Origin of the sequence: Hymenobacter pini (assembly GCF_020421205.1) — a bacterium.
Classification (GTDB): domain Bacteria; phylum Bacteroidota; class Bacteroidia; order Cytophagales; family Hymenobacteraceae; genus Hymenobacter; species Hymenobacter pini.
Map to the genome: position 1 here is coordinate 55,078 of NZ_JAIZZH010000007.1, position 111,560 is coordinate 166,637.

The following is a 111,560-nucleotide window of genomic DNA, read 5'->3' on the forward strand; positions in this document are numbered from 1 at the left end:
GCCCGCCACTTTGCAGCAGCTGGCCCACAGTGCCTGGAAACAGGTAGTCGTACTTCAGGGGCCAGAAATAGGAGAAATAGTATTCGGGCTGCTGCAGGGCCAGCAGCAGTCCCGGCAACAGAAAGCTGAACCCTAGCTGGAAGAACATGACCGACACCGTGCGCGCCAGGTGGTAGCGCGAAAACCGGTACTTCCACAGCGCCCGACCACCCAGCACCAGCACCGCCAGCGTATAAAAGGTACCGTAGAGAAACCACTGGTCGGCCGTTCGGTGCCGCAGCGTTTGGCTTAGCGGGTCCAGCGCCCGGATCAGATTTTCGAGCAGCCAAGGAAACCAGTACAGCACCACGTAGAAGCCTGTAAGGGCCACGCCCGTAGCCCAGGCCACGGCCCCGCGGCTGGTGCTGGCCTGCCGCCATAGGTCGTGGGGGTGCCAGCCGGGCGCAGTACGCCCAAAAGTCAGCCAAGCCCAGCCCAGGGCACCGCCGCTCAGCAGCGCCAGCGCCAGGTACAAACTCAGCCGCGCCCGGCCGGGGTCGGCATCGGCGGCGGCGGCCACCAGCGCCAGCAGGCCCAAAGCCACGGCGGCCAGGGCAGGCTTTTCGCCGGCGGGCGTAGCGGCCGGTGGGGGCTGGGTGAGGAACAGGGAATCGGACATATGCACTGCAATGAAAAAGTAATACTGCACTGCCAGGGTGAGGCGTCCGGCTAAAGCAGCTTGTGCAACCTAAAAAGTAACCTTCCGGAAGTCATGTCCGGGTCACCACAGCCCTTTACGGCGGGGCTTACCCACCGTAATAGCCGGAAATTGCCGGGTAAACTCGCGCCGGATGGTGGACTCGTGCTGCCGCACAAACTCGGGGTCGAAGTTGGCCGCCGCCAGCTGGGCCAGCACGGTGCCGATGGGAGTCTCCTCGCGCAGCCAACGCTCCCATACATCCTGGCGCTGGCGCAGGCCTAGGGCGTTGACGCCCGTCACGGCCTGGTCGGCCTCCCGGAAGTTAAGGCGCAGCAGGTGCTTGCCGTTGGGATGCTGCCAGCAGAAGCTGGCAATGCCGGCCACCGGCTGGGCGGGCACGCGGCCGTAAGTCTGGTATTCGAGGTCAAAGAACTTGGCCGAGTTGAACCACTGGCCGCGCCGGTAGGGAGTGGGCTGGCCGCAGAGGGTTTGAGCCACAGTTTCGCCCTGCATGCGGCCAGTGTACCAGAGCTGCTCCACGGCTACCTCGTCGGGGGCTGGCTGGCGGTGCTGGGCGCAGTCGCCGGCCGCGTACACGCCGGGGGCGCTGGTTTCGAGCAGCTCGTTTACCAGAATGCCCCGGTCGGTGTCGAGCCCGGCGGCGTGGGCCAGCGTAAGGTTAGGCTGCACGCCGGTAGCTACTCCTACCCACTCAGCGGGCAGCTCCTGGCCAGTAGTGGTCCGCACCGCTCGCACGCGGCCCCGGGCATCGCCCAGCACCTCACTCACCTCAGTGCTTACCCGAACATCGATACCGTGACGACGGATGTGCGCCGTCAGCAGCGCCGATTCGGCGGGGGGCAGCACTGACTGCCAGTAGCGGGCTTCGCGTACTAGCCACGTGACGTGGATGCCGCGCGAGTGCAGCATTTCAGCCAGTTCCACGCCGATAAGGCCTCCACCCACCACTATGGCGCGGCCGATGCTCTGGGTGTCGCAGCTCATGCGCTCCAGGTCGGGCAGGCCGATGAAGCCCTGCACGCCGGCCAGCGGTAGGCCGGGCCAGGCGGGCAGGCGCGCCACCGAGCCGGTAGCCAGCAGCAGCTTATCGTAGGCCAGGGCCGGGCCAGTGGCCAGCTGCACGGTGCGGGCGGCGGTGTCCACCCCGGTGGCTTCGGCGTGTACCAACTCCAGCCGGTTTTCCGCCCAGAACCAGTCCTCATAGGGCTTCGTATCGGCGTAGCGCAAATGACCCAGGTATAGGTACATAAGCGCCGGGCGCGAGTAGTGGTGCGCGCTTTCTGCCGACACCAGCGTGATACGGGCGGCCGGCGCCAGCCCCCGCGCGGTAATGGCGGCCGTAACGCCCGTGATGCCGTTGCCAATGATAACGAGGTGCATAAGCCGCAAATAAACGCCAAAACACGGTGGTGGTCGGTTCCGTTGGTCCGGTACCTACGGAGAAAACCGCGCCGACCGATTGCCCAGCACGGTTGCTAGCTTACATTAAAGCCATCTGGCAACTTAGTTTACCCAGCCATTCCCGCAACAGCGAGGTGATGACTGCACATACGGCAGCTTCAGGCAACGCCATGACCGTGGGCTGGTCACGGCGGTAGGTAGTCAGGCCGGCGGCCGTGGGGCGGCGAATGATATCTTTGAGCAGGATTTCCAACGAAGCCTGAAGAGTGAGCGACGCACCTCGACTTTCAGGCTTCTGCAGAAGTCTTTGGGCTTTTCCAACCAGCTTCCCCCTAATTGGCTTTGTCGTCTTTTCCAGTCACCCTTCCGCGTATTGGCGTGCTCATTCCAGCCCACAATGAGGCGCGCTCTATCGGGCTGGTGCTAAGCGAAATTCCGGCCGGCCTGGTGCGAGAAGTAGTGGTGGTCGATAATGCCTCGACCGACGATACGGCCGCCGCCGCCCGCGCCGCCGGGGCCACCGTGGTAGTGGAGCCGCGCCCCGGCTACGGTCAGGCCTGCCTGGCCGGGCTGGCCTATTACGCCGCCCAGCCCGCTACCACCACCCCGGAAATCATCGTGTTTCTGGATGGGGACCACTCCGATTTTCCGGCCGATATGCCCGCCCTGCTGGCTCCCCTGCTGAGCAACTCGGCCGAAATGGTTATCGGCTCCCGGGCGCTGGGCCAGCGCGAGCGGGGTGCCTTGCTGCCGCAACAGCGCTTTGGCAACTGGCTGGCGGCTAGCCTACTGCGCCTGCGCTACGGTGGCACCACTACCGACCTGGGGCCGTTTCGGGCCATCCGGGCCGAAGCGCTGGCCCGGCTCAGCATGACCGATACCAACTACGGCTGGACAGTGGAGATGCAGGTAAAAGCCGCCCGCCTGGGTTTGCGCGTGGTGGAAGTGCCCGTGCGCTACCGCCGCCGCATTGGGGTGAGCAAGGTATCGGGTACCGTGCGCGGCACCCTGGGGGCGGGTTATAAAATTCTGTGGACCATCTTTAAATACTGGTAATTCGTCTGTTCTCTTGCCAACTTCTATTCCACCCTTTTCATGGCGGCAGACCAGTCAGCTGGCAGCCCTGCTACTGACAGGAGTTGCATACTGGGGGCTGGCCTACGCCACGCCGCGCCCCCAATTCGGGCAGGTGCTGGGGTTGTTTGCGGTGGCCGGCGCGGCCTATGCCTGGCTGCTGCACACCCGGTTGCCGTTGCGCTGGGGCCTGGGGGCCGCCCTGGCATTCCGGCTGCTGTGGCTGCCGGCTACGCCGGCGCTGAGCGACGATTTTTATCGCTTCCGCTGGGACGGGCTGCTGGTGAGCCACGGGCACAACCCCTTTGCCGAAACGCCCCGGCAGCTGCTGACCACCCCGCCCGCCGACTCGGCCTCCCTACCCCTGCCCACCCTGCGCCGCCTGCTCCCGCAGCTTAACTCGCCCGCTTATTTCTCGGTGTATCCGCCCGTGTGCCAGGCGTTGTACGGCGCGGCGGCCTGGCTTTATCCGACCTCCCAAACCGGCTTTTTAGGGGTAGTGCGCCTAGCACTGCTGCTGGCCGATGCCGGCGCGGCGGCGTTGCTGCTGTGGCTGCTGCCGCGGGCCGGCTGGCCGGCCCGCCGGTCCCTGGCCTACCTGCTTCATCCGCTGGTTATAGTGGAAACCATCGGCAACGTACACATGGAAGGCGTGGTGGTGTGCTTTCTGCTGCTGACGGGTGCACTGCTGACACGCCGCCGCACCCGGCTGGCCGCCGGAGCGCTAGCGTTGGCTGTGGTCACTAAGCTGCTGCCGCTGCTCACGCTGCCGCTGCTGGCCCGGCATCTGGGCTGGCGGCGCTTCGCCTGGTTTTGGATTGTATTAGCGGCTGCCGTGGGGGCAGTGTTTCTGCCTTTTCTGTCGTGGGACTTGCTGCTGCACATCGCCCAAAGCCTGGACTTATACTTTCAGCGCTTCGAGTTTAATGCCAGCGTGTTCTACCTGCTGCGGGCAGCCGGCCAGTGGCTGCTGGGCTATGATGTAGTGGGCACGCTGGGTCCCTTGCTGGGATTAGGGGCAGCGGGCTGCACGCTGTGGCTGGCGCGGCGGGCGGGGAGGCCGGCCCTGGAAGCGCTGCCGCACTGGCTGCTGCTCACGCTCAGCGGCTACTTTGCGCTGGCCACGGTGGTGCATCCCTGGTACCTGGTGCCGCTGGTGGCGCTAAGCTGCTTTTCGCCACTACGCTACGCGCGGGTGTGGGCGGGCCTAGCCGTACTTTCGTACGCAGCCTACCGCACGTCGGCGTACACCGAAAGCGGTTCGCTGCTGGTCCTGGAATACGGGATAGTGCTGATCTGGGCCGTTGCCGAGTACCACCTAGGTCGCTGGCCGGGGCTGCGCCCTACTGCCCGCCGCCTGGCCCGGAATTCCCGCGCCAAGTAGCCAGATCCCGGGCCGAGTCCACGTCGTGCAGGGTGGACAAGAGGGCTACGCGCAACCCAAGGCGGGCGGCATCGGCCAGGGTGTCGGGCAAAACGCTGGCGGTGCTCCATTCCTTGTTGGCGAACAGCTCGGGATGCAGCCGGTTCATGCCCAGCAGGTAATACCCGCCGTCATCGGCCGGCCCCACCACCAGATCGTGGGTTAGCAGCTCGTCAAAGGCCCGCCGGAGCAGGTCGGCGCTCAGGCCGGGGCAGTCGGTGCCCATGATGACGACCCGGCCCGCGCCCGCCGCCAGGGTTTCGCGGAAGGCTTGGCTCATCCGTTCGCCCAGTGAGCCGGCGGCCGGCTGCACGCGCCAGGGAAAGCCCGGCCACTCCGGCCGCGGCCGGGTTGGGTCGGCCCCGGCCGGGGCCTCCGCCAGCCACACCGTGGTGGGCACCTGCGCCGCCGTTACCGCCGCCGCCGAAAGGGCCAGCAGCTCGCGGTACACGGCCAGGGCCGCCTCGGCGCCGATGCCGGCGGCCAAGCGGGTTTTAACGCGCCCCAACTCCGGCTCGCGGGCAAAAACTATCAGGTGAGAAGGCAGAGCGGTGGACATAAGCGGGCAGGGTAACGGGAAAAGCAGGGCGGCAAGATACGGCTGCCGGCCCTGAAATCGGCGGCTACAGCTTCCCCTGCCGGATGAGCCGGCGGTACAGCTGCACCAAGCGGTGCTGCGGCACGCCCAGCTTGTAGAGCACCACCAGCAGAGTGAAAATTCCCTGCAGCCGGAAAACCCCGTTTGCCAGGTACTTGCGCGCCGAGGTGGTCACTGCGCGGGGCAGTAGCCGAAACGTCCCCTCCGCCCGTAGGCGGGCCACCAGCTCCTGATCTTCCATCACCAGCAACTCTTCGCGGTAGCCCCCGAGGCCGGCAAACAAGTCGCGGCGCACGAACAGGCTTTGGTCGCCGAACCGCACGATTGTGAACGGTAGCCGGGTGCACCAAGCGCTGAACCGCAAAAACCAGTGTGAATGATCGAAAGCCAGCCGGTAGCAGCCCGCCCCGTACCCCTGCGCCACGGCCCGTCGCACCTCAGCCGCAAAGCCGGGCGGCGGGTAAGAGTCGGCGTGCAGAAAATACAGCACCTCGCCCTGGGCCTGCCGGGCACCATGGTTGAGTTGGGCGGCGCGGCCTTTGCGGGGGCTGACCAGCACCGTGGCTCCGGCCTGCCGGGCCAGGGCCGCGGTATCGTCGGCACTGCCCCCATCCACCACCAGCACTTCCAGAGCGTCATCGGGGTCCGTAGCCTGGCGCAGGTAGCCGAGCAGGGCGGTGATGGCTTCGGCCTCGTTATACGTTGGGATGATGATGCTGATCATCAGGCTGGGAGTTGGTAATTGACGAGGGCTGGCACTACGGCCGGTCAGCGGTAAAGGGAAAAACATTCGTATACCTGCCCGGCAACGCGCCCCAAGGTACGCCGCAGCCAGGGACCCGTTGCCCGGCCGGCTGCGTATCACCGCGTCCGCCCTTTGTTTCCTTTTACCTTTTTACGCCGTTCCCATGCCCGTTTTTCCGGTTTCGCATCCGTTCCTCAAGCGCTTCGACCGCTGGGCCACGCCGGCCCTGGCGCTGGTGGGCCTGGGGCTACTGCTGCTCGAAACCCGCCACCCGCTGCGGCGGCGCACCCGCCCGCGCCCCGAGCGCTGGCTCCGCAATGCCGTGCTGGCCGCCCCCTCGCTGCCCGCCGCCCGCCTCACGCTGCTGCCCGCCATGGTGGGCCTGGCCCAGCTCGCCACCCTGCACTACTCGGCCCGGCAGCTGGCCCGCCTGCCGGCTCCTTTGCGCCTCGGCCTCGAAGTGTTGGTGCTCGACTATCTGGCCTACAGCTGGCACCGGCTGCTGCACGCGCCCCTGCTGTGGCGCCTGCACCGCGTGCACCACAACGACCTCGACATGGACCTTACCACGGCTTGGCGCTTTCACTTTGGCGAGATGCTGGCCAGCATTCCGTACCGGGCGGGGCTGCCGGCGCTGCTGGGCATCCGGCCGGCCACGGTGCTGGCCTACGAGGCCGTGTTTGAGGCCTGCGCGGCCTTTCATCACAGCAACTGGCGCCTGCCACTGGCCGTGGAGCGCCAATTGGTACGGGTGCTCGTTACGCCGCGGGCGCACGGCATCCACCACTCGGTGGTGCACCGCGAGTCGCAGAGCAACTTCGGGGTTGTGCTCACGCTCTGGGATTCGCTGCACCGCACCCTGCGCCTGAACGTGCCCCAGCAGGCCCTCACCATCGGCGTACCCGCCTACCCCGACCCCGCCCGCCAGACCGTGGCGCAGCTTCTGGCTTTGCCGCTTACCCCAACTGAGCCCTGGGCGCGCCCCGACGGCACGGTGCCCGCCCGGCCGGCCCCGGCCGGGCCCCGGGAGCAGTTGCACGAGTAGCGCGGAGCCCGCCATAAGCGCGGGCGACGTGGTTTCTCCAAGAAGACCAGTGGCCTCGCTTAGCCCATTCTCACGCGCAATCGGAGCCTCATTCCTTACCCTTGGTGGTGCAGGCCTGCTTGCTACGGCAACGTGATGGGCCGGCCTTGCACAGCCTTCTCGGCCGCCGGCAAAATGTCACAGTTGTCCCAGATGCCCGTCAGCAGCGTTTGCGCGTAGGAGTCCGGGAGCCCATTGGTCTGCATCAGCTGATGGGCCTGGCCGTTGTCGTAGGTGAAGGCGTGGAAGGAGTAGCTGAACCGGCCATCGGCATCATCGAGCAGCAGGTACCACACGCGAGGAGTGCCATCATTGGCGGGCATGCCAATCACGCCCGCGTTCAGCCAGCAGTGCCCGGCGCGCTCATCCACGAAGGGCAGGCCGGCGTGGCCGGAGAGTATCACCGTCGCTCCGGTTGCGGCGAAGCTGGCTTCCTTCACCGGCCAGGGAGTGGAGGCAAACACGAAATCGGCAATGCCGGTGGCCGCCCCGTGCAGCACGGCCACCGGCTGGCCGGCGTACCGGAAAGCGAGTTGGAGCGGCAACGTGCTCAGCCAGGCCACCGAGCCGGGCGACAGACTCCGTACCGCGTACGGAAACCAGGCCCGGGACAATACATCGCACCGGCTGCCCTCAGCAAAGTTACAGCCGCAGTCGTCTTCGCCCCGGATGATGTTCTGCTCCACGTTACCCTGGATGGCGTGCACGCCCCAGTCTTTTACAAATTGCACCGCGGCCTCGGGTTGGGCGCAGTAACCCACAATGTCGCCGGTACAGATGATGTTGCTCGCCGGAATTTGCAGCCGGTCGGCAATGGCTTTGAGCGCCTCCAGTGCCTGCAGGTTTGAGTAGGGGCCGCCGAACACGAGCAGCCGGCCACTGCGCGGGCCGAGGTCGGTGGGAACAGGATTATCCATGAGCAGGCTTTTTTTGGAGAAGCGCACAAAGTCCGAATACGCCGAAACAGAAACCCGACGTAAGCAGGTTCGTGCTGAGTAGCGCCCCGTACTTGCCGTCGCCCAGATGCAGGGCACCGGGCAGGGGGAACATCGTCAGCAGGCCGCCCAGCACCAGCCCCCCAATAACCGACAGGTGAAAGGCCAGGCGCGGCACGGGCACGTGCCAGAACAAAAACACGGGGGCCAGCCCCAGCACCAGCGTGCCGCTGATGGTGGTGGCCGACAGGATGGCGGGGTTAAAAAACACCGGGATGGTGCCCAGTACCGTCAGCACCACCATGGCCCACCGCCCCCGCGCTACGCTGGGCTCGGCCGCTTTGCTCAGGTCAATGCTGATGAGCTTGGAAAACGAGGCCATGGCTGAATCCAGAGTCGAGGAAGCCGAAGTCACCATAATCAGGTTCATGAGCAGCAGCATGGGCACCCCGAAGTAGCGCGCCACGGCCACCGGGGCTTCACCCGTGAGGGCGTGAAGCTTGGCAAAGATGCCCACGAAGCTGAAAAAAACGATGCAGCCCGCGCCGATGGCCCCCGCCCAAAGGTAGGACCGCAGGGTGGTGCGCGTGTCAGTAATAAACCCCCGGTCGGTGAGCACCGGGTCGTGGAAGGGGTAGCTGAAGCACTGCACCAGCGCCACCAGCAGCAAATCCACGCCCTGCCCCAGCTTCCACTCCCCGCTGCCCAGGAAGGGCCGCAGGCTCCCCCCGTACTCCGGCAGGATAAATCCTAGGATAACCGTGAGCAGCACCACGAAAAGCGAGAGCTGAATCACGTCGGTCATGATGGAGCTGCTCATGCCCCCTTTGAGCGTGTAGGCCAGCGTGAGCAGGGTGAAAACCACTATGGCCGCGTAGTAAGCCGACGTGCCCGGCCCGCCGAAATAGGAGCCGATGACGATGGTATTGGACCAGATTTCGTTGTACAGGCGAATGATAATCAGGCAGGTAAACACCACTACCGCCCCCGCCCCGTACTTCGATTCCAGGAACTCATGGATGCTGCGGTAACCGCCTTTATTGCGCATAGCCACGATGACGAAGCCGGCCACCAGAAACGAGAGGTAGTACCCCGCGTAGGCCACGCCCCCCACCAGCCCGAAGCTTTGGCCTAGGTTGGCGGCATTGGTAATCGACTTGGCAAACAGCCAGGAGATGACCAGGCTACTGGTCAGAAACACCGTGTTGGGCGTGCGCGCTTTGCGGGTACCGCGGAAAAACTCGGGCGCGGTGCGCGACAGTGGGGACACGATGAACAGCACGAGGCTGGAGGCCAGCACCAGTGCCCACTGCAACAGGGATGTACTCATACGAAGGAAGTTCAGCGGGCCCACCAGACGGGGGCGTTGATGCTGTTATTCTGGGTTTTATCGGCTGCTATTTTGTACTGCGCCGCGTTCAGCGCACTCTCGGTGGCCGGGTACGGCAGGCGCACGGGAATCAGCCCGTTGTTGAGGCTGGCCGCCACCGTTTTCAGGCGCGGGAAGCCCGTCCGGCGGTACTCCGTCCAGCCTTCGTAGCCGTTATTGAGGTTATGCAGCCATTTCTGCGTCAGGATCTGCTCCAGGGGGTTCTGGCCATTTTGCCCGTAGGCTACCTGGCTATCGGTCAGGTAGCCGGCGGGCAGGGCCGTGCCCCAGTAGGCAAACGACTGGGTAATGCCCTGCTCGTACAAGGTGCGCGCTGAGGCGGGCACCAGCCCGCGCTGGGCGGCTTCGGCCAGCAGGAAACTGGTTTCGGCCGCCGTCATATAGTTGGCGCTCAGGCGGTCCGAGTTTTCCCGGAAGATGGTGCCCGTAAGTGAATACTCGGCCAGCGTGATGGAGAGCCTGGAGGCATCGGGTCCGTTCAGCAGCCCCTTGTAGGTGCCCGGGTTAGCCGCCGTGGGCCGAAAGTACGTGGCTATCCGGGGGTCGCTCAGTCCGGTCAGCAGCTCCTCGCTGGTTTTGGACATGATGAACAGGTTGTAATCCCCGATCCGGGCCGTAGACATGCGGAAATTATTGGGCTGGGCCAGCGAGAACCGGAACGCCGCGTTGTCGGCATTGGCAGTAATGTACTTGCCTTCGGCCACGACTTTTTGGAGGGCGGCCTGCACGTTTACCTTGCCAGAGATACGCAGCAGGTACTTAATCTTCAACGAGTTGGCAAACAGCACCCATTTGCTGCGGCTGCCCCCGTAGAGCACGTCACCATCCAGCGGCGTAACGCCCTGGTAGCCGTTGATGGCGGCAATGCCCTTATCCAGGTTGTCGAGAATGCCGCCCGGGGCCGTGTAAATGGCTTCCTGACTGTCGTAGGCCGGGGTAATGATGCCCGCTTTACCCTGCAGCGCCTCGCTGTAGGGCACGTCGCCGTACAGGTCGGTCAGCGTGGCGGCCAGGTAGGCTTTCATGATCAGCGCCGGGCCTTCGTACACGCCGAAGGCCGGATTTGCCCGGGCCTTCTGCAGCAGAATCTCGTTGTCGCGCAGGTTGCTGTACAGAAAGGGCCAGGGGTTGCCGCCGTACTGCGGCTCGCTCAGGCTGTGCCGGTCAAACAGGTTGAAGTCGATAGCCGTGAAGTACTGCCCCAGCAGGTTGCCCGCCACGAAGGCTTCGTAGGACATCTGCTCGCCGTAGTCGAAGATGATTTTGCGCAGCAGCAGCGCCGGCTGCACGTCCACCGGGGCGTTGGGGTTGGTGTTGATTTCCTCAAACTGGTCCGTGCAGGCGGGCAGGGTGCCGGCCAGCGCGGAGAGCAGCAGCAGGCCAGATAATTTCCGTTTCATATTGTCGGGGTCAGGGCTTAGAAGGTAGCGCTGAGCTTGAGTCCCACGTTGCGGGTGGTGGGGTAGCTCATATCCTCAACGCCCGTCTGCAGCTGGTTTTGCTGGAACGAGGTCTGCTCGGGGTCGAAGTGCGGGATGTGCGAGAGGGCCGCCAGGTTCCGGCCGATCAGGGCAATGGTCAGCTGCTGGGTGCGCAGCTTTTTGGCCACCCAGGCCGACTGCGGCACCGAGTAGCCGATGGTCAGCTCCCGCAGCTTGACGTAGGAAGCGTCGTAGGTATTGTTCTCCTCGTGGTTCCGGTCGTAGTACATCCGGTAATACGTTTCGGCCGGAATGGCTTTCGTATTCGGCTGGTACACCGGGTTTTCGGCGGTGCCGGTATTCACCACACCCGTGGCCACGATGCCGCCCTCGGGCCGGTTGGCCGTTTCCCGCAGCTGGCCCGCCACGCCGGCCAGGGCCAGCGTGCGCGACACCAGAATGCCGCCCTGCCGCCAGTCGAGCAAAAAGCCCAGGTTCCAGTTGCCCGCGCTCAGTTGGTTCGCCAGGCCCACCATAAAGTCAGGGTTATAGTTGCCCAGCTTTTTCAGGGTGTTGTTGGCAATGTACTGCCCGTTGCTGCCCACCAGAAAGTCGCCCTGCGCGGTGCGCTGGTAGCCGGTTCCCCACATATCGCCCACCCGGTCGCCTTGCCGCACCTGGTACCAGACGGTCTGGTTCACGTTGTCGTAGATGCGGTTGTAGCCTAGCGTCAGGGTGCCGGCTTCCTCGGGCAGGGATACTACGGTCGTCCGGTTCCGGCTGAAGTTCAGGCTCACGTTCCACCGGAAGCGGTTGGTCTGCACGGGCGTGGCGTTTACCACCGCCTCCAGGCCCCGCGAACGTACTTTCCCGCCGTTGATAACCCGCTCACTGTAGCCCGTGGGAATGGCAATGGGCAGCGACAGAATCTGGTTGCTGGTGCGCGAATCGTAATACGTCAGGTCGAAGCCCAGCCGGTCCTGGAAAAAGCGCACGTCCGCCCCCACCTCCAGCGAGGTAATCGACTCCGGCTTCAGGTTGGTATTGGCAATGGTGCTCTGGTCGCTGAACGCCGGCTGCGAGAACACCGGGTTGCGGGCCGTGAAGGTGCCCGCCGTCTGGTACGGGCTGGTGTCGTTGCCCACGTTGGCGGCGCTGGCCCGCACCTTGGCAAAGGAAACGGCTGCGGGCAGCCGGAACTGGTTCGACAGCACCCAGCTGGCCGATACCGACGGGTAGAAGAACGACGTATTGGCCGTTGAGGTGGGCGTAGCCAGGGCACTGGACCAGTCGTTGCGCCCGGTGATATCCACAAACACGATGTCCTTGAAACCCAGCTTGGCCAGGGCGTACAAACTGTTGATGCGCTTGCGGCCGCTCTGCTGGTACACCTCCACCGGCGAGGCGGCGTTATTGAGCTTGAACACGCCCGGCTGGGCCAGCGTCAGGGCCTGGTACTGGTCGAAAGAGGTCCGCTGGTCCATGCGGTTGCCCCCCGCCGACACATCGAGCGAAAACGAGCCCAGGCTGCGGGTGTAGTTCAGCAGGAAGTCGGTATTGATTTCCCGGAAGAAAACGGCGTTTTCGGCGTAAGCCCCATTTTTGAAGCGGTTGCTGCTGAATGCCCGCCGAAACTGGCGGTTCTCGCTGGAGTAGTCCATGCCGCTACGAACCAGCAGCGTCAGATTGTTGGCCACCTCAGCCGTGGCGGCCAGGTTGCCGATGAGCCGGTCGCGGGTAAACGAGTTGCGATTTTCGTAGAGCGTGAAATACGGGTTGTCGAAAAAGGTGTAGTTGTAGGAAAACTGCTGAATGCCCTCCAGCCCCGGCTGCCAGTACTGCTTCATGGGGTTGATGTCGGTCTGGCGGCCCAGCCAGGCGCTCAGGGCGTAGTTGGTGTTTTCCGAGCCGTACTTGGTGGCGGGGCGGTTGTCGCTGGCGCTGTTAATGTAGTTGATGGAGGAGCTGATTTTCAGCCGCCGGGTAGGGTCAAACTGCAGCCGGGCAGCCAGGGTTCGGCGCTTCAGGTCCACGCCGGGAATAATCGACTGGCTGTTCAGGTCGGTGTACGAGAGCCGGTAGCTGCCCTTGTCGTAGTCGCCCGCCACCGCCAGGTTGTTAATGGCCGTGCGGCCCGTCTGGTAGAAATCCTTCAGGTTGTCGGGGTGCGCCACAAAGGGCGTCGGGGTAATGGGCAGGCCGCTGTAAAGGCGCGTATCGGCCCCGCGCACCACCCGGCCGTCGGGCAGCGTGACGGGGCTGTCGTACTGCGGAATCAGCAGGCCGGCATCCAGCCGCGGGCCGTAGCTGTACGATATGTTGTCGTTGACGCCCCCGCCCAGCCCGTCGACGTATTTAAACGCCCCGCTGTTGCCCTGCCCGTAGGTGTTCTGAAAGCGGGGCAGCTGAAACGGCTGCTCGGCGTAGAAGGTGCTGTTGAAGCTCACCCCTATCCCTTTGCCTGCCCCCGACCCGTCCTTGGTCGTAATCAGGATAACCCCATTCGAGGCGCGGGTGCCGTAGAGCGCCGCCGCCCCCGGCCCTTTCAGCACCGATACCGACGCCACGTCGTCGGGGTTAATTTCCATGGCCCCGTTGCCAAAATCAATTTCCTGAAACCCGTTGGCATCATCGTTGACCCGGTTGACCACCGTGGCATTATTAATCAGGATACCATCCACCACGAAAAGCGGGTTGTTGTTGGTGAAGGACGACTCGCCCCGAATGGTAATGCGCGACGATGACCCCACCCCCGTGGAGCCGGCCGTGACCATAACGCCGGCAACCTTGCCCGCCAGATTATCGAGAAAGTTGGGGGATTTTACCTCGCTGACCTGCCGAGTATCGAGTTTCTGCACCGCGTAGCCCAGGCTCTGGGCGTTGCGCTCCAGTCCCAGGGCCGTTACCACTACCTCGTTCAGCACCAGGTTCGGCGCCAGTTTAACCGTCAGATTGGGTTGGCCCGTGTACTGAATCTGCTGCGGTTTAAAGCCTAGGGAGGTAACGACTAATACGTCGTTAGGCTGCAGATTGGTAAGTGTGAAGGTGCCCGCGGCGCTGGTGAGCGTACCCACCTGCGTGCGTTTCAGCTGCACGATGGCTCCCACCACCGGTTGCGAAGAGGTACTGTCTACCACCTGCCCGGTGAGTTTCTGGGCAGATGCGGAAACGGATACCACGGAAAGAAGGGCAACGGGTAGTACTGTTCGCATTAAAGGCAAGTATTGAAAAAATGAGATTCTGGCAATTTGCAACAGGGGGGGCAGGGCTAACGGACCGAAGAAGGCCTCATAGCTATTCCGTTTTGGCAGCCACAACCGCCGAAGCGTTGCCCGACAAACGACGTAGCTGTGACGGCGGATTTAAGTACGAATCGTTGCGCCCTCAAAAGTAGCCCATTTGTTGAGCTGGTCTGGCTAAGCTGAACAAAGCATTAACCTCAATTTCACCGTTTTCACAACGCAGAAGAAGCGGGTAGGGGAAATAACAGTAGGGTACTGGGACTACTACCTGACAAATGATTCCCTCTTGGTCCATTTACCGACGGACCAAGAGTATCATAGTATCTGCTTAACTGTATCCAGCAGGGCATGAGGTGGTATAACTAAGCCGGACACTTATCGGACGTGGTTTGAAGCTGGGTTGCGAAGTGGCTGGGTGAGCGGTACGCGAGGGCGGAATGGCGCCGCTCGTCGTTGTAGCAGGCAATGTAGTGCGCGAGTTCGGGGCGGGCTTCTTCCAAGCCGGGAAATCGGCCGCCGTCGAGCCACTCGGTCTTGAGCCGGCTCCAAAAGGATTCATCCTGCGCGTTGTCATAGCAGGTGCCGCGTCGGCTCATGCTCGGCGTCGCGCCGGGGCGGGCCAGCAGGCTGGCGGAAGCGGGTGGCCGTGTACTGGCTGCCTTGCTCGGCGTGCACGATCAGGCCCGCCGCCGGCGGGCCCACCACCAGCGCGCGGCGCAGGGCCTCGCTGACCAGGTCTTCGGGCATCGACTCCCGCGCGTCCCAGCCGACGACCTTGCGTGAGCAGGCGTCCTGCCCGCTGGCCAGGTACAGCCAGCCGCCTTGCTTGGGCAAGCAGGTGCTGTCGCCGACCCAGACCTGGTCGGGGGCGGCGGGGCGGCGGGCTCAGCAAGCGGGGGGGGGCCAGGCGCCGGCCGTGGCCCGAATCGGTGGGGCGTGGCACGAACGAGCGCGGCGGCTGGGCCCGCAAGTCGTGCGCAAAGTTTCGGCCTTGAACGCGTCGTCGTACTTGCGCCGCTTATCCGGCGTGCGTGCGTGCGTGCGTGCGTGCAGGCGTGTTGCCATGACAAAGGGAAAATACGTCCTTATTCCGCCCAGCCTCGCTAGACCTACTCAGTTGAGCAGTAGGCTCCCTTTTTAGGACAGCAAGAGAAAGGTGAGCATCTGCATAAGCATCAACCTTTTTTCAGGGAGTATAGTACAATTCGTATTGAGCTGCGGATGTGCCGCAGTAACTCACTCTCTCCTTGTTTCTACTATGACTGCCCTTCGTTTTCCCGCTATCCTTTCCCTGCTGGTGCTGCTCACCTTCACCCTCAGTAGCTGCGATGCCATTGCCACCATTTTCAAAGCCGGAGCCTGGACGGGCATCATTGGCGTGTTTGTGGTGGTACTGCTCATTTGGTTGGTGATTTCACGCTTCCGCCGGCCCTAGGCAGAAAAATCTGCCGAATCACCCTGTTGGTCTTGTTATCAATATCATACAGGAAGGGCGCTGTTCGATGCATCGAACAGCGCCCTTCCTGTATGATATTGAATGCCGTTTATTTTTTACCGGGCATGGTACCGATAATATGGTCCCAGATGGTAGTGCTTACTCCGAACGCCACCTCATCTTGCCGGTAGTGATGCTGGGCGTGGTGGTGCCACCAAAATTTCAGGAAGTTTTTCGGTGGGGAGTACACGTGAATAGCATAGTGCACAAAGAGGTACAGCGCATACCCAAACACGAAACCGGCCAGCACCCCGAAGCCCGCGTTACCAAGTGTAAAGCGGAAAATGAAGAACAGCAGTGAGGCCACAAACACCGTCAGAATAGGCGGCATGGCTAGGCGGGTTTTGTCTTTTGGGAACTCGTGGTGTACACCGTGCATGGTGTACTGAAACTTGGCCTTGCCGGGCGTATCCGTCTTCATGTGGTACAGGAAGCGGTGCATCAGGTACTCTACCAGCGTGAACAGAAACCACCCTGCCAGAAACAGGCCAAACGCCGACAGCCCGGTGAGCAGGCCCTGGCTCAGGCTGTAATACAGGCTCACGGCGGCTACGGCAAAGAAAATTGTCAATGGCCCGGCAATGTGCGTATGCGTGAGGCGCTCCAGCACCGGATTCTCAAATAAGCGGGCCGAGCCTTTATGCTTTGGCTTGATGGCCTCGGCGGGTTTGGCCGGGGTTACTGCAGTACGGGTTTCCGGAGCTTCGGAAGTGGAATTCATGCCAATACAGGGATGATGAAGACGCAAAAATACACACGCTCACGCAAATACCCCGCCCTCATGCCCAGTTAGCCAGAGGTATTGTAGCGGACTATCATCTGTTGTACGGCTTCTACGGAACAGGTAGGAGCCGCACAGCACAGCGGTGCTTGGTCGTAGAACTGCTGGCGGGCAGCCAAGGTTTCGCGCAGTCGTTTTTCCAGGGCGGCGGCATCGGGCAAAGTAGCCAGCAGGGGCCGGGAGGCCGCCGCTGAAAGTAGCCGGCGCAACAACTCCGCAATGGGTACGGCCAGGTACAGCGTCAGGCCGGTTTCCAGCAATACATCTACGTTGTGGTGGTAGCAGGGCGTGCCGCCACCGGTAGCCAGCACCATTTGTGGGTGCTCTGCTACCACGGCCCGCAGTACGTCGGCTTCCCGCTGTCGGAAATACTCCTCCCCATCCTGGGCAAATATCTCCGATACACTCCGCTGCTCCCGGCGCACAATTTCCTCGTCCAGGTCCAGAAACGGCAGTTGGTAAGCCACGGCCAGCGCCCGGCCCAGGGTGGTTTTTCCTGCACCAGGCATGCCAATCAGGTACAGGCGTGTCGGGTTGGTAGACATTGGCTGGTTGGTGATTGACAGATTCTATTAGCCCAGCTTCACGCGCGGGTCCAGTACGGCGTAGAGTACATCTACTACAATATTCACCACCACAAACAAGGCAGCAATGAAGATGGTAGCACCCATCACGACCGGGAAATCCAGGTTTTCCACGGCGCGCAGCGTTACGGTGCCCAGGCCTTTCCAGTTGAAGATGTACTCAATGAAGAAAGCCCCCGCCATCAGCGAAGCCAGCCAGCCCGACACGGCCGTAAGTACCGGATTCAGCGCGTTTTTGAGGGCATGGCCCACCACCGTGCGGTAACTCGAAAGCCCTTTGGCCCGGGCCGTACGGATATAGTCCTGACTCATCACATCGAGCATGGAAGAACGAGTGAGCTGCACGATAACCGCCAACGGCCGCACGCCCAGGGCAAAAGCCGGCAACAGCAGGTTTTTGAGCACCAAGTGGCGGCCGGTGAAGGGGTCGGTTTCGAAAAGTTGCCCCGTGAGGTTCAAGCCCGTCCAGCGGCTCCAGTAGAACCCGAACGTAATGGCAATGAGAATGGCCGCCACAAACGACGGCACCGAAATACCCAGTACTGAGGTGGACACCAGCACCCGATCCAGCCAAGAATGGGGCCGCAGCGCCGCCACCACGCCCAGCCCAATGCCCACCACCGCCGCCAGCAGCATAGCCGCCAACGCCAGCCACAAGGTGCCGGTGAAGTGGTCGAGCAGGATGTTCAGAACTTCCTTGTTGCTCTGAAAAGAACGGCGCAGATAGGGCGTTTTCAGCACCAGCGCCTTCTCCGCACCCAGCGGCATCAACTGCACGCCACCGTACTTGGCCACACCCGCCGAGTCGCGCGGGTGTACACCCACCGGCGACACGTCATTGAGGTAGCCCAGCAGCTGCACGGGCAGGGGTTGGTCGAGGCCCAGGTCCTGGGCAATAGCGGCGCGGGTGGCAGCGTCGGAGCGTTGGCCGGCCAGCAGGGCCACCGGGTCACCGGGCAGCACCTGGAACAGGAAAAACACCGTGAGGGCCACCCCCAGCAGCACCAGTACGCCCTGCCACAACCGCGTCAGAATAAAACCAATCATTTTTTAGTGCTTGGTGCTTAGTTATTAGTGCTTAGTGTTCGGATTCTGATTGACCAGCCTAAGCACTAGGCACTAATAACTAAGCACTATAGAATGTCTTCCAGCTTGCTGGCGTCGGGAATGTCGTGGTAGTGGTACTTGCCTTTCACCACGCCATCCTGGAGCAGAATAAAGCCGGGGTTGGAGCGAATCATGGACTTCAGCACCGTGGCATCGGCGAAGTAGTAGGTACCGGGCAGGTTCACGTCGTGGCGAAAGGCATCAAACTCCTGGGGGCTGCTGCTGGTGATGATGAGCGGCCGGATCTGCTTACGCGACTTGGCCGTGGCTTCCATCAGCTTGTTGATGTCCTTGAACCGGTCCCGGTCGGCGTCCTGCACGTTCTGAATGATGAGCAGGAGCTTGTTACCTTTCAGTACCTCGTCGGTGTGGTTTTGCTGCTCGGCGTCGAAGATGGAGAAGTCGGTGATGATGGGCTTGCTGGCCTCTGGGTTCAGCACCTCCATGCTCTTGTACTTCCAGGTGGAGTCGGTGGGGTACTCCGTGAAGGTTTTGGTTTCGCCGTTGCGCTCCATCACGTACTGGTACTTGGCCTGCTCCCGGGGCTTCATCAGCTGCGGAATGTTGTTTCCAATTTTATAGGGCAGGAAATCGAAGTAGGGCAAGTGGCCCAGCGCCCGCACGCCCACGCCCACCGCCACGGCCGTAGCCAGGGTAATGTACATCACGCCCAGCGTGCCCTTGGCAAACACCCGGCGCAGGTAGCGCTGGTTCAGGAACACCACCACCCACAGCAGCAGCAGGAACATATCCTTGGCAAACGAAGTCCAGGGCGTAAGCTTGAGGAAGTCGCCGAAGCAGCCGCAGTCAGTTACCTTATGAGTATAAGCCGAGTAGAATGTAAGAAACCCAAAGAACACCAGCAGCCCCAGCAGTACCCACAGCGTCTGGCGCAGCATCCAGCGCAGCAGCAAGGCCACGCCCAGCACTACTTCCAGGGAGCTCAAAAAGATGCTCAGCGTGCGGGAATACGGGATAAATACGGAGAAGAAGGAGCCGAAGGAGGTGGCAAACACTTCAAAGTATTCTTCCAGCTTCAGAGCCGTACCAATGGGGTCGTTCAGCTTCACGAGGCCCGAGAAGATAAACACAGTGCCCAGCAGCAGCCAGCAGATGCGGGTCAGTTGTTTCATAAAGGGGGACATGGGAACAGAAGCACTTGGTGCTTGAGAGCTAAAGGTACTGGTCATTGGGAGCTTGTGCAGGACTTTATCACGTGGAATAATACTCACCATTGCCGAAACAGTTGCCCCGGAGTAATAAGGTCCTTAGTAGGCGCAGGACGTTGGGTTATTGCTGCTCCCCGTACCCCATTTTGATGAGTACAAACACGGCGTAGTTCAGCATGTCGCGGTAGTTGGCGTCCACACCTTCCGATACGCGGGTGAGGCCACCCAGATCCTCAATTTGCTTGGTGCGGTGCAGCTTCATCAGAATGATGTCCGTGATGCTCGCAATGCGCATCTGGCGCCACGCCTCGCCGTAGTCGTGGTTTTTGGCGAAGAGCAGCTGGCGGTTGGCCTCTGTTTCCTCGTCGTAGGCACGGGCCACGGCGGCGGGGTCCAAGTCCAGGGGCGCATCGGCGGGCAGGCGCAACTGCATCAGGGCAATGAGACAGTAGTTGATGATGGCCACAAACTCCTCCTCCACTCCATCGGCTACCAGCTGCGTGCCCTTCTCCTGAATGCTCCGAATGCGCTGGGCTTTGATGTAAATCTGGTCGGTAACGCTGGGCAGCCGCAAAATTCGCCAGGCCGTGCCATAGTCGTGGGTCTTAGCCAGAAACAGCGTCCGGCACCGGGCCAGCACCCGGTCATATTCAAGCTGAGTTTGATTCTCCAAGTTTTTGCGGCTATTTTGAGGAGTCGACGCCTCGTCGGTTCTGCAAAGCCTAGCGCGGCATCTTACTCGCAGAAAACTCTGGCTGACAAAAAACACCAGCCCGCGAGATGCTGCGCCGCGCTTCGCACGACGACTTATGTATTCCCGAAAATCCATGTTCCAGGCCCCGCAAGATACGTGCTTTTCCCCGAGGCTGACGCTGCGCTGCCCCGGCGGCCGCCTGCTGGATTTGCGGCGCCCGCAGGTGATGGGCATCCTCAACCTGACGCCCGATTCCTTCTACCAGGGCAGCCGCGTAGCCGCCGAGGACGACCTGCTGCGCCGCGCCGAGCAGATGCTGCGCGACGGGGCCGCCGTGCTCGATTTGGGCGGCTACTCCACCCGCCCCGGCGCCGAGGACATCAGCCCCGACGAAGAAAAGCGCCGCCTGCTGCCCGCCGTGGCCGCCGTGCGCCGGGCGTTTCCGGAGGCGTTTATTTCCGTGGACACGTTCCGGGCTGAAGTGGCGGCCGAGGCCGTAGCCGCCGGGGCCGACATCCTGAACGACGTGAGCGGGGGCCAGTTGGATGCCGACATGCTGCCCACGGCCGGCCGCCTGGGCGTGCCCTACATCCTGATGCACATGCGCGGCACCCCTCACACCATGACCCAGCTCACGCACTACGAAGGCGACCTGGTGCTGGAGCTGGTGCGCTATTTTCGGGATAAGCTGGCGGAGCTGCGCCAGCACGGCGTAACGGATGTAGTGCTGGACCCTGGTTTCGGGTTTGCCAAAACGCCCGCCCAGGGTCACGAGCTGCTGCGCCGGTTGCGGGAGCTGCACGTGCTGGGGCTGCCCATTCTGGCGGGCCTCTCGCGCAAAAGCATGGTGTATAAACCCCTCGGCCTCACCCCCGATGCAGCCCTGGCAGGTACGGTTAGCGTCAATACCCTGGCCGTGCTCAACGGCGCCCGGCTGCTGCGCGTACACGATGTAGCAGAGGCAACCCAAACCATTCAACTGGTACTCAATACATTCCCAACTCCTTCCCCGTGATAGGCTCCTTCGGCATCGGCTTCCTGCGCATTGGCTGGGTAGACGTCGTGGACGTGCTGCTGGTCACGGTATTGTTTTATCAGCTCTACAAGCTGCTGACGGGAAGCGTGGCGCTGAAGGTGTTCCTGGGTTTCATGTCCCTGTACCTGTTTTACCTGGTGGTGAAGGCGGCGGGCATGGAGCTGCTCACCAGTATTCTGGGCCAGTTTATGAGCGTGGGCGTGCTTGCCGGCATCATTCTGTTTCAGCAGGAAATCCGACGGTTTTTGCTGAACGTGGGCAAGGCCACCTCTTTCAGCAACCGGCTGCGCATGTTCTCGTGGCGGCGCGATACGCAGCAGGAGCGCATGAACATCACCCCGTTCATCGAGGCCGCCAAAAGCCTGGCCAGCAAGCAAACCGGGGCCCTCATTGCCTTCAGTATGGCCTCCGACCTGAAGTTCTTCGCCGATTCCGGCGACCTGCTCGATGCCACCGTGAGCAAGCGCCTGCTCATGAGCATCTTCAACAAAACCAGCCCTTTGCACGACGGTGCCGTTATCATCAGCAACGGCCGCATCAAGGCGGCGCGCTGCATTCTGCCCGTCAGTGAAAACCCCGATATACCGGCGTCCATGGGCCTGCGGCACCGCGCCGCCATCGGCCTTACAGAGGTGACGGATGCCGTGGTACTGGTAGTGAGTGAGGAAACCAGCCAGATTTCCTTGGTGCGCAGCGGGGAGGTATTCCGCAACCTCGCCCCCTCCGACCTGCGCGCCCGCCTCAACGAGTTTCTGTTCGATGCCGCGCCGAAGCCGGCCGCCGCTGGTGCCACGGCGGAAGTGGCGGCGTAGATACTATGGTAACCCTATTAGCATGGAGGATGTATCCCCTCCCAAATGGCACCGGCTACTTTGCATCTGATCTGAATACCAGTCAAAAAGTAGAGCAGCTCTTTAACTACTGCCAAATTTTAGAGGCCTCCATATTCGAGGAAGGCTGGCTGTATTTATTACAGCATTACGGAATCGACCAACTTCACCTCATCAACCAACGAAGCGGCTGGTTTGAGGAAGAAAGCGTTACCGGTTTTCGACAAACCTTACTTGACCATTTCGCGGATATTGGGTACTCTATTCCAAAGAAATATCTACAATAAAAAAGAGCCGTAGTAAACGGCTCTTTTTTATTCAGCTCATTACGGCGTATTTGTCACCACTTGACCACCTTCCGGCTGGGCGGCACTACGGTCCTTGATGGTACCTAGCTCCTTACCTACTTCAATAAAGGCGGCAATGGCTTTGTCGATGTGCGCGCGGGTGTGGGCGGCGGAAAGCTGCACCCGAATGCGGGCCTGGCCTTTGGGCACCACGGGGAAGTAGAAGCCCACCACATAAATGCCCTTGTCGAGCATTTTGGCGGCGAATTCTTGGGCCAGCTTGGCATCGTAGAGCATGACGGGCACGATGGGGTGCTCACCGGGCTTAATGTCGAAGCCGGCGGCTGTCATCTTCTCGCGGAAGTACTTGGTGTTTTCCTCCAGCTGGTCGCGGAGCTGGGTGCTTTCGGTGAGCAGCTCCAGCACCCGTAGGCTGGCCCCTACAATGGCGGGCGCGAGGGTGTTGCTGAACAGGTAGGGGCGGCTGCGCTGGCGCAGCATATCAATAATTTCCTTGCGGCCGGAGGTGAAGCCGCCCATGGCCCCGCCCAGCGCCTTGCCCAGCGTGCCGGTGATGATGTCCACGCGGCCCAGCACGTTGCGGTACTCGTGGGTGCCCCGGCCGGTTTTGCCCAGGAAGCCCATCGAGTGGCACTCGTCAATCATCACCAGGGCTTCGTACTTATCGGCCAAGTCGCAGATTTTGTCGAGCTGGGCGATGGTGCCGTCCATGGAGAACGAGCCGTCCGTGACGATGATACGGTGGCGGGTGCCTTTGGCCTGAGCATCCTGGAGCTGCTTTTCCAGGTCCTCCATGTCGTTGTGGGCGTAGCGGTAGCGCTGAGCCTTGCACAGGCGCACCCCGTCGATGATGCTGGCGTGGTTCAAAGCATCCGAAATAATGGCGTCCTGCTCATTGAACAGAGGCTCAAACACCCCGCCGTTGGCATCGAAGGCCGCCGCGTACAGAATGGTATCCTCGGTGCCCAAGAACTCGGCCAGTTTGGCTTCCAGCTCCTTGTGAATATCCTGGGTGCCGCAAATGAAGCGCACCGACGACATGCCGTAGCCGTGGGTATCAATGGCCTCTTTAGCCGCCTTCACCACCTCGGGGTGCGACGACAGGCCCAGGTAATTATTGGCGCAGAAGTTCAGTACCTCTCCGGCTTCCTGGGTTTCAATTTCAGCGCCCTGGGGCGAGGTAATTACCCGCTCCTTTTTGTAAAGGCCGGCATCTTTGATTTCCTGGAGCTGCTGCTGCAGGTCGGGCTGGAGGGTGGTGTACATGCGGTAAGGTCGTGAGTTAGTGACTTGGTGAGTGGGAGGTTGGGCAAAACTACGTAATGCTTTTGCTAGTGCTTTTATCTAACTATAAGCTTTAATAACTTCAATACTATTCTAATGCAAAACTGGCTCGAATTAGAAAGCCGATTTCAGTTACTTATCTCCGCTGGCCAACATCTACGCGCCGATTTTCAATGGGGAGCAGCCGGCGAATACGCATCTGTAGCAGGCATAAGCAATGGCTATGTACAAGCTCAGTTTTCTGCGTTGGCTGATATGGCTGGCAAACTTCTGCTTGAAGCACTTCCGAAGATTGAACACACTCAAGCCGTTTTATCTTATGCTGACCACGGCAAAAGATGGCTATACGCTTTAAAAGAATGGAGCGGTTCCTTTCAGCATCTGCATACCGTTCAACAGATAAATGATGCTGGGGATGATGCCGGCTACATACACACCGGACAGATCGACGAAGTAATAGCCGTTTCTGCAGTTTTCTGCTTGCACTTACACAACATCTACCCGATGAAGCAATCCGCCAAAACTGAGCCGCATATGACAGTAAACAACTATGTCGTGAACAGTCAGGTTGGCCTGCTCAATACCGGTGATATAAGTCATGTAAAGAGTATAGCCATAAACGTGGGCCGACTTCAAGAACAAGGTCAGGAAAGAATAGCCCAAGCACTCAATGAAATTTTAGAAGCTGTTGCAACAGCCGACTCATTGAATCATGATGAAAAAAGTGAGCTACTGGATCAAGTCGAAGAGTTGAGCAAACAGGCCACATTACACCCTGAACAAAGAGCCAAGCCAGGGATGATCAAGGCTATATTAGGCGGCATTGGAGCGGCGGCTGGTACTGCTGCATCGTTGTCAGACCTATGGTCGACTTGGGGACCAGTCATTCGAGACTTCTTTCAACTGTAAATCACCGCCCGAAAAACGCCTGCACACCTTTCCGGCCGCTGGCCATCAGGCGCTGCTTGTCGGCGTCGGGCATGCGCTTGATTTTGGGGGAGAACCCCTCGGTATTGATGCTGATGGTGCGGGGCCAGTCCTGGGCGCGGGTGGGGTTGAGGGTTTCCTCGGTCAGGTTGTAGAGCGCCCCGATGTAGCTGCCGAAGCCGTTGATATCGTAGGGGGCCAGCTGCTGGCGGCCGGTGGGCAGCGTGTCGCAGGCAATCTGCTCGGCCCGGTCCAGGCGCAGGCCCAGGGTTTCGGGGTTGTACACGCGGCCTTCGGCGTCGGGCTTGGTGGAGGCGGAGAGCTGGCCCGGCAGGTAGCGCGGGTGGTCGAACAGCTCCACGGGGTAGTTGGCCAGCAGGCCCCCATCTACCAGCACCTGCACGGGCTGGCCTTTCTGGGGCTTACCCTGGATGACGTTGCCCCGCGCATCGAGCAGCACCGCCCGGAAGTAGAGTGGAATGCTCATGCTGATGCGCACAGCATCGGCCACGCGCATGGTGGGGTTGGTTTCGTAGCTGAATACCTGGATGCGCTGCTGGGTGAGGTTGGTGCCGGTGGTATAGAGGTCCAGGAAGCGGCCGGGCTGCTGCAGGGCCAGCTGGTGCAGCTCCAGCAAAGTGAGGTCGGGGCGGTTGGTTTTGCGGGCCACCAGCTGCCGCATGTGCTCCGTGAGGGCGTCGCCGCGGTACCAGCCAAACTGCTTGGTAAGGCGGTGGCTACCGCCAATGAATAGAAACCGCCCGTCGTTGAAGCGCTGGATGGGCGTATTATTCACCACGTCAATAATTTCCTGGGGCGAGTAGCCTACAGCCAGCAACGCCGCCTGAATGGCCCCGGCCGAGGTACCGCCTACCCGCTGCAGGCCCGCCAGCACGCCTTGTTTTTCTAGTTCCTCCAGCGCCCCGCCGTAGGCCACTCCCCGGATACCGCCGCCTTCCATCACTAGGTTGCGGTACGGGGGCCGGGTGGTAATGGACTGGGCATTGGCCGCGCCGTGCAGCAATGGTAGTACACTCAATAACAGGAGAAACCAGTAGCGCATAGCCTCGCGAGGTAGATGACAGAACGTAGAGCCCAAAGATACTGCCGCCGTTGCGTTTGTGCTCCATCACATCCAGCTACCGAAAGCCCGTCGGCCCCGTATCTTTGCATTCCTTTACCACCCTTTTTTCTTCACCGCCCTCCCGAATGGCTACATCCAGCACTTCCGCCGCTACCACCCCCGGCGACACTATCCTCGTTATCGGCGCCGGCGGACAGCTGGGCCTGGAGCTTACCCACGAGCTGCGTCAGATCTACGGGGCATCCAACGTGGTAGCCGCCGATGTGCGCGCCCCCAAAGACGCGGAAACGGCCCAGGCCGGCCCTTTCGAGCAGCTGGACGTGCTGGATAAAAACCGGCTGGAAGAAGTAATTCGGCAGTACAAGCCCAAGCAAGTGTACCACTTGGCGGCGCTGCTGTCCGCCACGGCCGAGAAGAACCCCAAGTTTGGCTGGCAGCTGAACATGGATGGGCTGTTTCACGTGCTGGATGCCTCGGTGGACCTGGGCGTGCAGCAGGTGTACTGGCCCAGCAGCATTGCCGTGTTCGGGCCCGATACCCCCCGCCACAACACGCCCCAGCTCACCGTCATGAACCCCAACACGGTGTACGGTATCAGCAAGCTGGCCGGGGAGCAGTGGTGCGAGTGGTACTTCCGCAAGCACGGCCTGGATGTGCGCAGCCTGCGCTACCCCGGCCTCATCGGCTACAAGAGCCTGCCCGGCGGCGGCACCACCGACTACGCCGTGGACATCTACCACAAAGCCGTGGCTGGCGAGAACTACGAGTGCTTCCTGCAAGAGGACACCTACCTGCCCATGATGTACATGCCCGACGCGCTGAAGGCCACCCTGGACCTAATGCACGCCCCGGCCGACGACATCAAGGTGCGCAGCAGCTACAACCTGGGCGCCATGAGCTTCTCGCCCCAGGAAATTACCGCCAGCATCCAGCGCCACTACCCCGATTTCCAGGTAACCTACCAGCCCGACCAGCGCCAGCAGATTGCCGACTCCTGGCCCGCCAGCATCGACGACAGCCAAGCCCGTCAGGACTGGAACTGGCAGCCGGAGTTTACCCTCGATAAGATGACCGACGACATGCTGCTGCACCTGAAGGAAGCCGTGGTGCTGAAGTAACTAGTATTTGGTATGCATTAGAAAGTGCCCCGCCTCATCTGGTGGGGCATTTTTGTTTCTGGCCGATGGCGAAAACCTGCATAGCGCCGGTGCGTTTCTCTTAGCGAACCTCACCGTCCCAACATGATTGTCAACTACGTGCCCACTGGCTGGCAGATTATCTACCAACAGGCCCACGCGCTGCTGGCGGCCCAACTGCTGCACCAATGGCCTGCCACGCTTCCGCCCGACCAATGGGTGGGCCTGCTGGCCGCCGCCGCCCAGCACGATGATGAGCAGGCCAACTGGACCGGGCACTACGGCCTCACGCCCGCTGGGGCTCCGGCCAGCTTCACCATGAAGGAATTTTCGCTGGAACAGGCCACCCGGCTGATGCACGCGGCGCGGTTTCAGGGCCGGTGGCGCAGCCTGCTTACCAGCCTGCACATGAGCACCCTCTACGAGAGCATGCGCGGCCAAAAGGCGGAAGTTGATGCATTCCTGGACGAGCAGCGGGCCTGCCAGCAACGGTGGCGGCGGGAGCTGAAAATCAAAAAAGCCGACGCCGACCAAGCCTACACGCTCCTGCACTGGTGCGACCGGCTCAGCCTCATCCTCTGCCGCCACGAGTTGCCGGAAATGGGCCGGGCCCTGGAAATCTACCACGGACCCGATGGCCGCCGCTACGAGGTACTGCAGCCGAAACCGAATGGTGCGGTACAGGTGCAGCCCTGGCCGTTTGCGGAGACACAATTCACCGTATCTGTAGAGGCTACTGTGCTGGGGCAGCTGCAGTTCCGGGATGATGCGGAACTGGCCCAAGCCCTGCGGGAAGCTCCCATTGAAACGCTGCGCTGGGAGCTGCGCAAGTAAGCAACCCTCCCGCCAAGAGCAGCGCAACGCAAACTCCTGGGTAGCTCAACCGGAACGCCTGCGGGCATTAGGCCGTAGTACGGGCAACTTCCTTTCCTCCGAACTACCGCCGCATGGCTACGCACTATAAGTTTTCCGACGTCCTCAACATCCTCAAAACCACGGCCAGCGAGTTTATGGTCAATAACTCGCTGCGGCACGCGGCGGCACTGTCGTACTACACTATTTTCTCGTTGCCGCCGCTGCTGATTATCGTCATTACCACGGCCAGCACGGTGTTTGGCACCGAGGCCATTACCGGCGAGGTGTACGCACAGATGAAGGGCCTAGTGGGGGCCGACGCTGCCAAGTTCATGCAGGACAGCATTAACGAGTTCAACAAGCAGGAGCGCAGCGGCTTTGCGGCCGTTATTGGTGTTGGCACCCTCATTTTCGCGGCTACTACGTTCTTCGTTACCCTGCAGGAAAGCATCAACGATATCTGGAACCTGAAGGTGAAGCCCCGCAACGGCCTCTGGCAGTTTGTGCGCGACCGGCTCCTGTCGTTTGGCCTGATTCTGAGCGTGGCCCTGCTGCTGCTCATTTCCTTCGTAATCAGCGCTACCCTCAGCGTTTTTACGGATTATTTGCAGCGCATTATGCCGGAAATAACCGTGTTCCTGCTTAAACTCATTGATTTCAGCCTGTCCCTGTTCATCACCTCCTTGCTGTTTGCCCTTATCTACCGTTTCCTCCCCGATGCCATTATCCGGTGGCGGGATGTGGGCGTGGGCGCGTTTATTACGGCCCTGCTGTTTATTCTGGGTAAGTACTTGATTTCTTTCTACATTGCCCAGGCCAACCCCGGCTCCACCTTTGGGGCAGCGGGCTCGGCCATTATCTTGCTGGTGTGGGTGAACTACTCGGCCCTTATCATCTTCTTCGGGGCCGAGTTTACCCAGGAGTTTGCCGATGCTTTCGGGCAGCGCGTGCAGCCCAAGGCCCACGCCGTGCGCATCGAAACCCGGGAAGTACCCGAAGGGCAAACTACCGAGGAAATAGCCACCGGCCGCCCCCGCGCCGAGGGCCGCTGGCGTGGCTAACCATGTACTACAAAACCACAACGACCCACCCTATATAGTACAAGGTGGGCCGTTGTCAGCTTACTGAAGCTGTTGAGTATTAGAAGGCGAGGCCGAACGTGACCCCAGCCCGCACCCCGAACCCATCGAAGGGACCCGGGTCAAAGGTGTCAGAGCCAGAAGAAGTTTCTGTCGACACCTTACCCGCGTTGTACGATGGGCCCAGGAATGTATCGAGCGAGAAACGCTCCTTGAAAATCCACTGCCGGCCTACTACAACCCCACCCCCGAACGTGTTCAAAGAAGCTTTGTCCGTCTGGGGTTTGGAAATTGGGTTGCCGTTGCTGTCGTACGTAAAACCGTCGTAGGTTGTCTTTAGCGTCAGGTTCTGGTAGCGCAGGAAAGGTCCCACATAGAAGCCCTCCAAAGCGGTGGTCCGCTCAGACAGGTAAAAGCGATACTCCGGCGTGATGGCAAAGCCTGAAATTCTGTCGTCGTGAGAACTCCAATTAGTAAACAACGCCCCTAGCTGCAGGCTGCTATTGTCGTTTAGCTTGTGCTCGTAGAAGAACGAACCAGTCTTGACTATTGGGCTAAAGATGTTCACTTTCACTACGTTGTTCTGGGCCAACGCCGACGTAGCGGATGCAGCCACCAGAGTAGCGGCGAGTAATAGTTTTTTCATAAATGAGGAAGAGGGAAATAAATTCCTGTAAAAATGGAACTTTTTCTAAGTAAACAGTAACCGTGCCAATATACTTTACCTGGACCCAGCGTAAACGCTTTACTAGACTCTAAAACGCAATACCAAACGTGACGGCCCCGCGGATGCCGTAGTTCATATTGTCGTAGAAGCCCAGAAAATCCCCTTCTGAAATATTGTTGTCGTCGGAACTCACGCCTGCTACCGTGTAGGAAGGGCCTACCAACGCATCGAGGGAGAAACGTTGCTTGAAAATCCAGTGCCGGCCTACTACTACCCCACCACCAAAAGCATTGAGCGTGGCCGGGCTGCTTCGCAGGGTATTGGTGCCCGTGAGCGGGTCGTAGCTGCCGTATTGCCCGGATTTGCGCAGGAACTGGTAACGCAGAAACGGCGCGACGTAAAAGCCTTCCATTGCCGGGTGTTTTTCTGACAGGTAAAAGCGGTATTCTGGTATCAGCCCAAACCCCGAGGTGGAGCGGGTGTCCTTGGTGCCGCTGTAGTTGTACTCATCTTCGTCGTAGTTGGCTGTTACCGAAACGCCCAGTTGAAAGCTGCTGGTTTCGCTGAGCTTGTGCTCAAACGACAGCGCCGCCGTGTTCACAATCGGCTGGAAGATATCCAGCTTCACTACGTTGTTCTGGGCCTTTACCTGACCATACGCCAGCAGTAGCGCGGCTACCGACAGGCTGCGGGTTAGTATTACACGCATGAGGGGGTTAGAAAAAAGAAGATAGATTCGAATGCCGACAACCCGGCTGATAACAGGAGCAGAACCCCGCAAGAATGGTTGTACTGCCTGACGAAATTCAACAGAAAATCTGAATACACAATAGCCCGGTCGTGCGTTTGCGGAAGCGGCCGGTAGATATACTTCCACAAGCCCAGGCTCCTACTCACGACGGATTTTCCCATAAGAACGCCCCGCTACCTGGCACAATGTGCCAGGTAGCGGGGCGTTGCCTTTGCCGGAAGCAGATTGCTAAACGACCTGATTTTCCTTGGTGGCCAGCTGCCCGCAGGCGGCGTCGATGTCCTTACCGCGGGAGCGGCGCACATTCACCTGCACCCCCCGGTCGGCGAGGTATTTCATGAAGGGTACCAGGCGGTCTTCCTGGGCATTGAGGAAGGCGGCCGGGGCAATGGGATTGTACTCAATTAGGTTCACCTTGCAGGGAATCCACTTGGTGATTTCCAGCAGGGCCTTGGCGTCCTCGATGGAGTCGTTAAAGTTGTCGAACACGATGTACTCGTAGGTCACCATGCGGCCCGTTACCTGGTGGTAGTGCTGCAGCGCCTCCTTCAATACCGGCAGTGAGTTCGACTCGTTGATGGGCATGATGGTGTCGCGCTTCTCATCGGTGGGCGCGTGCAGGCTCAGGGCTAGGTTGGCTTTGAAACCGTCGTCGGCCAGCTTCTTAATCATCTTGGAGATGCCGGCGGTGCTTACCGTGAGGCGGCGGGCGGCCATGCCCAGCCCTTCGCGGTTATCAGTAATGCGCTCCACGCTCTTGAACACGTTGGCATAGTTGAGCAGCGGCTCACCCATGCCCATGTACACAATGTTGGTAAGCGGAGTACCGAAGTGCTCCTGAGCCTGCTGGGCAATGATGGCCACCTGGTCGAAGATTTCGGCCGTGTCGAGGTTGCGCTTGCGCTCCATGTAGCCGGTGGCGCAGAACTTACACGTGAGCGAGCAGCCTACCTGCGAGGAAATACAGGCCGTCATGCGCTCATCTTTGGGAATAAGCACGCCCTCTACCAAGTGCCCGTCGTGCAGACGGAAGGCGTACTTGATGGTGCCGTCGGAGCTTTGCTGCTGGGTGTGAATCTGCACGCTGTTGATGACGAAGTGCCGCATGAGCAGCTCGCGCGTGGCCAAGCTCAGGTTGTTCATCTCCTCAAACGAGCCGGCCGTGTTCTTCCACAGCCATTCCATCACCTGCTTGGCGCGGAACGGCTTTTCGCCTTGCTCCACGAAGAAGGCTTTCAACTCATCGAGCGAGAGTTTGCGGATGTCGCGCTTAGAAACTACGGGCAAATCAATCATCATACTGCAAAGATACAACACCACGCGCCGAAGCACTACGCTCCGGAGCGGGAACGTGCTTTAACTCGCTGAAAGTGAAAAAAGTGCCAGCGGCAGCACGCAATGCGTGGATGAACAGACGAAGGCCCGGAAGGTTCCGCCAGCTACACTGCGCGGCCAGGTGCCGCACCAAATTGGAGTTGATTGGCGGCTTCGGGCGGCAAGCCTCTGAGCTTGCGGGTGCTGTAATCAAAGCAGAGCATGCCGGTTTTGGCCCGGGCAATTTCGCGGCCGGTGGTAGTGTGCACCTGATACACCACATCGAAGCCGTACTTATGCAGGTCGGTGGCGGCCAGGTGCAGGCGCAGCACGTCGCCGTAAAAACCTTCGCCCTTGTATTCCACAGCCAAATCGGCCATGATGAGGCCCTGCTGCGTGGCGGGGTCGAATTCGGCCAACCCTACCTGCTGCAGAAACTGCACCCGGGCCTCGTGCAGCAGGCTCACGAGGGCGTCGTTGCCGAGGTGGTTGCCGTAGTTAAGGTCGGTGATGCGTACGGGCAACTCCAGAGTTACCGGGAAGGTAGCAGGCAAGCTGATTTTAACGCGGGCCATAGAAGCAGAATAACAGAAAAACGGAAGGTAAGGTACAACGGCCGGAGCAGCGGAATTCCCCCGAATCTGCCGTATATTGGGCTACGGTGCCCGGTAGTTTTTTGACGGCGGCGCGCCCGTTTTAGTTTTCCGTATTCCTGTTCCCCTATGACGACGACTCCTCTCGTGGAAGTGCGCGCTACTGCTGATGGCTCTAGCACGCTGTACGTTCCGGCCCTGAATGAGCACTACCACAGCACCCACGGCGCTTTGCAGGAGGCTCGTCACGTGTACCTGGCCGCTGGTTTGGAGCAGGCCCTGCACGCGGCCACGGAGCCGGTGTGGGTACTGGAAATTGGCTTCGGCACGGGCCTGAATGCGTTACTGACGCTGGAACGCGCCCAATCGGCGGCGCAGCCCGTGTTTTATGATACCATCGAAAAGCACCCGTTGCCCTGGGATATTGTAGGCCAGTTGGGCACCGAAAACTACCTGCACGACCCGGAGCTGCTGGACTTCCAGCAACAATTGCACGCCGCGGCCTGGAGCCGCCCCGTGGCGCTTACGCCGCAATTCGTGCTGCTGAAGATGGCCGGGGAACTGCAAACTACTCCCCTACCTAACGACACATACCACGTCATCTACTTCGATGCCTTTGCCCCGGAAAAGCAGCCGGACATGTGGACGGACGACGTATTTCGGCAACTGTACGCCGCCGCCGCGCCGGGCGGCTGCCTAGTAAGCTACTGCGCCAAGGGCTCCTTTAAGCGGAGCTTGCTGGCAGCGGGCTGGCTGGTAGAGAAAATTCCCGGCCCGCCCGGCAAGCGGGAAATGACCCGGGCCTGGAAACGGGGATAAGACCACCCATTGCATCTATACGTCCCTATGTCTAGCCGAAAACGCTTGTCCATTATAGCCTGCCCTAAGTGCAACTGGCAGCCCGCTGGCGGCGAAGAGTGGCAATGTAGCTGCGGGCATACCTGGGATACGTTTGCCACTGCCGGCAAATGCCCCAGCTGCCAGTACCAGTGGCAAGACACGCAATGTTTGGGCTGCTTTTGCTCGTCTGAGCACACAGCTTGGTACCGCAAATTGACGAAGCCGGGTAACCTGTACGTGTTCAGCCCGAACTGAACACGTACAGGTTACCCGGCTTCCTGCGTAAGTTGCCTGAGTTATGAGTCGAAAATTACTGGAAACCGACGGGCGGGAATGGGTGCAGAAAGGCATCATCTCGGAAGGCCAGCGGGAGCTACTGTTGGCTCTCTATCCCGCCGAGGCCACGGCTGTGGGACTACTGCCGCTGCTGGGTAGCCTGCTGGTGGGCTTAAGCGCGTTAAGCCTGGTAGCCGCCAACTGGCAGGCCCTGCCGGAACTGGTGCGGCTGGGGCTGTTGCTGGGTTCCTTGGGCGCGGCATACAGCGGGGGCGAATATTTCCGGCGGCGGGGCAACCTCAATCTGGGCATGGGCTTGGTGGCGCTGGGCCTGCTTCTGTTCGGGGCCAGCATTGTGCTCACCAGCCAGCTGTATCAGCTGATTGGCTACGACCTGACCGGGCTGCTGGCCTGGGCGGTGGCCGGCATGGGCCTGACGTGGCTATACCGCAGCCGCCTGCTCTTTCTGATGACGGCTATTATCAGTGGTATTGTGCAAGGTTATAATACCGGGCAGTTGGGTGCATTCAGCTACCTCACGGCCGTTGGCACGGCCGTGGGCCTGGGGTATTACTGGTGGCGGCGGCCCGATGCGCTGCTGGGCGGCGTGCTGGCCACTGGACTGCTGTGGCAGGCGGCGCTACTCATCAATCACCTGCATGTCAAAATCACCTGGTTTTTTATTCCGGCCATGCTGGTATACACCCTCGGCGACTGGCAACCCGACCGACCGGCGGGCCGGGCTGTACAGGGCCCGCCACTGGTAGCGGCCTTTCTGTTTACGCTGGGGCTGGCCTTGTTTGGGGAGTCGGATATATACGCCGGGCAACTGCGGGCCCCGGCAGTACCATACATAGCAGCACTACTGGGCGTGGCTGTCTTATCGGGGGTTGGGAAGCAACGCCGGGGCCGGCTGGGTAGCCTGACTGATTGGCTGCTGCTGCTACCGGGTTTCTACTTTACGGGTGGCCTGCCGCTGGCCGTGGCTACGCTGGTGGTCCTGTACACCTACTCCGGGTCCGTTTTGTGGCGGGCCCACCAAGAGCAAAACCCCGACCGGGTTACGCTGGGCACGGTGCTGTTCATCCTGATAACGGCCGTGGCGTATTTCAAGCTTACCTGGGGCTTTATGGATAAGTCGTTGTTTTTCCTGCTGGGCGGCCTGCTATTGCTAGGCATCTGGTGGGTACTGCGGCGGCGGGCGGTCCGCACTTTTTCCGGCTCTTCTTCCACCCCCTCATGAACCCGGATACTACTCCCGCTCCGCTGCCCGATCTGCCGGAGCCCACGCGCCGCCGGTGGCTGCTGTGGCTGGTTGCCGCCCAAGTTCTGTTTGTGCTGGGCGTGGCGGCCGCTGGGTACGCCACTGCTGCGTTGGGCCGCACCTTCTGGCTCAGCACCCAGCCCGTAGACCCGCGCGACCTGCTCTACGGCGACTACCTCAATCTGCGTTACCAAATCAACGAGCTGCCCGGGGGATTGTGGCGGGGCTCCGCCACGCCGCGGCGGCAGCAGGCGGCCTATGTACTGCTGGCCCCTACCCCGGCGGGCACGTACGAGGCCACCGCTATTTTCCCGGAGCGCCCGACTACTACTGGCCAGCAGGTGGTGTTGCGGGGCTCGGTGCAAGCTGTGTGGCGACGGGGACTACGCCTGCGCTACGGTCTGGAACGCTACTACGTGCCCGAAACCATGAGCCGACGCCTTAGCAAGCGCCGCCCGTTGCGGGTGCAAATCAGCGTGGCACCCTGGGGGCAGGCCCGCATTATCCGTCTCGACACTACGGCTCATTTCTAGCAAAAGCGCAACGGCCGAGGTTGTACAATTGCCGGGCCGTGTTGTATCTTGCTTGCTCTGCCGCTACCCTTCTACTACCTATTGCATGTTGTCGTATCCATTTACCCGTTTCCTGTATGAAAGTAACCCTATCAACCCTGGCCGAGGTGTTGGCGGCCCAGCGCCGCGCCGCAAAACCTGCTAAATCCCGCAAAAAAACCGCCGAATCACCGGCAGCAGCCATCATGGGTTCCTCGCCCATCGAAACGCCCGCTGCCACTTCCTAAAACACACTAACGCCCGCGCTGTCAACCGATGACAACGCGGGCGTTGGTGTTGTAAGTCGTTCGTTTTGGTCTACTTGACGTTGGCTAGCAGCTGCTTGTCGGCTGGGGCTATGTTTACCAAAGCATATTTGCGGGTACCGGTGATATTCATTTCATCCAAGGCATCCACCATGCTGAGGTACTCGGCCTCATCGGCGGCTTTGATAAGCACCATACCTTTATGCTGCCGGAACTCCAGCAACACCTTCCGCAGCCCGTCGGCCCCGAAGGTGGTGGTGTGGAGCTGGGCGGGCTCGGCTTCGGTGTTGAGGCCGTAGAAGTAGTGGACCGCGTGGTTTTTGCCCAGTAGCACCGTCATAGCGCCGGAGGCTGGCACGTCAACTTTGCCTTTGGGGTCCGGCATGGCCACTTCCATCACCGTGGGCTTGCTGAAGGTGGTGGTAAGCATGAAGAAGGTAAGCAGCAGAAACGCCAGGTCCACCATCGGGGTCATATCGAGGCGGAAGGCGTGCTTTTTGGCGCGGGGCTTGGAGCCTTTGGCGGCGGGGGCGGTAGTTTGGATGTCGGCCACAATGATACTGGGGTTAAGTGAATATGGGTTGTATGCAGGCAACGCTATAACCAGGCAGGGTATTGTTCAGGCCAGGCTTATATCTTAGCCGCCTCTACCTGTTGCTACCCCATGCGTCGTTTGCTTCTGCTGCTTGGAGTCGCCCTGCTGATGTGGCTATTGCTGGTTTGCCTATTGCTCGGCCCCTCAGCCCTTTGGCTTCCCACGCTCGATATCCAGTTACATAATACTTACTTGGTAATTGGGAGTTACGCCGGGCAACTCTGCCTGCTGGTTCTAGTGGCACTGCTTATGCTGGCTGCCGATAGTGTGAAGCGGCGGGCCAAGGAAAGTAAGCTGCTCCTCAGCTTACTAGTCGGGGGCGGATTGCTGCTGGAGATACTGCTGGATAGCTTTTTCCGCAATATCGGCTTCACCATTTATCCGCCCCTTTCTCCTGACCCAACTATAGCCGCCGACCCTTTTGCGGCTGTGCGGTGGATATCGTTGGGCCTGCAGGGCTTCGTGCTGCTGGTTGTCCTGTGGGCTGGTATCCGGCTGCTACGCTTGGTGCGTCAGCCGGCCGTTTCCTAAAACCACCACACCCGCTCCGGTGTGAGGCAGGCGTGCAAGGGCACGTCGCCAGCCCACACGTCGGCAATGCGCGGTACTGGTGGCTCCAGGCTTACGCCAATTCGCAGGGCATCGGGGCGGCACTGCTGCAGAAACCGGTCGTAGAAGCCCTTGCCGTAGCCCACGCGGTGGCCGGCCTCATCAACGGCCAGCAGCGGAATCAGTATGGCATCCAGCTGAGCGGGGCTCACCTCGGCCGCGCCTACCGGCTCCGGAATCCCCCACTTATTGTCGACAAGCTGAGTATCGGGCGTGAGATGGTAGTGGCGTAGCGTATGGCCATCGGGCTGCACCACGGGCACGACTAGTTGCGGGTGCGGTGGCTGCGACCACAGCGCCCGAATCAACGGCCAGGTGTCGGGCTCGTGCTGCTGCGGAATAGGTAGAAACAGATGCAGCCACTGCCACTCTATTGTCGGAAACCCAGTTCGCAGTTGCTGCCACAGTGCAGTGCTACGCCGGGCTACTTCCGCTTCGGGCAGGGCCCGGCGGTGGGCCAGGGCAGCGCGGCGAAGTTCGGCTTTAGTAGGCTCAGGAAGCATATTGGAAGCAGCAGATAGAAACCGGGGCCGCGCAAATTAGCCTTTCAACTCCAATGCCTGCTGCGCATTCAGCAGTTGCCGCTCGGTTTGCCCGAATTGCTGCTCGTACCGACGCAATGCGGCCCGGCGGCCCCATAATGCCCCGCCCACCAGTAATACCAGTGCCAAAAGTGGTTGCCAGAGGGGTGCGTAGGTGAGGCGGTGCTCATTCAGCAGCCATAGGCCTACCCCCAAGCCAAGCACATAAGGCACCGCCAGCCACAGCAGCGTAGTGCGCCGGAAGCGGAAGGTCCGCAGACACGCTTGCAGATACGCCTGGCTGTCGAGGTCGGGCCGGGCGGCGCGGCGCAGAGCCGTGCCCCACCACATCAGGGCCACGTAGCCCAGCAGGGTGAGGGTTAGCAAACCCAGTCCACTGGCTTGCAGAGGAGCCAAGGATGGATACTGTAGAATTGCCGGGCCAATCAGCAGTATATAAGCCAGCCCAATCAGCACCGAAGCCAGCCAATTGCGGCGCTGGCCTAGCCGGTGCAGGCGCCGGGTTTCGGCCAACAGGCCGGAAGTGCTGGTGCCCTCTGGCGGGACGGAGGCGGCCGGCGCGGTTTGCTGCTGCCAGCTGCGTTGTAATTCCTGAAAATCCATAACAAAAAGCACAGAGGTTAGTCGGCTAGGCGGGCGGGAGCCACGCAGGCGGCCAGTTTCTTTTTCAGCCGGTTGAGGCGTACGCCCACGTTGCTCACGCTCAGGCCCAACACCTCGGCAATCTGTTGGTAGGAAGCATCCTCGAGCAGCAACGACACCAGCAACCGGTCGGCGTCGGGCAGTTGGGCAATGCAGTGGTGAAGCTGGTCGAGCAGGGTGTTGTGGGCGCGGGCGGCCTCATCCGTTTCGGCTGGCAGGTGCTCCGTCACGTCGGCCGACGTGGAACGAGCCGTAGGCTGGCGCTGCTCGCGGCGGCGGAACAGCAGGGCCGTATTCACGGCCACGCGGTAGACCCAGGTGCTCAGCTGGGCCTCGCCTCGGTAGCCGGGCAGGCAGGTCCAGAGTTGCACCAGCATTTCCTGGTACAAATCCTGGGCCGCGGCCGAGTCGTGGGGCAGGTAGGCCCGACAGATGCGGTGCAGCCGGTCGTGGTTAGCCGCTACCAGCTCATCAAACGATACAGGCATGAGGGGAGGAAACGAAGGGCAGAAGCAGGACGGGCAAGGTACTTAGCGGCGGCTGGCCGGAGCCGGCTGGCATTCCGCGGGGCTTCCGGCAACCCCAAGGCATAGCCCAGCAGGGCCCACCATCGGCAACGCCCGGTACTGCATCGACACTGGCCGTAGCTCGGCGCGCAGCAGCAAAGGCAGAAACAGCAACAAGACACCCAGGGGCAATAGCAACTTCAGGATAACTTTCAGCATGACGATGACGGGAATGAGGGAAGACAGTGGGGAGAGCAGAGCGGGTTCCGGAGCCTTTTCTATTCCCTTAGTGTGCCGTCCCGTCGTTTTCTTACACGCCTGTCACAACTTTTTTTCAGTACGCCACTGGCCCCTCGCCTACTCCCTTCCCAGGCAAGCAGACGAGAGGCCAGTGCGCAGTAGTCCAAGGACTGACGTTACAGCGCTAATCCAGGGCCGTTACGTAGAAGCCCACCCTGGGCTGCATACCGGCCAGGGCCGCCCCCAAGGAGGGCTTTTCCCAGGAGTCCTGACTGGTTTTGCGGAAGTACAGGTCGCCCTTGCCGTAGCCCAGGGCGCTGGAAAAGGCCAGGTTTTTACTCACCTGTTGCACCTCCCCGCCGCTAATCCATTCCAGCGTCAGCAGAAAATCCTCATCCACCACTAGCTGGTCCGTGGCCAGATCTACGGTGAGCGGGGCTTTCGGATTGGACCGCTCGGCCGTACTCACCAGCAGGTTACGGGTGAGCAGCTTCTCCCCCGACGGGCGGCCATTAGGCAGCAGGCGGTACAGGTTCACCCGGAACCGCAAAGTATCGGGCTGATAGTACAGCACGTTGAAATGGGCCGTCAGCAGCTTGGTGGGCTTGTGTTTGAGGGAGATGACCATTCCTACCTCGGCCCCCAGGTGCTCGGCTTTCAGCCTGGATATGATGGACTGGGAAGTGCTGGTGCAGCCCAGCGTGCGGCGGCGCTTGTATAGCCCCGAGGCCTGCACCCGCACGCCGGCCAGCGGCACGGCCACGGCTGCCAGCACGCGGTTGGGCTGCGCCACCAGCTCCCGCAGCAGCACCCGTTGTGGTCGGTAGCCCAAGCTGGACACGTACACCGTATCATTGAGGTTGGCCGGCGCGTAGGCCAGCTGATAGCGCCCGTGCTCGTCCGTTACGGTGCCCACCGTCTTGCCCGGAATACCCAGGTTAGCGTACGGCACCGGGCCCGCGGCGGGGCCAGCGGTAATAGTGCCGGTCAGCGTTTGGGCAATGGCCGCCAGGGGCAGCAGCGCCACAAGCAGCGCACCGGCCGCCCTCCGCAGCCAGGAATTAGAAAGACGAGAAAATCGGATAGACACCATCGGGAACAAGTAACCAGGAGAAAGTAGAACAACTCTCTCCCAGAGCCCTGCCAGCGGCCGATGGTTGCCTGTCCGGCTCAGTTACTCCTCTTCCAGCACCGTAAACTCCAGGGCCAGCGGGTCGAAGGCATCCAGCAACTGGTTGATAAACTGCGGATTGTTGATGAGGATGCTCAGCACATTATCCTCCCGCTCCTGCAGGTGGCCGTTGGGCATCAGCTTGTCCTTGAGGGCCGTGAGCTGGGTGTAGGCGGTTTCGTGCTTGGCTTCGGCAGCCTTGCTCAGGCGCTTTTCCAGGCCCTGCACAATGCCAGCCACTTTCTGCTGTTCGGCGGCTACCGTGCGTACCAGCGTGGGGTCGAGGCGTTGGGCTAGATCGGACATCTGCTGAAAGGCGGTGGCCAGCTGCTGTTGCTGCTCCCGCAGGCTCACTTCTTCCTGGCCCAACGCGGCACCTACCTGCTTTTTCAGCTCAGGCAGCGGCCGGAAGATGTCCAGCGAGGTGAGCCCCAGCTTGCGCAGCTTGCCGGCGTTGGCCTTGCCCACGTACTGGGCCGAGTTGCGGGGCAGCAGGATGGGGAACGGCACGTTATTTTGCCCAAATACGCCCTTCAGCTGAAACCAGTAAGCCACCTCGGCCCCACCCCCGATGTAGCAGAGGTTGGGCAGCAGCAGCTCCTGGTACAGGGGCCGCAACACCACGTTGGGGCTGAACTGCTCGGGGTGCTCCTGGGCCAGCGCCAGCAGCTCCTGCTGGGTGTGGCAGCGGCCAGTGTTGCGCACCGTAATCTGCACGCAGTCCTGGGCCGCATCGTACTCCAGCCGCTCCCGCTTGCCGCCGTCCGTCAGGAAAAACAGGTTGAGGGGGCGCGAGTACACCTGGGGCTTGTAGCCGGCGGCTTCGAGGCGGGCGTTGGCCTGCTGCACGGCTTGGTTGGAGGCCTGGGCCTGAATTTCCTGCTCCAGCACCGGCACCAGTGCCTGCTTCAGGGCGGGAGCATCGGCGTCGAGGCTCACCAGTCCATACTCGCCAAACAGCGCGTGCGTGAGGCGGCGGGTGGCTTCGGCCAAGGTGCCTGACTGCTCATAGGCCTCGCGGAACAGCGCCGGCACATCAGCGGGCAGTTGGTCGAGCAGCTCCTCTTTCAGACCGTTCAGCGGCAGCCGGCCCACGGGCCCGCCTTGGTTGGCGGCGTTCCACTCGTACTTTTTGCCGAACAGGTTCAGGTGGTTGATTTCGGCGAAGTCGTGGTCCTCGGAGGCCATCCAATACACCGGCACGAAGTCGTACTGCGGGTACTGTTGCTTCAGCTGGCGGGCCAGCTTCACAGCCGTTACAATCTTATAGATGAAGTACAGCGGCCCGGTGAGCAGGTTGAGCTGGTGGCCGGTGGTGATGGTGAACGTCGTGTCCTTCGCCAGCAGCTCCAGATTGGCCTGCACGGCCGGGTGCACCGCGGGAAGCGTGGCGTACTGCCGCTGCAGCTCGGCCGTGAGTCGCTGCCGGGCTGCAGGCGTGTACTGGTCCTGCTTTTCCCGGATTTGCTCCTCGAAGGCAGCCAGCGTGGGGAAGCGGTGGTAGAACGGCTGCAGCGCTTCCGCCTGGCCCAGATAATCGGTAAGCAAAGAGGAAAACGCGCCGGTTGCGGCGTACGAAAGTGTCGTGACGGACATACGAGAGGAGAAGTATCGGGCTATAACCGGCCAGCGGCCACAAAGTAACTGAGCTTTTTCAAGCTGTTGGTTTTTGGCCCTTAGCTACTAGCTCTCCAGGCTCAGCAAAAATCTTAAAAGCAATTGGCTGTCAGCTGGCAAGGCATCTACGCCTTTCACCAGCTAACAGCCAATTGCTAGTAGCCAACCGCTAAAAAATCTACACCAGCTTACCGTACAGGTCGAAGTCCGAGGCCTCGGTAATCTGCACTTGGGCGAAGTCGCCGAGACGCACGTAAGTGTCCTTAGTGGCGGGCACCAGCACTTCGTTGTCCACCTCGGGCGAGTCGAACTCAGTGCGGCCCACGAAGTAGCCGCTCTCCTTGCGGTCAAACAGCACCTTGTAGGTCTGGCCCACCTTCTCCTCGTTCAGCTCCATCGAGATGCCCTGCTGCAGCTCCATAATCTGGTCGGCGCGGTCCTGCTTTACGTCGGCAGGCACGTTGTCTTCCAAGGTGTAAGAGTGTGTGTTGTCCTCGTGGGAGTAGGTGAAGATGCCTAGGCGGTCGAAGCGGGTATCCTCCACAAAGCGGTACAGCTCCTCAAAATCCTGTTGGGTTTCGCCGGGATGGCCGGCAATGAGGGTAGTGCGCAGGGCAATGTTGGGCACCCGCTGCCGGATGGTGTCCACCAGCTCCACCGTGCGGCGCTTGCTGATGCCGCGGCGCATGGTTTTCAGCATGTTATCCGAAATATGCTGCAGGGGCATATCCAGGTACTTGCAGATGTTGTCCCGCTCGTTCATCACGTCCAGGGCATCCATCGGGAACTGCGAGGGGTAGGCGTACTGCAGCCGGATCCAGTCGATGCCGTTCACGTCGGAGAGGTGGCGCATCAGGTCGGCCAGCTTCCGCTCGCCGTAGTGCTGCAGTCCGTAGTAGGTCAGGTCCTGGGCAATGAGAATCAGCTCCTTGGTCCCCATCGAGGCCAGGCGCTTGGCTTCTTTTACTAGGTCTTCAATAGGGCGGTCCTGGTGCTTGCCGCGCATCAGCGGGATGGCGCAGAACGAGCAGGGCCGGTTGCAGCCCTCGGCAATTTTGAAGTAAGCGTAGTGCGAGGGCGTGGTCAGCAGCCGCTCACCCACCAGTTCGTGCTTGTAGTCGGCCTCCAGTGTCTTCATCAACTGGGGCAGCTCCAGGGTACCGAAGTAGGCGTCCACCTGCGGAATCTCCTGCTCCAGGTCGTCCTTGTAACGCTGGGAGAGGCAGCCCGTCACGTACAGTTTCTCGAGGCGGCCCGCCTCTTTCTCGTCGGCGTAGCGCAGGATGGTGTCGATGCTCTCCTGCTTGGCATTGTCAATAAAGCCGCAGGTGTTGATGATGACGATGTTGGCGTCGCTCTTGTCGGCTTCGTGCGTTACCTCAAACTGGTTGGCCCGCAGCTGCCCCATCATCACCTCCGAATCGACGAGGTTTTTGGAGCACCCAAGGGTAATAACGTTGACTTTATTGGCCTGCTGGCTTCTTACTTTCATACTGTGCTGGGTAGTCGGGCGGCCGGACAAAGCTTTCTAGCTGAGAAAGTTGCCCGCTTACAGCCCGCGACGAAAAATCGGACCGCAAAGGTACGAACCCGGCAACGCCTTTTCCTACACAGAAGGTTTCTTTGTGCTACTCCTTCACTTTCGCAACTCGTCCCATATATCCGATATTATATTAACTGTAAGCGTTATTCGATGCCGGCTAGTTGCTTCACTACGATAAGTTAGCAATGGAGCATTGTAGCCATAGGTCAGGTTAGCGGACCCAAGTAAACTTCCTCCTACTTCAGGTAAAACGCGCATATCGAGCCTTCCTCGGTCTACATAGCCAATTATATTACCTCGAAAAGTGATGACTGCTGCAGCTATTTCATAGCCAATTTTAGGAGCATATATCAATCGATCCTGCCAACTAACCTCCATTCCGACCCGTGGACCAATCACACCCGCAATGTGCCCGGTTTCTACGTCGGCATACATCAGGTTAATTTCCCCGAAAAAATGTTCTTGATAGGAAACACCGGGTGAACAGACAATGCGCCTCACAGATGTCTGTGCTCGAGCGTCATTGACGCGGATCAAAACCGCAAAAACAAAACTCGAAATGCAGAGCCATTTACGCACAATCAGGCAGACACGAATAAAATTTCTCATGAAAAACAGCTGATATATAATGCCATTCTATTGCATATAATGCATGCCACTAACTGGTACACACAATCAATTTACCTTATATCCTCCCCCTTGTAGATTTGTAGCCATTATTCGGTCAATTGGCTACGATAAGGTATAACGTAATCATGCATACTTATTACCGGCCCAGCAAAAACTGCAGCGGCCAGTCGAGGCGCTGATTCCAGGCTTTTTCGCTGTGGTTAGCACCGGGTACGTAGCGCGTCTGCCAGGAGGCTGGCGTGTAGCCCCGGGCCTGCACCACGGCATCTACCTCCCGCTGAATGGCCGGGTACAGCGCATCCAGCGTCTGGTCGCCGCAGTCGAAATACAGCTTGTGGGTGCGCGGGTCGGGCAGGTTGGTGCGCAGGTAGCGCAGGAAAGCCGCCGGCATGGGGTTGTTGCGCAGCGTGAATGTGCCGGGCCAGTGCGTGGACAGGCAGGCTGCCCCACCGAATACCGCCGGGTACTCGCATAAGGCATACATTGAAATCAGCCCGCCCATGCTGCTACCAGCCACGAACGTGTGCGGCCGGTCGGTGTACACCCGGTATTTGCGGTCAATCATGGGCTTCAGCTCCGTCACCAGAAAACGCAGGTACGCATCGGAATTGGGCTGAAACGCCTCGGTGCTGCGGCCAGCCTGCCGGAGCTGCTGCTGCACGGTGTCACGCTCCGCGGTGGTCAGCTGCGCAAACGGCTTCTGGGGAAAATAATTGGCGTGGCGGCGCGGGCCGGCATTCCACACGCCCACTACTATTACATCCTGTAGTTTTCCCTCCTTCTGCAGCCGCGCCACTACGTCGTCCACGTTCCAAGCCTGGTGGTTCCAAGTGGTGGTACTATCGAACAGCATCTGCCCATCGTGCATGTACAGCACCGAAAAGCGGCGCTTCCCATCATAGTTGGCCGGCAGCCACACGTCCACGTTCCGCGGCTCCACCAGCTTGGAAGGAAAGTTTTCGATGTGCTCAATGCGGCCGGCTACTGGCTTTTGCGGTGTGGTTTGGGCCTGTAGTGAGGAACTGAGCAGCAGAAAAATCAGGGAAAGAACAATAGGAAAGCGCATAGCAGTGGAGAAGTACGGGCGACAAAGCTATTCAGAAAGGATGGAGAACGTCATGCTTCGCCTCCGGCTCTGCATGACGACCCGACGAACCAATAAAAACGGTCATTCCGAGTGAAGCGAGGAATCTGGCTGTATCGTTCAACGATTTACCCAGATTCCTCGCTTCACTCGGAATGACAAGTGAGGCAATTCCTATTTCTTGAACAACGAATTCACGAACGTCGTCCGATCGAAGAGTTGCAGGTCGGTCATCTTCTCGCCCACGCCGATGTAGCGCACGGGTACCTGCAGCTGATCCGAAATACCGATAACCACGCCGCCCTTGGCAGTGCCGTCGAGCTTGGTGATGGCCAGGGCAGATACCTCAGTGGCTTTGGTGAATTCCTTGGCCTGCAGAAAGGCGTTCTGGCCGGTGCTGCCATCCAGTACTAGCAATACCTCGTGGGGCGCATCGGGAATCACCTTCTGCATCACGCGCTTGATCTTGCTCAGCTCGTTCATCAGGTTCACCTTGTTGTGCAGACGGCCGGCCGTGTCGATAATCACCACGTCGGCCTGCATTTCCACACCCTTCTGCACCGCATCATAGGCCACGGAAGCCGGGTCGGTGTTCATGCCGTGCGAAATAACCGGCACGCCCACGCGCTGCCCCCAGATGATAAGCTGGTCCACGGCGGCCGCCCGGAAGGTATCGGCCGCGCCCAGCACCACTTTCTTACCGGCCGAGTGGAAGCGGTGGGCCAGCTTGCCAATAGTGGTAGTTTTGCCCACCCCGTTCACGCCCACCACCATAATCACGAAGGGCGAGCCGGTATTGTCGGGCCGGTCGAGGATGGCGCGGGAGCCGGTGGCCCCACTGTTACGGTCCAGCAAATCGGCAATTTCCTCCCGCAGAATGCGGTCCAGCTCCGAGGTGCTCACGTATTTGTCGCGGGCCACACGCTTCTCAATACGGTCAATCACCTTTACGGTGGTATCAATGCCCACATCGGCGTGCACCAGCATGGTTTCTAGGTCATCGAGCACAGCCTCGTCCACGGTGGCTTTGCCCACTACGGCCTTGCTCAGCTGGTCGAAGAAGCTGGTTTTGGTTTTCTGCAAGCCTTCGTCGAGGGCCTGTTGCTGCTCCTTGCTTTCCTTATCCTTCTTAAAAAAATCGAAGAGTCCCATACGAAGTGTAGCGCGAAGCTCCAGCTTCGCGCATCGTTGCTGACGATGGACGATGGCGCGGGTAGCAGCCACCGGCCGCACTGCCCCCGCCACGCGCGGAGCTGGAGCTTCGCGCTACAACGCAAAAAAGTCCCACGGTGGCGGGACTTCTTCACTACTATATCAGGATGCCACGGGTGGCGCCAGATTACTTAACGCCGGTGCTGATATACTCCTGCACTTTGTCAACGGGCACCATCTCCTCACGGAACGTGTAAGCGCCGGTCTTTTCCGATTTCACGGCACGAATCACCTTAGCCCAGTCTTTGCCGGTCGAGGTTTTCAGGGTTGCTACTACTTTCTTAGCCATTGCTCAGATTACTTGATTTCCTTGTGAACGGTCATCTTCTTGAGCACGGGGTTGAATTTCTTCAGCTCAATGCGCTCAGGAGTGTTCTTACGGTTCTTGGTGGTGATGTAGCGCGAGGTGCCCGGCTGCCCCGAGTTTTTATGCTCAGTGCATTCAAGGATTACCTGCACCCGGTTGCCTTTTTTAGCCATCTCGACGGGGTTTTGGGATTAAGGACTGCAAAGGTACACGCCTTTTTCGAAAAGTCAAACAGAATACAAGTAATTAATTGATAGCATGATGCTGAAGCCAAGCCAGGCACCTTTTCATTTGTCCACTATCACCTACATGACGCATTGCGCTGGCTGGCCCCGCACTGCTTGTCTTTTACAATTTAGGCAGTTTAAAGTCATCCAAAGCGCTGGGGCGGGCCATCATGGCCTCGATATCTGCCACGGCACGAGGTGCTTCCCGGGAAATATTTTCGGCGCCCGTGGCCGTGATGAGGATGTCATCTTCGATGCGCACGCCAATATTCCACCACTTTTTGTCGCAGGGGCTGCCTTCCGGAATGTAGATGCCGGGCTCCACAGTAATTACGTTGCCGGCCTGCAACGGGCCGTAGTTGCCCCGGTCGTGCACATCTAGGCCCAGATAGTGGCTGGTGCCGTGCGGGAAGTACCGGCGCACGTCCTCCGGCTTCTGAATGATACCCAGTTTCAGCAAGCCGTCGGCTAGTACTTTCTGGGCGGCTTTGTGCGGGTCCTGGAACTCAGCACCAGGTTTGCAGGCGGCAATGCCGGCATCCTGGGCAGCCAGCACCAGCTCGTACACCTGGCGCTGGGCCGGGCTGAACTTCCCGCTGGGCGGCACGGTGCGTGTTACGTCGGCGGAGTAGCCGTGGTATTCGGCCCCGCAGTCCATCAGCAGCAGGTCGTTTTTCACCTGCGGCTTATCGTTGGTGATGTAGTGCAACACGCAGGCGTTGTTGCCAGCCCCCACAATGCTGGGGTAGCCCTCAAACTCGGCGCCGTACTTTTTGTACACGTACTCGTGCAGGCCCTGCAGCTCCATCTCACCCATATCGGGGCGGGTGGCTTTCATTACCTCCTGCTGCCCTATGGCGCTAATGCGCACGGCCCGCCGCAGCAGCACCAATTCCTCGGGCGTTTTCACGGCCCGCAACTCGCCGAGCACATCGTTGAGGGTGCCGGAGTCGAAACGCGCGACCGGGCGGTTGGCTACGGCCTTCTGGCGCTCGGCATCGGTGGTAGCTTTGAGGTAGTTCTGCACGTAGGCATCCTGGGCCACGCCGGGGTTCTGCTTGGTCAGGTTTTCGAGGTAGGGCCGTAGGTTGGCGGCGCTGCTTACCCCGTAGCGCTGAATGGTTTTGTACAGGTCCGACTGCTGGGGGTTGAAGTCGGCGGGCACGCCGGAGAGCTGCCGGAATGAGGCCACCAGGTTGAACAAGTCGGCCGGGTCGCGCGGGTCGTCGCGTACATCACTGGGCAGCTCCGTGAAGGCCACGGTTTTGAAATCGGCCCATTTGATACCCGCCGAGGCAAACGACTTGCCATCTACGGTGTACTGCAGCTCCAACTGCTGCTTGGCCCCCTCGGCCCCGAGACGGTGGCCCGTCCACTGCTCCCGTTGCGGGTCGCGGGGCTGCACAAACAGCATTTCGGTGATGCCCGCCTGGCCGTCAATCGTCTGCGGCTCCTTGAACAACACCAGCATGCTGTTCGGCTCATCATACCCCGTCAGGTAATACAAATCGGGGTTTTGATGATACACAAAGTCTACATCGTTGGCCCGGTTGCGCACGGGCGCGGCAAATACCACCGCCACCGCGCCGGCCGGCAGCCCCTGGCGCACTAGTTCGCGGCGCTGCTTATGAAAAGCGGGGGACAGCAAATCCGCCGGGTGGTCGGGGCCGGCATTGCGCTGGGCGTGGGCGGCGGGCAGAGCCGCCACGAGTGAGGCCGCCAGCAAAAGGGCGCGCACGTGAGAGGAGACAGAAGTAGACATAGCGACGCAAAGACGCCCCCACTACGCCAGACGTTGCGCGCAGCTGAACCGTACCTCGAATATACGACCAGTGGCCAGTGCGCCATTACAAAAACGCGAAGCTTCTGCCGCCACAATTTCCGGAAATGGAAATGCGGGCCGCAGAAGCTTCGCGGGAAGAAAATCGACTAGTCTCCTAGAACAGGCGGACTAGTAAACGATGAAGCCTTGCTCCTTCGCCTTCTTCAGAACCGACATGATGCCGTTCTTGTTGATGGTGCGGATGGTGCTGGTAGCCACTTTCAGCGTAACCCAAGCATCTTGCTCCGGGATGTAGAAACGCTTCTTCTGCAGGTTCGGGTAGAACTTGCGCTTGGTTTTGTTGTTGGCGTGCGAAACGTTGTTGCCTACGCGGGTACGCTTGCCAGTAAGGTCACAAACACGGGCCATGATATCAGAAAGTTGAGTGTTACAAAGCGGAAAAACGGGGCCGCAAATATCGGAATTTTTCAACAGTATCAAACAGCGCCGCTGAAAAATAGCGCGTTAAGTACTAAATGAGCTGGCGGCAGGGAGCTTTTCTGTCCCCTGCGGAGCCCGGGGCACGGCAGGCCTGCACCAGGGCTTATTTCAGCCCTTTGTCTCCGTCACCTTCTTTTTTTCGCCAGGGGCAGTGCCGGCAGCCGCTGCCGCAGCAGTAGCCGCGCCGCCGATGGTACTGCTCCGTGAATACCATATAGCCCTCGGGCGTGTAGTAAACGTCGCCGGGCTGGAGCGGCTGGGGCGTAGGACGGGGCACGGGCTGCGGAGTGGGTGAAGCCGCAAGGTACGCAGCCGCTCCGGCACACTATGAACCGCCAGCCCGTATCTTGCCGGCTGTTTCAACCCCGACCGGTATGCGTGTCCCGTGGCTTCTTGCGCTCAGTATCAGCCTGTGCCCAGCGCTGGCCCTGGCCCAGCAGCTGCCGCCGCCCGTGCAGAGCCTGACCCGGCAGGTACAGCAGGCCCCGCTGGTACTACCTACCCTGCCGGTGAAGGAGGCCCACCGCACTCTGAGCGCTGTTCGCCGCCGGTTTCAGAACGGGCTACCTACCGGAGCCCAGCTGTACGTGGTAGCCCGGGGCCTCAACGAAGCAGCCACCCCGGAACTGCTGGTAGTGCGCGTACTGACCTGGCCCACGCCGCAGCTCACCGGCCAGATTGTTCGACTGGATAATAACTCCACCGCTCCGGTTGAGGTGCCCGAAAGCGCCGTGCAGGACTGGCTCTTGCTTTACCCTGATGGCCGAGAGGAAGGCAACTACCTCGGCAAATTCTGGGACCTGGAGGAACGCTTGACCGAGCAGGAATAAATGGCACCAGTACGCTAACCCGCCATTGCCTTGGCCGGCCTGCCGGCTTTTGCGTAGCTTTGACAACCACCTACCTTACCTCTACGCGTATGTCAATGCCTGCCCACCCCAGCGCCCTCACCGCCACCCGTAGCCAGGAGCTAATGGCTCTGGAAGACCATTACGGTGCCCACAACTACCATCCGCTGCCCGTGGTACTGACCCGGGGCCAAGGGATACACCTCTGGGATGTGGAGGGCAAGCAGTACTTCGATTTTCTATCGGCTTATTCCGCCGTAAACCAAGGGCACTGCCACCCCCGCATTATTGGGGCGCTTACGGAGCAGGCCCAGAAGCTCACCCTTACCTCGCGTGCATTCTTCAATGACCAGCTAGGCCTGGCCGAGAAGCAGCTCTGCGAGCTGTTCAACTACGATAAGGCCCTGTTGATGAACTCCGGAGCCGAGGCCGTGGAAACCGCCCTGAAGCTGGCCCGCAAATGGGGCTACCAGGAAAAGGGGATTGCGCCCAATCAGGCCCGCATTATTGTGGCTGAACACAACTTCCACGGCCGCACCACGGGCATTATTTCCTTCAGCACCGACGGCGACTCGACTGGCGGCTTCGGCCCATATATGCCTGGCTACCAGGTGGTACCCTACGATGATCTGGCGGCGCTGGAAGAAGCCCTGCAGGACCCCCATGTATGCGGTTTCTTGGTAGAGCCCATCCAAGGTGAGGCGGGCGTGATGGTACCCTCCGACGGCTACCTGGTCAAGGCGGCGGCCCTGTGCAAAGCTCGCAACGTGCTCTTTATTGCCGATGAAATTCAGACGGGTCTGGGCCGCACTGGCGAGCTGCTGGCCGTGTGCTACGAGGGCGTGCACGCTGATATTCTGATTCTGGGGAAGGCCCTGAGCGGCGGCGTGCTGCCGGTGTCGGCAGTGCTGGCCCGCAACGAAATCATGCTGACTATTCAGCCCGGCCAGCACGGCTCCACATTTGGCGGCAACCCGCTGGCCTGCGTGGTACTGCGGGCGGCGCTGGATGTGCTTATTGATGAGCACCTGACGGCCAATGCCAAAGCCCTGGGCGAAGTATTCCGGGAGCGGATGCGCCGGGTACAGCAGCAGCGCCCTGAAGTGGTAGAACTGGTGCGCGGCAAGGGCCTGCTTAACGCCGTCGTAATCAAGCCCCACGCAGATGGCCGCACCGCCTGGGACGTGTGCGTGACGCTGATGGAACGGGGCGTGCTGGCCAAGCCCACTCACGGCGACATCATCCGGTTTGCCCCTCCTCTGGTCATTACGGAAGAACAGTTGCACGAAGCCTGCGACATTATTGAGCAGGTAATTCGGGAGTTCTAGCCTTCACCATGCTACCCCCAGATAAGCCAACAGGCCGCCCCCACTGCTGGGGCGGCCTGTTGGCTTATCTGGTAACAGCGTCGTTTTTCTACGCTGGAGTGGGAGCCACTGCTCTTGTATGCGCGGCTTGCTCCTCGGCCGCCTGTAGGCGCGCCCGCCAGGCCGGATACCGCAGCAGCTGGGCCTGAATAACGCCCCAGGCCAGGATCATAGGTACGGCTTTCAGCTTGTACACGTCGAAATACTGGTGACGAATGAAGCTCGGAACCAGGTCAGTAGCCGACAGCATGGTGAACACCAGCACAAACCCAAACAGAGCCCAGCTCCACGACAGGCTGCGGCGGTAGCACAAAAACCAGAACAGAAACCCGGCCACGGCAATGACAAACGTGGGCGACTCAGCCATCTGGTTGAATATGACCACAAAAACTAGGATGGAGGCCACGTACAGGCGGCGGTAATGGGTTTCAGACCAATAGCGCCAGTAGGCCACCGGTAACAGCAGCAGCACCATACCAATAACCTGCACGATACCCTTCGCCCCGATGGGCACCCCAAACCACGCTTGCAGTACGCCCATCAGGGAGAGTTGAATGCCGGTGGCTGACTCCTGCACAATGTTCACCCAGCCCTGGTAGATCATCTGGAACTCGGGCCAGGAGACAACCAGTAGCGGAGCCAGGGCCAGCACTGCAATCCAGGCGGCCGCCACCAGCCCATTCCGAATGGTGTTAGGGTAGAACAGGAAAATCAGTCCGATGCCAATGCCGTACACTTTAATCAGCGCCGCCAGGGCCACCAGCAGGCCGGCCCACACAAACCGTCCCCGCTCCAGGCTGATATAGATCCAGAGCATGAGGCCGGTTAGCAGGCAGTTGGCCTGGCTGTTGTGCAGGGCCGTCATCATATCCACCACAATCAGGAGCAGAAACAACTGTCGCCGCCGCTCATCCGGAAACAAGCGCCGGGCGGCCGTGTAGAGCACAGCATTGTTGAGTGCATTCCAGCCCAACAACCCCAGCCAGGTGGGCAGGTAGGCGAACAGGCCCATGAACAGCGCGAAAAATGGGCTGTATTTGTAGGTATCGTAATAGTACTCCGGATACTCGAGGTATAGGTTTTTGCCTTCCAGCAGATTGAAAAAAGGCTTTACAAAGATCAGGTAGTTGTTGTAGGTACCCTTGAAATAGTGCTGAAAGGTGACGATAACCGTTAGTACGCTGTATAACAACGCCGTAAACCAGGGCTTCAGCACAAATTGAAAACGAGAAATACGCATTTACGCTGGATGAGAAAAAACAAAAGAGGGACAGTAATCCGGCAAAGATAGACAGTTCCAACACCGCCACCGACAATACCGGTACGCTGGCCGCCGACCACAACCAGTTGGCCGAAGAGGCCGGTGACAGGCCTCAGACCCGGCGTACCTTTGAGATGTTACTACTTCAATGTCTTGCTGTTATGCGCGTGTTTCGGACCATTTTATTCTGTGGAGGAATTGCCCTGCTGGCCAGCTGCCAGGCTAGCCGGCCGGCATTCGTAAACCGGACCTTCCGCTCCGTCAGTACCTTCCCCGCCGATTCGGCCAGCACGGTGCTGCTCCTGCACGACTCGCAGGGCCCGCAGGCTACGCGGGTAGTAATGACGACGGCCGAGGCCGCTGCTTTCCGCCAGCAATAAGCACTGTGTGCCACCTGATAGCTTAGCCGCTCCCCTCATTCTGTGCGTACCGCCGTGCACTTGCTCTTCAGGAGTGGGGCACGGCGTTTTTTTGTAGACGATAGTTTCTGCGCATTCCGGGTAGTTTGTGGCTACTTTGGCGCATGCAATTTTCTACCCGCCTCGGCTGTGCACTGCTGCTTCTGCTTCTGGGGGCCTGCCGCAGCCAGCAAACCGCTTTTTTCTTTCAGCCAGCTACCAACTCCTCCGCTCTAGTGGCTACGGTAGCACCTCCACCCGCTCCCGCAGCTACAAAACCTGTTGAGGCGGTACAGCCACGACCCGCCGCATACCACGCCCGACCACACCTTCAGACACCGGGCGCCACCGTTAGTGCCCAGACGAGCATCCGCAACAGCCTCGTAGCACAACGTAGCGCTCGGCAGCGGCGGCACCAGGAAGCGGCCGCCGTATCCCGGCCCCGACAAGCTACCCGCCACGATGCCCTGCATATTGTGCTGGGGGCTTTGCTGGTGGTGGGCGGGATAGTGGCCGGGCTGACGCTGGGCGGTTGGCTGGGCCTGGGCGTAGGCGCGGTAATCGTGCTGCTGGGCTACTACTTTGTAGTGCTGGGCATTGGTGGCAAACACGCCTGGCTGGAAATCTTTCAGGAGTTTTTCAACATGTAGCCGCTCAGCGCGGGCTTATACACAGAAGCCTCACTGGGGGCGTTTCCGGTCGGAAACGCCCCCAGTGAGGCTTAATGCTTTATTGCGGACTTAAACTCCTTACTGCCCAGCCTGTGAGGTACTGTCGTTGGGCTGGTTGTTGCGGAACTCTTTGTCGGAGCTGTCGGCTCCGCGCTCATCGGAGGAGTTGGCGTGGGAGGCTTGCGGGCTGTTGGGTCCGGTATCGGCTTTGGCTTGCTTGGCACCGCCGCTGTGGCCTTCACTACTGGGTATATTTTCGCCGCGGGTGTTGTCGGCTCCACCAGCTACCGGGCCTTCGTGGGGGCCGGAGGGTTGCCCGCTTACGCCGGGAGCTTGTTTGCCGGTTTCGCCGCTATTTGGGTGGTTCGGGGTTTGCTTGCCGTCTTTCATGTGGGTGGTTGGTTTGATGGTGGTGGGCAGCCACGCCGGGCGAGCCGCTTACTCGGGTGTACGGCCAACTGCAAGCCGTCGGCGGTTAAAAATTCTGGCTTACGCGCTGTGGTTGAGCTTGTTTACGAGTAATGTACCCGGTGTGCACTTCGTTTAGTAACTCGGGAACTGGCTCAGGAACCACCACTGATGGGCCGCCAGATGGACGCTGTTGCCTTTCCTCCATAACCGCATCTGCAACCTTACCTTTGCACTGGTTGTTCTCTCCTGTCTTATCAACTGAACGTAGCACATGCCTAACGTACCCACGCACCGCCCGCGCCGCAACCGCAAGTCTCAGGTTATCCGCGACATGGTGCAGGAAACTCGTCTTACCGCCTACGATTTTATCTATCCGCTTTTTCTGGTTGAGGGCCAGAACCAATTGCTTGAAGTGAAGTCGATGCCGGGTATTTTCCGGTACTCCGCCGACCGAATTATGGATGAAATTGGCCGTTGCGTGGAGTTGGGCATCAACACCTTTGCTCCTTTCCCGGCCATTAACGACGCCTTGAAAGACCGGCTGGCCCGCGAATCGGCTAACCCTGAGGGTCTGTACCTGAAAACCGTGGCCGACATCAAGCGCCAGTTTCCCGATGTAGTGCTGATGACCGACGTAGCCATGGACCCCTACTCCTCCGACGGCCACGACGGCGTGGTGGACGCGGAGTCGGGCGAAATCCTGAACGATGCTTCCTTGGAAGTACTGGGCCAGATGGCGCTGGCGCAGGCCCGCGCCGGGGCCGATATCATTGGCCCCTCGGATATGATGGATGGCCGCGTGGCCTGGATTCGGGACGTGCTGGACAGCAACGGCTTTTCGGGCGTGAGCATCATGAGCTACACGGCCAAGTATGCCTCGGCGTTCTACGGTCCCTTCCGCGACGCACTGGACTCAGCCCCAAAAAAGGGTGATAAGAAAAGCTACCAGATGAACCCGGCCAACCGCCGCGAGGCCCTGCGCGAACTGGCCCTCGACGAGCAGGAAGGTGCCGACATGGTGATGATTAAGCCCGCTCTGAGCTACCTGGACGTAATTCGGGAAGTGCGCGACAATACGCAGTTGCCGGTTACGGCCTACAACGTATCGGGCGAGTACGCCATGGTGAAGGCCGCTGCCCAGCAGGGTTGGCTGGATGGCGAAAAGACGATGATGGAAGTGCTGACCAGCATCAAGCGCGCCGGTGCCGACGCCATCCTGACCTACTTTGCCAAGGAAGCCGCCGAGGTACTGCGGCGCGGGTAGCCTTCCGGTCTGCATGCCTAAGCTCCCGGCATCGTCCTTCCAGGGCTTTGCCGGGAGCTTATAGTTTTCACCCTTGTACTATTCTCATTGATGATCCGACCCGCCACTGCTGCTGATATTCCTGCCATTATAGCCCTCATTAAGCAGGTAGTGCCGCTGATGCAGGCCACCGGTAATTTTCAATGGACCTCTGATTATCCCAACGAGAACGTATTCCAGCGCGACATTGCGCAGGGCCATTTGTGGGTGGCCGAGCTAGACGGGCAGGTAGCGGCTGTGGCCGCCCTCACGCACAACGGCCAGGATGCCGAATACGCCCAGGCTGATTGGGATGTGAACGAGCCAGCCTTGGTGACGCACCGCTTGGCCGTAGACCCGGCGGCGCAGGGCCACGGGCTGGCCGCAGCCTTGCTGGCCCAGGCCGAAGTACTGGCCCGGCAGCAGGGCTTGCGGGTTTTGCGGGTGGACACTAACTCCGAAAACCAGGCTACGCAGCGCCTTTTTCCGAAGCTGGGGTATCGGTTTGCGGGCGAAATCACGCTGGCTTTCCGGCCCGGTTTGCGGTTTTTCTGCTACGAAAAGTGGCTCAGCAGCCCCGGCACTTAGAAACGCGAGGCCACAAAGCTGAGAAACTGCCGCACGCCCCCAAACATTTCGTCCAGTTGGTAGCTCATCAGAAACAGGCCCACATAGAACGGGCTGGGATGCAGATATTGCCACCTGATAACGGGCATGTAGAAAGTGCGGCGCACAGCCGGCAGGTTGGCAGCTACAGCCGTGGCTATGCCCACTACCGCCCCCGCCGCAATATCAGTGGGGTAGTGCAGCCCCAGGTACAACCGAGGCAGACAGATAAAAAACACCACGTACAGGATAGCCGCTACGCCCAGAGGGCGCGACAGGAAAAATAACCCGGTGGCCAACGCGAAAAATACCGTGGCATGGTCGCTGGGGAAGGAGCTGTTATCCGCCGAATCAGACAGGAGCTGAGCTTCTACAGGCACCAAATGCAGCTCCGGGTTGTGCAGCGGGCGGGGCCGGTCGGCGAAGACGTGTGTGAGGCCTCGAGTAACGGCCACGCCCAATAAGCAGCCCATCAGCACGCCAATGATTATCTGTCGGCACTGGTTGCCGGCCTCCGTATCGTTGCACTGAAACCACCGCCACCACAGCACTACGGTAAATACGGCTCCTTTGAACAGGCTGTTGTAGCTCAGAAACGATACAAATTCATCGAAGGCTACCGATTTGTGCACGTAGGCATTGAGGCCTTCCAGGATTTGCTGATCAAGTAAAGGAAGCATAACCGTAGGAATTTATCGATGAACACACTGAATCAATATATAAATTTTAATAATTAATAAAAAAATAATACACTTAATTTTTAATCGTTTTTTAATAACGGCTTACCCATACAGCAAGCTAGCTTTCCTCAACAGGTTTTTTCTGACTGGATGATGCGAATGGCCAGCGCCCCAACCGGCGGCTCCACAACAGGAATACGCCTGCCCCCAGGGCCATCATCAGCAAGGCGGCCACTTGGAAGGAGATAAAAACGGGCTGGCTGAACAGGGTTACGCTAACGCCCTCCTGAATACTCCAGAACACCCACAACCACACGGCCACGGCTACCAGCACGGGCAGCGGGTACAGTGGCATTCGAAACGGCAGGTCGGCCGCACCGCGCCGACGCCGGAGCAACACTACCCCAATAGCCTGCCCCACAAACTGCACCAGAATGCGCATGGCCAGGATGGCGCTTATAACCTCGCCTAGCTTGAAGAGCAGGCTGAACACGAAGCCCACACCGCCCAGCAGCAACAACGACACGTGCGGAAATTGCTTGGTAGGGTGAGTGCGGGCGAATACCGGCAGAAACTCCCCGTCGGCGGCGGCGGCGTATGGGATGCGCGAGTAACCCAGCAGCACCGCAAACAAGGAGGCAAACGCCACCCACAGCACCAGGGCCGTAGCGGCTTTGGCGGCCGTGTCCCCGTATAGCCGCTCTACAAATGTGCTGACGATAAACTTGGACTGGGCGGCTTCCTGCCAAGGAATGACGGAGCCCACGCTCCAGTTCAGCAGCAGGTACAACGCCATAATACCCAGAATGCTCAGAAAAATGCTGCGCGGAATCAGCTTGTGTGGCTCCTGCACCTCGCCGCCCAAGTGGCACACGTTGTAGTAGCCCAGATAGCTGTAAATAGTTTTAACAGTAGCCTGACCCATGGCTACCGACAGCAGCATACCCGGCAACTCGCCTACTCCGCCAGTAGGCAGCCACGCAACGGGCTGCGTGGCGTGGGTAAGCCCCCCAAAAATCAGCCAGGCCATGAGGGCCAGCACGCCCAGCCAGAGCAATACGCCCAGCCGGCCAACGTCCTCAATACGGCGGTACAGCAACCCAATGAGCAGCAACACCACCGTGCCCGATACCAGTTTGGGCTGCCACCACTCCGTGAGCGGCACCAGGTAGCCGAAGTATTGCGCAAAGCCAATGGCCCCGGAAGCCACCACCAGCGGAGCCTGCACCAGCGTCTGCCACACGTACAGAAACGACAGCAGCCGGCCCCAGGTATGCTCGCCGTACGCCAACTTCAGAAACCGGTACGAGCCGCCAGCTTCCGGGTGCGCCGCTCCCAACTCGCTCCAAATCAAGCCATCTACTAGGCTGAGCGCTGCTCCTACCACCCAGGCCAGCATAAAGTTGGGGCCCATGAACCCCATGACCAGCGGCAGAGTCACGAAGGGGCCAATGCCAACCATGTCAATCATGTTGAGGGCCGTGGCCTGCACCAGCCCCAGCCGGCGGCGCAGGGGCGGGGTGGCGGGCGGAGTTGCTGGAGGCGGGGAGAGGTTGGGCATGCAGAGAGAGGCTTGGAGTTGCTAAAGCTGCAGCCGCCTCAAATGTTCAGCGCACGGGTGCTGGCTATCCGTGCAGGCTAACCCCAACGGGCCCGGCCCCGTACCACTCTCGCACTTCAACGCAACCTATGGCCGGTACATCTTCCTCCAAAATTGTGGTTTACGGGGCCATAGGCGCTAATCTGGCCATTGCGGCAGCCAAGTTTGTGGCGGCCTTTTTCACGGGCAGCTCCGCTATGCTGTCGGAAGGCATTCACTCCCTGGTCGACAGCGGCAACGGCATGCTCATTCTGCTGGGCCTAAGCCGGGCGGCTCGCCCCGCCGATGAGTCTCACCCTTTCGGGCACGGCAAGGAGCTGTATTTCTGGACGATGATTGTGGCCGTACTCATCTTCGCGGTGGGTGGGGGCATGTCCATTTACAAAGGCTGGGAGCATATCAAAGAGCCTACTCCCCTCACCGACCCTACCTGGAACTACTGGGTACTGGGTCTGTCGGTGCTGTTTGAGAGCATCGCGTGCTTTCTGGCTTTCCGGGAGTTCAACAAAACACGCGGCGACGCCGGGTTCTGGCAGGCCCTGCGCGCCAGCCGCGACCCGGCCGTGTATGCCATTTTACTCGAAGATTTGGCGGCCCTGCTGGGCTTGGTAATTGCCCTGGCTGGGGTGTTTTTCGGGCACTTGCTGGGCAACGTGTATTTGGATGGGGCCGCGTCCGTGGCTATTGGGGTGCTGCTGATTGGCATGGCCATTTTTATGCTCAAGGAAACCCGGGGCCTGCTGGTGGGTGAGGGCGTGGACGCTGCTACCCTGGCCAGCCTGCGCCAGCTAGCCGCCGCCGACCCCGCCGTGGCCGCCATTCACCCGCCGCTGTCCATGTACCTGGGCCCCACCGATGCTTTTCTGGCCCTTGAGGTGCAGTTTCGTCCCCAACTCTCGGCCCAGCAGCTCGAGGATGCCGTGTTGCGGCTGGAGCAGGCTATCCGTAGCAAGCATCCCGAATTTAAGCGCATCTTCGTGGAGGCCCGCTCTCTGACGCCGGCTTCTCCGGCTCTGGCGTAATTTGGGCGGAGTTTCACTTTCTATTCTTCGTACCTACTCCTGCCGATGGCAAATCCAAACTCTTCCAAAATGGCCCTGTTCGGGGGTATTGCAGCCAACGTAGGCATTGCCATCAGTAAGTTTGTGGCCGCCTATTTTACCAGCAGTTCGGCCATGCTTTCGGAAGGAATTCACTCGTTGGTAGATAGCGGCAACGGCGTGCTGTTACTGTATGGCCTACGGCAAAGTGCCAAACCAGCTGACCGACGCCACCCTTTCGGGCGCAGCAAAGAGCAATATTTCTGGGGCTTGATTGTGGCCGTATTGATTTTTGCCATTGGCGGGGGCATGTCGTTCTATGAAGGCATCAAGCACATTGAGCACCCTGAGCCTCTTACCGATCCGCTGTGGAACTACGTGGTGTTGGGAGTAGCCATCCTGTTTGAAGGTTGGGCATTCTGGCTGGCGGCGCGGGCCCTTACCCAAGCAGGTGGCCCTACTGGAGGATTTTGGCAGCAGCTGCGTACCAGCAAAGACCCGGCAGTATTTGCCTCGGTAATGGAAAACCTAGCGGCGCTGCTGGGCCTCGTTATTGCCTTGCTCGGCGTGTATTTTGGCCACGCTTTCAACAATCCCTACCTCGATGGCTCTGCCTCCATTGCCATTGGATTGCTGCTGATGCTGGTAGCTGTGTTTCTGGTACACCGCACCCGCAGCCTGCTAGTAGGTACCGGCATTGATGATGCTACCCTGGACAAGCTTTTAGAGATTGTGAATAAGCAGCCTGGTGTGGAAAACAGCCGGCCACCTCTTACTATGTATCTGGGGCCTCAGGACGTGGTACTGGCCTTGGACGTGGATTTCCACGACCACCTCTCGGCCGGGGAAATTGAAGGCACAATCCGCAGCCTGCAACAGGCCATCCGAGCTAATTTTCCGGAGTTTAAGCGCATCTTCATTGAGGCCAAAAACCTTACCGACGACAACCACGACGCCTCCTCCACAACCACTCAGGTCAGCCCGCAAATCTAGATTTGCCAGGCTATCCTGCTCACTGTCTGCCGGTTCATCCTGAACCGTTCTGGCGCCATTCGTTCCTGATCCGCTATGCAAAACGAACTACTTACCGACTCTCCGTTCCGCTCTTTCTGGATGGCCGGCTTTGAATGCACCGACCAACAGAATGCCTTCGGTAACCGGGTTGATTTTCTGACCCTGACCGGCCACCTGCAGCTGCTGAACGACGACTACCAGGCCATTCAGGAGTTTGGTTTATACACGGTGCGCGAGGGTATCCGGTGGAGCCAGGTAGAGAAAACCCCGTACCAGTACGACTGGAGCACGGTGCTGACGCTGCTGCAGGCCGGCCGTCGGCACGGCATTCAGCAGGTGTGGGACCTGTGCCACTTCGGCTACCCCGACGATCTGACTCCCCTGCACCCCATGTTCGCGCGCCGCTTTGCGCACCTGTGCCGGGCGTTTGTAAAGTTCTACCGAGAGCATTGCCCCGAGGAAACCCTGATTGTGACGCCCATCAATGAGGTGAGCTTTATGAGCTGGCTGGGAGGTGACGTGCGCGGCACTTCTCCCTACTGCGTGGGACAGGGCTGGGAGGTGAAGCGGGGGCTGATGCGAGCCTACATTGAGGGCGTGGCAGCCCTGCGCGAGGCAGACCCCAGCATCCGGATTCTCACTACTGAGCCCCTCATTCACATTGTTCCGCGCCTGGGAGCCAGCCCCGCCGAAATCCGCCGCGTGCGGGAGTTTGATCTGAACCAGTTCCAGAGCGTGGATATGCTGGCCGGCCGGCTGTGCCCCGAACTGGGTGGCCGACCTGAGTACCTGGATTTGCTGGGCTTTAACTACTACTACGACAACCAGTGGCAGCATGAGCCCCGCCAAACCCTGGGCTGGGCCAATGAGTTGCACGACCCCCGCTTCCGTCCGCTGAGCGCCCTGCTGGAGCGCGCTTACCGCCGCTACAACCGCCCCGTGGTAATTACCGAAACCAGCCACCCCGGCCACGACCGGGCACCCTGGCTGCGGATGATTGCCACCGAGGCCGCTAAAGCCCTGCAAGCCGGCGTGCCGCTGCTGGGCGTGTGCCTCTACCCCATCATCGACCGGCCCGACTGGGACCACCTCACGCCCTGGCACCGGGCGGGCCTCTGGGATGCCGACGTTACCCAGTTGCTGCCTGGCCTTACGCGCGAGCTGCACGAGCCCTCCGCCGATGCCCTGCTGTGGGCCCAGGAGCACGTGGCCGAGGCCCTGCCCCAACCGGTTGAACTCCTGCTCCCCACTGCCTAACGTATGCCTACCGCTCCCCCCGCAAACGCCCTGTTGCAACAATTCCGGCAGGCCTTCGCCGATGTAAACCTTTCCTCCTCAGAAGCCCGCCACCTCCGCGACCAGCTCACCGGGTTTCAGCGGCAGCATGGCAATGTGGAAGCCCTACGCCACCAGCTGTTTGAGCTGGCGAAGGAGCACTTCAATACGTTTAAAGACAAGGCGGTAATTGAGTGGCTGGAAGCAGCCAGCGCCCTGCTACCTCCTCCAGTTGCCGCGCCTTCGGAAGCCCCGGCGGGTGGCCGCGCCGGCAACGTTCAGGTGTATTTTAGCCCTGAAGATGAGTGCGTGGCCGCCATCCGCCAGTTTCTCATCGGGGCGCAGCACACGCTGGATTTGTGCGTGTTCACCGTGGCTGATGACCGCCTGACGGATGCCATTCTGACTGCCCACCAGCGCGGGGTGCGGGTGCGCCTGCTCACCGATGATGAAAAGCTGTTCGACCGGGGCTCGGACGTGCGGCAGCTGCGGGAGGCTGGCGTACTCGTGCGTACCGATCAATCCACGAACCACATGCATCACAAGTTTGCCGTGGCCGACAACCGGGCCGTGCTGACCGGCAGCTACAACTGGACCCGCTCCGCCGCTGAGTTCAACCTCGAAAACTTCCTGATATCCGCCGACCCGTTCATTGTGGATCAGTACGCGGCCGAGTTTACCCGGTTGTGGGAGCAGATGCACCCTTTTGAAGGGTAACACTTTATGAACTGAACGCAAAAACGCCGACCTCCTGATGCAGAAGGTCGGCGTTTTGTTGCGCGTAAGGCGTTAATCAAATCTTACTTGCCGCTGGCAGCACCTACCTCCGGCGCGTCGGCCGAGGGGCGACGGATGGAAATAAGCTGGCGGGTGTTGGTGATGCCCACCGTGAGGCTCAGGTAATAATCACCGGCGGGCAGGCCGGTAAAATCCAGTGTTTGGTGATGCGCTCCGGCCGCCTGTTTGCGGTAGTCGGACACGCGCACGGCCGTACCATTCTGGTTGTACAACACCCAGCCCATGGGCCGGGCCTCACCCAGCGTATACGACATCTGCATGACGCCGTTAGAAGGGTTCGGGTACACGCTCATGTTGTTGGCCCCAACGCCGGGCGTACTGGGTGCATTGGCCAACATGGGTTCTTCCATTGGCTTCACGGGTACCAGCTTCCACTGTTGGTTGGTGGCGCCGCTGTACTTCAGCTGTTGCAGCCCACCTTGAATGGTGTCGCCGTAGGTGAGCACCTTTTTGCGCACGTGGTGGGGCGTGAGCTTGTAAAACCCGTCGCCGGCATCTTCAATCTTCCAGCGCTGGTTGTAGCCGCTGTAGTACGTCCAAACGCTGAGCGGGGCTCCGTTGGAGGTGGAGCTACCCAGCACTTCCAGCACCTTATTGCTCCCCGGTGACACCAACCGGTACAGTCCTTCGCCGGCAGGCTCAATGCGCCACTGAGCTTCTTCCTTTACCCCGGCGGCCTGCGCGGCCAGCTGCTCAGCGCGGGTGGCCGGGCGGCCCTGGTCTACCTTTAGCGGCCGCCCCGTGGAGCGAACCGTCAGCATATACAGCCCCGACAGGTCGGCGGGCATGGGTGCTTCGGCTACTTCCTTGGTGGGTTTCGGGGGTTTGACAGGCTTGGGGGCCTTTTCCGCGGGAGCGGGCTTGGCAGGTTTGGCCGGGGCCTGGGCTACTGGTTTAGCAGCAGGCTTAGCGGCTTTTTCAGCCACGGCTGCTTTGGCTGGCGCGGCGGGCTTGGCGGCGGGTTTAGCCGGGGCGGCCGGGTTAGGCGTGGGCACTGCTTTGGCTTTTGCCACGGGCGGCGGCCCGGCGGGGTCCGGCGTCATAGGGGAGCCCAGCGGATACAGGTTGCCCGAAGGAATGACCTGCGCTACCTGCCCGGGCGGCACCCACTGCAGCTGAATACCGGCGCTACCATCGGCATCATTATACTCCAGCTTAATGGTGGTTTTTTCGCCGGCAGCCAGCGTTACGGTAGCATCATCGAGGTTGGTGGGCTTGCGGCCGTTCCAGGTATCCAGCACTTTCTTGCCATTCACCCACAGCCGTACTTCATCAGAGGTAACGGCTACAAACCGGTAGCGGCCAGTGGCCGGTGCCGCCAGCAGCCCTTCCCACCGCACCGAGAAATTATCGGCCGGCAGCTCGGGCGCGGGTGCGGCGGCACCCCATTTAAAATCAATAACCGCATCCTGGCGCTTAAGCACCGGCGCTCCGGCCAACGACCCGTTGTTGAAGTACGAGGCCGTTAGCCCGGTACCCCACCCCTGTACCGGCACGGCCGGAGCCGCGGGCCCCACGGGGCTCCGGAGTGATTTGGTAGCTGCTGCGGGCGACAGAAAACCCGTCAGGCTCACCCCCAAAACAGAGCAAAAAAGTAAATACCGCACAAGCTGAGAGGCGTTGAGTGTAGAAAGACAAAGGCGCTGTCGGGCTTCTGGGAACTACCCAAAAATGTAGGAACAGATTTATATTTTTCCGATTCCGACCCTACTAATATACGCCTTTTTTTTGCGTGGCTGACACCGCCCAAGGGTTACAGCCTTCCCGCTACTTTCACGAAATACGCTCAATACGGCTCTACAACGGTTTTTTGGGGCCGGATTTCATATTTTTGGATTTCTCCACGTACCCACTCCTTTTCATGACGGAAGCCAGCGCTATTATGGCTACTCCCCTGGGCCCGCTGCAACTGCAGGGCACGGATGCCGGGCTGCGGACCGTGCAGTTTGTGCAGCCCCAGCAGGCAGCTCAGCCGCTACCAGCCCCCACTCCCGCCTCGCAGGTGCCCGAGTGCCTGCGCGAGGCACACCGGCAGCTGAACGCCTACTTCGGGCACGAGCTACAGCAGTTCTCGCTGGCTACGGACATTGCCACAGGCACTGAGTTTCAGCGGCGTGTGTGGGCCAGCCTCCCGGAGGTAGGGTACGGCCGCACAGCCTCCTACCTGGATGTAGCCCGGCAACTGGGCAATACCGGCGCCGTGCGGGCCGTAGGCGCGGCCAACGGTCAGAACCCCTTGGCAATCGTCTGGCCCTGCCACCGCATTATTGGGGCTGGCGGCCAGCTGACGGGCTACGCTGGCGGGCTTTCTCGCAAACGCTGGCTGCTGGATTTTGAACGCCCGGTCATCCAAACCAGCTTGTTCTAGGTTTTACCTAATAGCGGAAGGGGGCGGGCTCACTAATTGAGCATGCCCCCTTTTTTGTCACTTGCAGGTGGGCTAGCGTTTCTGAATAATAATAGAGCCGGCTCCGCTGGTGGGCTTGCGGATTTGGCCGGTAGCCAGCACTGAGCGTTGTCCGCCAAACTGAAACCCGGCCGTATTAGCGTTCAGGCCGGTCAGGTTCCCGCCGCCGGCGGCCACCATATTTCCCCCACCAGCGGCAACTACGTTGCCGCCACCGGCCGCCACCACATTAGCGCCGCCCGCGGCAATTACCTGTCCGCTGCTACTGAGCATTGAAACGCCCACAATCTGGCTGCCATCAGCTACTACCATCACCGAGCGGCCGTCACCCAGCGGCAAGTAGCCCACGCGCGTACCGCTGGCCAGAAACTGCCGCACAAAGCCCGTCAGTTCGTCGAAGTTACCCCAGGAGCCGTTGTTGTAGAGCTTGATGTTGCACTCACAGGTTTCGCCCTGGCCCACTGGGACCCGGTTGGCCACTTTCTTGTAGGCATCCGTAATCCAAGGGTCGCGGCACTGGGCGGAAGCGGCCAAGGCACCGGTTAATAGCAGCAGAGCAAGTAGCAAGGTTTTCATAAGGGTGCGGAACAAGGGTGAAAAGTATCGTCAGATTACTCTTTACCACGCACATTGTCATCATCCTGCTGCTGAGCTGGCCGGAAAAGTCGACCAGCTATGGCTACCGTCTACGGACGGGGCGCCGCCGGGCCGGCTTCCGCCAATAATTGCCGCAGTTGCCCGTACACTACATTTCGAATCCAGTATAGCTGCAACACCATGGGTATGTGCTTTTTGCCGGGCAGCACCGTGTAGCGGGGCGTATGGCCCTGCGCTTTCAGCCGCTCCCGAAACCGCTTAGTGCTGCTACTGATGGATGGATACGTGCGGCCACCAACGAGCAGCACCATGGGCGGCGTGTTCGGGGTAATGTGGTACAGCGCCGAGGTTTGCTGCCACACGGCCGGGTTGCGCCCAAAGGGTACTAGGTATTGCTCGTCGCCGGGGTACTGCATTTTCTGCAGGTAGTCGTACATGTCCAGGCCCGCCGGGTCATCCAGCACGGCTCCTCGGACGGGGTTACGGGCCAGGCCCCACCGCCGGAACAACGCATCATTTGTAGCCAGCAACGCCGCCAGCCCGCCGCCGGCCGAGTGGCCCATCACAAACACGCGTTGGGCATCACCGCCGTACTCCTGGCAATGCGCCACCGTCCAGGCCACTGCGCGGGTGCAGTCATCGGCCATTTGGGGCACCTTCACCTGCGGAGCCAGCCGGTAGTTGATGATGACGGCTACAATACCCAGCCGGGCCAGCCGCCGCCCCACAAACGTGTACAGGTTTTTGCTGCCGCTGTTCCAGCTGCCGCCATGAATAAACACCACCACCGGGCGCAAAGCCGCTGCACGCTTCCGCGGCACATACACGTCCAGCCGGTGGCGGGTGGCACTATACGCCGTATCGGAAGCGGGCACATAGGCCACATCGGCTATGCGGCGGCTGGGCCGGGCCGCTACCAGCTGGTTCAGCCCCAAAAATAGTATACCCACGAGCAGAGCTGCCCGTCCAATCCAGAAATACCGCATGTTGTTGCTATTGATGAGCCGGGAACTGTACGCACCCGACGAGGCCCTCGGATTGGCCCGTAGCCGTTGCCTGTCGGGTTACGCAGTCTTTCTATCTTTGATAACTGGCCCCGGGCCAATTTTTTCCCTGCTTTGTTCGTTTCGCTTTCATGAAATCAGTTGTTCTGCTGGCTACCGCCGGCCTGCTCTGGGTGGCTGCTCCGGCCCAGGCGCAGCGTAAGTCTAAATCTGCGGCAGCGCCGGCCGCCACTTTCCAGCGGCTGCAGCCCCAGTTTGGGGGCCTCACGCCAGCCCAGGCCGAGCAGGCGCTTGGCCCGGCGTTTATTAGCAAGCTGGCAGGCAGTTTTGCCTCCCGGGCCGAGGCCAGCCGGTTTTTTAGCGCCAAAGGCTACGAATACCTCGCCGAAAACCAGCCCGATACGGCCGTGTACCGCTTCAACCTGGCTTGGGTGCTTGACCCCGCCAATGCCGAAGCTTACCACGGCCTGGGTATCGTCAGCAGCAACGCCGCCCCGGAGCAATCCATCAGCCTGTTGAATCAAGGACTGGCGCTGGCCCCCACCAACTCCTACCTGCTCAGCGACCTGGGCGCGAGCTACCTGATTCGGTATCAGCAAACCAAGAAGAAAAAAGACCTGACCACGGCCGCTGAGTTTTTGCAAAAAGCCACTACGCAGGATTCCACCAACGCCACCGGCTGGCAGCAGCTGGCCCGCGCCTACTACTACCAGGAGCAGTACCCGCAGGCGTGGGAGGCCATTCACAAGGGCCAGAACATCAATTTTGGCTCCATGGATTTCGACTTGGTATCCGAGTTAAAGGAAAAGCTTCCTGATCCGCAAGGCACTATCAAGTAGCGCGTTGCGAAACTCCGCCGCAACCCCGGCTGCCCGCACCCGTATGCCGGCTTCATCCACATTTTCTGTACTGCGTGACTCTCCGCTCCCTTCTGCCTGCCAGCCTTCTCCTGCTTCTAGCGGGCTACTCTGCTACCGCGCAGGACGCCGGCCCTGAACGCCGCCGCCGCCACTACGACGGCAAGGCCCGGGCCTATTACCAAGGCCCGGTCCGGTTTACGCTGGGCGGAGGCATTGGCTACTACAACGGCGACCTAACCAGCAGCCTCGGCGACCAGTTTCTGGGGCCGAGCTTCACCGGCGGCGTACAGTACCAGCTGCACCCGCACTGGCAGGTGGGCGGCGAAGCATCGTACATCCGGCTTGGGGCCAAAGATTATCTGCCGGAGCGCGGGCTGGCATTTCAGAGCCACAACCTCGCGGGTATTGCCTTTGTGCGGTGGGAGCCGCTACACGATGAAGGCGCCTATGCCGCCCCGCGCAAGCCAGCCTCCATCATTAAGCCGTACCTGAAAGTCGGGGGTGGCTGGGTACTGTATAATCCCAAAGCATTCCGGGGTACGGAACGCCCCAACGGTAACACTGATACCAATTACCTGTCGGCTGAGCGCAACGATTATTCCGCGCTGGCCCTGGTGCTACCGGTAGGGGTGGGTTTCACCGTGCGGCTCACGCCCAAACTGGGCGCTTCGCTGGAAGGCTCGTATTCCTTCACCACCACCGACCAACTGGACGACATAAGTACTGCTTCCGGCCGGTCAGCGTCCTCTATGAAAGATGGCTACGGGCAGCTGGAGCTAAAGCTCGAATACGCTCCCTGGGGCCGCCGGTAGCCTTTGCTGCTCGTGGCAGATGCTCACGCATTCTGTTTCGCTATTTACAAAACAAAAAGGGCTGCCAACCGGCAGCCCTTTTTGTTGAGGGGAGATGCGCAGGACTATTCTTTCACGAACTTCTCGTGGAAGGATTTCTGACCGTCGCTAACTGTCAGCAGGTAGATGCCCTTGGCCAGACCGGCTACGTTCAGGCGGCCGCCTTCGAAGCGGGCACCAGCTACACGGGCACCGCGCAGGTCGGTTACCGTGGCCGATACTACTCCGGCTTTGCTAGCCAGCGAGATGTTCAACTCGTCGGTAGCCGGGTTCGGGAACACCGTAATAGCTTTTTCAACCGAGTTGCTCAGCGACGAACCGCCGGCAATGCTGGCTACACCCTGCGGAGCGAAGGTACCGCCCGTGATATTCACCGTGTAGTCTTCGGTTTCGCCGTAGCTATAGCTGTTGCAGCTGGTAGTAGCCGAGGCGTCGCTCATGATGATGCGCATGCGGGTAGCACCCGATTTGGCCGTGGTGGGAACCGTAAAGGTGCCCGACAGCGTGCCGCTGCTCGACGACGAGCCCGATACTACCAACTCACCAGCATCCGTGAATACACCATTCTGGTTGTAGTCGATGTACACTTTCCAGTACTCCGTGTAAGCCGTAGAAGCGAAGCCAGCCGAGAAGCTGACGGTTTGCGACGAGCCAGCAGCTACCGAAGTGGACGAAGCCGTGCCGTTGTAGTAGCCAGCATCAGCACCCGAGGTGCGGGCAATGGAGCCCAGGCTCACGTAGTCGATCCACTCGTAGGCCACGCTAGTGCCTTTGCTGGCGCAGTACGAGGTGGTGGGCGGCGGAGTAGTACCTCCACCGTAGGCGGCGCCTACCCCAACGGCGTACCACGCGTTGGTTACGGCCTGCTCCTGCGTGGAACCAGCCCCGAACAGGTCTTTTGCAGCGTTGATGGTGGCGGTGCGAGCCGAAGCGTAAGTCGACGAAGAAGTCAGGTATACGCTTTCGGCGCGGTAGGCAATTTTAGCGGCATTGGTGATACCCAGACCAGCTACCGAGAAGCTCAAGCCTTTTTCGTTGGTGCCGGTTTTGCCCACCGAAATCAGGTAGAACCAGTAGTTAAGCACACCCGAGTTGGTGTGCACCCCGCCGTTGTCGCCGGTGCCGGTGTACCAGTAGGTGCCTTTGTAGTAGGCGGGCTGGCCCTGCGAGTTGGGGTTGCTCATGGAGCGCAGCGCGGCCTGCTGCTTGTCAATCTCCTCGCCAATCAGCCAGGTGTCTTTGGCCTTTACCCCACCCGACGTAGCGCCCAGCGTGGATACGGCGTAGTTTTCGATGGCAGCGCCCCAGATATCGGAGAAGCCTTCGTTCATGGCACCCGACTCGTTGGAATACACTAGGTTGGCGGTTTTCTCGCACACGGCGTGACCAATTTCGTGGCCGCACACGTCCAGCGAGGTCAGCGGGCGGAAGCGCGAGGCCCCGTCGCCGTAGGTCATTACCGAGCCGTTCCAGTAGGCGTTTTCGTAGCCTACACCGTCGCCGGGGGTATCGTCGAAGTGAACGTAGCTCTTGATTTTCGCACCGGCGTTGTCGTAGGAGTTACGGCCGTGCACGTTTTTCCAGTAATCGTAGGTAGCCTGAGCACCAAAGTGAGCGTCGCCGGCTACGTTATCAAAGTTGGCATTGTTGTACTCCGTCCAGCTGTTGTCGGCGTCGGTGAAATCAACGGCCGAGGTGTAGGAGTTGCCTTTTTTGCAGTTGTAGGTTTCAATACCCAGGCCGCGGGTTGCTTCGCGCAGACGGTAGGCAGTGCCGGTGTAGTCATCGGCAATAGAGCGGGTGCCGCTGTAGGCGGTGGCAAACGAGCCCGTAGCGGCCGTGTGCTTGATGATGTCGTTTTTGAGTACTACCTCGCCGGTGTGGGCATCCACGTAGATGTAGGCGCGGCTTACGGGAGCCTGGGCGTACACGTCAAACTTCCAGGCCAGCGTGGGCTTGCGGGCCTTCTGCGGGCTCTGGCTGCGCTGGTTGTTGACAATTACCAGCTCGCCCTGGGGCTTGTAGGTGGCATTGGGGTTGTTTTCCTGCTGCTTCAGGCCAGCTTCGGCCTGGGCATCCTGCCACATATAGCGCTTAGCGCCCACAAACGAGAGGGCCCGTTCCAAGGCAGCCGAGGCGTTCAGGGAAGGCGTAATGTTGAGGCCGCGCACGGTCTCAAACTGCCCGCTGATGCTTTCCACACGGCCCTGGCGGGCGTGCACGGAGTAGGTGGCGTAGTCTACCTTGATGCCTTTATAGTACTGCTGATACTTTTCGTGCACAAAACCCAGCTGGTCGGCTTCGGTTTTGGCTTGTAGCAGCTGATCGTCCGACGTGAGCTGCAACTGTTCGCGCAGCAAAGACTGCGCATTGCTCAGTTGCGCCTCCTGACCAGCCCGAAACCGGACCATGTAGGGCGTACCGTTGTCGTTTAGGTCTTTCGTCTGCACCCGGGAGTAATCCTGGGCCAGTGCCGACGAGGCTACGCCACCGAGCAGCAACAGCGTTGCCGCAGAGTATTTGTTGATCATACTGTGTGGTTGGTTGTGGGGAGTGAAATTGAATTACTTCGTTACCGGGCTTCGTTCCGGCGGCGAAGTACTTACGGCTGCCAAATTAATAATTCTTTAATACTAACAATCATATTTTAACAAAATCATTATCAATACCCCTTCACAAAGCAATTATTGTTGAAAACAAAGCCATGTATTAACAATGCTTAAAACATTTACAATGCATCCTTTTTACACAATCACGAGTTCTTTGCCCATTGCTTATATCCTGGCTGCCCTCATGGGATAGCCAAAATTTTAAACATTTCAAGATTCATCTTCATGCAGTCTTCATTTTTCGCATCGATAAACGCACGCTGGAGCCTGCGCGGACAAACGGCTGTGGTTACCGGGGCTTCAAAAGGCATTGGGGCGGCGGCGGCGGCCGAACTGCTGCAGTTTGGGGCCAGCGTGCTGGCCGTAGCGCGCACTGCCGCTGAGCTGGAGCAGCAAGTAGCTGAGTGGCAGCAACAAGGGCTGGATGCCTACGCCCTGGCCGCTGATGTGAGCACCACTGAGGGACGGGTGCAGGTGCTGGATACCGCCCGGCAACGCTGGCCCCAACTGCACATCCTCGTCAACAACGTGGGCACCAACATTCGCAAGCCAACTGTGAGTTACGCCTTGCCTGAGTACCAGCAGCTGCTGGCTACTAATCTGGAATCTGCGTGGGAGCTGAGCCGGGGGCTGCAGCCATTACTGGCGGCTTCCGGGGCGGGCAGCATCGTCAATATTTCGTCGGTGGCGGGCCTGACGCACGTGCGCACCGGCTCCATTTACGGCATGACGAAGGCGGCGCTGGTGCAGCTCACGCGCAACCTGGCTGTGGAGTGGGCCGGGCAGAATATTCGGGTGAACTGCGTGGCGCCCTGGTATATTCGCACGCCGTTGGCTGCCGGCGTGTTGCAGAACGAAGCCTATTTGCAGGAGGTACTGAGCCGCACGCCGGCTGGCCGCATCGGAGAGCCGGAAGAAGTAGCGGCGGCCGTGGCTTTCCTGTGTCTGCCCGCCGCAGCGTACATCACCGGCCAAACGCTGGCCGTGGACGGCGGCTTCACAGTGAATGGGTTTTAAGTTGAGAAGTTTGTAAGTTGAGAGGTTAGAAAGTTGACGTCCATCCTTTGCTTAAGCAGGCTGGTATCAACTTTCTAACTTCTTAACCTAAAAACTCTTCACCATTTCCCGTAGGGCGGCTTCGTAACGGGGCAGGGCCTGAGAGTCGGAAGCTAGGTAGAGGAAGGGCTCGATGAGCTCCAGTTCCATCAGGAGCAACTCGCCGTTTTGGTCAATTCCATCTACGCGGGCATACAGGCAGCCTTTGGCGAAACGCTGCACAATGTCGTCGGCGGCGCGGCGCAGGTGGGCGGGCGCCGACCGGGGCTCAATACCACCACCCAGGTAATGCTGCACCCGGAAGTCGCCGGCCTTGGGAGTTTTCAGCACGCAATGGCTGAACTGCCCACCGTAGTAGAGCAACGACCACTCACCTTCTTCCTGGATACGGGGCAGGAAGGGCTGGGCCAGAAAGTCTTCGTGCTGGAGAAGCTCCGTGAGTTGGGGCTGGCGCACGGCCGTTTCCTGTTGGGTAAGCACAAAGGTGTTCTTAGCGCCACCGCTCACGGCCGGCTTGATTACTAGTTTTTCCTGGTTCATCTCGCGTAGCAGGTCGGCGGCATCTACGGCCTCGCCGCGGGGCAGCAGGCGGGTGGGCACAATGCGCACCCCGGCCTGCTCCATTTCCAGCAGGTACTTTTTATCGGCGTTCCAACGGATGGTGGCGGCGGGGTTGAGCATACGCACGCCCAGCTGCTGCATGCGGTCCAGCCACTCGTAAAACTCCGCTACCCGGTCGAAATAATCCCAGGGAGATTTCACAACCACCACATCGTAGCGCAGCCAGTCCACAGCCGGATTGCTCCAGATGCGGGGCTCCACCGTATGGCCCTGCTCGCGCAGGTAGCGGGTTAGCAGGCTGTCCTCATCATCGACGTTGGGAGCCGCGTACTGGGCCAGGCTTTCGCAGGTAACGAGGGCAATATTCATCACTGATTTAAACGAATTCGTTGGGTTACGCCAGCATGGGCGCGGGTGGCGCCGGCTTGTCCGGCGGGGTACTAGACGACAAAGCGCCGCTCAGGTTGCGCCCGGCAGTTTACGGCACCACCCAGCACGGTCAATTCCTGAACTCGCGCCCAAATCGGTATATTCCCATCAACCGACCTAACCCGTCAGCTTACTTTTTAGCGGCGGCCAGGTAATCGGTGGCTAGCGTTACTAGGGTGCGCACGCCCAGCGTGAGGCCACTTTCATCCACGAAGAAGCCAGCCGTGTGGTGCGGGGCAGTATCGGCGGGGTTCTTGCCCTTGGGCATACCTCCCACGAACACGAATACACCGGGCACTTTTTCCTGGTAGAAGGCGAAATCCTCGGCCCCGGTCACGGCTTTTTGCACGCTTACGTTGGCGGCCCCGGCGGCCCGGTTGAGGCTGGGCACCATCTGGGCGGTCAGGCGCGGGTCGTTGTAGGTAACGGGGGCGTAGTTCACAATATCCACCTCGGCCGTGGCCCCGGCGCTTTCGGCAATGTTGGTAGCGGTGCGGCGCACGGCGGCCCACACTTTCTGCTGCATTTCCTTGTTGAGGCAGCGAATGGTACCCGTTAGCTCCACTTGCTCCGGGATGATGTTATTGCGCACTCCGCCGTGCACCATGCCCACGGTAAGCACAACGGCATCCTCCGTCAGCTCTGACTGCCGGCTGACGATGGTTTGCAGCCCCAGAATAATCTGGGCGGCGGTTACCACCGGGTCCACGGCCAACCAGGGGTAAGCCCCGTGCGCCGATTTACCCTTCACTTTGATGTTGAATACATCGGACGACGCCATTTCGCCGCCGGGCCGGTAGCTGAGCTTGCCTACTTCCGTTTGGGCCTGAATGTGCAGCCCGAAGATGGCATCCACCTTGGGGTTTTGCAGTACGCCTTCTTTCACCATCAGTCGGGCCCCGCCTTCCTGGCCGGGCAGGGAGCCTTCCTCGGCGGGCTGGAAGATGAACTTGACGGTACCGGCTAAGTCCTGCCGCATCTGCACCAGCACTTCGGCCGCGCCCAGCAGCATGGCCACGTGGGTATCGTGGCCGCAGGCGTGCATCACGCCCACCTCCTGGCCGTTGTACTGCGCGCGTACTTTGGAGGCAAAAGGTAGGGCATTGCTTTCCGTTACGGGCAGGCCATCCATATCGGCGCGCAGGGCCACCACGGGGCCGGGCTTGCCGCCTTTCAGCAGGGCTACCACGCCGGTACGGGCCACGCCGGTTTGCACTTCCAGGCCCAGCTTGCGCAGGTGCTCGGCCACCAAGGTAGCCGTGCGGGTTTCTTGGTTGCCCAGCTCGGGGTGCTCGTGAATGTCGCGCCGCCACGCCAGCACCTTGGCTTCCTGCTGCTGCGAGAGTTTGGCAATGCGCTCCGTAGAGGCAGTATTCTGGGCAAAGCCCGGGGCGGAAATGCCGGCCATCAGGGCCAAGGCTGCGAGGTAGCGGTTAATCATTGGAAACAGGTCAAGAAGACAAAGCTGGGCCAGCCGGTACCGGCCCCAAAGCGCCAATGTACATCCGCCACCGCCGGAAAAGAAACCAGTTCAGCCACCATCTGCCTAGCCGTTAGGCTCCGCCTACCCTCCTACCTAGTTTTCGGGTGCTACTTTGCATCACTATGCGCTTGCCCACTACGCCCTCCATTGATGCAGCTACCAGCTGGCCTGCTGCCTGGCAGCAACCGGGGTTTCGGGGGCGGCTGGGCGCGGTACTGGCGCTGCTGCTGCTGCTGGCTAGCCAGTTGCCGCGCTATTTTGCCTGGGTGCAGGCCCGCCCAGCCCGCCAACTGCGCGACCCGCTGCTAGCCGCATTGCCGGCGCACGATGTATCAGGGGCGGCTTTTGCCGTAATTTATCTGGGTATTGGGTTGGGCGTAGTCACACTACTAACCCGGCCTTATCGACTGCTGCGGGCTTTGTGGGCTTATCTGCTGCTGCATCTGCTGCGGTGCGCTACGCTCTGGCTGCTGCCGCTGGAGCCACCCGCGGGCCTGGTGCTGCTCCGTGACCCACTCGTTGACCAGTTCATCTACGCCACGCCGGCCCCCATCACCAAGGACTTATTCTTCTCCGGCCACACGGCTACGCTGTTCCTGCTGGCGCTGGCCGTACCTGCGGGCTGGCGGCGGTGGGGGCTGCTGGCGGGCACATTTCTGATTGGGTTGCTGGTACTCGTACAGCATGCTCATTACACCTACGACGTGCTAGCGGCCCCGCTATTTACGTGGCTGGCGTGGTGGATCGGCGGTAAAGTGATGAAGGAATGAGAGCGTGCAAGATTCCCCGGCATCGGCGCTGCCTCTGCTTGGAATGACGTGCTGTTTACTCATCCTCGTATCACTTCAAATGCTTCTCGTAGATACCCGCGGCAATGCGCTCCGTCAGGCTTTTGGGAACCACGCTGGTAAGCGCCGCCGACACCTTGTTGAGCGCTCCGGGAACTACCTCGGCTTCGCCCGCCAGCAATGCGCTGACACCGGCCCGCGCCACTTGCTCGGGCGTCATGGCTACTTTGTTGGAAGTGGCCTGCAGGGCCTCGTTCATGCCGGCCCGGCCGGCAAAATCAGTGCTGGTAGCGCCGGGGCTAAGGCACGTTACCGATACAGTAGTGTCGCGCAACTCGTAGCGCAGGCCCCGGCTGAAGCTGAGCAGAAACGCCTTGCTGGCCGCGTACAGCGTGAGCGTAGGCACGGCTTGGTAGGCGGCGGTACTGGCCACGTTCAGGATGTAGGCTTTGGGCTGGCGGCGCAGCACGGGCAGCAGAGCATGGGTGAGGGCTACCGGCAACTGCATGTTCAGCTGGAGCATGTTCTGCTGCTCGGCCAGACTCAGCTCTTCAAACTTTCCCCACAAGCCGTAGCCAGCATTGTTCACCAGTACCGCCAGCTCCGTGGTCTGCGCTTGAGCCCAGGCGGCCAGCTGCTCTGCTGCGCCGGGGGCAGCCAAGTCCAGCGGCAGCTTGTGCGCCTGCCGGCCCAGCTGCTGCACCTCGGTAGCTACCTGCGCCAGTTGGTCTACGGAGCGGGCCGTGAGGAGCACATCATATCCAAGCCGGGCCAGTTCCAGGGCCATAGCCCGCCCAATGCCGCGCGAGGCGCCGGTAATCAGTGCTGTTTTCACAGTTGGTTTTTCGTTGTTGTTTTTTTGTTTTTCGCACTGGGTTACGTCGTACTGTTCAATGGTGCGGTTTTCAGCGCACCCGTGGCCGAAAAACGAGAAACCAACAACAAAGAACGAGTCACTATTTAACTAGGTGCAAAAACCGTAGGTAGAACGGCGTGGGGCTGTTTTCGTGCTTGGGCTCGTACTTGCCGGCAATGATGGGCACGTACATCACGCGGCGGCGCGAGGCCTCCCCCACCAGCGGCGACTGGGCCACGCGGTGCCACATGCGGCCGTCGTGCACGGTCAGGTCGCCGGGCTCGGTTTCCACGGCTATTTCGTGCTCATCAGGGCCTACGTCTTTGTAGTATTTCTTACGGAACAGGATGTCGCGTAGGCCTTGGCGGTGGGTACCAGGTATGACGCGCAGGCCGCCGTTGGTGGCCGGCGTTCCGTCGAGGTGCAGGCCCACATTCAGCATCGGCCCGATTTTCTTGCCGTAGAACACGTCCCGCAGCGAGTCGGTGTGCCAGCCCATCTGCGAGAACTCCGAGCCCGGTACGTTCACGTAGTGGTTGATGACGAGGCCGTCTTTCTCGTTCTCCCCTACCCGGCCACCGGGGGCCTCCAGCAGCGGAAACAGCGCCCGGAACCGGGGGTCCTGCAGAAACTCGTGCAGCACGGGGCTGTGGTGGGAGGCAAAGGCGAACCGCTGCACAATGGGTGAGCCGTCTACGTCCTTGCCGTATTTAATCGGCACGCCATTCACCTTTTTCACGTCGTTGGCTAGCCACTGGCGCTGCACGTCTTCAGAAGCGCGTAGCAAGGTCCGGACGGTTTCGGGCGAGATAAATTGGCGGAAGTGAAGAAAGCCGTGCTGTTGAAAAAAACCCAGCTGCTCAGGCGTCAGGGTTTCGCCGAGGGTAAAGCGCGGATAGGTTGGTTGTGATGACATAAGTAGAGGCGGGTTAGCAACACGCCCGGTCAGGCAGGGGCAAAGATAGTACGCAGAGGCGGGTACCAGGCAGAAACCACTGCGTTACTACCTGATAGTTTCGGGCCGCAAGGTGCGCGCCTCCCCGTGAAGAACGAGTGAATGAACCGACCAACGCGCAATAGGTTTGCGCCACAATTACGTATCTTAGCCGGTATTGCCGCTGCCCCTTCAACCACCGTTCCGCATGAAACGACGTCTGCTACCCTGGCTGCTCCTGCTCTGCGTGGGTACGGCTTTCGTGGCACAAGCGCAAACTGCCGCTACCCGCCTCGTGCCCTTCCGGCAAGGCCAGCGCTGGGGCTACGCCGACCGGAGCCGCCGCCTGATACTGCCGCCCCGCTACGATGAAGCCGGGCCGTTCTGGGAGGAACTGGCCTGGGTGCGGCAAGGCACGCTGTATGGGTATATCGACGGGGGCGGCAACCCCGTCACGGCCATTCAGTACAGCCGGGCCAGCAACTTCCGGCAGGGCCGGGCTACCGTGGAGCTCAATGGTGAAACCTTTGATATCGGGCCCAGCGGCCACCGCCTCACTGAGCCCGCCCCGGTTGAGCGCGAAGAGGAACCCCTGGAACAAGGCGACGCGGTGCGTAAAGATGGCAAAGTAGGGTTCCGCTTCACCGTAGGCACGGCCTCGGTACCGGCCATTTACGACGAAATCCGGGACAACTACAACGGCCTGCTGTTTGTGCGCCAAGCCAATAAGTGGGGCGTGCTCAACAGCAAAGGCCAGCCCGTGCAGCCCGTGCAGTATGATGCCATTCGCCTCACCGGCAACCTCGCTTACCCCATAGTGCAGGTGAACGGACTCTTTGGCTACCTCGATACTGCGGGCAACCGCCTCACGGAAGTGCGCTACCGCCAGGCCGAGCCCTTCGAGCAAGAGGTGGCCCGCGTACAGGCCCCCGACGGCCAGTTTGGCTACATAGATAGCCACGGCCGGGAATTCTGGGATGCTACCCCGGCCGGCGGGCAGTAAACGGGTTACAGCCTATCTGCCATGGCCCTACCAACCACAAGCACAAATGAAACCGCTGCTTTCTACTGTCATTTGCTTTGTGGCACATTTCAGTCACACTGCCATAGCTCAGACAAAGCCAGTTGACCACGTTGCGCCTGACACAGCTACTATTACCTCCGAGGTGTACTGGACAATTGGTAAAGGTGCACCGGTTACGATTTGCGAGGTGATGCCTGTGTATATCAAGCGCAGTAAGCAGGACAGCCTGTAACGTTTTATTCAAGAGCATTTGGAATGGCCAGCTATAACAGGTCCACTAAATGTCAATGGCTGGGTATTCGTGTCGTTCGTTGTAGATACAGATGGGCAGGTATACCAAGCACAAGTGCGGAAAGGAATACATCCTTTATTTGGTGCAGAGGCGTTGCGCATAGTAAAGTTGTTGAATGGTCGTTTTTCACTAGCCATTTGCGGCGGCGTGGCTCGTGCGCACGAGATGGTGGCGCCCGTTTCCTTCTTTCGGAACTCAGTCAGCCACTGAAACTCAGCTGTTATTTATCATTCCCCGAAAACCTTTCTATTTTCCCCACCCGTAGAATCCTAACCCAACCTCTCCCACCGTATGATTTTTACGCCCAGCCCCATGCTGCTTAAGCTGCTGTACACCCGCGGCAGCCTCCGCAATACGCCCGAGGGCGTAGCCTTCAGCATCAAAAACCGCCTCGATACCGTGCGTATCACCCGCGTGGAGGCGGTGGTGCTGGATGGTAAGCGCATTGGGGTGGAGCAGATTGCCCTCGACTTGGGCGCAGGCGACGTACGACCAGCCACCATGTTCAATGCCGATGCGGCCGGCTTCACGCTGCCGGTGGGCCAGTCGGCCACGTTCCATTTGCATACCGAGCCACTCAAAGAAGGTTTGCACACGGTGCAGGTGCAGTTCTCGGCCGACCCGTTCGGCGACTTGTCGGTAGAGGTGGAGGATTCCATTACCAACCTACCTACACAGGGCAACAAGATTCCGCGTTCCGAGGAAGACGATTACTCCGACGACGCCATCCGGGCCCGGCAGCAGTTTGCCGAGGAGTTTTCGGGTCAGCAGTTTCAGCACCTCAAAAACTACTCCTTTGATGCCCACGACCTGCAGGGAAACTGTGAGCATTTCACCGGCGTGGCCCAGATTCCGGTGGGCCTGGCCGGCCCGCTGCACGTAAACGGCGAGCATGCCCAGGGCGACTTCCTGATTCCGCTGGCCACCACCGAGGGCACCCTGGTAGCCAGCTACAACCGGGGCATTCAACTCCTCAACCTGTGCGGGGGTGTGAAGTGCACTGTCATCGGCGACGCTATGCAACGTGCCCCGGTGTTTGTGTTTGATGATGCCCGCGGGGCCCGGGACTTTGGCAAGTGGGTAGAAGAGGAAATTGACAAGATTCGGCCCGAGGCGGAAAGCACTTCCCGCGTGGCCAAGCTGCAGTACATTGATACCTACCTAGCTAACAAGTTCGCCTACCTGCGCTTCAACTTCAGCACCGGCGACGCAGCCGGCCAGAACATGGTAGGCCGGGCCACCTTTGCGGCCTGCTCCTGGATTCTGGAAAACTACAAGGGTGCACCCATTCGCCACTTCTACCTCGAGAGCAACTTCGCCACCGACAAGAAAGCCTCCCAAATCAACGTGATGCGCACCCGGGGCAAGCGCGTGGTGGCCGAAGCCATTATCAAGCGCGACATTCTGCAGCAGCGCATGCGCGTAACGCCCGAGCAGCTGGCCTACCACGGGCAGGTCAGCAACGTGGGTGCGTTCATCTCGGGGGCCAACAACAACGGCGCGCACTCGGCCAACGGTATCACGGCCATGTTCATTGCCACCGGTCAGGATGTAGCCAACGTCTCAGAATCATCGGCTGGCGTGCTCTACTCCGAAATCACGCCTGAGGGCGACCTGTACATCAGCATCACCATTCCGTCGCTGATTGTGGCTACCCACGGCGGCGGCACCGGCTTGGCCACCCAGAATGAGTTTCTGCGGCTGCTAGGCTGCGTGGGCCGCGGCACCGTCAACAAATTCGCCGAAATAGTGGCTGGCGTAGTGCTGGCCGGCGAGCTAAGCTTAGGTGCCGCCATCAGCAGCTCCGACTGGGTCAGCAGCCACGAGCAATACGGTCGCAACCGGTAGGAACTGTCATTGCGAGCGGAGCGAAGCAATCGGCCTCAATAAGGCATGAAGCCTGGAAAAACTGAAAAGCCCCTGACGTCTGGTTCCAGCGTCAGGGGCTTTTGAATAGGTCAGTGTTTCGCGCTCAGGTAAGAAAGGATTGCTTCGCGCTGCTCGCAATGACACTCAACTCTCTCATTACAGCGGGTCAGCCGTCACTTTAAAGCGGGAATCCGTGCGGATGGTGATGTCGCGGCTGATGGGCTTGCGGATGCGGGCCTCCGTAGACAGCGTGTAGCTGCTGGCCTTCACGTATTTATCCAGCTTCTCCTTCGTTGGCGTTAGCTGCAGTGTGTTGACGCCGGTGGGGATATTATCCTGCGAGGCCAGCAGAATCCGGTCGTTGTTGTCGGTGCTGATGTAGATGCTGATGCTCTGCAGGAAGTCGAAATTTTCGGTGCTGGGGTCCGTCACGGTAAGGGTGAGGCGGTCCAACTTCACGTCTTTGACCAGATTGGCGCTGGTGTTTTCGTTTTTGAACTTCTCATCGGAGCGGGTAGGCACCGAAATAGGGGTCAGTGGCACCACCTGCCCCACCGGAAACGCACTGGCAATTTTCACCGACTGCGAATCTTCAATGTAAAAGGTCAGCAGCTTGTCCAGCTTGTCGCAGCTGCTCAGAAAAGCCAGCACTATCAGCACAGGGGCCAGAAACAGGATTTTTTTCATAGGGGTTGCAATTTGCCCGAAGGTACGAAGTCCGATTATTTTCGGTTTGTCAGATCAGCCGGAACAAGACTCGTGCCACGTAAACCCAGCCAATACCTCGACAAAACCGACACCGGGACGCTAGCTGCCTAACGCCCCGGTGCCGGTTTTCGTGTGTTAGCACCAAAATGTCATTCCGAACGAGGCGAGAAATCTGGTTTAAGTCGCTGAACGATTTACCCAGATTCCTCGCCTCGCTCGGAATGACAGCTCTATCAAGCTAATCCATCATATCAGCAGCGCGGGGCGGCTCGTGCTTGAAATCAGGCTGCCAGCTCATGGGGTAGCGTGGGTCCACGTAGGGCAGGGCAGCTTCGGTGAGGTAGAGCGGGCGGAAGGTATCCACCATTACGGCCAGCTCGTGGGTTTCTTTTTTGCCGATGCTGGCCTCCACGGTGCCGGGGTGCGGACCGTGCGGAATGCCGCTGGGGTGCCAGGTAAACGAAGCCAGATCCACCCCACGCCGCGACATGAAGTTGCCGGCTACGTAGTATAGCACCTCGTCCGAATCGACGTTGGAGTGGTTGTAGGGCGCCGGAATGGCTAACGGATGGTAGTCGAAGAGGCGCGGCACGAAGGAGCAGATAACGAAGTTGTTGCCCTCGAACTGCTGGTGCACGGGTGGCGGCTGGTGGATGCGGCCGGTAATGGGCTCGAAATCGTGGATGCTGGTGGCGTAGGGGTAGAAGTAGCCGTCCCAACCCACCACGTCGAAGGGCGAGTGGCCGTACACCAGCGTGTGCAGCAGCCCGTCCTTCTTCACCCGCACCTCGTACTCGCCCGATTCGCGTACGTCGCCCTCCACCAGTTCCGAAGGCCCGCGGAAATCCCGCTCACAGTACGGCGCGTGCTCCAGCAGCTGCCCAAAGTGGTTGCGGTAGCGGCGGCAGGTTTCCACCGGGCTGAACGACTCGATGATGAGCAGGCGCACAGGCCCTTCCTCAAAATGCAGCTGGTGAATAATGGTGCGCGGAATCACCACGTAGTCGCCGGGCTCGAAGGCCAGCTTGCCCAGTTGGCTCCACAGCTCGCCCCGGCCTTCGTGCACGAAAATTACCTCGTCGGCCAGCGCGTTCTTATAATAGTAATCCATCCGCTGCTCCGTGGGGTTGCAGATGCTCATGGTCACATCGGCGTTGCCGAGCAGCGTCTGGCGGGCCTGTAGGTAGTCGCCGCCGGTGGTGGTTTGGGCTAGGGTGCGCAGGTGGGCAGGCTCCAGCGGCCGGTCTTTCAGCAGCTTGGGCGCGAAGGGCCGGGCCTCCCCTACCTTCCGAATTTCGGTGGGCGCGTGCTTATGGTAGAGCAGCGACGAGACGCCGTGGAAGCCCAGCGTACCCACCAGCTGCTCGTGGTACAGGGAGCCATCGGGCTGGCGGAACTGGGTATGGCGCTTGCGCGGAATCTGGCCTAAGCGTTGGTAGAAGGGCATACGGGTGGTGAGTTGCGGGTGGGAAACAAGCAAGGAATGCCGGGTGGAAGATACAAGGTTTACGGCTGATGCCTGCCCGGCGCTACCTTCGCGCAGCGGCTAAACCGGCAACTTTTCCGCGGGTGCAGGCTTTACTATTGCCCGGCACCGTACTGTCCATTGTTATGCTGTTCTTTCTGCTTCCCTTGCTTTACCTGTTCAGGTCCGATGCCCCCCCCGCGCCTCGCACCCGCACATTCATCTTCGAATACACAGCCACCGTACCATCTTTGCCAGCTGGCACCGACTCGGTGGAGCTGTGGCTACCAGTGCCCCACCCCGATGCCTCGCAGCAAACCAGTCACCTAAGTATTCATACCTCGGTGCCGTACACACTGCAAGCTGCGCAATACGGCAACTTGCTGCTGCACTTGAAAGTACCCGCCACCCAGGCCGCCAACTTGCAGGTAGCCATGAAATTCGAGGCTACTCGGCGGGAACACCTCAATCCCTACCTCAGCAGCCCCGCCCCCCGCAAAATCCGCCGGACTAACGCGGCTGACCCCAACATGGCCCGCTGGCTGCAACCCGACCGTCTGGTACCTATTGACAGTAAAATCAAAACCTGGGCCCAGGAGGTGGTAACGAAAGCCCAGGCCAAAACCGACCTAGAGAAAGCCCGCGCCATTTACGAGCACGTGGTCAGTACCGTGACCTACGACAAAACTGGCCAGGGTTGGGGCCGGGGCGACATCTACTACGCCTGCGACGCCCGCCGCGGCAACTGCACGGATTTTCACGCTGTGTTCATTGGTTACTGCCGGGCCGTAGGCATTCCGGCCCGGTTCAGTATCGGGTTTCCGCTCCCGCCCGAGCGGGGACAGGGTGAAATCAAGGGGTACCACTGCTGGGCCGAGTTCTATACCCCTGAAACCGGCTGGGTACCCGTAGATGCTTCTGAGGCGGCCAAAAACCCGGCCCGCCGCAATTATTTTTTCGGCGCCCACGATGAAAACCGCATCGAGTTTACCCGGGGTCGGGACCTGGTGCTAACTCCGCGCCAAGACAGTGCCCCGCTCAACTACTTTATCTACCCCTACGCTGAAGCCGATGGAAAGCCATTATCCGGCGTCCAGCAGACCTTCCGGTTTCAGGATGTGAAGTAGGAATTATGTCTGCTGGGAAAGCTCATGAGAACGTCATTCCGAGCGCAGCCGAGAAATGACGTTCTGGAATTTTAGTCCAACCTGGAAGAACCCTCCCCTGCTTACTTATCCAGCAGCCCCAGCATCACGGGGTTGGCGGGCTCCTGCACGGCTTTCAGGGCTTGCTGCATTTCCTGATCATCCTGATTGAGTACCTGGAAGTAGGCCGATTTACCGTAGGCACTACGGGCAATCAAGGCTTTGAGCTGGGTGCGCAACAGCGGGGTGCTACGGCGCAGGCCGGCGGCATCCTGCGGAATGCCATTGTGCGCGGCGCGGGCAGCCAGCTGCTGCAGCTGCGCTTCGCTTACGCGGAACGCTTGGTTGAACTGCTCGAAGCGTAGAGCTTCCAACTCGTCTTTGTGCTCCTGGTAGTAGGTCACGGCGTACTCCCGGATAAGGTTGTTGCTCTGCAACCGGGTGTAATAGGTCGACATGGCTGAGGTGTCGCGGGGCACAAACAAATCGGGCATGATGCCGCCGCCCCCGTACACAGTGCGGCCGTGGGCCGTACGGAATTTCAGCGAATCGGCGAAGTGGATGCTGTCGGCGTGAAACAACTCGCCGTGGCGCAGGCGGTTCTGCAGGTCCTTCTCGTACTCGCCCAGCCCACCTCGGTAGGATTTCTGGATGCTGCGGCCCGAGGGCGTGTAGTAGCGGGCAATGGTGAGGCGCAGCTCCGAGCCATCATTGAGGGCAATGGGTTGCTGCACCAAGCCTTTCCCAAAGGTGCGGCGGCCTACCAGCACGGCCCGGTCGTGGTCCTGCAGGGCACCGGCCAGCACCTCGGCGGCGGAGGCGCTACCCTCGTCCACCAGTACCACCAGGGAGCCTTCCTCAAACTCGCCCGCTACCCGCGAAAACGTCTGGGTGTCGTACTGGTCGCCTTTGCCGTCGGTGTACACAATTTTCTTGGTGCCGCCAATGAACTCGTCGGCCATCTTGGTGGCCCGGTCAAGGTAGCCGCCGGGGTTGCCGCGCAAATCCAGCACCAAACGGCCGAGGCCTTGCCGGCGCAGGTCGCCGAGGGCGGCCTTGAACTCGTCGTAAGTACCGCTGGCAAAGCGACTCACCTTGATGTAACCCGTCTGGTTATCCACCATATAGGCCACATCCACAGAGGAGTTGGGAATGCGGTTACGGGTTACCTGCAGGTTGATGGGCCGGGGCAAGCCGCGGCGCACCAGCTGCAGCAACACTGCCGAGCCCCGGGGGCCGCGCAGCTTGCCAAACACCTGCTCGGTAGTGAAATGCACTCCGGATACCCGCTGCCCGTTCACGGCTAGGATACGGTCGCCGGGTTGCAGGCCAGCCTGCTCCGCGGGACCTTCGCTCAGCGGGGCCACCACCGTTACGGTATCCCGAAACAGGTTGAACTCGACGCCAATGCCGTCGTAGTCGCTTTGCAGGAACGAAGACGCCTGCTGCTGCTGCTTGGCCGGGATGAACACCGAGTGCGGGTCGAGGCGCTCCAGCATGCGGCTGATGGCATAATCCGACAGTTCCTCGGCGTTTACTGAGTCCACGTAGTCCCGGTCTACGTAGCTGAGGATTTCCTTGAATTTTAGGTAGCCGCGGGCTGTGAGGTCGGGGTTCTGATCGGAAGGGCGGAAGGGGTTGGCCCCCAGCAGCACGCCGGCCAACAGAGCCAGCCCCAGCAGCAACGGCTGCTGTACCTGCCAGCGGGTATTACGCGGGGTCGGCTTCGACGCGGACTGCGACGAGTCAGATGGCTCGGGGGTCATAACGCGTTGAGAGAGTAGTTGTTTAGCCGATAATCAGAAATGCGCAATACGGTCAGTTCTTCAAAACTATTAAAACTTTTCCAAGAATACCAAGCGGCACCATTGCCTCTGTACCTTTTCAGATAACAGTACAATTTTTTATTAATTTGAGACTATTAAATTCTATTATACCTATTTCGCGTACTATTCTGAAACAGCTGAATATGAAGCGAGTGCAAAGATTATTTTATCATTTTAAAAAGGCCGCCCGTGTTCGGCCAACGGTGGCTGCCGCCCCGTAAACTGCGGCTCTCTCCCGACTTGCCTGCCTTACCGTTGAGTTGCCAGATAGCACCTTTCTTCGGGGGCGTCGTATCTTTGTGAGCTTCGGTAGCCTCCCGGTTGGGAGGCTGCCGGGTGCCGCACCATTTACCTTGTTCCGATGGGCCGAATTCTTGCCATTGACTATGGCCACAAGCGCGTAGGTCTGGCCGTAACGGACCCGCTTCAGCTTATTGCCACGCCGCTGGATACTATTCACAGCCAGGAGCTGCTGCCTTTCCTAAAGGCCTACCATCAGCGTGAGCCGTTGGCCGCGTTGGTAGTGGGCATGCCCAAAACCCTCAGCAACGAAGCCACCGACTCCACCAGCGCCGTAGTAGGCTTGGTACGCAAGCTGCGCAAGGAGTTTCCGGCGGTGCCCGTGCACGAGATTGACGAGCGGTTTACCTCCCGCATGGCCCACGCCGCCATGCTGGCCGGGGGCCTGGGCAAAAAGGACCGCCGCGACAAAGCCACCGTGGACAAAGTAGCGGCCACCATCATTCTGCAATCCTACCTCGAATCCCGATGATTTACCCCATTGTTGCCTTTGGTGACCCCGTACTGAAAACCAAAGCCAAGCCCCTGCCCGCCGATTTTCCGGCCGCTGAACTCAAGCAGATTATTGCTGACATGTACGACACCATGTACCATGCGTACGGCGTAGGCTTGGCCGCGCCGCAGGTAGGCAAAAGCATCCGTCTGTTTGTGATTGATTCGGAGCCGATGATGGATGAGGATGAAGATGGCAACCCCATTGTGGAAGAGCCCACGGCGGCCCCGGTGAAGCGCGCCTTCATCAACCCCCAGATGGTAAGCGAAACCGGCGAAGAATGGGCGTTTGAGGAAGGCTGCCTGAGCATTCCCGGCGTGCGCGAGAAAGTGGTGCGCCACTCCACCATTGTGCTGCGCTACGAGGACGAAAACCGCCAGCAGCGCGAGGAAACCTTCTCGGGCATGACGGCCCGCGTAATTCAGCACGAGTACGACCACCTAGAGGGCGTACTATTCACCGATTATGTATCAGGTCTGAAAAAGCAGCTGCTGAAAGGCAAGCTGGCCCGCATCAGCAAGGGCGATGTGAATGCCGACTACCGCATGAAGTTTGCCGGCCAGGGCCGGCGGTAAGCAGCCAGATATTGCCCCCACTTAGCAACGATAAAGGCCTGCCGCAGTGCATACTGCGGTAGGCCTTTTTATATCCATTACAACACGTCACTTACCCTACTCACGCTGAATCATTCACGCGGATAGTCTGGCTACGCTAGGGCAGGTCGTTGAAGCTGACCACCGTCACGCTGGGCATGGCGCGAAGCAGTTCACTCATCAGCTGGCCGTGAGAAGCGCCAACGGCTACCACCACCCGGCGGGCACCCTGCTGGCGGGCCAGGCGCACCACATTGGCGCACATACCCTGGTTACGCAGCAGCCACTGCGCCTTCATGGCTTTTACCTCTTCGGTGGGGAAGCCGGGGGTGCCGTACAGGGCCACGCCACCGTAAAAATTGACGGGCTCATCTACCTGCGCGTAGGCAGGAGCGTTGAGGGCTTGATAGATGGCCAGCGGAGTATTGGTAGTGGGGCCGTAGTTACCGTAGGCGGTGCCGGCAGCATTAATTCTGCGCAAAGTGACGGCTTCGGCGGAGGTTGAGTCCAGCTTAACGCGGGCTTTCAGAGCTTTCATCTGCTTATCGGCCTGCGCCCAGGCGGCACTCCAGGCGGCGTCGTAGAGCTGGCAGTCCATGGGGTACACCTGCGGGTGCTGCAGTTCGTAGGCCAGCGGGAAGAAGATCTTATGGTACTCGCTGGTGGGCCGCACCAGGCGGCGCCGCTGCAGGGAGTCGGAGCCGCCGAATATGGTGTTGAAGTAGGTCAGCTCCTGCCCGCCGAAGCGGGGCTTCATTTCCTGATTGAGCAGGTACAGCTGGTACTCGGCATTGGCGCGGTCGAAGCCGAGTACATAGCTGCGGGCCAGGTTTATACGGGTTTTGTGGTAGTACGGGAAGCCGGCCAACGCCTGCCGGGCCTTTTCCATCTGGCGCTCCGTAAGGGGCCGGGCCTGTGGGCTGCGCTGCTGCACGAACTGGCGGCGGGCCCGGAACAGGCGGGGCGCGTAGCTGTCGGCAGGCAGCTGCTGCATTTCCGTGGCCGAGATGTACTCGCCGAAAATCATATCGGGCTTGTAGGCTTTCAGCTTCTCGATGACGGGCCGGTAGCTGGCATCGGGGCCGGGGTTGCCGTGCGAGGAAGCCACCACCACCACCTCAAGCGGCGCGGCAGACTGAGAACGGGCGGCTAGGGGAAGTACCAGCAGCAGGCAGAACAGTAGGCGACGGAGCGGGAAAAGTAGCATGACGAAAGAGAGAGGAGGTGGAGTGGCAGAACTGATTCAAAAGTGCAGGGCAGGCTACGCTGTCGAAACTTTATTATTCCAACCACCCAAAACCACCTGTCAACTGCCCAAAACAACCCGATAGGTCCCGCCCCGCCGGTTCAGGCATCAAACTGCCTCATTCACATAATAAACTACCGTCACCGGGTGGCACCTGCTACTTTTAGGCCATGACGAAACGCCAGATTGTTGGACTGCATCTGCTTTGCTGGACGCTGTGGGCCGGCTACATCGGCCTGGGCCTTTACTTTGATGGAGCCAAGCCGGTACGAGCCACCCTCACGGGTACTATCCTGCTGGCGGAGTGCATGGAGTTCTACCTGGGCTACCTGTGGGTGTTTCCGCGCTACCTGCGGCGCGGCAAGCTGCCGCAGTTGCTGCTGGGCGTGGCCGGTATTATGGCTACCTTCATTGGGCTGCGCTATCTGCTGGAACAGGTACTGCTGCCCGCCACGCTGGGCTTCGGCAACTACGACGCTGATACGCCGGCCAGCACCTACATACTGGAAAACCTGTACTGGGGCACTTCCTACATCGTGCTGAGTGCGGCGGTGTGGGGGCTGGAAAACGCGTTTCGGCGGGAGCGGGAACACCAGCAGCTCCAGCAGGAGAAAACCCGGGCTGAGCTGGCCTTCCTCAAAACCCAGATCAACCCGCACTTCCTCTATAACACGCTCAACTACCTCTACGCCGAGGCCTACGTAGTATCGGAGCCGCTGGCCGAGGCGGTGCTGCGCCTCTCCGACCTGATGCGCTACATGCTCACGGAAAGCCCCGACGGCACGGCCAGTCTGCAGCACGAGGTGGACTACCTGCACAACTACCTGGCACTGCACCGGCTGCGGTTCGAGGACCGGTTTTTTGTGGAACTGGACGTGCAGGGGGCTGTTAATGGACAGCGGGTAGCGGCGTTGCTGCTGATTCCGTTCGTGGAAAACGCTCTTAAGCACGGCGTAACCAGCCGGCCCGAGTGCCCGGTGCGTATCAGCCTGCGGCTACCCACGCCCCGGCAGCTGCAGTTTGAGGTGCATAATCACATCAGCCAGCACCAGAAAGACCACACGACGGGCATCGGGCTGGGCAATATCCGGCGGCGGCTGGAACTGCTCTACCCCGGCCGGCACCGGCTGGAAATCCGGAATGACGGGACGACGCACCACACGCTGCTGGAGCTGGAATTGGGGTAAAATCCTGGCTATTTCCTGACGACGTTTTCCGCAGAGGGCAAGAAGGGAAACGCAGAAGGCGTAGCACTGTTCGGTCGGCTATATTGCGGTTCCACTTGTGCCCGCCGCTATGCTCCGCTGTATTGCCGTTGATGATGAAGCCTACGCCAGTCGGCTGCTGGCCGCCTACATCCAGAAAATTCCAGGCCTGGAGCTGGTCGGTACCACTACCAACCCCATTGAGGCGCTGCAGTGGGTGCAGGCAGACCGCGTCGACCTTGTATTCCTCGACATTCAGATGCCCGAGCTGACGGGCCTGCAGTTTTTGAAGGTGTGCGGCAGTCGTTGTAAAGTCATCCTCACCACCGCCTACCCCGAGTATGCGCTGCAAGGCTACGAGCACGACGTGGTAGACTACCTGCTTAAGCCCATTGCCTTCGACCGGTTTCTGCGGGCCGTGCAAAAAGCCCAAGCCCTGCTGGTGCCCGCCACCTCCCTGGCCGTATCAGCCGCGCCGCTGCCCGTGGCACCGGCACCAGCCGCGCCGGCAGCCACTGGCTACCTATTCGTGAAGGGCGAAAGCAAAAACAAGTTTCTGCGCGTCAGCCACGCCGATATTCTGTATGCCGAAGCCCTGGGCAACTACGTGACGCTGTTTGTAGCGGGCCAGCGCCTCATCACCTACCAGACGCTGAAAGAGCTGGCCGCCCAGCTACCACAGCCTCCGTTTCTGCGGGTGCATAAGTCGTTCCTAGTAGCCGTGGATAAGATCAGCATGGTAGATGGCAACACGGTATACATTGGTGAGCGGGCCATTCCGGTAGGCGAAACCTACCGCGAGAGTCTGTACCGGCTGGTGCGGGAACGGGAGTAGGGCAGCAGTTGGCAGGCTCGGGAACTCCGTGTATCTTCCTCGCTCTATCCGCTGTATTCCAGATGTCTATGCCTCGTATTCTACCGCTGCTTGGTTTCCTACTGTTACTTACCTCTACGGCGCAGGCCTGGGGCTTTTTTGGGCACCGGCTGATTAACCGCCTGGCGGTGTACACGCTGCCGCCCGAAATGATCAGTTTCTACAAGGCCAACATCGACTACCTCACCGACAACGCCACCCGGCCCGACTCGCGCCGCACAGTGGTGCCCGGCGAGGCCCCGCGCCACTTCCTGGACGTGGATGTGTACGGCGACTCAGCCCTGACCAAACTGCCCCGCTCCTACGCCGATGCCGTGGCCCTGTTGGGCGAAGACTCGCTGCTACGGCACGGCATTGTGCCCTGGCAGGTGGCCCGCATGAAGGGTCAACTCACGGCCGCTTTCCAAGCCCACGACGCCGACCGGATTCTGCACCTCTCGGCCGATATGGGCCATTACGTGGCCGATGCCTGCGTGCCGCTGCACACCACCCACAACTACAACGGGCAATTGACCGGGCAACGCGGCATTCACGGCCTCTGGGAAAGCCGCCTGCCCGAGCTGCTCAGCACCAACTACGACTTCTTTACCGGTCCGGCTCCGTACCTGGATAAACCCACGGACGTTATCTGGACCACGGTGGCCCGCTCCAACGCGGCCGTGGACTCGGTGCTGCGGTTTGAGCGGGAACTGAGCCAGAAAATGCCTGCTGACCGCAAATACGGCTTCGAGCAGCGCGGCAACCTCACGGTGCGCACCTACTCCCGCGAGTTTGCCCGCGAGTACCACCAGCGCCTCAACGGGCAGGTAGAGCGGCAGATGCGGCTGGCGGCGCGGCTGGTGGGTGCGTTCTGGTACACGGCTTGGGTAGATGCCGGCCAGCCTGATCTGGGCACGCTGCCCCGCTCCCCCTCGGCCGAAGAACAGCAACGCCTAGCCCTGGAAGCCAAACAGCTGGAACAAGCCCCCGCCAAGCCCGTAGCCGGCCATGAGGAGTAATGCCTGATTAGCCGGGCTTTTTTCGGCCGTGTGCTCTGAACAACAAGCCGTCTGGCCCGTTGCGCGGTCTTGCGCAACAGGCCAGACGATACAAGTACGACAATGCTTATTGTACACTCAGCTGGCCAGCGCCGCTGGTACGCACTGAAACATTGCCACCGCTGCTGAAGCTGAAGCCCGGCTGCCCCGGAAACACATTGCGCAGCGTACCACCGTTGATGACGCCAATCAGGTTACCGCTGTTGCTTACCACGTTGCGCGGGCCGGCATTCTGCACGCCCAGCCCGCCAGCTGCCACGGCACTTCCCCCCGAGGCCAGCACGTCGCCGTTGGCATTGAGGCGGCTAACTCCCAGCGCACTGCCGTTGTGCAGGGCCTGCACCACGTAGGTACCATCCTGCATCTTGAAATAGTTGAGGCGCACTCCGCTGCGCTTGTACTGTTTCACATATTCTACCAAATCGGCGTAGCTGGCCCAAGAGCCGTTGTTGTACAGCTTGGGGTTGCACTCACAGGTGCTGAACTCGCCATTAGGGGCATTGCTGCCGCCCGTAGCCGGGCTGAGGAAGGCCAGATTAATCCACGGGTCGGCGCAGGGGCGGTTACGGAAGGCTTCGGTTTGCTGCGCCGAGGGGTTGCTTTGCGCAACGGCGCTGCCGCTGAAGGCCGCCAGGGCCAGCAGTGCAAGACAAGATTTCAACATACAGATTGCGGAAATAGCGTGAGAGGAAAACACGGCCGGAAGCTAAAGCGGCGGCCACCCCACAGCGGCCCCGAGTAGAGTAAAGCGCCCAAAAAATCGACCAGCGGCAGCCTTGGTAGAGGAGTGCCCACCGAGCCCGCCGGGCAGTTCGCCGAGCAGGACTGACCATGGAGCCGGGGCCGGACAACTTACCTCAACCATCTGCGTAGGAAACGCGCCCCACCCATGGGCTTTTGTGATTTTTTACGCTGCTGCCCTTATGCGCAAACTATACGGTGTTCCCACCCTGCTGCTTTTATGGCTTTTCGCATTTCCGGCTTCGTTGCACGCCCAGAAAGTGGGCCTAGTGCTGAGCGGGGGCGGGGCCAAGGGTCTGGCCCACGTGGGTGTGCTGAAGGTGCTGGAGGAAAACCGGATTCCCATCGACTACATTGTGGGCACCAGCATGGGGGCCATTGTGGGGGGCATGTACGCCGCCGGCTACTCACCCAAGGAAATCGAGGAAATAGTGATGAAGCCGGAGTTCCAGACCTGGGTATCGGGCCGGCCGCTGGAGGGCAAGGTGTTCAACTACTATGATATTGACCCCAACCCTGCCGCCCTGCACCTGCGCCTGGCCCTCGACTCCACGCTGAAAGTGCGCGTAACGCCTAAGTTGGTGGATGACGTGACGCTGAATTACGTGCTGGCCACCATGCTGGCCCCGGCCGGCGCTATTTCCGACTACAACTTCAACAACCTGCTGGTGCCCTACCGGGCCGTGGCTACGGAGGTGTTTACCCGCGAAAAGATTGTGCAGCGCAGCGGCTCCCTCTCGGATGCGGTGCGCAATTCCATGGCGTTTCCGCTGGCGTTCCGGCCCATCCGGCAGGCCGATGGGCGCTACCTGTTTGATGGGGCCGTGGTAGACAACTTCCCTACCGGTGTCATGCGCCAGGAGTTTAAGCCCGACGTAATTATTGGGGTGAACGTGGGCGACGTGGCCTTCGAGAAATACCCCAAAGACAAAGACGACGCCCTGCTAACCAGCACGCTGCTGTTTCTGGGCTCCAACGTGGCCGATACCACCTCAGTAGGCCCCAACGGCATTTTCATTCAGCCTAAGCTGGGGGATATTACGGCCGCCGACTTCACCAAAGTAAAGCAGCTAGTGACTCTGGGCCGGCAAGCTGCCGAAAACAAACTCCCGCAGATTCAGCGCCGCATTGCGCGCCGCGAGGATACTCTGGCCCTGCAGCAGCGGCGGCGGGCGTTTCAGGAAAAAGCGCCCCGCCCGGAGTTCAAGCAGGTGAACGTGCAGGGCATTCCGGAAGTGCAGCAGAATTTCGTGCGGCGCTTCTTCCAGCGCACCGGCTCCACCTACACGCCCTCTGACATTGAGGAGGGCTACTACCGGCTCGTTAACAACGACTTCTTCAACGGGGTGTACCCGCGCATCCGCTACGACCGGCAGAAGCAGGGGTACGTGTTCAACGTGGATGCCCGACAGAACTCCAACCTTTCCACCGACCTGGGGGTGTTGCTGACCACCCGCTCCATGAACAACTTTTACATAGGCGGCAGCTACCGTTACCTCAACCGGTATCTGTACACCATAAAGGCGGATGCTACCATTGGGCGGTTTTATAACGGAGCCCGGGGCTCTTTCCGGGTGAGCATTCCGGGCAATATTCCGGTGTATTTCGAGCCGACGGTCATCTTCAACAACTTCAACTACCAGGATACCGGCGGGCTCCTAGGCAGCGGTAAAGCTGCCCAGAATACCCAAATTCAGCAGCGCGACCTGCAAACGATTCTGCAGGTAGGCATCAGCCCGAATTACCGAAGCCGCTACGTGCTCAGCGGGGGCCTGTTTACCAACCGGGACAACTTTGCCAACACCGACCAGATTCGTACGGACGATAAGCTGGACCTGGACCGTTTTCAGGGCGCTACGGCTACTGTGCGCTTTGAGCGCAACTCCCTCAACCGCCGCCAGTATGCCACTGCCGGCCGCCGCGCCGAGTTCGGCTTCCGGGGGGTAAGCGGGCAGGAGAAATACGAGCCGGGCTCAACCGCTGACGGTCTGGAAGGCCGCACCCGCAACCACCAATGGGTAAAAGCCAGCCTGTTTCTGGAGCAGTACTTCAACCTAAACAAGGTGGATACGGTGGGCGCCCGCACTCACGCCTGGGGTTTTGTGACGGATCTGGTGGCCAGCACCCAGGGGCCGTTTGCCACTTACCGCGCCTCCCTCACGTCATCGTCGGCCTTCCTGCCCCTGCCCGATTCGCGCACGATTTTTCTGGATAACTACCGGGGTACCGCTTACGGAGCCGTGGGCCTGCGCTACGTGAAGGCCTTGCTGGGCTCCTTGGAATGGCGCACCGAAGCTTACGGCCACGTGCTGGTACGGCCCTGGCAACGCCGGGAGGACAACGCGCTGCTGGCTAAGCGCGGCAACATCATCACCCGCCCCTACCTCACCCTCATGACGGGCTTCCAGTACCAGACGCCCGTGGGCCCAGCCGCCCTCCAGTTCATTCACTATGATGAGAAGGACCACCAGTTTGGGGTATTCGCCCACATTGGGTTCGTCCTGTTCCGGGACCGGCCGCTGGATTAAACAGTTAATTGCTGAATGGGTGAATGGATGAATTGTTAAACTGTCGTCCTAGGCAGCACGAAGGACGACAGCTCAACCATTCACCAATTCACTCACTGCACCAAAATCAGCGCTGAAGAAGCAGGCACTTCTACGGCATCCGTTGCTACGTTCAGTTTGCGTAAGCCTTTGGGGTTGATTTCGTCACCGCTCAGCACCACCGAGTAGGTACCAGCAGGCACCGGAATACGGGCCGGCTGGCGGTTACCATTGAAGAGCACCACAATGTTGTTCCATTCGTCGCCACCGGCGTGGTCTTTCAGGCGGTAGCCGATAGTGGTGGCGGGCAGATTTGGCAGGAACTCCAGGTGCTGCTGAATCAGCTCCTGGGTAGGCAGCCGGAAGGCCGGGTGCGCCTTCCTGAGCGCCAGCAGCTGCTGATAGAAAGTAAATACGCGCTGGTACTGCTGCTTGCGGCTCCAGTCCAGCTGGTTGATGCTGTCGGGCAGATTGTAGGAGTTGTGCGAGCCGAACTTGGTGCGCAGAAACTCGTCGCCAATAGGCAGGAAGGGTACGCCCTGCGAGGTAAACACGATGGTGTTGCTGAGCAGGTCCATCTTGAGCCGCTCATCTTCCGAGACGCCGGGGTTGGAGGCTGCCAGCTTGTCCCAGAGCACCATATCATCGTGGCAGGCCACGTAGTTGATGGTTTGCGCCGGCGAGGCCGCCCAGGGCGCTTTCGAGTAATTGACTTTGGTGTAATCCAGTTGCGGGTGCTGGGTGGCAGCCACGATGCCAAACTTCACACTTTCCTCCAGGCCCGGCCGGCCGCTGGCGAAGCCCGGTTCGGTTTGGCGGGCAAAATGGCCCTTCACCCCATCGCGCAGCTCATCCGAAAAGGCGGCTATACGGTCCAGCTTCTGCATGTTGGCTTTCAGGGCTCGTTCGGTTTCGGGCAGGGGGCTGCTACCGGCGGCCCAGCCTTCCCCGTACACGAAAATGCTGTGGTCCTGCTGGTCGAGGGCCACGCGCACGGCCCGCATGGTACGCAAGTCCAGCACGCCCATCAGGTCGAACCGGAAGCCATCCACATGGTATTGCCGGGCCCAGAACGCTACCGACTCCACGATGAGCTTGCGCACCATGGGCCGCTCGGAGGCAATTTCGTTGCCGCAGGCCGCCGCATCGGAGAGCGTGCCATCGGGGCGGTGGCGGTAGTAGTAGCCGGGCACCAGCTGCTCGAACGAAGTGCGCGAAATGGCGGTAGTGTGGTTGTACACCACATCCAGCACCAGCCGCAGCCCCCGGCGGTGCAGGGCCTGCATCACCTGTTTCAGCTCCCGGATGCGGGCGGCAGGGTCGGCGGCGTCGGTAGCGTAGGAGCCCTCGGGCGTGGTATAGTGCAGGGGTTCATAGCCCCAGTTGTACTGCCCGCTCAAGGGTCGGCTTTCGTCGATGGAGGCGAAGTCGTTGGTGGGCAGCAGGTGCAGGTGGGTGATGCCCAGCTCCGAGAGGTGGTCGAGGCCGGTTTTGACCGTGCCCGAGCGGGTGCCGGCTTCCGTCAGGCCTAGGTATTTGCCCTTGTGCTGAATGCCCGACTGCGGATGCATGGACAGGTCGCGCACGTGCAGCTCCCCAATTAGAATATCGGTGGGTTGCTTGAGGGCGGGCCGCTCGTCTTCGTCCCAGCCGGGCGGATTTATGGTAGCGGGGTCGAGCAGGGCACCGCGCTGCCCGTTCAGGCCCACGGCGTGCACGTAGGAGTCGGGCACCTCGGCCATGGCCTGGCCTTTGATGGTGGCCTGCACCACGTAGAACTTGCCGGCGGGCTGGGCCGGCAGCGTATACACCCAGGTTCCGCCCCCTGACTTTTGCATGGGATACTCGGCCACGGGCACACCGCCGGTGCCGTTTTCGTAGAGTTTCAGCAGCAGCTTCTCGGCTGTAGGGGCCCACACCCGCAGCCGGGCCTGGCCGCCGTTGAAGGTCAGCCCCAGGTCGGGTCCTTCGTAGGTAGGATACGCATCATAGGCCTCGCCTACACGGGCCGTACGGCAAGTAGTGAGGGTAAAGAGGCCGGAAACAAGTAGAGGCAACAACCATGTTTTCATGCGAAGGGCAGATAAGCCCCGCAAGTTCGGTGGTTTGCGCCGCCCCGGAAACTAGAACCTAAGGAATAGTTACAGCCGGCGCGCAAAGTTTCGCAGTAGCTGGGCCACCTCCTCAGGCGCTTCGTAGGGCAACAGGTGGCCGGCCCCGCTGATGATTTCCAGCGGAGTGCCCTCGGGCAGCAAGGGCAGGGTTTCCAGCCCGTGTACCGAGGGCGACATTACCGCGTCCTGGTCGCCGGCCACAATGGCGCAGGGCACCTGCACGTTGCACATCTGGGCGCTGATGTCCTCCCGGCTGCCGTGTAGCAGCCAGGCATCGTAGGCCAAGCGGGTACTGCGGAGGTTGTCCTCGATAACCTGCTGCTGGTCGGCCGCCGATAGTGGGCGGGCGGAGATGGTGTGTAATGTTTTTTCGGCCGCGGCTGGCTTACCGTAGCCCTTGAGGCTGCTCATGCGGTCCTCATCGGTCATGGGCTCGGGTGTGGGCGGCGAGGGGCTCAGCAACACTACTCCTGCCAGCCCCGCCGGCTGCCGGGCCACCAGCGCCAGTGCAATTTTGCCCCCCATGCTGTGGCCTACCAGCACGTACCGCGTCAGTCCTTTCTCTTCGATGAATTGCGCTACCTGGTTAGCGTACGCCTCCACGGTATAGCTGCTTACCTCGGGCGGGGGCGCGTCACCAAAACCCACTAAGTCAGGTGCCAGCAGGGTATACTCGGGGGCCAACAACCGGGCTACAGCTTGAAACTCCTGACCGGAGCCGGCCCAGTAATGCAAGCCAATGAAGGTAACAGGGGAAGGTGCGGACATAGAAGCAAATACGGTATGAGCTACCCACAAGCGAGGTAGGCGTATGTGCAGTACGCAACCAGCCGGATTACCGCTGACTGGGGCCGGCCAGTTTTTCCAGAGCCGCCTTAAACTCTGGGGTGTCATAATCGGCCATACCCTCGTGGCGGGCAGCAATTTTCCCGTCTGGCCCTACAATAATGGTCGTCGGAATGACTTCAGAATCGAAAGCCGGGGGTAAAGGAGCCGCCGGGAAATACACCGGAAACGTGTAACCCTTGTGCGCCACAAAGCGGCGGGCCTTTTCCTGGTTTTGGTCCAGCGACACCATCACAAAAGCCACCTTGCGCTTATCTACCTGGGTATACAGCTTCTGCAGGCCGGGCATTTCGGCTACGCAGGGCGGGCACCAGGTTGCCCACAAATTCACGAGCACTACTTTCCCCTGCAAGTCGCGGAGGTTGGCGGGCTGACCATCCAAGGTAAGCAGGGGCACATTATGCGGGTAACCGCCAGCAGTTGGCTGCACGGGCGCGGTTGGCGGGGCTGCGGGCAGGGCCGGCCGCCACAGGCCGGTGGCCAGCAAGGCCCGTTGCATACTGCCGAGCACGGGCGTGCGCAGGTCAGTGAGCAGCACGACCAGGAAAGCCGCCAGCACACCCCACTGCAATACGGTACCCCACGTTGGCTTTGAAAACTGCATTATTGCGCACCAAAAATACCTGTCGCCCTCATGGTCGCACGGCCGGGTAAAGTTCGGGAGCAGTAACGAGAATTGTACACATCCGTTGCGCAGCATTGATTGGCTCCGTCTTGCGGAGCCGATTTGCCCGCGTGTGCCTCACTACAGGCTCATGGCAGTAGACACAGCACGCGCACCCGCCTACTTCTCGACTTTCAGCGTAGCGGGCCGGCTGGTGAATTCAAACATTTCGGCGTGGGGCACGATGGTAATCTGGCCGAATTCCTCCACCATCATCTTGTAGCTCTCCCCTACCCGCCGGATTTTCCTGTCCAGGTCGTAAAGGCCGCAGGCGTTTACGGATAGGCGCTTTTCCCGCAGGCTGATGTCCCAGTCGAGCTGGTCGAGCAGGCTGTACCACGTAAAGCCCACCACCGGAATACCGTCCTGCCTGATGCGCTGCACGTTTACCCACTGCTTCCAGAGCCAGCACTCGGCATCCTTGGCATTAAAGGTGTTGGTTTCGGTGTGCATCACGGGCTTGCGGTACCGCTCGTAGTACTGCTTGGTCATGGTGTACCAGCCCAGCACGTCCTCGGCCTCGCACCAGTCGCCATTGGGCTTAATTATCTTCTCGTTACGCCCATAATAGTCGTTGCCCATGATTTGGTAGCCGGGCGGTTCGCCGGCCATAAACCACTTCATTTCCTCCCGGCTCATACCGTTATCCAAGCAGTACAGCAGCACCTCGGCATCAATGGTGTGGGCGTACAGCAAGTCCAGGGACAGGAAGCGCAGCTTGTTCTGCAGCCGGATTTCGGGACTTTCTACGGCCCGCATTTCGTGGATGTACTCCGCCGATTCGCTCTGCACGATGATGCAGTCGGGCCGGTAGCGGGCAATTTGCTGGTTGCCCATGATGCTGGCGGCCGTAATGTGCTTCATGGCCGTGATAAACGACCGGTCGTCGCGGAGCTGCTCGTTCCAGATGCCATCTTTGGCTGAGGCCCGGGCCGTCACGTAAATCTCATTGACGGGAGTATAGAAGCGTACCCAGGGGTAGCGTCGGGCTACGGCCCCACAGTACTCAGCAAAGTGCACCGGCAGCTCGGGGTTCTGGAAATTGCCTACCCAATCGGGCACGCCAAAGTGCATCAGATCTAGAATGGGTGTAATACCCAGCCGCTGGATTTCGGCCATGGCCAAGTCGGCAAACTCCCAATCAAACTGGCCGGGGCCTTTGTGAATGAGGTAGTACGGCAGGTTGTAGCGCAGCACCCGCAGGCCCAGTTCCTTTACCAGCCCCAGGTCTTCCTTGTAGCGGTTGTAGTGGTCGGTTTCGGCCAGCAAATCGCGCCGGATGGTACCGTTGGCAATGGTAGGGTACGAGCACTCGATACCGGTGGCAAACATGAAGTTGCCCGGCGTACCGGTGGGCAGGCCGCGGCCGTCGTGCCCGCCGGCTCCGCCGTACTGGTCACCCTCGTAGTTACCATCACCAAACTTGTCTTTGATGTGGGTCAGGAAAGATTTCATTTGTTAGAGCGTAGTGCCTAGTGCTTGGTGCTTAGGCATTTCTTTGAAGTGACAGAACCGCCTAAGCACCAAGCACTAGGCACTACGCTCTACCGGAGGTTGGCCAGGAATTTATCGGCCGTGCGCAGGCTCAGGGCCATGATAGTAAGGGCCGGATTGACGCTCAGGGCGCTGGGGAATACCGAGTTATCACAGATATAGAGGTTGGGCACGTCGAAGGCTTTGCCATCAGGATTCACCACAGCATCGTCGCCGCTCAGGCCCATGCGGGCCGTGCCGATGGCGTGGGCGTAGCGCTCAAACGCCCAGATATCGGTGGCCCCGGCCGCTTCCCAAATCTGGCGCATCAGCTTTTCGGCGTGCCGGTTCATGCGCTGCTCGTTTTCCTGGGCCGTGAAGTGGATGCGGGGCTTGGGCAGGCCGCGGGCGTCCTTCTCCTCGCTCAACTCCAGAAAATTATCCGCGTGCGGCAGGCAGTCACCCAAAATATTGATGCCCGCAATGTGGTTGTAGTTGCGCATGTAGTCGCGCAGGGCCTGACCCCAAAACTTACGCTGCCGCACCAGCTGCGTGGCAAACGTAACGGGCATCACCCCAATACTTTGCAGCAGGTAACCACCGGCAAAATCAGCATCCTTAGGGCGGTGCGTATCTTCCGAAATCAGACCACCCGGGATGCCTTTGTAGGGCCGCACATCTTCCGAAAACGTACCCCACACCTGCATGCCGGGGTGAGCCATGAAGTTTTTGCCCACGTGGCCGCTGCTGAGCGCCAGCTCATTGAGCATCAGCAAGCGGGGCGTTTCTACGGCGCCAGCGCATAAAAATAGGTGGCGGCAACGCTGGCGCACCGTTTGGCCGTGCTGCTGATACACCACACCCGTAATGCGGCCGTCGGCGGCGCGTTCTATTTCCGTCACGTAGGCATCAGCCCGGATTTCAGCCCCGTAGCTTTCGGCCAGGGGTAGAAACGTAACGTCCATGCTGGCTTTGGCTCCGCGGTTACAGCCGGCTTGGCAGAAACCCCGGTTGGTGCACGCCTCGCGCCAGCCAATTCCTTCCTGGTAATACCGCGCAGATAAGGCCGCGTTGGCCGCCGGGGAGCTTTGAATCCCAAGCTGCTGGCAAGCGCGCTGCATTAGCTGGGCCGCGCCGTTAAGGGGCAGCGGGGCCAATGGGTACCCCTTGCGGCGGCCGGCATCCCAGGGGTACGGGGTAGGCCCCGAAATACCCAGGAAGTGCTCCAGCTCCTCATAGTAGGGTTCCAGCTCCTCAATGCCGAACGGCCAGTCCACGCCCTCCCTAAAATCGGTGTACAGCTTCAGGTCGCCGCGGTGGGCGCGGGGGGTGTAGGCGGTGTAGTGCAGCGTAGAGCCGCCCACGCCGGTACCGGAGTTATTCTTGCCAAAAGCCACCGGGTTCTGCCCGGCCGACAGCCGCTCATCGTTCCAGAACAGGAAGTTCTGGGCTTTTTCATCGGTAGCATAGTCTTTGGCTGGGTCGCGGCGGGGACCGGCTTCCAAGGCCACCACTTTCAGGCCCGCCATAGCCAGCCGGGCCAGCAGCGGCGCTCCACCGGCCCCTGTACCAATCACCACACAATCTACTTCCTCAACGGAATCAGGAAGCGGCGCGGGCTGCTCCTGCTCAGTGGGAGCATAAGCGGCTTCCGGGGCAGTTTCGTTGTCGGCCAGAATACTTTTCAGCAGCGGGTCTTGTATCTCGGGTTGGATAGGCGTCAAAGTCCCCTCTTCCAATACTTCTTCGTCGGGCATAATTGCAATGCTTGAATAAGCGAATACATAGATGCGTGTGCAGTGGGCGAGAGGGCCGACGCAAACGTCATCCGCTCGTTTTCTCCATTCGCTTACGCGCTCCTTTTGGGCTCCCGGTCTTCCAATTCGTTTAGGCCAATGCGCGTCCAGCCGGGCTGGTCGGCCATGCCCACGTAACCTATTTCCTCCTGGGCCAGGGGGTGGGCATAGTAGGATTCGGTCAGCTCAGCCAGCAATTCCTCGAAGAAGTACTTCTGGGATACCTGCGCCCAGTTTTCGCCGGGGGCCTGCTCAGCGGCCAGCAGCTGCAGTACTGCATCCTGGGCAGTAGCATCCAGCTCTACAAATGGCCGCTCAAACCGGGCCTGGGCCGCCTGATTGATGCCGCCCAGACCCAGCCGATAGGCTTCCCGATCGGGGGGCATCACATCATAGCGCCAGCCATCTGCCCGGCCTTCGGCTAAACGCTTGTCCACGGCCGGAGCCAGCGCAATGGGCTCGGGCCGGTCAGGTTGTGGAAAAAGACGGGCCGCCACCGCTTCCAGCAGCTGAAATGTTTCGGCATCAAAAAACTGCGGCTCGTAGGCGGTTTGCGGCTGCAGACGGGCCTCCAGCGCGGCCCGGGTAGCAGGGGTTACATGGTCGGTACGCAACAGCGCCCGCACGGTGCCTTGGGGATATTCCATGTGAGGTCGTGAATGAGGGAGTGTGGGTGTACAATTAACGGTGTCTGAGCCTTTTACTCAGACACTCATCTACTCATTCACCTACTGGTCACTGCTCATTTTGCCGCCCGTTACGTGCACCAGGGAGCCCGTCATGAAGGAGCCATCCTGGGAAGCCAGCAGCACATAGGTGGGAGCCAGTTCCTCGGGTTGGCCGGGGCGGGCCAGGGCCACTTCGTAGCCGAACTTGGCTACTTCTTCCCGCGGCATAGTGCCCGGAATGTTGGGCGTCCAGACGGGGCCGGGCACCACACAGTTCACCCGGATGCCCTTCTCCCCGAGGTAGGTAGCCAGACTTTTGGTGAGGGCGTGAATGGCGGATTTCGTGCAGGAGTAATCAACCAGCAGCGGAATGCCAGTGAGGCCCACAATGCTGCCGGTGTTGATGATGCAGTCGTCTTTCTTCAGGTGCGGAATGGCCGCCTGCGCCATCCAGATGTAGCCGAGAATGTTGGTATCGAACGTCCGGCGGATTTGCTCCTCGGGAATATCCTCGAACTTCTCCTGCGCCATCTGGTAGGCGGCGTTGTTCACCAAGATATTGAGGCCGCCCAGCTCGGCACGGGTACGGCGCACGGCCTGTTTGCACTGCTCCGGGTCGCGCACATCCAGCTGCAGCAAGATGCACTTGCGCTGCTGGGCTTCTACCAAGCGTTGGGTTTCTTGGGCATCTTCCACGTTTTCGTTGAAGAGCACGGCTACGTGGGCTCCTTCCATGGCAAAGGCCACCGCCACAGCCCGGCCAATACCAGAGTCGGCCCCGGTAATCAGGGCAATTTTGTCCTGGAGCTTGCCGGCCGCCCGGTAGGTACTGAAGCTCATGCCCGGCTGCAGCTTCATATCGGCCTGCTTGGCGGGGTAGGGCAGCTTCTGGGCGTGCTGCTTCATATCCTTGGCCGTGGGGCGCTTTACGGGCTTGGGGGCTTCGGCAGCCGCTTTGGCGGCTTTCTTAGCGGCCGGAGTAGCCGTAGACTTATCGGCAGCAGGTTTGGAAGAGGACGTTTTTTTCGTAGCCATAGAACTAACGGAAAGGAGGTAGTGCGGAGCTTGCACTTACGCGAATCTGTCCGTCTAGTTCAGCTTAGGCCAAATTGATGTACATACAGGTAGTGCCTACCCTACTACTGCACTACCACCTCCACCCGGCGGTTGCGGGGCCGCTGCCGGGGGTTTAGGTTGTCGGCCACGGGCCGCGTACCGCCGTAACCGCGCGTCGTCAAACGGGTTGAGTCGATGCCCTGGTGCACTAAGTAGCGGCGCACCACGCGGGCCCGTTGTTCGGATAGGCGCTGATTCAGAGCTGGTTCGCCCACATTATCGGTGTGGCCGGCAATTTCCAGCTGCAGCGCCGGTTGCTCGCGCAGGACGCGGGCCAAGGCGTTGAGCGTTGGGCGGGAAGCAGGCAGCAAGACGGCCGTACTCTGCGTGAAATACAGCTGAGGTAGTACCATTGCACTGCCCTTAGTAATGGTGAGTACGGGCAATTCGGCCACCACCGTATCGGCAGAGCGAGACACAACCAACGAGGCACGACGCGTGGCTACCTGCACCCGCCGAGGCAGGACTGTCCGCCGCACGGGTGCGGGCTGAAGGGGCACTGCTGGCTTTGCAGCTACCACTGGAGCTGCTGTTACACGCGGGCGGGGTGGCACTACCTCTCGAACCGGTACTGCCGTGGCTGGCAGGCGCGGATATAAGTAGTGCGGCGAAACAGGCTTTGCCTCAGCCGTGCTGGCTGGCAATTGCCAGGCTAGCCGGGCACGCGAGTCCCGGTCAAGCTGAAAATACTCCACCCGGACGGGATAGTAACGGCCGGCTATCAGCCGAATGCGGGCCGTTATGATGCTTACGGGTTGCCCACGCCAGGAATCTACAAGCCGCCGGCCGCCTACCCACACGCGCATGCCATCATCGGTCGCTGCCTCAAACGTGTACGTGCCGGTTACGGGAACATACAGGTAGCCCGTCCAGCGCACCGAGAAGTACTCGCCCGGCACGTCTGGCGCCGGTGACACAAAATGCTCCCCGTTTGGCCCCAATGTCCAGTTAAAATCGATGGTTGGGTCAGTGCGGGTCACTACCAGCTGCTCAAAATTTCTACCACTGTAGTACTGGCCCTGCAAACCGGCGCCCACTGGGCGCTGGGCTTGAGCAGAACCACCGAATAGTAGCAACAAGAGGCTGGTTAGCCAGAAAAGAGCTGTGCGCATCATACTAACAAAGTACTAAAACGCTTGCGGTGCGCACCCGAAAACTCAACCACCAACTGTGCATTCTCAACCTATGCCTGCTAACGGGCTACAACTCCGTACACGGTATGCGTGGCCACACCCTATGCGTTTGCAGCAACCCCAACTCAACCGTAGTCGTACCATGCTTACTGACAGGATGTTTACCTAGCCCTGTTTCCACCCATTATGCCTACCAAGAAAACCCCCGCCTCGCATACTACTGCCAAAAAAGAAGATCCGTGCTGGAAAGGCTACGAGCAAGCCGGCACTAAGAAAAAGGACGGCAAAACCGTACCCAACTGCATTAAGAAAAACTAGATGCTCCGCTTTGCTGACTTCTGAGCCCGGCCGTTACCACGGCCGGGCTTGTTGTTTTTAGGGCTGTTGGTTGTATCTTCGCTGTGTTACTTATCCAGAAAGACCGAGGGATTGGGCCCGATGACGTCTTGGCAACCTGAAATGAAACAAGGTGCCAACTCCCATTCCAGGTTATTCTGGAAGAAGATAAGTTACGGCTCTGGCTTCGTGCCCGGCTCTTTCTGGATAGGCACTTTTTGCTGCTGATTTCTCTTTTGAGCCGATATGCCGACCATCACCACCTCCCCCCTCCACGATATCCTGCGCCAGCGCGTCCTCATTCTGGACGGTGCCATGGGCACCATGATTCAGCGTCACAAGCTGGAAGAAGCGGACTTCCGCGGGGAGCGGTTCAAAGACCACTCGCACCCGCTCCGCGGCAACAACGACCTGCTGAGCCTCACCCGGCCCGACATCATCAAGGGCATCCACGCCGATTACTTCGCCGCCGGGGCCGATATGGTGGAAACGAATACGTTCAGCGGCACCACCATTGCCCAGGCTGATTACGGGCTGGAGCACATTGTCTACGAGCTGAACTACGAGTCGGCGCGCATTGCCCGCGAGGTGGCCGACGAGTTCGAGGCCAAGGACCCGTCGCGCAAGCGTTTCGTGGCCGGCGCCATCGGCCCGACGAACCGCACGGCGTCTTTGTCGCCCGACGTGAACCGCCCCGGCTTCCGCGCCGTGACCTTCGACGAGCTGGCCACGGCCTACCACGAGCAGGTGCGCGGCCTCATCGACGGCGGCTCCGACGCGCTGCTGATTGAAACCATCTTCGACACGCTCAACGCCAAGGCCGCGCTGTACGCGGTGCAGAGGTTCTTCGATGAGGGCGGCCGCGTGGTGCCCGTCATGATTTCGGGCACGATTACCGACGCCTCGGGCCGCACTCTGAGCGGGCAGACGGTGGAAGCCTTCTGGAACTCCATCCGCCACTTGCCGCTGCTGAGCGTGGGCCTGAACTGCGCCCTCGGCGCCGACCAGCTCAAGGTCTACATCAAGGAGCTGAGCCGCATTGCCGACGTGCATATTTCGGCCTACCCCAACGCCGGTCTGCCCAACGCCTTCGGCGGCTACGACGAGTCGGCCCAGGAATTTGCGGCGGTGGTGGAAGGCTACCTGCAGGATGGGCTGGTGACGGTGGTGGGCGGCTGTTGCGGCACCACGCCCCAGCACATTGCCGAACTGGCCAAACTGGCCGAGAAATACCAGCCGCGGGAGCTGCCCGCGGTGCCCGCCGCCACCCGACTGAGCGGCCTGGAACCCTTCGCCGTAACCGAGCAGAGCTTGTTCGTGAACGTGGGCGAGCGGTGCAACGTGACCGGCTCCCGCGCCTTCGCCCGCCTCATCCGCACCGGCGCCTACGAGCAGGCCCTGCAAGTGGCCCGCGACCAGGTGGAGAGCGGCGCCCAGGTTATCGACGTGAACATGGACGAGGGCATGCTCGACTCGGAGCAGGCCATGACGACGTTCCTGAACCTGATTGCCTCCGAGCCCGACATTGCCCGCGTGCCGGTGATGATTGACTCCTCGAAGTGGTCGGTGCTGGAAGCCGGCCTGAAGTGCGTGCAAGGCAAGAGCATCGTCAACTCCATTTCGCTCAAGGAAGGCGAGGAAGTGTTCAAGCAACACGCCCACACCGTGCGCCAGTACGGAGCCGCCGTGGTGGTCATGGCCTTCGATGAAAACGGCCAGGCCGACAACTACCAGCGCCGCATCGAAATCTGCCAGCGCAGCTACGACATCCTGGTCAACGAAGTCGGTTTCCCGGCTGAGGACATCATTTTCGACCCGAACATTCTGACCGTCGGCACCGGCATTGAGGAGCACCGCACCTACGCGCTGGACTTTATCGAGGCCGTGCGCTGGATCAAGCAGAACCTGCCCGGCGCGCTGACCAGCGGCGGCGTGTCGAACATCAGCTTCGCCTTCCGCGGCAACGACGTGGTGCGCGAGGCCATGCACTCGGCCTTCCTCTACCACGCCATCCGGGCCGGCTTGGACATGGGCATCGTCAACCCCAGTCAGCTGGCCGTGTACGACGACGTGCCCAAGGACCTGCTGGAGCTGGTGGAAGACGTGCTGCTCAACCGCCGCCCCGACGCGACCGAGCGGCTGGTGGACTTCGCCGAAACGGTGAAGGCCAACGGCGAAAAACAAGAAACCAACAACGAAAAGCTGGCTTGGCGCGAGTGGCCGGTGTCCGAGCGTCTGCAGCACGCGCTGGTGAAGGGCATCACCGAGTTTATCGACCAGGACACCGAGGAAGTGCGCCAGCAGGTCAGCCGCCCGCTCGACGTCATCGAAGGCCCGCTGATGGCCGGCATGAACGTAGTCGGCGACCTGTTCGGAGCCGGCAAGATGTTTTTGCCGCAGGTGGTGAAGTCGGCCCGGGTGATGAAAAAGGCGGTGGCTTACCTGGAGCCCTACCTGCAGGCCGAAAAAGCCAGCGCGGAGCGGCAGTCGGCGGGCAAGATTCTGCTGGCCACGGTGAAGGGCGACGTGCACGATATCGGCAAGAACATCGTGGGCGTGGTGCTGGCCTGCAACAACTTCGACATCGTGGACCTGGGCGTGATGGTGCCGCTGGAAAAGATTCTGGACGAAGCCGTGGCGCAAAAAGCCGACGTCATCGGCCTGAGCGGCCTCATCACCCCGAGCCTGGACGAAATGGTGTACGTGGCCCAGGAAATGGAGCGCCGCGGCCTCGACACGCCCCTGCTCATCGGCGGCGCAACGACCTCGCGCCTGCACGCGGCGGTGAAGATTGCGCCGGCCTACTCGGGCCCCGTGGTGCACGTGAATGACGCCTCCCGCTCGGTGGGCGTGGCCGCCGGTTTGCTCGGTTCGGGCAAAGCCGCCTACGCCCGCACCGTGCGCGACGAGTACGACACGCTGCGCCACGACTACGCCGGCCGCCAGCGCGAGAAAAGCTACCTGAGCATCGAAGCGGCCCGCGAAAACGGCTTCAAGGCTGATTGGGACACCACGCCCATCACCAAGCCGAGCTTCCTGGGCACCAAGGTGCTGGAGGATTACCCGCTGGCCGAGCTGGCCGAGTACATCGACTGGACGCCCTTCTTCTACACCTGGGAGTTGAAGGGCCGCTTCCCGCGCATTCTGGAGGACGAAACCGTGGGCGAAGCCGCCACCCAGCTCTACAACGACGCGCAGCGGATGCTGCAGCAGATCATCGATGAGAAGCTGCTGACCGCCCGCGCCGTGCTCGGCTTCTGGCCGGCCAACACGTCCGATTACGACACCATTGAGGTGTACACTGACGAGTCGCGGGAGCAGCTGCAGACGGAGTTTTTCACCCTGCGCCAGCAGAGCGAAAAATCCGCCGGCGTGCCCAACCTGGCCTTCTCCGACTTCGTAGCGCCCAAGGAAACCGGCCGCCAGGACTACATCGGCGGCTTCGCCGTGACGGCCGGCATCGGCATCGAAAAGCTGCTGGATCAGTATGAGCAAGACCACGACGACTACTCCAGCATCATGGTGAAAGCCCTGGCCGACCGCCTGGCCGAGGCCTTTGCTGAGCGCCTGCACCAGCGCGTGCGCGAAGAGTTCTGGGGCTACGCCTCCGACGAGCACCTGTCGAACGAAGACCTGATTCAAGAGAAGTACCGCGGCGTGCGCCCGGCCCCCGGCTACCCCGGCTGCCCCGACCACACCGAGAAAATCACCCTGTTTGAGCTGCTCGACGCGGAAAACACCACCGGCATCCGCCTCACCGAAAACCTGGCCATGTACCCCGCCTCCTCGGTCAGCGGCCTCTACTACGCCCACCCCGACTCGCGCTACTTCGGCCTAGGCCGCATCGGCCGCGACCAGGTGGCCGACATTGCCGCCCGCAAGAACATGCCCCTCGCGGAGCTGGAACGCTGGCTCACGCCCAACCTGAACTATGACCCTGTGGCCTCACCCCCCAGCCCCCTCTCCGAGGGAGAGGGGGAGCCTAACGCTGATTCAATTCCCGTTTCTAACGCCCAATAAATGTCATTTATCCGCTCGTTATGGATGCTCCTGACACCAAGCAGGACCGGTTGACGGCTGACCCGAAATACTGGCAGCCACGGCTGAAACCGTTCAGCCGTGAGATGCGACGCCATCCGACTCCGGCGGAAGATGCGTTGTGGCAGGTCTTGCGCAACCGACAGCTGGACGGCGTGAAATTTCGGCGGCAGCATGCTATTGGGCACTTTATCGTCGATTTCCTGAGCACCGAGCACAAGCTCATTATTGAAGTCGATGGTGAGGTACACGCCGAGCATGGTCAGGCTGAATACGATGCCGCCCGCAGCTATGAGCTGACAACTGCCGGCTACCGTCTGCTGCGCTTCACTAATGAGCAAGTACTGAACCACTTACCCGCCGTTCTGCAAACCATCCGCGAAGCCCTGGCTTCGCCTCACTAACCCATACTCTCACTAATTACCCTGACTCCCCCCACTCCAGCAGTCGTCAGGCTCCCCCTCTCCCCCGGAGAGGGGGCCGGGGGGTGAGGCACCATGAAAGTCACCGAACACTTGGCCCGCGCCACCGGCAAAACGCTGTTTTCCTTTGAAGTGCTGCCGCCCAAGAAGGGCGAGAATATCCAGACGCTGTTCTCCAACATCGAGCCGCTGATGGAGTTCAAGCCGCCGTTTATCGACGTGACCTATCACCGCGAGGAATACGTGTACCGGCAGCACCCCAACGGCCTGCTGGAGAAGAAAACCGTGCGCCGCCGCCCCGGCACCGTCGGCATCTGCGCGGCCATCAAGAACCGCTTCGACGTGGACACCGTGCCGCACCTCATCTGCGGCGGCTTCTCGAAGGAGGAAACCGAAAACGCCCTCATCGACCTGCACTTTCTGGGCATCGACAACGTGCTGGCCTTGCGCGGCGACCCGATTAAGTCCGAAGGCCGCTTCGTGCCCGAGCAAGACGGCCACTCTTACGCCTGCGACCTGATCGGGCAGATCGACAACCTCAACAAAGGCGAATACCTCGACCAGGAACAGGACGAGTCCTGGGCTACCGACTTTTGCATCGGCACGGCCGGCTACCCCGAAAAGCACTTCGAGGCCCCGAGCCACGCCACCGACCTGCGCTACCTCAAGCACAAGGTGGACCGCGGCGCCGAGTACATCGTCACCCAGATGTTCTTCGACAACGAGCAGTTTTTCAACTTCGAGAAGCGCTGCCGCGAGGCGGGCATCACCGTGCCCATCATCCCGGGCCTGAAGCCCATCACCACCAAGGCCCAGCTCACGGCCCTGCCCCGCTCCTTCTTCCTGAACCTGCCCGACGAGTTGGTCGACGCTATTCACCTGGCCCCCGACAACGCCGCGGCCCGCGAAATCGGCATCGAGTGGTGCATCAATCAGTCTAAGGAACTGATGGCCCACGGGGTACCGGTGCTGCACTACTACAGTATGGGCAAGGCCGAAGCCGTGCGGCGGGTGGCGGCGGCCCTATTTTAAACCAGGAGGCCTGCTGAAAACAGAATTGGAGGTATCTTCTCTAACCGCCTTGCCCAACTTGGCGTACCCTACGAAGTAGTCTCTCCACTCTTTCACCAGCGTCTTCTTTTGAACGCCCTCGACGACCTGTTCAACCGCCTCCGCACAGCTACCACGCCCACTGAAATTGAGGCGCTGCAGGAGGGCATCTGGCAGATTTGGCTTACCACCGACCACCGCTTGCTGGATAAGCACTTGGAAGCCGGTATGCGGGCGTTGTCGGCGGAGGAGTACAGCGTGGCCATCCGGGAGTTTACGGAACTGACGGAAGCCGCCCCGGAATACGCCGAGGGCTGGAACAAGCGAGCCACAGCCTATTACCTGCGGGGAGAATTTAAGGCCTCCCTGCGCGATGTGGCCGAAACGCTGCGCCATGAACCCCGCCATTTCGGGGCCCTTTCGGGGTGGGCTACCATTTTGCGCATTATTGGCGACCAGCGCGGGGCCCTGCAGGTACTCCGGCGCTTGGAGAAACTGTGCCCGGCCTGGCCGGGACTGCAAAACCAGCTGCGGGACTTGGAAGACGAGTGAAACCAGACAACGGCTGAGCTACGGTATCTGCGCAAATAGTTGTATATTTCCCGGACTAGGCAAAACCCAACGTCAATCCCCCCGACGTTATTTTGCGTACGTCCGATGCTTCCGGCAGATAGTTCACGTAGTTTTCCTTTTCCCACCCGCGGGCTCTAGCTAGTCCAATATTGTACTAAAACGCGCTTTTCTTTTTTTCTACCGTTAAGCCGACTGGTATTCCAGCCGGCTCTTCGTTCGTCTCTCCATTCTGCACAATCCCACCAATCTTCCATGAAACACATTGTACTACTATGCCTGCTTGGGCTGAGCCTGGGTGCACAGGCTCAAAAATTAAAAAAGACTGACGCTGGCAGCGGCCTGATGGATAAGGGTGAGAAGGTGGGTGTGTGGGAATACTATGCCTACACCCGCGACGGCAGCCAGGTTATCACCCAGAAATACGACCACACCACCAATAAACTCATCTTTTTCCGGCCTTTCGACGACGTGCCGTACGCCGTGCGAACGGCCAGCGGCGAGTGGACGCGCCAGCGGGTAACGCACCCCATTTTTTATGTGGGCGGCGATGCTGCCCTAACTCCTTATATGAGCAAGCTGGTCTATCCGGCAGCGGCCCAGGCTAAAAACGTGCAGGGCCGCGTGATGGTATCCATTGTGGTTGATACGCTGGGCCATGCTACCGACCAGCAGGTGCTGTTCGGCATTGGAGCCGGCTGCGACGAGGAAGCCCTGCGCATCGCCCGCAGCATTCCGGATCAGTGGATTCCAGCCCGTATTGGTAGCCGGGCCGTGGTATCGAAGTACGAGTTGCCGTTTACCTTCCGAATGCGGCCACAGTAAGGCGTTACTGTCACCCTCAACTGCGGTTTCCCGTATCTTACCGCCATGAAAAAGCATGCATGGGCAGGTGTACTGGTAGCCGGATGGCTGCTGACGGCCTGCGACTCGACGCCGCGGGAGCGGCAGGATATGGTGAAGCAGGAAGCACGCAAGCTGGACACGGCCGTGAACGAGGCCGCCGCCAAGCTACGAGTGGCCGGCCGACGGGCCGCCCGCTTCGATTCAGTATCAAAATCCCGCAGCCGGCAACCGCTGGACAAGGCCGCAGAAACTGCATTTGCCAACGAACTGCTGGGCACGTATGCCAACGTGGAGGCCCTCACACCTACCACCATTGAGCCCGCCTTTGTGCAGTTTATGCAGCAGGTGCGCACCCGTCGCCGCCAGTGGACCCAGCGCGACTGGGACTACGCTACGGCCATCAGCCGCCGCCTGAATACCCAGTTCCGAGCCATCCGCCTCGACATCAAAGGCCGCGACGAGCTGCACATCCGGGCCCTGCAAACCGAGTTTACGGCCCTGGAAACCGGCCGCGACGTGAAAGACTTGGGCGATGCCGTGAAGCAACCGTAACGCGCCGGTTTTCGTCGGTATTCCTTACCAACCACCAAGCCCCGCCACGTGCGGGGCTTTTTCATGACTTTTGGTATGTTGCCTCGGGTTTGGATTTTGATTTTGTTTAGCACGCTGTGGCTACCGACGGTGCGGGCCCAAAAGCGCCCGGCTACCCCGCCTGCGGCCCCACTCCCCCAAATCACCTCGGCGGAAACTGTACCGGCTTTCGACCAATGGCTGCGCCCTGGCGACCGGCTACAGGTACGACTGGTGGGCACGTCCGGTCTGCGGAGCTCATTTCTGAACGGGCAGCCGCTTGCTGAGCTACCGTCCGCCCAGGCCCAGGGCAAGCGGGGCGTGTACCAGGGTACCTACGTGGTGCGCCCCGGCGACACGCTCCAGAACCGATCCATCCGGTTTGAGCTGCTTGCCAAGGACAGCCTGACGGTCACGGCGTTCAGCAAAACGAAAATCAGGTTTCTCAACCCCAACGAACCCCAGCTGGCCCGCACGAAGGGTGAGTTGGCGTACCTGAACTACGGCCTGGGCGAAGACCGGCTGGGCGGGGCCAAGCTGGGCTACCTCGATTCGGCGGTGGTGCTGCACCTCACGGGCCGGGTGGGCAGCCAGTACCGGGTGCAGCTCTCGGAAACCAACGTGGCCTGGGTGCCGCAGGAAGTGGTGCGGCTGCTGCCCCCGGGCGGCTTCGTGCCGGCCTCGCTCACTGGTTCCTGGAGCGTGCAGGGCGACTCCGTGTACGACTACGTGCGCGTGCCCCTCACCCAGCGCCTGCCCTACCGCTCCCAGCTGCT

At 60.4% G+C, this 111,560-nt stretch carries 111 protein-coding genes, 1 pseudogene and 1 riboswitch (2 of these 113 only partly in view); of the genes and pseudogenes, 49 read left to right on the forward strand and 63 right to left on the reverse strand.

Translation table 11 applies throughout. The annotated features are described in order from the left end of the window. From LF252_RS21115 to LF252_RS21125, 3 genes are all read right to left on the reverse strand, one after another. Nucleotides 1-658, reverse strand: the 5' end (the start) of a protein-coding gene (locus tag LF252_RS21115) for a 4Fe-4S binding protein (RefSeq protein WP_226271581.1). Its footprint begins 683 nt before the window's first position; 658 of the gene's 1,341 nt are visible here — the first part of the coding sequence; the start codon lies at nucleotides 656-658; its stop codon lies beyond the left edge, outside the window. A 102-nt stretch (nucleotides 659-760) separates the two neighbouring features. After that, on the reverse strand, nucleotides 761-2,080 hold the full coding sequence (locus LF252_RS21120; RefSeq protein ID WP_226271582.1) for an NAD(P)/FAD-dependent oxidoreductase: 1,320 nt from the start codon (nucleotides 2,078-2,080) through the stop codon (nucleotides 761-763). A gap of 100 nt (nucleotides 2,081-2,180) precedes the next feature. Continuing rightward, on the reverse strand, nucleotides 2,181-2,354 hold the full coding sequence (locus LF252_RS21125) for a hypothetical protein (protein WP_226271583.1): 174 nt from the start codon (nucleotides 2,352-2,354) through the stop codon (nucleotides 2,181-2,183). A 125-nt stretch (nucleotides 2,355-2,479) separates the two neighbouring features. On the opposite strand from LF252_RS21125, the gene LF252_RS21130 reads away from it, so the two are divergent. Both LF252_RS21130 and LF252_RS21135 read left to right on the forward strand, forming a co-directional pair. Continuing rightward, a complete protein-coding gene (locus tag LF252_RS21130) occupies nucleotides 2,480-3,157 on the forward strand; it encodes a glycosyltransferase family 2 protein (RefSeq protein WP_394370415.1) in 678 nt (225 codons plus the stop codon). Between the two features lie 13 nt (nucleotides 3,158-3,170). Beyond that, a complete protein-coding gene (locus LF252_RS21135) occupies nucleotides 3,171-4,559 on the forward strand; it encodes a hypothetical protein (protein ID WP_226271585.1) in 1,389 nt (462 codons plus the stop codon). On the opposite strand, the gene LF252_RS21140 is transcribed toward LF252_RS21135, so the two are convergent. Beyond that, nucleotides 4,519-5,157 carry a TIGR04282 family arsenosugar biosynthesis glycosyltransferase gene (locus LF252_RS21140; protein ID WP_226271586.1) on the reverse strand — a complete coding sequence of 213 codons (639 nt, stop codon included), beginning with the start codon at nucleotides 5,155-5,157 and terminating at the stop codon, nucleotides 4,519-4,521. The genes LF252_RS21135 and LF252_RS21140 overlap by 41 nt on opposite strands. A 64-nt stretch (nucleotides 5,158-5,221) precedes the next feature. Then, nucleotides 5,222-5,986 (reverse strand): TIGR04283 family arsenosugar biosynthesis glycosyltransferase, encoded by a 765-nt coding sequence (locus LF252_RS21145; RefSeq protein WP_226271587.1) that lies wholly within the window; start codon nucleotides 5,984-5,986, stop codon nucleotides 5,222-5,224. Between the two features lie 118 nt (nucleotides 5,987-6,104). Here LF252_RS21145 and LF252_RS21150 point away from each other — a divergent pair, with 118 nt between their 5' ends. Beyond that, entirely contained in the window at nucleotides 6,105-6,986 is an 882-nt protein-coding gene (locus LF252_RS21150) for a sterol desaturase family protein (protein ID WP_226271588.1), read from the forward strand. 122 nt (nucleotides 6,987-7,108) lie between these two features. Here the strand turns inward: LF252_RS21150 and LF252_RS21155 are convergent, their stop codons facing one another. The 6 genes and pseudogenes from LF252_RS21155 to LF252_RS21180 all read right to left on the reverse strand — a co-directional run. Further along, complete coding sequence (locus tag LF252_RS21155) at nucleotides 7,109-7,942, reverse strand: metallophosphoesterase family protein (RefSeq protein WP_226271589.1); 834 nt, start codon at nucleotides 7,940-7,942, stop codon at nucleotides 7,109-7,111. Next, nucleotides 7,935-9,290 carry a sodium:solute symporter family transporter gene (locus LF252_RS21160; protein WP_226271590.1) on the reverse strand — a complete coding sequence of 452 codons (1,356 nt, stop codon included), beginning with the start codon at nucleotides 9,288-9,290 and terminating at the stop codon, nucleotides 7,935-7,937. Before LF252_RS21160 ends, LF252_RS21155 begins: the two co-directional genes overlap by 8 nt. Nucleotides 9,291-9,301: 11 nt before the next feature. Continuing rightward, the gene (locus LF252_RS21165; RefSeq protein WP_226271591.1) at nucleotides 9,302-10,750 is read right to left on the reverse strand and encodes a SusD/RagB family nutrient-binding outer membrane lipoprotein; all 1,449 of its coding nucleotides are present in this window, start codon (nucleotides 10,748-10,750) and stop codon (nucleotides 9,302-9,304) included. Nucleotides 10,751-10,767: 17 nt separating this feature from the next. Continuing rightward, nucleotides 10,768-13,950, reverse strand: coding sequence for a SusC/RagA family TonB-linked outer membrane protein (locus LF252_RS21170; RefSeq protein WP_226271592.1), 3,183 nt, complete (start codon nucleotides 13,948-13,950; stop codon nucleotides 10,768-10,770). 425 nt (nucleotides 13,951-14,375) lie between these two features. Further along, nucleotides 14,376-14,609 carry an integrase core domain-containing protein gene (locus LF252_RS23190; protein WP_226271593.1) on the reverse strand — a complete coding sequence of 78 codons (234 nt, stop codon included), beginning with the start codon at nucleotides 14,607-14,609 and terminating at the stop codon, nucleotides 14,376-14,378. Next, a pseudogene (locus LF252_RS21180) lies at nucleotides 14,584-14,874 on the reverse strand (DDE-type integrase/transposase/recombinase); the annotation flags it as partial. The pseudogene LF252_RS21180 and the gene LF252_RS23190, both read right to left, overlap by 26 nt. Nucleotides 14,875-15,271: 397 nt before the next feature. Here LF252_RS21180 and LF252_RS21185 point away from each other — a divergent pair. Next, nucleotides 15,272-15,448 carry a hypothetical protein gene (locus LF252_RS21185; RefSeq protein ID WP_226271595.1) on the forward strand — a complete coding sequence of 59 codons (177 nt, stop codon included), beginning with the start codon at nucleotides 15,272-15,274 and terminating at the stop codon, nucleotides 15,446-15,448. Nucleotides 15,449-15,557: 109 nt separating this feature from the next. On the opposite strand, the gene LF252_RS21190 is transcribed toward LF252_RS21185, so the two are convergent. The 5 genes from LF252_RS21190 to LF252_RS21210 form a co-directional block, all read right to left on the reverse strand. Beyond that, the gene (locus LF252_RS21190; RefSeq protein WP_226271596.1) at nucleotides 15,558-16,229 is read right to left on the reverse strand and encodes a sterol desaturase family protein; all 672 of its coding nucleotides are present in this window, start codon (nucleotides 16,227-16,229) and stop codon (nucleotides 15,558-15,560) included. A 68-nt stretch (nucleotides 16,230-16,297) separates the two neighbouring features. Further along, nucleotides 16,298-16,834: a shikimate kinase gene (locus tag LF252_RS21195; protein ID WP_226271597.1), complete on the reverse strand. Its 537-nt coding sequence runs from the start codon at nucleotides 16,832-16,834 to the stop codon at nucleotides 16,298-16,300. A gap of 27 nt (nucleotides 16,835-16,861) precedes the next feature. Then, nucleotides 16,862-17,920 (reverse strand): ABC transporter permease, encoded by a 1,059-nt coding sequence (locus LF252_RS21200; protein ID WP_226271598.1) that lies wholly within the window; start codon nucleotides 17,918-17,920, stop codon nucleotides 16,862-16,864. An 86-nt stretch (nucleotides 17,921-18,006) separates the two neighbouring features. Next, on the reverse strand, nucleotides 18,007-19,113 hold the full coding sequence (locus tag LF252_RS21205) for a BT_3928 family protein (RefSeq protein WP_226271599.1): 1,107 nt from the start codon (nucleotides 19,111-19,113) through the stop codon (nucleotides 18,007-18,009). Between the two features lie 157 nt (nucleotides 19,114-19,270). Then, on the reverse strand, nucleotides 19,271-19,822 hold the full coding sequence (locus tag LF252_RS21210; protein ID WP_226271600.1) for a DUF1599 domain-containing protein: 552 nt from the start codon (nucleotides 19,820-19,822) through the stop codon (nucleotides 19,271-19,273). A 136-nt stretch (nucleotides 19,823-19,958) separates the two neighbouring features. Here LF252_RS21210 and folP point away from each other — a divergent pair, with 136 nt between their 5' ends. Genes folP through LF252_RS21225 form a run of 3 tightly spaced genes read left to right on the forward strand, consistent with a single transcriptional unit; the run spans nucleotide 19,959 to nucleotide 21,996 of the window. Continuing rightward, complete coding sequence (folP, locus tag LF252_RS21215) at nucleotides 19,959-20,858, forward strand: dihydropteroate synthase (protein ID WP_226271601.1); 900 nt, start codon at nucleotides 19,959-19,961, stop codon at nucleotides 20,856-20,858. Further along, on the forward strand, nucleotides 20,855-21,691 hold the full coding sequence (gene cdaA, locus LF252_RS21220; protein ID WP_226271602.1) for a diadenylate cyclase CdaA: 837 nt from the start codon (nucleotides 20,855-20,857) through the stop codon (nucleotides 21,689-21,691). The genes folP and cdaA overlap by 4 nt, the downstream gene beginning before the upstream one ends. 29 nt (nucleotides 21,692-21,720) lie before the next feature. After that, the gene (locus LF252_RS21225) at nucleotides 21,721-21,996 is read left to right on the forward strand and encodes a hypothetical protein (RefSeq protein ID WP_226271603.1); all 276 of its coding nucleotides are present in this window, start codon (nucleotides 21,721-21,723) and stop codon (nucleotides 21,994-21,996) included. 39 nt (nucleotides 21,997-22,035) lie between these two features. Here the strand turns inward: LF252_RS21225 and kbl are convergent, their stop codons facing one another. After that, nucleotides 22,036-23,283, reverse strand: coding sequence for a glycine C-acetyltransferase (kbl, locus tag LF252_RS21230; RefSeq protein ID WP_226271604.1), 1,248 nt, complete (start codon nucleotides 23,281-23,283; stop codon nucleotides 22,036-22,038). Nucleotides 23,284-23,397: 114 nt separating this feature from the next. Between kbl and LF252_RS21235 the strand changes: the two genes are divergently transcribed. Then, on the forward strand, nucleotides 23,398-24,210 hold the full coding sequence (locus tag LF252_RS21235) for a restriction endonuclease subunit S domain-containing protein (protein ID WP_226271605.1): 813 nt from the start codon (nucleotides 23,398-23,400) through the stop codon (nucleotides 24,208-24,210). A 1-nt stretch (nucleotide 24,211) separates the two neighbouring features. On the opposite strand, the gene LF252_RS21240 is transcribed toward LF252_RS21235, so the two are convergent. Beyond that, nucleotides 24,212-25,291, reverse strand: coding sequence for a patatin-like phospholipase family protein (locus LF252_RS21240; protein ID WP_226271606.1), 1,080 nt, complete (start codon nucleotides 25,289-25,291; stop codon nucleotides 24,212-24,214). Between the two features lie 146 nt (nucleotides 25,292-25,437). On the opposite strand from LF252_RS21240, the gene LF252_RS21245 reads away from it, so the two are divergent. The 3 genes from LF252_RS21245 to LF252_RS21255 all read left to right on the forward strand — a co-directional run bounded on the left by LF252_RS21245 (nucleotide 25,438) and on the right by LF252_RS21255 (nucleotide 28,364). Then, nucleotides 25,438-26,430, forward strand: coding sequence for an NAD-dependent epimerase/dehydratase family protein (locus LF252_RS21245; RefSeq protein WP_226271607.1), 993 nt, complete (start codon nucleotides 25,438-25,440; stop codon nucleotides 26,428-26,430). 123 nt (nucleotides 26,431-26,553) lie between these two features. After that, nucleotides 26,554-27,282 (forward strand): DUF3891 family protein, encoded by a 729-nt coding sequence (locus LF252_RS21250; RefSeq protein ID WP_226271608.1) that lies wholly within the window; start codon nucleotides 26,554-26,556, stop codon nucleotides 27,280-27,282. 113 nt (nucleotides 27,283-27,395) lie between these two features. Beyond that, entirely contained in the window at nucleotides 27,396-28,364 is a 969-nt protein-coding gene (locus LF252_RS21255) for a YihY/virulence factor BrkB family protein (RefSeq protein WP_226271609.1), read from the forward strand. A gap of 79 nt (nucleotides 28,365-28,443) precedes the next feature. Here LF252_RS21255 and LF252_RS21260 read toward each other — a convergent pair whose 3' ends face one another. The 4 genes from LF252_RS21260 to LF252_RS21275 form a co-directional block, all read right to left on the reverse strand. Next, nucleotides 28,444-29,028: a DUF3575 domain-containing protein gene (locus tag LF252_RS21260; protein WP_226271610.1), complete on the reverse strand. Its 585-nt coding sequence runs from the start codon at nucleotides 29,026-29,028 to the stop codon at nucleotides 28,444-28,446. A gap of 109 nt (nucleotides 29,029-29,137) precedes the next feature. Next, complete coding sequence (locus LF252_RS21265) at nucleotides 29,138-29,758, reverse strand: DUF3575 domain-containing protein (protein ID WP_226271611.1); 621 nt, start codon at nucleotides 29,756-29,758, stop codon at nucleotides 29,138-29,140. Nucleotides 29,759-30,028: 270 nt separating this feature from the next. Continuing rightward, nucleotides 30,029-31,096: a 23S rRNA (adenine(2503)-C(2))-methyltransferase RlmN gene (rlmN, locus tag LF252_RS21270; protein ID WP_394370417.1), complete on the reverse strand. Its 1,068-nt coding sequence runs from the start codon at nucleotides 31,094-31,096 to the stop codon at nucleotides 30,029-30,031. A gap of 143 nt (nucleotides 31,097-31,239) precedes the next feature. After that, complete coding sequence (locus LF252_RS21275; RefSeq protein WP_226271613.1) at nucleotides 31,240-31,689, reverse strand: thioesterase family protein; 450 nt, start codon at nucleotides 31,687-31,689, stop codon at nucleotides 31,240-31,242. 147 nt (nucleotides 31,690-31,836) lie between these two features. Here LF252_RS21275 and mnmD point away from each other — a divergent pair, with 147 nt between their 5' ends. The 4 genes from mnmD (at nucleotide 31,837) to LF252_RS21295 (ending at nucleotide 34,886) form a co-directional block, all read left to right on the forward strand. Further along, the gene (mnmD, locus tag LF252_RS21280) at nucleotides 31,837-32,526 is read left to right on the forward strand and encodes a tRNA (5-methylaminomethyl-2-thiouridine)(34)-methyltransferase MnmD (protein ID WP_226271614.1); all 690 of its coding nucleotides are present in this window, start codon (nucleotides 31,837-31,839) and stop codon (nucleotides 32,524-32,526) included. 319 nt (nucleotides 32,527-32,845) lie between these two features. Beyond that, on the forward strand, nucleotides 32,846-34,066 hold the full coding sequence (locus LF252_RS21285) for a DUF2157 domain-containing protein (protein ID WP_226271615.1): 1,221 nt from the start codon (nucleotides 32,846-32,848) through the stop codon (nucleotides 34,064-34,066). Next, on the forward strand, nucleotides 34,063-34,620 hold the full coding sequence (locus LF252_RS21290; protein WP_226271616.1) for a GDYXXLXY domain-containing protein: 558 nt from the start codon (nucleotides 34,063-34,065) through the stop codon (nucleotides 34,618-34,620). The genes LF252_RS21285 and LF252_RS21290 overlap by 4 nt, the downstream gene beginning before the upstream one ends. 116 nt (nucleotides 34,621-34,736) lie before the next feature. Continuing rightward, a complete protein-coding gene (locus tag LF252_RS21295; RefSeq protein ID WP_226271617.1) occupies nucleotides 34,737-34,886 on the forward strand; it encodes a hypothetical protein in 150 nt (49 codons plus the stop codon). Nucleotides 34,887-34,956: 70 nt separating this feature from the next. Here LF252_RS21295 and LF252_RS21300 read toward each other — a convergent pair whose 3' ends face one another. Continuing rightward, on the reverse strand, nucleotides 34,957-35,457 hold the full coding sequence (locus LF252_RS21300; RefSeq protein ID WP_226271618.1) for an ExbD/TolR family protein: 501 nt from the start codon (nucleotides 35,455-35,457) through the stop codon (nucleotides 34,957-34,959). A gap of 111 nt (nucleotides 35,458-35,568) precedes the next feature. Here LF252_RS21300 and LF252_RS21305 point away from each other — a divergent pair, with 111 nt between their 5' ends. Further along, nucleotides 35,569-36,030, forward strand: coding sequence for a hypothetical protein (locus LF252_RS21305; protein WP_226271619.1), 462 nt, complete (start codon nucleotides 35,569-35,571; stop codon nucleotides 36,028-36,030). Here the strand turns inward: LF252_RS21305 and LF252_RS21310 are convergent. The 15 genes from LF252_RS21310 to LF252_RS21380 form a co-directional block, all read right to left on the reverse strand. Then, nucleotides 36,027-36,611 (reverse strand): 5-formyltetrahydrofolate cyclo-ligase, encoded by a 585-nt coding sequence (locus tag LF252_RS21310; RefSeq protein ID WP_226271620.1) that lies wholly within the window; start codon nucleotides 36,609-36,611, stop codon nucleotides 36,027-36,029. The genes LF252_RS21305 and LF252_RS21310 overlap by 4 nt on opposite strands. A 36-nt stretch (nucleotides 36,612-36,647) precedes the next feature. After that, on the reverse strand, nucleotides 36,648-37,253 hold the full coding sequence (locus LF252_RS21315; protein ID WP_226271621.1) for a hypothetical protein: 606 nt from the start codon (nucleotides 37,251-37,253) through the stop codon (nucleotides 36,648-36,650). A gap of 17 nt (nucleotides 37,254-37,270) precedes the next feature. After that, nucleotides 37,271-37,780, reverse strand: coding sequence for an RNA polymerase sigma factor (locus LF252_RS21320; RefSeq protein ID WP_226271622.1), 510 nt, complete (start codon nucleotides 37,778-37,780; stop codon nucleotides 37,271-37,273). Nucleotides 37,781-37,822: 42 nt separating this feature from the next. Beyond that, the gene (locus tag LF252_RS21325; protein ID WP_226271623.1) at nucleotides 37,823-38,017 is read right to left on the reverse strand and encodes a hypothetical protein; all 195 of its coding nucleotides are present in this window, start codon (nucleotides 38,015-38,017) and stop codon (nucleotides 37,823-37,825) included. Between the two features lie 205 nt (nucleotides 38,018-38,222). Then, nucleotides 38,223-39,065 (reverse strand): carboxypeptidase-like regulatory domain-containing protein, encoded by an 843-nt coding sequence (locus LF252_RS21330; RefSeq protein WP_226271624.1) that lies wholly within the window; start codon nucleotides 39,063-39,065, stop codon nucleotides 38,223-38,225. Between the two features lie 147 nt (nucleotides 39,066-39,212). Then, entirely contained in the window at nucleotides 39,213-40,805 is a 1,593-nt protein-coding gene (gene bshC / locus LF252_RS21335) for a bacillithiol biosynthesis cysteine-adding enzyme BshC (protein ID WP_226271625.1), read from the reverse strand. Nucleotides 40,806-41,004: 199 nt separating this feature from the next. Next, entirely contained in the window at nucleotides 41,005-42,318 is a 1,314-nt protein-coding gene (gene rimO / locus LF252_RS21340; protein ID WP_226271626.1) for a 30S ribosomal protein S12 methylthiotransferase RimO, read from the reverse strand. Between the two features lie 144 nt (nucleotides 42,319-42,462). Then, nucleotides 42,463-42,978 (reverse strand): hypothetical protein, encoded by a 516-nt coding sequence (locus LF252_RS21345; RefSeq protein WP_226271627.1) that lies wholly within the window; start codon nucleotides 42,976-42,978, stop codon nucleotides 42,463-42,465. A 157-nt stretch (nucleotides 42,979-43,135) separates the two neighbouring features. Beyond that, a complete protein-coding gene (locus LF252_RS21350; RefSeq protein WP_226271628.1) occupies nucleotides 43,136-44,065 on the reverse strand; it encodes an alpha/beta hydrolase in 930 nt (309 codons plus the stop codon). A 192-nt stretch (nucleotides 44,066-44,257) separates the two neighbouring features. Continuing rightward, a complete protein-coding gene (ftsY, locus tag LF252_RS21355; protein ID WP_226271629.1) occupies nucleotides 44,258-45,235 on the reverse strand; it encodes a signal recognition particle-docking protein FtsY in 978 nt (325 codons plus the stop codon). 187 nt (nucleotides 45,236-45,422) lie between these two features. Continuing rightward, nucleotides 45,423-45,584 (reverse strand): DUF4295 domain-containing protein, encoded by a 162-nt coding sequence (locus LF252_RS21360; protein ID WP_226271630.1) that lies wholly within the window; start codon nucleotides 45,582-45,584, stop codon nucleotides 45,423-45,425. Between the two features lie 8 nt (nucleotides 45,585-45,592). Further along, nucleotides 45,593-45,775 carry a 50S ribosomal protein L33 gene (gene rpmG / locus LF252_RS21365; protein WP_045689232.1) on the reverse strand — a complete coding sequence of 61 codons (183 nt, stop codon included), beginning with the start codon at nucleotides 45,773-45,775 and terminating at the stop codon, nucleotides 45,593-45,595. A gap of 175 nt (nucleotides 45,776-45,950) precedes the next feature. Then, nucleotides 45,951-47,591 carry an aminopeptidase P family protein gene (locus LF252_RS21370; RefSeq protein ID WP_226271631.1) on the reverse strand — a complete coding sequence of 547 codons (1,641 nt, stop codon included), beginning with the start codon at nucleotides 47,589-47,591 and terminating at the stop codon, nucleotides 45,951-45,953. 189 nt (nucleotides 47,592-47,780) lie between these two features. Next, nucleotides 47,781-48,020 carry a 50S ribosomal protein L28 gene (gene rpmB, locus LF252_RS21375; protein WP_044003635.1) on the reverse strand — a complete coding sequence of 80 codons (240 nt, stop codon included), beginning with the start codon at nucleotides 48,018-48,020 and terminating at the stop codon, nucleotides 47,781-47,783. 175 nt (nucleotides 48,021-48,195) lie between these two features. After that, nucleotides 48,196-48,369: a DUF5522 domain-containing protein gene (locus LF252_RS21380; RefSeq protein WP_226271632.1), complete on the reverse strand. Its 174-nt coding sequence runs from the start codon at nucleotides 48,367-48,369 to the stop codon at nucleotides 48,196-48,198. 97 nt (nucleotides 48,370-48,466) lie between these two features. Between LF252_RS21380 and LF252_RS21385 the strand changes: the two genes are divergently transcribed. Together LF252_RS21385 and rocD are read left to right on the forward strand one after the other, a co-directional pair. Then, on the forward strand, nucleotides 48,467-48,922 hold the full coding sequence (locus LF252_RS21385; protein ID WP_226271633.1) for a hypothetical protein: 456 nt from the start codon (nucleotides 48,467-48,469) through the stop codon (nucleotides 48,920-48,922). 89 nt (nucleotides 48,923-49,011) lie between these two features. Next, nucleotides 49,012-50,268: an ornithine--oxo-acid transaminase gene (gene rocD, locus LF252_RS21390; RefSeq protein WP_317197878.1), complete on the forward strand. Its 1,257-nt coding sequence runs from the start codon at nucleotides 49,012-49,014 to the stop codon at nucleotides 50,266-50,268. 88 nt (nucleotides 50,269-50,356) lie between these two features. Here rocD and LF252_RS21395 read toward each other — a convergent pair whose 3' ends face one another. After that, nucleotides 50,357-51,547, reverse strand: coding sequence for a glycosyltransferase family 87 protein (locus LF252_RS21395; protein WP_226271634.1), 1,191 nt, complete (start codon nucleotides 51,545-51,547; stop codon nucleotides 50,357-50,359). A gap of 182 nt (nucleotides 51,548-51,729) precedes the next feature. On the opposite strand from LF252_RS21395, the gene LF252_RS21400 reads away from it, so the two are divergent. Beyond that, complete coding sequence (locus LF252_RS21400; RefSeq protein WP_226271635.1) at nucleotides 51,730-51,948, forward strand: hypothetical protein; 219 nt, start codon at nucleotides 51,730-51,732, stop codon at nucleotides 51,946-51,948. Nucleotides 51,949-52,091: 143 nt separating this feature from the next. After that, on the forward strand, nucleotides 52,092-52,616 hold the full coding sequence (locus tag LF252_RS21405; RefSeq protein WP_226271636.1) for a hypothetical protein: 525 nt from the start codon (nucleotides 52,092-52,094) through the stop codon (nucleotides 52,614-52,616). A 99-nt stretch (nucleotides 52,617-52,715) separates the two neighbouring features. On the opposite strand, the gene LF252_RS21410 is transcribed toward LF252_RS21405, so the two are convergent. Beyond that, complete coding sequence (locus LF252_RS21410) at nucleotides 52,716-53,027, reverse strand: hypothetical protein (protein ID WP_226271637.1); 312 nt, start codon at nucleotides 53,025-53,027, stop codon at nucleotides 52,716-52,718. A gap of 292 nt (nucleotides 53,028-53,319) precedes the next feature. Here LF252_RS21410 and hemB point away from each other — a divergent pair, with 292 nt between their 5' ends. After that, nucleotides 53,320-54,312 (forward strand): porphobilinogen synthase, encoded by a 993-nt coding sequence (gene hemB / locus LF252_RS21415; RefSeq protein WP_226271638.1) that lies wholly within the window; start codon nucleotides 53,320-53,322, stop codon nucleotides 54,310-54,312. 90 nt (nucleotides 54,313-54,402) lie between these two features. Beyond that, a complete protein-coding gene (locus LF252_RS21420; RefSeq protein ID WP_226271639.1) occupies nucleotides 54,403-54,918 on the forward strand; it encodes a GNAT family N-acetyltransferase in 516 nt (171 codons plus the stop codon). On the opposite strand, the gene LF252_RS21425 is transcribed toward LF252_RS21420, so the two are convergent. Beyond that, nucleotides 54,915-55,616 carry a phosphatase PAP2 family protein gene (locus LF252_RS21425; RefSeq protein WP_226271640.1) on the reverse strand — a complete coding sequence of 234 codons (702 nt, stop codon included), beginning with the start codon at nucleotides 55,614-55,616 and terminating at the stop codon, nucleotides 54,915-54,917. The two genes, LF252_RS21420 and LF252_RS21425, sit on opposite strands and share 4 nt — an antisense overlap. A gap of 118 nt (nucleotides 55,617-55,734) precedes the next feature. Next, on the reverse strand, nucleotides 55,735-57,177 hold the full coding sequence (locus LF252_RS21430) for an APC family permease (protein WP_226271641.1): 1,443 nt from the start codon (nucleotides 57,175-57,177) through the stop codon (nucleotides 55,735-55,737). A gap of 128 nt (nucleotides 57,178-57,305) precedes the next feature. On the opposite strand from LF252_RS21430, the gene LF252_RS21435 reads away from it, so the two are divergent. The 4 genes from LF252_RS21435 (at nucleotide 57,306) to LF252_RS21450 (ending at nucleotide 61,262) form a co-directional block, all read left to right on the forward strand. Next, nucleotides 57,306-58,238 (forward strand): cation diffusion facilitator family transporter, encoded by a 933-nt coding sequence (locus LF252_RS21435; RefSeq protein ID WP_226271642.1) that lies wholly within the window; start codon nucleotides 57,306-57,308, stop codon nucleotides 58,236-58,238. 45 nt (nucleotides 58,239-58,283) lie between these two features. Continuing rightward, nucleotides 58,284-59,249, forward strand: a complete 966-nt coding sequence (locus tag LF252_RS21440; protein ID WP_226271643.1) for a cation diffusion facilitator family transporter — start codon at nucleotides 58,284-58,286, stop codon at nucleotides 59,247-59,249. A 75-nt stretch (nucleotides 59,250-59,324) separates the two neighbouring features. Continuing rightward, nucleotides 59,325-60,527: a glycoside hydrolase family 1 protein gene (locus LF252_RS21445; protein WP_226271644.1), complete on the forward strand. Its 1,203-nt coding sequence runs from the start codon at nucleotides 59,325-59,327 to the stop codon at nucleotides 60,525-60,527. 3 nt (nucleotides 60,528-60,530) lie between these two features. Continuing rightward, complete coding sequence (locus LF252_RS21450) at nucleotides 60,531-61,262, forward strand: phospholipase D-like domain-containing protein (protein WP_226271645.1); 732 nt, start codon at nucleotides 60,531-60,533, stop codon at nucleotides 61,260-61,262. Nucleotides 61,263-61,345: 83 nt separating this feature from the next. On the opposite strand, the gene LF252_RS21455 is transcribed toward LF252_RS21450, so the two are convergent. Further along, nucleotides 61,346-62,950, reverse strand: coding sequence for an RICIN domain-containing protein (locus tag LF252_RS21455; protein ID WP_226271646.1), 1,605 nt, complete (start codon nucleotides 62,948-62,950; stop codon nucleotides 61,346-61,348). A 254-nt stretch (nucleotides 62,951-63,204) separates the two neighbouring features. Here LF252_RS21455 and LF252_RS21460 point away from each other — a divergent pair, with 254 nt between their 5' ends. Beyond that, nucleotides 63,205-63,711, forward strand: coding sequence for a methylated-DNA--[protein]-cysteine S-methyltransferase (locus LF252_RS21460; protein ID WP_226271647.1), 507 nt, complete (start codon nucleotides 63,205-63,207; stop codon nucleotides 63,709-63,711). 72 nt (nucleotides 63,712-63,783) lie between these two features. On the opposite strand, the gene LF252_RS21465 is transcribed toward LF252_RS21460, so the two are convergent. Beyond that, complete coding sequence (locus tag LF252_RS21465; RefSeq protein ID WP_226271648.1) at nucleotides 63,784-64,326, reverse strand: hypothetical protein; 543 nt, start codon at nucleotides 64,324-64,326, stop codon at nucleotides 63,784-63,786. A gap of 110 nt (nucleotides 64,327-64,436) precedes the next feature. Next, nucleotides 64,437-65,297, reverse strand: a complete 861-nt coding sequence (locus LF252_RS21470) for an alpha/beta hydrolase (protein WP_226271649.1) — start codon at nucleotides 65,295-65,297, stop codon at nucleotides 64,437-64,439. Nucleotides 65,298-65,482: 185 nt separating this feature from the next. Here LF252_RS21470 and LF252_RS21475 point away from each other — a divergent pair, with 185 nt between their 5' ends. Together LF252_RS21475 and LF252_RS21480 are read left to right on the forward strand one after the other, a co-directional pair. After that, nucleotides 65,483-66,190: a tetratricopeptide repeat protein gene (locus LF252_RS21475; protein WP_226271650.1), complete on the forward strand. Its 708-nt coding sequence runs from the start codon at nucleotides 65,483-65,485 to the stop codon at nucleotides 66,188-66,190. 74 nt (nucleotides 66,191-66,264) lie between these two features. Continuing rightward, nucleotides 66,265-67,023, forward strand: a complete 759-nt coding sequence (locus LF252_RS21480; protein WP_226271651.1) for an outer membrane protein — start codon at nucleotides 66,265-66,267, stop codon at nucleotides 67,021-67,023. 104 nt (nucleotides 67,024-67,127) lie between these two features. On the opposite strand, the gene LF252_RS21485 is transcribed toward LF252_RS21480, so the two are convergent. Next, nucleotides 67,128-69,593 carry a M4 family metallopeptidase gene (locus tag LF252_RS21485; RefSeq protein WP_226271652.1) on the reverse strand — a complete coding sequence of 822 codons (2,466 nt, stop codon included), beginning with the start codon at nucleotides 69,591-69,593 and terminating at the stop codon, nucleotides 67,128-67,130. A gap of 303 nt (nucleotides 69,594-69,896) precedes the next feature. On the opposite strand from LF252_RS21485, the gene LF252_RS21490 reads away from it, so the two are divergent. Continuing rightward, nucleotides 69,897-70,688, forward strand: coding sequence for an SDR family oxidoreductase (locus LF252_RS21490; protein ID WP_226271653.1), 792 nt, complete (start codon nucleotides 69,897-69,899; stop codon nucleotides 70,686-70,688). Nucleotides 70,689-70,775: 87 nt separating this feature from the next. Here the strand turns inward: LF252_RS21490 and LF252_RS21495 are convergent, their stop codons facing one another. Further along, the gene (locus LF252_RS21495; protein ID WP_226271654.1) at nucleotides 70,776-71,657 is read right to left on the reverse strand and encodes an ATP-grasp domain-containing protein; all 882 of its coding nucleotides are present in this window, start codon (nucleotides 71,655-71,657) and stop codon (nucleotides 70,776-70,778) included. 190 nt (nucleotides 71,658-71,847) lie between these two features. Then, the gene (locus LF252_RS21500) at nucleotides 71,848-73,158 is read right to left on the reverse strand and encodes an amidohydrolase (protein WP_226271655.1); all 1,311 of its coding nucleotides are present in this window, start codon (nucleotides 73,156-73,158) and stop codon (nucleotides 71,848-71,850) included. A 164-nt stretch (nucleotides 73,159-73,322) separates the two neighbouring features. Here LF252_RS21500 and LF252_RS21505 point away from each other — a divergent pair, with 164 nt between their 5' ends. Beyond that, on the forward strand, nucleotides 73,323-73,970 hold the full coding sequence (locus LF252_RS21505) for a sphingomyelin synthase family protein (protein ID WP_226271656.1): 648 nt from the start codon (nucleotides 73,323-73,325) through the stop codon (nucleotides 73,968-73,970). Nucleotides 73,971-74,040: 70 nt separating this feature from the next. On the opposite strand, the gene LF252_RS21510 is transcribed toward LF252_RS21505, so the two are convergent. Together LF252_RS21510 and LF252_RS21515 are read right to left on the reverse strand one after the other, a co-directional pair. Further along, the gene (locus LF252_RS21510) at nucleotides 74,041-74,823 is read right to left on the reverse strand and encodes an SDR family NAD(P)-dependent oxidoreductase (RefSeq protein WP_226271657.1); all 783 of its coding nucleotides are present in this window, start codon (nucleotides 74,821-74,823) and stop codon (nucleotides 74,041-74,043) included. A 121-nt stretch (nucleotides 74,824-74,944) separates the two neighbouring features. Beyond that, the gene (locus LF252_RS21515; protein WP_226271658.1) at nucleotides 74,945-75,760 is read right to left on the reverse strand and encodes a phytanoyl-CoA dioxygenase family protein; all 816 of its coding nucleotides are present in this window, start codon (nucleotides 75,758-75,760) and stop codon (nucleotides 74,945-74,947) included. Nucleotides 75,761-75,986: 226 nt separating this feature from the next. On the opposite strand from LF252_RS21515, the gene LF252_RS21520 reads away from it, so the two are divergent. The 3 genes from LF252_RS21520 to LF252_RS21530 all read left to right on the forward strand — a co-directional run bounded on the left by LF252_RS21520 (nucleotide 75,987) and on the right by LF252_RS21530 (nucleotide 78,942). Then, the gene (locus LF252_RS21520; protein ID WP_226271659.1) at nucleotides 75,987-76,781 is read left to right on the forward strand and encodes a WG repeat-containing protein; all 795 of its coding nucleotides are present in this window, start codon (nucleotides 75,987-75,989) and stop codon (nucleotides 76,779-76,781) included. A 271-nt stretch (nucleotides 76,782-77,052) separates the two neighbouring features. Further along, nucleotides 77,053-77,304, forward strand: a complete 252-nt coding sequence (locus LF252_RS23195; RefSeq protein WP_226271660.1) for an energy transducer TonB — start codon at nucleotides 77,053-77,055, stop codon at nucleotides 77,302-77,304. A gap of 81 nt (nucleotides 77,305-77,385) precedes the next feature. Then, a complete protein-coding gene (locus LF252_RS21530) occupies nucleotides 77,386-78,942 on the forward strand; it encodes a hydroxymethylglutaryl-CoA reductase (protein ID WP_226271661.1) in 1,557 nt (518 codons plus the stop codon). A 177-nt stretch (nucleotides 78,943-79,119) separates the two neighbouring features. Here LF252_RS21530 and LF252_RS21535 read toward each other — a convergent pair whose 3' ends face one another. Continuing rightward, nucleotides 79,120-79,650, reverse strand: a complete 531-nt coding sequence (locus LF252_RS21535; protein WP_226271662.1) for a hypothetical protein — start codon at nucleotides 79,648-79,650, stop codon at nucleotides 79,120-79,122. A 259-nt stretch (nucleotides 79,651-79,909) separates the two neighbouring features. Continuing rightward, on the reverse strand, nucleotides 79,910-81,118 hold the full coding sequence (locus LF252_RS21540) for a homogentisate 1,2-dioxygenase (RefSeq protein ID WP_226271663.1): 1,209 nt from the start codon (nucleotides 81,116-81,118) through the stop codon (nucleotides 79,910-79,912). A 164-nt stretch (nucleotides 81,119-81,282) separates the two neighbouring features. Between LF252_RS21540 and LF252_RS21545 the strand changes: the two genes are divergently transcribed. After that, a complete protein-coding gene (locus LF252_RS21545) occupies nucleotides 81,283-82,263 on the forward strand; it encodes a transglutaminase-like domain-containing protein (RefSeq protein ID WP_226271664.1) in 981 nt (326 codons plus the stop codon). A 101-nt stretch (nucleotides 82,264-82,364) separates the two neighbouring features. Here LF252_RS21545 and LF252_RS21550 read toward each other — a convergent pair whose 3' ends face one another. After that, nucleotides 82,365-84,047: a S41 family peptidase gene (locus LF252_RS21550; RefSeq protein ID WP_226271665.1), complete on the reverse strand. Its 1,683-nt coding sequence runs from the start codon at nucleotides 84,045-84,047 to the stop codon at nucleotides 82,365-82,367. Nucleotides 84,048-84,468: 421 nt separating this feature from the next. On the opposite strand from LF252_RS21550, the gene ruvX reads away from it, so the two are divergent. Then, nucleotides 84,469-84,879, forward strand: coding sequence for a Holliday junction resolvase RuvX (gene ruvX / locus LF252_RS21555; RefSeq protein WP_226271666.1), 411 nt, complete (start codon nucleotides 84,469-84,471; stop codon nucleotides 84,877-84,879). After that, nucleotides 84,876-85,475, forward strand: coding sequence for a peptide deformylase (def, locus tag LF252_RS21560; protein ID WP_226271667.1), 600 nt, complete (start codon nucleotides 84,876-84,878; stop codon nucleotides 85,473-85,475). Before ruvX ends, def begins: the two co-directional genes overlap by 4 nt. A 136-nt stretch (nucleotides 85,476-85,611) precedes the next feature. Here the strand turns inward: def and LF252_RS21565 are convergent, their stop codons facing one another. Then, nucleotides 85,612-86,700 carry a DUF5694 domain-containing protein gene (locus tag LF252_RS21565; protein ID WP_226271668.1) on the reverse strand — a complete coding sequence of 363 codons (1,089 nt, stop codon included), beginning with the start codon at nucleotides 86,698-86,700 and terminating at the stop codon, nucleotides 85,612-85,614. Between the two features lie 209 nt (nucleotides 86,701-86,909). On the opposite strand from LF252_RS21565, the gene LF252_RS21570 reads away from it, so the two are divergent. From LF252_RS21570 to LF252_RS21580, 3 genes are all read left to right on the forward strand, one after another. Then, nucleotides 86,910-87,926: a sensor histidine kinase gene (locus LF252_RS21570; RefSeq protein WP_226271669.1), complete on the forward strand. Its 1,017-nt coding sequence runs from the start codon at nucleotides 86,910-86,912 to the stop codon at nucleotides 87,924-87,926. Between the two features lie 109 nt (nucleotides 87,927-88,035). Beyond that, nucleotides 88,036-88,779: a LytR/AlgR family response regulator transcription factor gene (locus LF252_RS21575; protein ID WP_226271670.1), complete on the forward strand. Its 744-nt coding sequence runs from the start codon at nucleotides 88,036-88,038 to the stop codon at nucleotides 88,777-88,779. Nucleotides 88,780-88,847: 68 nt separating this feature from the next. After that, a complete protein-coding gene (locus tag LF252_RS21580; protein ID WP_226271671.1) occupies nucleotides 88,848-89,816 on the forward strand; it encodes a zinc dependent phospholipase C family protein in 969 nt (322 codons plus the stop codon). A 106-nt stretch (nucleotides 89,817-89,922) separates the two neighbouring features. Here LF252_RS21580 and LF252_RS21585 read toward each other — a convergent pair whose 3' ends face one another. Next, entirely contained in the window at nucleotides 89,923-90,519 is a 597-nt protein-coding gene (locus tag LF252_RS21585; protein WP_226271672.1) for a hypothetical protein, read from the reverse strand. A gap of 259 nt (nucleotides 90,520-90,778) precedes the next feature. On the opposite strand from LF252_RS21585, the gene LF252_RS21590 reads away from it, so the two are divergent. Continuing rightward, nucleotides 90,779-93,124: a patatin-like phospholipase family protein gene (locus LF252_RS21590; protein ID WP_226271673.1), complete on the forward strand. Its 2,346-nt coding sequence runs from the start codon at nucleotides 90,779-90,781 to the stop codon at nucleotides 93,122-93,124. A 92-nt stretch (nucleotides 93,125-93,216) separates the two neighbouring features. Here LF252_RS21590 and pulA read toward each other — a convergent pair whose 3' ends face one another. The 8 genes from pulA to LF252_RS21630 form a co-directional block, all read right to left on the reverse strand. Continuing rightward, nucleotides 93,217-95,214: a type I pullulanase gene (gene pulA / locus LF252_RS21595; RefSeq protein ID WP_226271674.1), complete on the reverse strand. Its 1,998-nt coding sequence runs from the start codon at nucleotides 95,212-95,214 to the stop codon at nucleotides 93,217-93,219. A 69-nt stretch (nucleotides 95,215-95,283) separates the two neighbouring features. Further along, the gene (locus LF252_RS21600) at nucleotides 95,284-96,024 is read right to left on the reverse strand and encodes an alpha/beta fold hydrolase (protein ID WP_226271675.1); all 741 of its coding nucleotides are present in this window, start codon (nucleotides 96,022-96,024) and stop codon (nucleotides 95,284-95,286) included. A 67-nt stretch (nucleotides 96,025-96,091) separates the two neighbouring features. Next, complete coding sequence (locus LF252_RS21605) at nucleotides 96,092-96,706, reverse strand: TlpA family protein disulfide reductase (protein ID WP_226271676.1); 615 nt, start codon at nucleotides 96,704-96,706, stop codon at nucleotides 96,092-96,094. A 180-nt stretch (nucleotides 96,707-96,886) separates the two neighbouring features. Next, entirely contained in the window at nucleotides 96,887-98,221 is a 1,335-nt protein-coding gene (locus LF252_RS21610) for a family 1 glycosylhydrolase (RefSeq protein ID WP_226271677.1), read from the reverse strand. A gap of 89 nt (nucleotides 98,222-98,310) precedes the next feature. Next, a complete protein-coding gene (locus tag LF252_RS21615; RefSeq protein ID WP_226271678.1) occupies nucleotides 98,311-99,996 on the reverse strand; it encodes a GMC family oxidoreductase in 1,686 nt (561 codons plus the stop codon). Nucleotides 99,997-100,088: 92 nt separating this feature from the next. Further along, nucleotides 100,089-100,682 carry a gluconate 2-dehydrogenase subunit 3 family protein gene (locus tag LF252_RS21620; protein ID WP_226271679.1) on the reverse strand — a complete coding sequence of 198 codons (594 nt, stop codon included), beginning with the start codon at nucleotides 100,680-100,682 and terminating at the stop codon, nucleotides 100,089-100,091. An 81-nt stretch (nucleotides 100,683-100,763) separates the two neighbouring features. After that, complete coding sequence (locus LF252_RS21625) at nucleotides 100,764-101,738, reverse strand: SDR family oxidoreductase (RefSeq protein WP_226271680.1); 975 nt, start codon at nucleotides 101,736-101,738, stop codon at nucleotides 100,764-100,766. 104 nt (nucleotides 101,739-101,842) lie between these two features. Then, entirely contained in the window at nucleotides 101,843-102,934 is a 1,092-nt protein-coding gene (locus tag LF252_RS21630) for a PA14 domain-containing protein (RefSeq protein ID WP_226271681.1), read from the reverse strand. Between the two features lie 204 nt (nucleotides 102,935-103,138). On the opposite strand from LF252_RS21630, the gene LF252_RS22915 reads away from it, so the two are divergent. The 8 genes from LF252_RS22915 to LF252_RS21665 form a co-directional block, all read left to right on the forward strand. Further along, on the forward strand, nucleotides 103,139-103,270 hold the full coding sequence (locus LF252_RS22915; protein ID WP_262905053.1) for a hypothetical protein: 132 nt from the start codon (nucleotides 103,139-103,141) through the stop codon (nucleotides 103,268-103,270). Between the two features lie 87 nt (nucleotides 103,271-103,357). Further along, nucleotides 103,358-103,463: riboswitch (SAM riboswitch) on the forward strand. Nucleotides 103,464-103,534: 71 nt separating this feature from the next. Beyond that, a complete protein-coding gene (metH, locus tag LF252_RS21635) occupies nucleotides 103,535-107,308 on the forward strand; it encodes a methionine synthase (RefSeq protein ID WP_226271682.1) in 3,774 nt (1,257 codons plus the stop codon). A 20-nt stretch (nucleotides 107,309-107,328) separates the two neighbouring features. After that, nucleotides 107,329-107,730 (forward strand): endonuclease domain-containing protein, encoded by a 402-nt coding sequence (locus tag LF252_RS21640; RefSeq protein ID WP_226271683.1) that lies wholly within the window; start codon nucleotides 107,329-107,331, stop codon nucleotides 107,728-107,730. A 93-nt stretch (nucleotides 107,731-107,823) separates the two neighbouring features. Beyond that, the gene (gene metF / locus LF252_RS21645) at nucleotides 107,824-108,780 is read left to right on the forward strand and encodes a methylenetetrahydrofolate reductase [NAD(P)H] (protein WP_226271684.1); all 957 of its coding nucleotides are present in this window, start codon (nucleotides 107,824-107,826) and stop codon (nucleotides 108,778-108,780) included. Nucleotides 108,781-108,888: 108 nt separating this feature from the next. Continuing rightward, nucleotides 108,889-109,350 (forward strand): tetratricopeptide repeat protein, encoded by a 462-nt coding sequence (locus tag LF252_RS21650; RefSeq protein WP_226271685.1) that lies wholly within the window; start codon nucleotides 108,889-108,891, stop codon nucleotides 109,348-109,350. 273 nt (nucleotides 109,351-109,623) lie between these two features. Continuing rightward, the gene (locus LF252_RS21655; protein WP_226271686.1) at nucleotides 109,624-110,193 is read left to right on the forward strand and encodes an energy transducer TonB; all 570 of its coding nucleotides are present in this window, start codon (nucleotides 109,624-109,626) and stop codon (nucleotides 110,191-110,193) included. 45 nt (nucleotides 110,194-110,238) lie between these two features. After that, nucleotides 110,239-110,766 carry a hypothetical protein gene (locus LF252_RS21660; RefSeq protein WP_226271687.1) on the forward strand — a complete coding sequence of 176 codons (528 nt, stop codon included), beginning with the start codon at nucleotides 110,239-110,241 and terminating at the stop codon, nucleotides 110,764-110,766. Nucleotides 110,767-110,841: 75 nt separating this feature from the next. Continuing rightward, a protein-coding gene (locus LF252_RS21665) for an N-acetylmuramoyl-L-alanine amidase (protein WP_226271688.1) crosses the window boundary here: on the forward strand, nucleotides 110,842-111,560 show its 5' end (the start). 817 nt of this gene lie beyond the right edge of the window; only the first 719 of its 1,536 coding nucleotides appear in the window; its start codon is at nucleotides 110,842-110,844; the stop codon falls past the right edge of the window.

Bases quoted from the DNA above. Each gene is read 5' to 3' on its own strand.
- metH (WP_226271682.1), top strand. From the start codon at position 103,535: ATGCCGACCATCACCACCTCCCCCCTCCACGATATCCTGCGCCAGCGC.
- LF252_RS21320 (WP_226271622.1), bottom strand. From the start codon at position 37,780: ATGCCTGTATCGTTTGATGAGCTGGTAGCGGCTAACCACGACCGGCTG.
- LF252_RS21245 (WP_226271607.1), top strand. From the start codon at position 25,438: ATGGCTACATCCAGCACTTCCGCCGCTACCACCCCCGGCGACACTATC.
- LF252_RS21530 (WP_226271661.1), top strand. From the start codon at position 77,386: ATGATTTTTACGCCCAGCCCCATGCTGCTTAAGCTGCTGTACACCCGC.
- kbl (WP_226271604.1), bottom strand. From the start codon at position 23,283: ATGTACACCACCCTCCAGCCCGACCTGCAGCAGCAGCTCCAGGAAATC.
- LF252_RS21260 (WP_226271610.1), bottom strand. From the start codon at position 29,028: ATGAAAAAACTATTACTCGCCGCTACTCTGGTGGCTGCATCCGCTACG.
- LF252_RS21350 (WP_226271628.1), bottom strand. From the start codon at position 44,065: ATGCGCTTTCCTATTGTTCTTTCCCTGATTTTTCTGCTGCTCAGTTCC.
- LF252_RS21275 (WP_226271613.1), bottom strand. From the start codon at position 31,689: ATGGCCCGCGTTAAAATCAGCTTGCCTGCTACCTTCCCGGTAACTCTG.
- LF252_RS21575 (WP_226271670.1), top strand. From the start codon at position 88,036: ATGCTCCGCTGTATTGCCGTTGATGATGAAGCCTACGCCAGTCGGCTG.
- ruvX (WP_226271666.1), top strand. From the start codon at position 84,469: ATGGGCCGAATTCTTGCCATTGACTATGGCCACAAGCGCGTAGGTCTG.
- LF252_RS21285 (WP_226271615.1), top strand. From the start codon at position 32,846: ATGAGTCGAAAATTACTGGAAACCGACGGGCGGGAATGGGTGCAGAAA.
- LF252_RS21140 (WP_226271586.1), bottom strand. From the start codon at position 5,157: ATGTCCACCGCTCTGCCTTCTCACCTGATAGTTTTTGCCCGCGAGCCG.
- LF252_RS21625 (WP_226271680.1), bottom strand. From the start codon at position 101,738: ATGGCTACGAAAAAAACGTCCTCTTCCAAACCTGCTGCCGATAAGTCT.
- LF252_RS21660 (WP_226271687.1), top strand. From the start codon at position 110,239: ATGAAAAAGCATGCATGGGCAGGTGTACTGGTAGCCGGATGGCTGCTG.
- LF252_RS21430 (WP_226271641.1), bottom strand. From the start codon at position 57,177: ATGCCCAACCTCTCCCCGCCTCCAGCAACTCCGCCCGCCACCCCGCCC.
- LF252_RS21630 (WP_226271681.1), bottom strand. From the start codon at position 102,934: ATGATGCGCACAGCTCTTTTCTGGCTAACCAGCCTCTTGTTGCTACTA.
- LF252_RS21315 (WP_226271621.1), bottom strand. From the start codon at position 37,253: ATGGATTTTCAGGAATTACAACGCAGCTGGCAGCAGCAAACCGCGCCG.
- LF252_RS21405 (WP_226271636.1), top strand. From the start codon at position 52,092: ATGCAATTTTCTACCCGCCTCGGCTGTGCACTGCTGCTTCTGCTTCTG.
- LF252_RS21420 (WP_226271639.1), top strand. From the start codon at position 54,403: ATGATCCGACCCGCCACTGCTGCTGATATTCCTGCCATTATAGCCCTC.
- LF252_RS21585 (WP_226271672.1), bottom strand. From the start codon at position 90,519: ATGTTGAAATCTTGTCTTGCACTGCTGGCCCTGGCGGCCTTCAGCGGC.
- LF252_RS21620 (WP_226271679.1), bottom strand. From the start codon at position 100,682: ATGGAATATCCCCAAGGCACCGTGCGGGCGCTGTTGCGTACCGACCAT.
- LF252_RS21240 (WP_226271606.1), bottom strand. From the start codon at position 25,291: ATGCGCTACTGGTTTCTCCTGTTATTGAGTGTACTACCATTGCTGCAC.
- LF252_RS21450 (WP_226271645.1), top strand. From the start codon at position 60,531: ATGCCTACCGCTCCCCCCGCAAACGCCCTGTTGCAACAATTCCGGCAG.
- ftsY (WP_226271629.1), bottom strand. From the start codon at position 45,235: ATGGGACTCTTCGATTTTTTTAAGAAGGATAAGGAAAGCAAGGAGCAG.
- LF252_RS21590 (WP_226271673.1), top strand. From the start codon at position 90,779: ATGCGCAAACTATACGGTGTTCCCACCCTGCTGCTTTTATGGCTTTTC.
- LF252_RS21535 (WP_226271662.1), bottom strand. From the start codon at position 79,650: ATGAAAAAAATCCTGTTTCTGGCCCCTGTGCTGATAGTGCTGGCTTTT.
- LF252_RS21145 (WP_226271587.1), bottom strand. From the start codon at position 5,986: ATGTTTTTCCCTTTACCGCTGACCGGCCGTAGTGCCAGCCCTCGTCAA.
- LF252_RS21605 (WP_226271676.1), bottom strand. From the start codon at position 96,706: ATGCAGTTTTCAAAGCCAACGTGGGGTACCGTATTGCAGTGGGGTGTG.
- LF252_RS21400 (WP_226271635.1), top strand. From the start codon at position 51,730: ATGCGCGTGTTTCGGACCATTTTATTCTGTGGAGGAATTGCCCTGCTG.
- LF252_RS21205 (WP_226271599.1), bottom strand. From the start codon at position 19,113: ATGAAACAACTGACCCGCATCTGCTGGCTGCTGCTGGGCACTGTGTTT.
- LF252_RS21640 (WP_226271683.1), top strand. From the start codon at position 107,329: ATGGATGCTCCTGACACCAAGCAGGACCGGTTGACGGCTGACCCGAAA.
- hemB (WP_226271638.1), top strand. From the start codon at position 53,320: ATGCCTAACGTACCCACGCACCGCCCGCGCCGCAACCGCAAGTCTCAG.
- LF252_RS21445 (WP_226271644.1), top strand. From the start codon at position 59,325: ATGCAAAACGAACTACTTACCGACTCTCCGTTCCGCTCTTTCTGGATG.
- LF252_RS21185 (WP_226271595.1), top strand. From the start codon at position 15,272: ATGACTGCCCTTCGTTTTCCCGCTATCCTTTCCCTGCTGGTGCTGCTC.
- LF252_RS21655 (WP_226271686.1), top strand. From the start codon at position 109,624: ATGAAACACATTGTACTACTATGCCTGCTTGGGCTGAGCCTGGGTGCA.
- LF252_RS21370 (WP_226271631.1), bottom strand. From the start codon at position 47,591: ATGTCTACTTCTGTCTCCTCTCACGTGCGCGCCCTTTTGCTGGCGGCC.
- LF252_RS21495 (WP_226271654.1), bottom strand. From the start codon at position 71,657: ATGAATATTGCCCTCGTTACCTGCGAAAGCCTGGCCCAGTACGCGGCT.
- LF252_RS21305 (WP_226271619.1), top strand. From the start codon at position 35,569: ATGCGTCGTTTGCTTCTGCTGCTTGGAGTCGCCCTGCTGATGTGGCTA.
- rocD (WP_317197878.1), top strand. From the start codon at position 49,012: ATGTCAATGCCTGCCCACCCCAGCGCCCTCACCGCCACCCGTAGCCAG.
- LF252_RS21160 (WP_226271590.1), bottom strand. From the start codon at position 9,290: ATGAGTACATCCCTGTTGCAGTGGGCACTGGTGCTGGCCTCCAGCCTC.
- LF252_RS21360 (WP_226271630.1), bottom strand. From the start codon at position 45,584: ATGGCTAAGAAAGTAGTAGCAACCCTGAAAACCTCGACCGGCAAAGAC.
- LF252_RS21395 (WP_226271634.1), bottom strand. From the start codon at position 51,547: ATGCGTATTTCTCGTTTTCAATTTGTGCTGAAGCCCTGGTTTACGGCG.
- LF252_RS21190 (WP_226271596.1), bottom strand. From the start codon at position 16,229: ATGAATTCCACTTCCGAAGCTCCGGAAACCCGTACTGCAGTAACCCCG.
- LF252_RS21565 (WP_226271668.1), bottom strand. From the start codon at position 86,700: ATGCTACTTTTCCCGCTCCGTCGCCTACTGTTCTGCCTGCTGCTGGTA.
- LF252_RS21600 (WP_226271675.1), bottom strand. From the start codon at position 96,024: ATGTCCGCACCTTCCCCTGTTACCTTCATTGGCTTGCATTACTGGGCC.
- LF252_RS21615 (WP_226271678.1), bottom strand. From the start codon at position 99,996: ATGCCCGACGAAGAAGTATTGGAAGAGGGGACTTTGACGCCTATCCAA.
- LF252_RS21490 (WP_226271653.1), top strand. From the start codon at position 69,897: ATGCAGTCTTCATTTTTCGCATCGATAAACGCACGCTGGAGCCTGCGC.
- rlmN (WP_394370417.1), bottom strand. From the start codon at position 31,096: ATGATTGATTTGCCCGTAGTTTCTAAGCGCGACATCCGCAAACTCTCG.
- LF252_RS21410 (WP_226271637.1), bottom strand. From the start codon at position 53,027: ATGAAAGACGGCAAGCAAACCCCGAACCACCCAAATAGCGGCGAAACC.
- LF252_RS21435 (WP_226271642.1), top strand. From the start codon at position 57,306: ATGGCCGGTACATCTTCCTCCAAAATTGTGGTTTACGGGGCCATAGGC.
- LF252_RS21255 (WP_226271609.1), top strand. From the start codon at position 27,396: ATGGCTACGCACTATAAGTTTTCCGACGTCCTCAACATCCTCAAAACC.
- bshC (WP_226271625.1), bottom strand. From the start codon at position 40,805: ATGTCCGTCACGACACTTTCGTACGCCGCAACCGGCGCGTTTTCCTCT.
- LF252_RS21235 (WP_226271605.1), top strand. From the start codon at position 23,398: ATGCAAAACTGGCTCGAATTAGAAAGCCGATTTCAGTTACTTATCTCC.
- LF252_RS21610 (WP_226271677.1), bottom strand. From the start codon at position 98,221: ATGAAATCTTTCCTGACCCACATCAAAGACAAGTTTGGTGATGGTAAC.
- LF252_RS21290 (WP_226271616.1), top strand. From the start codon at position 34,063: ATGAACCCGGATACTACTCCCGCTCCGCTGCCCGATCTGCCGGAGCCC.
- LF252_RS22915 (WP_262905053.1), top strand. From the start codon at position 103,139: ATGCCTACCAAGAAAACCCCCGCCTCGCATACTACTGCCAAAAAAGAA.
- LF252_RS21120 (WP_226271582.1), bottom strand. From the start codon at position 2,080: ATGCACCTCGTTATCATTGGCAACGGCATCACGGGCGTTACGGCCGCC.
- LF252_RS21515 (WP_226271658.1), bottom strand. From the start codon at position 75,760: ATGTCATCACAACCAACCTATCCGCGCTTTACCCTCGGCGAAACCCTG.
- LF252_RS21225 (WP_226271603.1), top strand. From the start codon at position 21,721: ATGTATCCCCTCCCAAATGGCACCGGCTACTTTGCATCTGATCTGAAT.
- rimO (WP_226271626.1), bottom strand. From the start codon at position 42,318: ATGAAAGTAAGAAGCCAGCAGGCCAATAAAGTCAACGTTATTACCCTT.
- LF252_RS21310 (WP_226271620.1), bottom strand. From the start codon at position 36,611: ATGCTTCCTGAGCCTACTAAAGCCGAACTTCGCCGCGCTGCCCTGGCC.
- LF252_RS21440 (WP_226271643.1), top strand. From the start codon at position 58,284: ATGGCAAATCCAAACTCTTCCAAAATGGCCCTGTTCGGGGGTATTGCA.
- LF252_RS21460 (WP_226271647.1), top strand. From the start codon at position 63,205: ATGACGGAAGCCAGCGCTATTATGGCTACTCCCCTGGGCCCGCTGCAA.
- pulA (WP_226271674.1), bottom strand. From the start codon at position 95,214: ATGAAAACATGGTTGTTGCCTCTACTTGTTTCCGGCCTCTTTACCCTC.
- LF252_RS21485 (WP_226271652.1), bottom strand. From the start codon at position 69,593: ATGATCAACAAATACTCTGCGGCAACGCTGTTGCTGCTCGGTGGCGTA.
- LF252_RS21545 (WP_226271664.1), top strand. From the start codon at position 81,283: ATGCTGTTCTTTCTGCTTCCCTTGCTTTACCTGTTCAGGTCCGATGCC.
- LF252_RS21465 (WP_226271648.1), bottom strand. From the start codon at position 64,326: ATGAAAACCTTGCTACTTGCTCTGCTGCTATTAACCGGTGCCTTGGCC.
- metF (WP_226271684.1), top strand. From the start codon at position 107,824: ATGAAAGTCACCGAACACTTGGCCCGCGCCACCGGCAAAACGCTGTTT.
- LF252_RS21345 (WP_226271627.1), bottom strand. From the start codon at position 42,978: ATGAGAAATTTTATTCGTGTCTGCCTGATTGTGCGTAAATGGCTCTGC.
- mnmD (WP_226271614.1), top strand. From the start codon at position 31,837: ATGACGACGACTCCTCTCGTGGAAGTGCGCGCTACTGCTGATGGCTCT.
- LF252_RS21195 (WP_226271597.1), bottom strand. From the start codon at position 16,834: ATGTCTACCAACCCGACACGCCTGTACCTGATTGGCATGCCTGGTGCA.
- LF252_RS21295 (WP_226271617.1), top strand. From the start codon at position 34,737: ATGAAAGTAACCCTATCAACCCTGGCCGAGGTGTTGGCGGCCCAGCGC.
- LF252_RS21475 (WP_226271650.1), top strand. From the start codon at position 65,483: ATGAAATCAGTTGTTCTGCTGGCTACCGCCGGCCTGCTCTGGGTGGCT.
- LF252_RS21580 (WP_226271671.1), top strand. From the start codon at position 88,848: ATGCCTCGTATTCTACCGCTGCTTGGTTTCCTACTGTTACTTACCTCT.
- LF252_RS21155 (WP_226271589.1), bottom strand. From the start codon at position 7,942: ATGGATAATCCTGTTCCCACCGACCTCGGCCCGCGCAGTGGCCGGCTG.
- LF252_RS23190 (WP_226271593.1), bottom strand. From the start codon at position 14,609: ATGAGCCGACGCGGCACCTGCTATGACAACGCGCAGGATGAATCCTTT.
- LF252_RS21385 (WP_226271633.1), top strand. From the start codon at position 48,467: ATGCGTGTCCCGTGGCTTCTTGCGCTCAGTATCAGCCTGTGCCCAGCG.
- LF252_RS21500 (WP_226271655.1), bottom strand. From the start codon at position 73,158: ATGATTAACCGCTACCTCGCAGCCTTGGCCCTGATGGCCGGCATTTCC.
- LF252_RS21150 (WP_226271588.1), top strand. From the start codon at position 6,105: ATGCCCGTTTTTCCGGTTTCGCATCCGTTCCTCAAGCGCTTCGACCGC.
- rpmG (WP_045689232.1), bottom strand. From the start codon at position 45,775: ATGGCTAAAAAAGGCAACCGGGTGCAGGTAATCCTTGAATGCACTGAG.
- LF252_RS21265 (WP_226271611.1), bottom strand. From the start codon at position 29,758: ATGCGTGTAATACTAACCCGCAGCCTGTCGGTAGCCGCGCTACTGCTG.
- LF252_RS21550 (WP_226271665.1), bottom strand. From the start codon at position 84,047: ATGACCCCCGAGCCATCTGACTCGTCGCAGTCCGCGTCGAAGCCGACC.
- LF252_RS21325 (WP_226271623.1), bottom strand. From the start codon at position 38,017: ATGCTGAAAGTTATCCTGAAGTTGCTATTGCCCCTGGGTGTCTTGTTG.
- def (WP_226271667.1), top strand. From the start codon at position 84,876: ATGATTTACCCCATTGTTGCCTTTGGTGACCCCGTACTGAAAACCAAA.
- LF252_RS21505 (WP_226271656.1), top strand. From the start codon at position 73,323: ATGCGCTTGCCCACTACGCCCTCCATTGATGCAGCTACCAGCTGGCCT.
- LF252_RS21570 (WP_226271669.1), top strand. From the start codon at position 86,910: ATGACGAAACGCCAGATTGTTGGACTGCATCTGCTTTGCTGGACGCTG.
- folP (WP_226271601.1), top strand. From the start codon at position 19,959: ATGTATTCCCGAAAATCCATGTTCCAGGCCCCGCAAGATACGTGCTTT.
- LF252_RS21540 (WP_226271663.1), bottom strand. From the start codon at position 81,118: ATGCCCTTCTACCAACGCTTAGGCCAGATTCCGCGCAAGCGCCATACC.
- LF252_RS21200 (WP_226271598.1), bottom strand. From the start codon at position 17,920: ATGATTGGTTTTATTCTGACGCGGTTGTGGCAGGGCGTACTGGTGCTG.
- LF252_RS21425 (WP_226271640.1), bottom strand. From the start codon at position 55,616: ATGCTTCCTTTACTTGATCAGCAAATCCTGGAAGGCCTCAATGCCTAC.
- LF252_RS21250 (WP_226271608.1), top strand. From the start codon at position 26,554: ATGATTGTCAACTACGTGCCCACTGGCTGGCAGATTATCTACCAACAG.
- rpmB (WP_044003635.1), bottom strand. From the start codon at position 48,020: ATGGCCCGTGTTTGTGACCTTACTGGCAAGCGTACCCGCGTAGGCAAC.
- LF252_RS21520 (WP_226271659.1), top strand. From the start codon at position 75,987: ATGAAACGACGTCTGCTACCCTGGCTGCTCCTGCTCTGCGTGGGTACG.
- LF252_RS21165 (WP_226271591.1), bottom strand. From the start codon at position 10,750: ATGAAACGGAAATTATCTGGCCTGCTGCTGCTCTCCGCGCTGGCCGGC.